At 61.3% G+C, this 113,297-nt stretch carries 102 protein-coding genes, 2 tRNA genes and 2 pseudogenes (1 of these 106 cut by a window edge); 46 read left to right on the top strand and 60 right to left on the bottom strand.

The annotated features are described in order from the left end of the window. The 8 genes from EAO39_RS09475 to EAO39_RS09440 all read left to right on the top strand — a co-directional run. Positions 1–457, top strand: partial view of an NAD(P)H-dependent oxidoreductase gene (locus EAO39_RS09475; RefSeq protein ID WP_120967166.1) — the 3' portion only. The gene continues 161 nt to the left of window position 1, outside the view; 457 of the gene's 618 nt are visible here — the last part of the coding sequence; the start codon falls outside the window, past its left edge; the stop codon is at positions 455–457. 230 nt (positions 458–687) lie between these two features. Next, positions 688–1,095, top strand: coding sequence for a hypothetical protein (locus EAO39_RS09470; RefSeq protein WP_120967165.1), 408 nt, complete (start codon positions 688–690; stop codon positions 1,093–1,095). A gap of 690 nt (positions 1,096–1,785) precedes the next feature. Further along, on the top strand, positions 1,786–2,550 hold the full coding sequence (locus EAO39_RS09465) for an ABC transporter ATP-binding protein (RefSeq protein WP_120967164.1): 765 nt from the start codon (positions 1,786–1,788) through the stop codon (positions 2,548–2,550). Continuing rightward, positions 2,543–3,136: an energy-coupling factor transporter transmembrane protein EcfT gene (locus tag EAO39_RS09460; protein ID WP_120967163.1), complete on the top strand. Its 594-nt coding sequence runs from the start codon at positions 2,543–2,545 to the stop codon at positions 3,134–3,136. Before EAO39_RS09465 ends, EAO39_RS09460 begins: the two co-directional genes overlap by 8 nt. 26 nt (positions 3,137–3,162) lie before the next feature. Next, entirely contained in the window at positions 3,163–3,765 is a 603-nt protein-coding gene (locus EAO39_RS09455; RefSeq protein ID WP_120967162.1) for a biotin transporter BioY, read from the top strand. 13 nt (positions 3,766–3,778) lie between these two features. Next, a complete protein-coding gene (locus tag EAO39_RS09450; protein WP_120970879.1) occupies positions 3,779–5,263 on the top strand; it encodes an AMP-binding protein in 1,485 nt (494 codons plus the stop codon). Further along, complete coding sequence (locus tag EAO39_RS09445; RefSeq protein WP_120967161.1) at positions 5,251–6,492, top strand: thiolase family protein; 1,242 nt, start codon at positions 5,251–5,253, stop codon at positions 6,490–6,492. The genes EAO39_RS09450 and EAO39_RS09445 overlap by 13 nt, the downstream gene beginning before the upstream one ends. Positions 6,493–6,510: 18 nt before the next feature. Beyond that, the gene (locus EAO39_RS09440; RefSeq protein WP_120967160.1) at positions 6,511–7,224 is read left to right on the top strand and encodes a nitroreductase; all 714 of its coding nucleotides are present in this window, start codon (positions 6,511–6,513) and stop codon (positions 7,222–7,224) included. Between the two features lie 196 nt (positions 7,225–7,420). Here the strand turns inward: EAO39_RS09440 and rraA (EAO39_RS09435) are convergent, their stop codons facing one another. From rraA (EAO39_RS09435) to EAO39_RS09400, 9 genes are all read right to left on the bottom strand, one after another. Next, positions 7,421–7,900, bottom strand: a complete 480-nt coding sequence (rraA, locus tag EAO39_RS09435) for a ribonuclease E activity regulator RraA (RefSeq protein ID WP_120967159.1) — start codon at positions 7,898–7,900, stop codon at positions 7,421–7,423. A gap of 6 nt (positions 7,901–7,906) precedes the next feature. After that, positions 7,907–8,848 (bottom strand): tripartite tricarboxylate transporter substrate binding protein, encoded by a 942-nt coding sequence (locus EAO39_RS09430; protein ID WP_240467085.1) that lies wholly within the window; start codon positions 8,846–8,848, stop codon positions 7,907–7,909. 64 nt (positions 8,849–8,912) lie between these two features. After that, complete coding sequence (locus EAO39_RS09425; RefSeq protein WP_120967157.1) at positions 8,913–10,895, bottom strand: aconitase family protein; 1,983 nt, start codon at positions 10,893–10,895, stop codon at positions 8,913–8,915. Between the two features lie 79 nt (positions 10,896–10,974). Continuing rightward, positions 10,975–11,880 (bottom strand): LysR substrate-binding domain-containing protein, encoded by a 906-nt coding sequence (locus tag EAO39_RS09420; protein WP_120970877.1) that lies wholly within the window; start codon positions 11,878–11,880, stop codon positions 10,975–10,977. 79 nt (positions 11,881–11,959) lie between these two features. Beyond that, positions 11,960–12,352, bottom strand: coding sequence for a hypothetical protein (locus tag EAO39_RS22515; RefSeq protein ID WP_162989517.1), 393 nt, complete (start codon positions 12,350–12,352; stop codon positions 11,960–11,962). Between the two features lie 47 nt (positions 12,353–12,399). Then, the gene (locus EAO39_RS09415) at positions 12,400–13,200 is read right to left on the bottom strand and encodes a MetQ/NlpA family ABC transporter substrate-binding protein (protein WP_120967156.1); all 801 of its coding nucleotides are present in this window, start codon (positions 13,198–13,200) and stop codon (positions 12,400–12,402) included. A 191-nt stretch (positions 13,201–13,391) separates the two neighbouring features. Continuing rightward, positions 13,392–13,700 (bottom strand): single-stranded DNA-binding protein, encoded by a 309-nt coding sequence (locus EAO39_RS09410; RefSeq protein WP_120967155.1) that lies wholly within the window; start codon positions 13,698–13,700, stop codon positions 13,392–13,394. 141 nt (positions 13,701–13,841) lie between these two features. Beyond that, the gene (locus EAO39_RS09405) at positions 13,842–14,507 is read right to left on the bottom strand and encodes a methionine ABC transporter permease (protein WP_120967154.1); all 666 of its coding nucleotides are present in this window, start codon (positions 14,505–14,507) and stop codon (positions 13,842–13,844) included. Positions 14,508–14,515: 8 nt separating this feature from the next. Then, positions 14,516–15,562: a methionine ABC transporter ATP-binding protein gene (locus EAO39_RS09400; protein WP_120967153.1), complete on the bottom strand. Its 1,047-nt coding sequence runs from the start codon at positions 15,560–15,562 to the stop codon at positions 14,516–14,518. Positions 15,563–15,877: 315 nt separating this feature from the next. On the opposite strand from EAO39_RS09400, the gene EAO39_RS09395 reads away from it, so the two are divergent. Further along, positions 15,878–16,282, top strand: coding sequence for a hypothetical protein (locus EAO39_RS09395; RefSeq protein WP_120967152.1), 405 nt, complete (start codon positions 15,878–15,880; stop codon positions 16,280–16,282). 252 nt (positions 16,283–16,534) lie between these two features. Here the strand turns inward: EAO39_RS09395 and EAO39_RS09390 are convergent, their stop codons facing one another. Both EAO39_RS09390 and EAO39_RS09385 read right to left on the bottom strand, forming a co-directional pair. After that, complete coding sequence (locus EAO39_RS09390) at positions 16,535–16,819, bottom strand: hypothetical protein (protein WP_120970875.1); 285 nt, start codon at positions 16,817–16,819, stop codon at positions 16,535–16,537. A 92-nt stretch (positions 16,820–16,911) separates the two neighbouring features. Continuing rightward, on the bottom strand, positions 16,912–17,340 hold the full coding sequence (locus EAO39_RS09385; protein WP_120967151.1) for a TOBE domain-containing protein: 429 nt from the start codon (positions 17,338–17,340) through the stop codon (positions 16,912–16,914). Between the two features lie 152 nt (positions 17,341–17,492). Between EAO39_RS09385 and EAO39_RS09380 the strand changes: the two genes are divergently transcribed. Next, entirely contained in the window at positions 17,493–18,812 is a 1,320-nt protein-coding gene (locus tag EAO39_RS09380; RefSeq protein WP_120967150.1) for a DUF2325 domain-containing protein, read from the top strand. A 34-nt stretch (positions 18,813–18,846) separates the two neighbouring features. Here the strand turns inward: EAO39_RS09380 and EAO39_RS09375 are convergent, their stop codons facing one another. After that, a complete protein-coding gene (locus EAO39_RS09375; protein WP_120967149.1) occupies positions 18,847–19,173 on the bottom strand; it encodes a LysR family transcriptional regulator in 327 nt (108 codons plus the stop codon). Positions 19,174–19,481: 308 nt separating this feature from the next. Continuing rightward, the gene (locus EAO39_RS09370) at positions 19,482–20,336 is read right to left on the bottom strand and encodes a nitroreductase (RefSeq protein WP_120967148.1); all 855 of its coding nucleotides are present in this window, start codon (positions 20,334–20,336) and stop codon (positions 19,482–19,484) included. A gap of 355 nt (positions 20,337–20,691) precedes the next feature. On the opposite strand from EAO39_RS09370, the gene chrA reads away from it, so the two are divergent. Continuing rightward, a complete protein-coding gene (gene chrA, locus EAO39_RS09365; RefSeq protein WP_120967147.1) occupies positions 20,692–22,041 on the top strand; it encodes a chromate efflux transporter in 1,350 nt (449 codons plus the stop codon). Positions 22,042–22,133: 92 nt separating this feature from the next. Here the strand turns inward: chrA and EAO39_RS09360 are convergent, their stop codons facing one another. The 8 genes and pseudogenes from EAO39_RS09360 to EAO39_RS09330 all read right to left on the bottom strand — a co-directional run bounded on the left by EAO39_RS09360 (position 22,134) and on the right by EAO39_RS09330 (position 28,549). Continuing rightward, positions 22,134–22,859, bottom strand: coding sequence for an FAD-dependent oxidoreductase (locus EAO39_RS09360; protein WP_120967146.1), 726 nt, complete (start codon positions 22,857–22,859; stop codon positions 22,134–22,136). Between the two features lie 145 nt (positions 22,860–23,004). Further along, entirely contained in the window at positions 23,005–23,280 is a 276-nt protein-coding gene (locus EAO39_RS09355) for a DUF6306 domain-containing protein (RefSeq protein WP_240467084.1), read from the bottom strand. 28 nt (positions 23,281–23,308) lie between these two features. Further along, on the bottom strand, positions 23,309–23,689 hold the full coding sequence (locus tag EAO39_RS22925) for a hypothetical protein (protein ID WP_240467123.1): 381 nt from the start codon (positions 23,687–23,689) through the stop codon (positions 23,309–23,311). Positions 23,690–23,801: 112 nt separating this feature from the next. Further along, positions 23,802–23,948, bottom strand: a pseudogene (locus EAO39_RS22920) (nitronate monooxygenase); the annotation flags it as partial. A gap of 261 nt (positions 23,949–24,209) precedes the next feature. Then, positions 24,210–25,199: a CobW family GTP-binding protein gene (locus tag EAO39_RS09345; protein WP_120970873.1), complete on the bottom strand. Its 990-nt coding sequence runs from the start codon at positions 25,197–25,199 to the stop codon at positions 24,210–24,212. Positions 25,200–25,222: 23 nt separating this feature from the next. Next, positions 25,223–26,893, bottom strand: coding sequence for an amidohydrolase (locus tag EAO39_RS09340; RefSeq protein WP_120967144.1), 1,671 nt, complete (start codon positions 26,891–26,893; stop codon positions 25,223–25,225). 34 nt (positions 26,894–26,927) lie between these two features. After that, positions 26,928–28,319: a sodium:solute symporter family protein gene (locus EAO39_RS09335; RefSeq protein ID WP_120970871.1), complete on the bottom strand. Its 1,392-nt coding sequence runs from the start codon at positions 28,317–28,319 to the stop codon at positions 26,928–26,930. Between the two features lie 20 nt (positions 28,320–28,339). Further along, a complete protein-coding gene (locus EAO39_RS09330) occupies positions 28,340–28,549 on the bottom strand; it encodes a DUF3311 domain-containing protein (protein ID WP_120967143.1) in 210 nt (69 codons plus the stop codon). A 142-nt stretch (positions 28,550–28,691) separates the two neighbouring features. Between EAO39_RS09330 and EAO39_RS09325 the strand changes: the two genes are divergently transcribed. After that, positions 28,692–29,597, top strand: a complete 906-nt coding sequence (locus EAO39_RS09325) for a LysR family transcriptional regulator (protein WP_120967142.1) — start codon at positions 28,692–28,694, stop codon at positions 29,595–29,597. A gap of 126 nt (positions 29,598–29,723) precedes the next feature. Here EAO39_RS09325 and EAO39_RS09320 read toward each other — a convergent pair. The 11 genes and pseudogenes from EAO39_RS09320 to aceA form a co-directional block, all read right to left on the bottom strand. Further along, a pseudogene (locus tag EAO39_RS09320) lies at positions 29,724–29,879 on the bottom strand (IS5/IS1182 family transposase); the annotation flags it as partial. A gap of 168 nt (positions 29,880–30,047) precedes the next feature. Next, positions 30,048–30,124 (bottom strand) — tRNA-Pro (locus EAO39_RS09315). Between the two features lie 31 nt (positions 30,125–30,155). Beyond that, on the bottom strand, positions 30,156–30,596 hold the full coding sequence (locus EAO39_RS09310; RefSeq protein WP_120967141.1) for a MerR family transcriptional regulator: 441 nt from the start codon (positions 30,594–30,596) through the stop codon (positions 30,156–30,158). A gap of 195 nt (positions 30,597–30,791) precedes the next feature. After that, positions 30,792–31,118: an integration host factor subunit alpha gene (locus EAO39_RS09305; RefSeq protein ID WP_120970869.1), complete on the bottom strand. Its 327-nt coding sequence runs from the start codon at positions 31,116–31,118 to the stop codon at positions 30,792–30,794. Between the two features lie 29 nt (positions 31,119–31,147). Next, entirely contained in the window at positions 31,148–33,601 is a 2,454-nt protein-coding gene (pheT, locus tag EAO39_RS09300) for a phenylalanine--tRNA ligase subunit beta (protein WP_120967140.1), read from the bottom strand. Positions 33,602–33,762: 161 nt separating this feature from the next. Next, positions 33,763–34,818 (bottom strand): phenylalanine--tRNA ligase subunit alpha, encoded by a 1,056-nt coding sequence (gene pheS, locus EAO39_RS09295; protein ID WP_120967139.1) that lies wholly within the window; start codon positions 34,816–34,818, stop codon positions 33,763–33,765. A gap of 186 nt (positions 34,819–35,004) precedes the next feature. Then, entirely contained in the window at positions 35,005–35,364 is a 360-nt protein-coding gene (gene rplT, locus EAO39_RS09290) for a 50S ribosomal protein L20 (RefSeq protein WP_120967138.1), read from the bottom strand. Positions 35,365–35,390: 26 nt separating this feature from the next. Next, the gene (rpmI, locus tag EAO39_RS09285) at positions 35,391–35,594 is read right to left on the bottom strand and encodes a 50S ribosomal protein L35 (RefSeq protein ID WP_120967137.1); all 204 of its coding nucleotides are present in this window, start codon (positions 35,592–35,594) and stop codon (positions 35,391–35,393) included. Positions 35,595–35,852: 258 nt separating this feature from the next. Then, positions 35,853–36,479 (bottom strand): translation initiation factor IF-3, encoded by a 627-nt coding sequence (gene infC / locus EAO39_RS09280; RefSeq protein ID WP_120967136.1) that lies wholly within the window; start codon positions 36,477–36,479, stop codon positions 35,853–35,855. An 83-nt stretch (positions 36,480–36,562) separates the two neighbouring features. After that, positions 36,563–38,494 (bottom strand): threonine--tRNA ligase, encoded by a 1,932-nt coding sequence (gene thrS, locus EAO39_RS09275; RefSeq protein WP_120967135.1) that lies wholly within the window; start codon positions 38,492–38,494, stop codon positions 36,563–36,565. A 352-nt stretch (positions 38,495–38,846) separates the two neighbouring features. After that, positions 38,847–40,178 carry an isocitrate lyase gene (aceA, locus tag EAO39_RS09270; RefSeq protein WP_120967134.1) on the bottom strand — a complete coding sequence of 444 codons (1,332 nt, stop codon included), beginning with the start codon at positions 40,176–40,178 and terminating at the stop codon, positions 38,847–38,849. Positions 40,179–40,661: 483 nt separating this feature from the next. On the opposite strand from aceA, the gene EAO39_RS09265 reads away from it, so the two are divergent. Further along, positions 40,662–41,564 carry a DMT family transporter gene (locus EAO39_RS09265; protein WP_120970867.1) on the top strand — a complete coding sequence of 301 codons (903 nt, stop codon included), beginning with the start codon at positions 40,662–40,664 and terminating at the stop codon, positions 41,562–41,564. Between the two features lie 3 nt (positions 41,565–41,567). Here EAO39_RS09265 and rraA (EAO39_RS09260) read toward each other — a convergent pair whose 3' ends face one another. Next, a complete protein-coding gene (gene rraA, locus EAO39_RS09260) occupies positions 41,568–42,098 on the bottom strand; it encodes a ribonuclease E activity regulator RraA (protein ID WP_120967133.1) in 531 nt (176 codons plus the stop codon). 173 nt (positions 42,099–42,271) lie between these two features. Then, entirely contained in the window at positions 42,272–42,532 is a 261-nt protein-coding gene (locus EAO39_RS09255; RefSeq protein WP_162989456.1) for a hypothetical protein, read from the bottom strand. Between EAO39_RS09255 and EAO39_RS09250 the strand changes: the two genes are divergently transcribed. Then, positions 42,456–42,758, top strand: a complete 303-nt coding sequence (locus tag EAO39_RS09250; RefSeq protein ID WP_120967131.1) for an SWIB/MDM2 domain-containing protein — start codon at positions 42,456–42,458, stop codon at positions 42,756–42,758. The two genes, EAO39_RS09255 and EAO39_RS09250, sit on opposite strands and share 77 nt — an antisense overlap. Before the next feature lie 93 nt (positions 42,759–42,851). Here the strand turns inward: EAO39_RS09250 and EAO39_RS09245 are convergent, their stop codons facing one another. From EAO39_RS09245 to EAO39_RS09225, 5 genes are all read right to left on the bottom strand, one after another. Then, entirely contained in the window at positions 42,852–44,243 is a 1,392-nt protein-coding gene (locus EAO39_RS09245; protein WP_120967130.1) for a sulfite reductase subunit alpha, read from the bottom strand. Continuing rightward, on the bottom strand, positions 44,240–45,355 hold the full coding sequence (locus EAO39_RS09240; RefSeq protein ID WP_120967129.1) for an FAD:protein FMN transferase: 1,116 nt from the start codon (positions 45,353–45,355) through the stop codon (positions 44,240–44,242). Before EAO39_RS09240 ends, EAO39_RS09245 begins: the two co-directional genes overlap by 4 nt. Before the next feature lie 108 nt (positions 45,356–45,463). Beyond that, on the bottom strand, positions 45,464–46,264 hold the full coding sequence (locus EAO39_RS09235; RefSeq protein WP_120967128.1) for a DUF4198 domain-containing protein: 801 nt from the start codon (positions 46,262–46,264) through the stop codon (positions 45,464–45,466). A gap of 62 nt (positions 46,265–46,326) precedes the next feature. Continuing rightward, complete coding sequence (locus EAO39_RS09230; protein WP_120970865.1) at positions 46,327–46,854, bottom strand: DUF2271 domain-containing protein; 528 nt, start codon at positions 46,852–46,854, stop codon at positions 46,327–46,329. A gap of 69 nt (positions 46,855–46,923) precedes the next feature. After that, a complete protein-coding gene (locus EAO39_RS09225) occupies positions 46,924–47,577 on the bottom strand; it encodes a PepSY-associated TM helix domain-containing protein (protein WP_120967127.1) in 654 nt (217 codons plus the stop codon). Positions 47,578–48,013: 436 nt separating this feature from the next. Here EAO39_RS09225 and EAO39_RS09220 point away from each other — a divergent pair, with 436 nt between their 5' ends. From EAO39_RS09220 to EAO39_RS09190, 7 genes are all read left to right on the top strand, one after another. After that, positions 48,014–50,251, top strand: a complete 2,238-nt coding sequence (locus EAO39_RS09220) for a TonB-dependent siderophore receptor (protein ID WP_162989516.1) — start codon at positions 48,014–48,016, stop codon at positions 50,249–50,251. 111 nt (positions 50,252–50,362) lie between these two features. Next, positions 50,363–51,058: a Fe2+-dependent dioxygenase gene (locus EAO39_RS09215; RefSeq protein ID WP_120967125.1), complete on the top strand. Its 696-nt coding sequence runs from the start codon at positions 50,363–50,365 to the stop codon at positions 51,056–51,058. 43 nt (positions 51,059–51,101) lie between these two features. Continuing rightward, positions 51,102–52,253 carry an alpha-hydroxy acid oxidase gene (locus EAO39_RS09210; protein ID WP_120967124.1) on the top strand — a complete coding sequence of 384 codons (1,152 nt, stop codon included), beginning with the start codon at positions 51,102–51,104 and terminating at the stop codon, positions 52,251–52,253. 146 nt (positions 52,254–52,399) lie between these two features. Further along, on the top strand, positions 52,400–52,693 hold the full coding sequence (locus EAO39_RS09205; RefSeq protein WP_120967123.1) for a (2Fe-2S)-binding protein: 294 nt from the start codon (positions 52,400–52,402) through the stop codon (positions 52,691–52,693). A 153-nt stretch (positions 52,694–52,846) separates the two neighbouring features. Continuing rightward, positions 52,847–53,572, top strand: coding sequence for an energy transducer TonB (locus tag EAO39_RS09200; protein ID WP_120967122.1), 726 nt, complete (start codon positions 52,847–52,849; stop codon positions 53,570–53,572). A 24-nt stretch (positions 53,573–53,596) separates the two neighbouring features. Then, on the top strand, positions 53,597–54,322 hold the full coding sequence (locus EAO39_RS09195) for a MotA/TolQ/ExbB proton channel family protein (protein WP_120967121.1): 726 nt from the start codon (positions 53,597–53,599) through the stop codon (positions 54,320–54,322). Between the two features lie 3 nt (positions 54,323–54,325). Next, a complete protein-coding gene (locus tag EAO39_RS09190; protein WP_120967120.1) occupies positions 54,326–54,742 on the top strand; it encodes a biopolymer transporter ExbD in 417 nt (138 codons plus the stop codon). Between the two features lie 89 nt (positions 54,743–54,831). Here EAO39_RS09190 and EAO39_RS22510 read toward each other — a convergent pair whose 3' ends face one another. Next, positions 54,832–54,969 carry a hypothetical protein gene (locus EAO39_RS22510; protein WP_162989515.1) on the bottom strand — a complete coding sequence of 46 codons (138 nt, stop codon included), beginning with the start codon at positions 54,967–54,969 and terminating at the stop codon, positions 54,832–54,834. 156 nt (positions 54,970–55,125) lie between these two features. Here EAO39_RS22510 and EAO39_RS09185 point away from each other — a divergent pair, with 156 nt between their 5' ends. After that, entirely contained in the window at positions 55,126–55,350 is a 225-nt protein-coding gene (locus EAO39_RS09185; protein ID WP_120967119.1) for a hemin uptake protein HemP, read from the top strand. Positions 55,351–55,570: 220 nt separating this feature from the next. On the opposite strand, the gene EAO39_RS09180 is transcribed toward EAO39_RS09185, so the two are convergent. Then, positions 55,571–55,978, bottom strand: coding sequence for a heme-binding protein (locus EAO39_RS09180; RefSeq protein ID WP_120967118.1), 408 nt, complete (start codon positions 55,976–55,978; stop codon positions 55,571–55,573). 191 nt (positions 55,979–56,169) lie between these two features. On the opposite strand from EAO39_RS09180, the gene EAO39_RS09175 reads away from it, so the two are divergent. Beyond that, positions 56,170–56,862 (top strand): Bax inhibitor-1/YccA family protein, encoded by a 693-nt coding sequence (locus tag EAO39_RS09175; protein ID WP_120967117.1) that lies wholly within the window; start codon positions 56,170–56,172, stop codon positions 56,860–56,862. 93 nt (positions 56,863–56,955) lie between these two features. Further along, the gene (locus EAO39_RS09170; protein WP_120967116.1) at positions 56,956–57,315 is read left to right on the top strand and encodes a hypothetical protein; all 360 of its coding nucleotides are present in this window, start codon (positions 56,956–56,958) and stop codon (positions 57,313–57,315) included. A gap of 83 nt (positions 57,316–57,398) precedes the next feature. Here EAO39_RS09170 and rlmD read toward each other — a convergent pair whose 3' ends face one another. Together rlmD and EAO39_RS09160 are read right to left on the bottom strand one after the other, a co-directional pair. Beyond that, the gene (rlmD, locus tag EAO39_RS09165; protein ID WP_120967115.1) at positions 57,399–58,886 is read right to left on the bottom strand and encodes a 23S rRNA (uracil(1939)-C(5))-methyltransferase RlmD; all 1,488 of its coding nucleotides are present in this window, start codon (positions 58,884–58,886) and stop codon (positions 57,399–57,401) included. Between the two features lie 179 nt (positions 58,887–59,065). Next, complete coding sequence (locus EAO39_RS09160; protein ID WP_120967114.1) at positions 59,066–59,392, bottom strand: hypothetical protein; 327 nt, start codon at positions 59,390–59,392, stop codon at positions 59,066–59,068. Positions 59,393–59,626: 234 nt separating this feature from the next. Here EAO39_RS09160 and EAO39_RS09155 point away from each other — a divergent pair, with 234 nt between their 5' ends. The 4 genes from EAO39_RS09155 (at position 59,627) to EAO39_RS09140 (ending at position 62,005) form a co-directional block, all read left to right on the top strand. Further along, positions 59,627–60,160 (top strand): MarR family transcriptional regulator, encoded by a 534-nt coding sequence (locus EAO39_RS09155; protein WP_120967113.1) that lies wholly within the window; start codon positions 59,627–59,629, stop codon positions 60,158–60,160. Between the two features lie 75 nt (positions 60,161–60,235). Next, positions 60,236–61,108, top strand: coding sequence for an NAD-dependent epimerase/dehydratase family protein (locus tag EAO39_RS09150; RefSeq protein WP_120970863.1), 873 nt, complete (start codon positions 60,236–60,238; stop codon positions 61,106–61,108). Positions 61,109–61,148: 40 nt separating this feature from the next. Further along, on the top strand, positions 61,149–61,532 hold the full coding sequence (locus EAO39_RS09145; RefSeq protein WP_240466935.1) for a DoxX-like family protein: 384 nt from the start codon (positions 61,149–61,151) through the stop codon (positions 61,530–61,532). Beyond that, positions 61,529–62,005 carry a DUF2269 domain-containing protein gene (locus EAO39_RS09140; RefSeq protein WP_120967111.1) on the top strand — a complete coding sequence of 159 codons (477 nt, stop codon included), beginning with the start codon at positions 61,529–61,531 and terminating at the stop codon, positions 62,003–62,005. The genes EAO39_RS09145 and EAO39_RS09140 overlap by 4 nt, the downstream gene beginning before the upstream one ends. Positions 62,006–62,088: 83 nt before the next feature. Here EAO39_RS09140 and EAO39_RS09135 read toward each other — a convergent pair whose 3' ends face one another. Next, a complete protein-coding gene (locus EAO39_RS09135; protein WP_120967110.1) occupies positions 62,089–62,568 on the bottom strand; it encodes an Lrp/AsnC ligand binding domain-containing protein in 480 nt (159 codons plus the stop codon). A 149-nt stretch (positions 62,569–62,717) separates the two neighbouring features. Between EAO39_RS09135 and putA the strand changes: the two genes are divergently transcribed. Then, a complete protein-coding gene (gene putA, locus EAO39_RS09130) occupies positions 62,718–66,458 on the top strand; it encodes a trifunctional transcriptional regulator/proline dehydrogenase/L-glutamate gamma-semialdehyde dehydrogenase (protein ID WP_205589363.1) in 3,741 nt (1,246 codons plus the stop codon). 110 nt (positions 66,459–66,568) lie between these two features. Further along, positions 66,569–66,645 (top strand) — tRNA-Pro (locus EAO39_RS09125). 163 nt (positions 66,646–66,808) lie between these two features. Here the strand turns inward: EAO39_RS09125 and EAO39_RS09120 are convergent. From EAO39_RS09120 to mobA, 5 genes are all read right to left on the bottom strand, one after another. Beyond that, positions 66,809–68,542 carry a ShlB/FhaC/HecB family hemolysin secretion/activation protein gene (locus tag EAO39_RS09120; RefSeq protein ID WP_162989514.1) on the bottom strand — a complete coding sequence of 578 codons (1,734 nt, stop codon included), beginning with the start codon at positions 68,540–68,542 and terminating at the stop codon, positions 66,809–66,811. Between the two features lie 47 nt (positions 68,543–68,589). Continuing rightward, on the bottom strand, positions 68,590–84,246 hold the full coding sequence (locus tag EAO39_RS09115) for a YDG domain-containing protein (RefSeq protein WP_162989513.1): 15,657 nt from the start codon (positions 84,244–84,246) through the stop codon (positions 68,590–68,592). Further along, complete coding sequence (locus tag EAO39_RS09110; RefSeq protein WP_120967106.1) at positions 84,174–84,674, bottom strand: GLUG motif-containing protein; 501 nt, start codon at positions 84,672–84,674, stop codon at positions 84,174–84,176. The genes EAO39_RS09115 and EAO39_RS09110 overlap by 73 nt, the downstream gene beginning before the upstream one ends. A 164-nt stretch (positions 84,675–84,838) precedes the next feature. Further along, entirely contained in the window at positions 84,839–86,455 is a 1,617-nt protein-coding gene (locus EAO39_RS09105; protein ID WP_120970861.1) for a filamentous hemagglutinin N-terminal domain-containing protein, read from the bottom strand. Positions 86,456–86,944: 489 nt separating this feature from the next. Continuing rightward, complete coding sequence (mobA, locus tag EAO39_RS09100; RefSeq protein WP_120967105.1) at positions 86,945–87,559, bottom strand: molybdenum cofactor guanylyltransferase MobA; 615 nt, start codon at positions 87,557–87,559, stop codon at positions 86,945–86,947. 55 nt (positions 87,560–87,614) lie between these two features. On the opposite strand from mobA, the gene EAO39_RS09095 reads away from it, so the two are divergent. After that, positions 87,615–87,974: a hypothetical protein gene (locus tag EAO39_RS09095; protein WP_120967104.1), complete on the top strand. Its 360-nt coding sequence runs from the start codon at positions 87,615–87,617 to the stop codon at positions 87,972–87,974. A 21-nt stretch (positions 87,975–87,995) separates the two neighbouring features. After that, the gene (locus EAO39_RS09090) at positions 87,996–89,036 is read left to right on the top strand and encodes a porin (RefSeq protein ID WP_120967103.1); all 1,041 of its coding nucleotides are present in this window, start codon (positions 87,996–87,998) and stop codon (positions 89,034–89,036) included. Positions 89,037–89,097: 61 nt separating this feature from the next. Here the strand turns inward: EAO39_RS09090 and EAO39_RS09085 are convergent, their stop codons facing one another. From EAO39_RS09085 to EAO39_RS09070, 4 genes are all read right to left on the bottom strand, one after another. Continuing rightward, positions 89,098–89,838: a hypothetical protein gene (locus tag EAO39_RS09085; RefSeq protein WP_120967102.1), complete on the bottom strand. Its 741-nt coding sequence runs from the start codon at positions 89,836–89,838 to the stop codon at positions 89,098–89,100. Then, positions 89,835–90,848, bottom strand: a complete 1,014-nt coding sequence (locus EAO39_RS09080) for an MlaD family protein (RefSeq protein WP_120967101.1) — start codon at positions 90,846–90,848, stop codon at positions 89,835–89,837. The genes EAO39_RS09085 and EAO39_RS09080 overlap by 4 nt, the downstream gene beginning before the upstream one ends. A 13-nt stretch (positions 90,849–90,861) precedes the next feature. After that, the gene (locus EAO39_RS09075) at positions 90,862–91,665 is read right to left on the bottom strand and encodes an ABC transporter permease (protein WP_120967100.1); all 804 of its coding nucleotides are present in this window, start codon (positions 91,663–91,665) and stop codon (positions 90,862–90,864) included. Between the two features lie 125 nt (positions 91,666–91,790). Beyond that, positions 91,791–92,264, bottom strand: coding sequence for a MerR family transcriptional regulator (locus EAO39_RS09070; RefSeq protein ID WP_120967099.1), 474 nt, complete (start codon positions 92,262–92,264; stop codon positions 91,791–91,793). 39 nt (positions 92,265–92,303) lie between these two features. Between EAO39_RS09070 and EAO39_RS09065 the strand changes: the two genes are divergently transcribed. From EAO39_RS09065 to EAO39_RS09030, 8 genes are all read left to right on the top strand, one after another. Beyond that, positions 92,304–94,430, top strand: a complete 2,127-nt coding sequence (locus EAO39_RS09065; RefSeq protein ID WP_205589362.1) for a cation-translocating P-type ATPase — start codon at positions 92,304–92,306, stop codon at positions 94,428–94,430. A 102-nt stretch (positions 94,431–94,532) separates the two neighbouring features. Beyond that, positions 94,533–95,033: a hypothetical protein gene (locus EAO39_RS09060; protein WP_120967098.1), complete on the top strand. Its 501-nt coding sequence runs from the start codon at positions 94,533–94,535 to the stop codon at positions 95,031–95,033. 119 nt (positions 95,034–95,152) lie between these two features. Next, a complete protein-coding gene (locus EAO39_RS09055) occupies positions 95,153–95,506 on the top strand; it encodes a hypothetical protein (protein WP_120967097.1) in 354 nt (117 codons plus the stop codon). Then, positions 95,503–96,951 carry a TolC family protein gene (locus EAO39_RS09050; protein ID WP_120967096.1) on the top strand — a complete coding sequence of 483 codons (1,449 nt, stop codon included), beginning with the start codon at positions 95,503–95,505 and terminating at the stop codon, positions 96,949–96,951. Before EAO39_RS09055 ends, EAO39_RS09050 begins: the two co-directional genes overlap by 4 nt. Before the next feature lies 1 nt (position 96,952). Next, a complete protein-coding gene (locus EAO39_RS09045) occupies positions 96,953–98,338 on the top strand; it encodes a copper oxidase (protein ID WP_120967095.1) in 1,386 nt (461 codons plus the stop codon). A 94-nt stretch (positions 98,339–98,432) separates the two neighbouring features. Next, entirely contained in the window at positions 98,433–98,927 is a 495-nt protein-coding gene (locus tag EAO39_RS09040) for a DUF411 domain-containing protein (RefSeq protein WP_120967094.1), read from the top strand. A gap of 25 nt (positions 98,928–98,952) precedes the next feature. Next, positions 98,953–99,324 carry a copper-binding protein gene (locus EAO39_RS09035; protein WP_120967093.1) on the top strand — a complete coding sequence of 124 codons (372 nt, stop codon included), beginning with the start codon at positions 98,953–98,955 and terminating at the stop codon, positions 99,322–99,324. Positions 99,325–99,384: 60 nt separating this feature from the next. After that, the gene (locus EAO39_RS09030; protein WP_120967092.1) at positions 99,385–100,593 is read left to right on the top strand and encodes a leucine-rich repeat-containing protein kinase family protein; all 1,209 of its coding nucleotides are present in this window, start codon (positions 99,385–99,387) and stop codon (positions 100,591–100,593) included. A 9-nt stretch (positions 100,594–100,602) separates the two neighbouring features. Here the strand turns inward: EAO39_RS09030 and EAO39_RS09025 are convergent, their stop codons facing one another. Together EAO39_RS09025 and EAO39_RS09020 are read right to left on the bottom strand one after the other, a co-directional pair. Then, complete coding sequence (locus EAO39_RS09025) at positions 100,603–101,451, bottom strand: MetQ/NlpA family ABC transporter substrate-binding protein (RefSeq protein WP_120967091.1); 849 nt, start codon at positions 101,449–101,451, stop codon at positions 100,603–100,605. Positions 101,452–101,649: 198 nt separating this feature from the next. Then, positions 101,650–102,612 carry a LysR family transcriptional regulator gene (locus tag EAO39_RS09020; RefSeq protein ID WP_120967090.1) on the bottom strand — a complete coding sequence of 321 codons (963 nt, stop codon included), beginning with the start codon at positions 102,610–102,612 and terminating at the stop codon, positions 101,650–101,652. Between the two features lie 155 nt (positions 102,613–102,767). Here EAO39_RS09020 and EAO39_RS09015 point away from each other — a divergent pair, with 155 nt between their 5' ends. Genes EAO39_RS09015 through EAO39_RS09005 form a run of 3 tightly spaced genes read left to right on the top strand, consistent with a single transcriptional unit; the run spans position 102,768 to position 104,331 of the window. Beyond that, on the top strand, positions 102,768–103,670 hold the full coding sequence (locus EAO39_RS09015; protein ID WP_120967089.1) for an MBL fold metallo-hydrolase: 903 nt from the start codon (positions 102,768–102,770) through the stop codon (positions 103,668–103,670). A gap of 2 nt (positions 103,671–103,672) precedes the next feature. After that, complete coding sequence (locus EAO39_RS09010; protein WP_120967088.1) at positions 103,673–104,074, top strand: nuclear transport factor 2 family protein; 402 nt, start codon at positions 103,673–103,675, stop codon at positions 104,072–104,074. Beyond that, positions 104,071–104,331 (top strand): hypothetical protein, encoded by a 261-nt coding sequence (locus EAO39_RS09005; RefSeq protein ID WP_120967087.1) that lies wholly within the window; start codon positions 104,071–104,073, stop codon positions 104,329–104,331. The genes EAO39_RS09010 and EAO39_RS09005 overlap by 4 nt, the downstream gene beginning before the upstream one ends. 75 nt (positions 104,332–104,406) lie before the next feature. Here the strand turns inward: EAO39_RS09005 and EAO39_RS09000 are convergent, their stop codons facing one another. Continuing rightward, positions 104,407–105,243, bottom strand: coding sequence for a MetQ/NlpA family ABC transporter substrate-binding protein (locus EAO39_RS09000; protein WP_120967086.1), 837 nt, complete (start codon positions 105,241–105,243; stop codon positions 104,407–104,409). A 156-nt stretch (positions 105,244–105,399) separates the two neighbouring features. On the opposite strand from EAO39_RS09000, the gene EAO39_RS08995 reads away from it, so the two are divergent. Next, positions 105,400–106,413: a P1 family peptidase gene (locus EAO39_RS08995; RefSeq protein ID WP_240466934.1), complete on the top strand. Its 1,014-nt coding sequence runs from the start codon at positions 105,400–105,402 to the stop codon at positions 106,411–106,413. A gap of 67 nt (positions 106,414–106,480) precedes the next feature. Here EAO39_RS08995 and EAO39_RS08990 read toward each other — a convergent pair whose 3' ends face one another. Both EAO39_RS08990 and EAO39_RS08985 read right to left on the bottom strand, forming a co-directional pair. Beyond that, a complete protein-coding gene (locus EAO39_RS08990; RefSeq protein WP_120967085.1) occupies positions 106,481–107,320 on the bottom strand; it encodes an alpha/beta hydrolase in 840 nt (279 codons plus the stop codon). A gap of 42 nt (positions 107,321–107,362) precedes the next feature. Then, positions 107,363–107,623, bottom strand: coding sequence for a hypothetical protein (locus tag EAO39_RS08985; RefSeq protein ID WP_120967084.1), 261 nt, complete (start codon positions 107,621–107,623; stop codon positions 107,363–107,365). Between the two features lie 381 nt (positions 107,624–108,004). On the opposite strand from EAO39_RS08985, the gene EAO39_RS08980 reads away from it, so the two are divergent. Both EAO39_RS08980 and EAO39_RS08975 read left to right on the top strand, forming a co-directional pair. Continuing rightward, positions 108,005–108,301: a DUF883 family protein gene (locus tag EAO39_RS08980; RefSeq protein WP_120967083.1), complete on the top strand. Its 297-nt coding sequence runs from the start codon at positions 108,005–108,007 to the stop codon at positions 108,299–108,301. A gap of 98 nt (positions 108,302–108,399) precedes the next feature. Beyond that, positions 108,400–108,747 (top strand): PRC-barrel domain-containing protein, encoded by a 348-nt coding sequence (locus EAO39_RS08975; protein ID WP_120967082.1) that lies wholly within the window; start codon positions 108,400–108,402, stop codon positions 108,745–108,747. A gap of 230 nt (positions 108,748–108,977) precedes the next feature. On the opposite strand, the gene EAO39_RS08970 is transcribed toward EAO39_RS08975, so the two are convergent. Together EAO39_RS08970 and ettA are read right to left on the bottom strand one after the other, a co-directional pair. Beyond that, entirely contained in the window at positions 108,978–111,488 is a 2,511-nt protein-coding gene (locus EAO39_RS08970; RefSeq protein ID WP_120967081.1) for a DUF1631 family protein, read from the bottom strand. Between the two features lie 48 nt (positions 111,489–111,536). Beyond that, on the bottom strand, positions 111,537–113,198 hold the full coding sequence (ettA, locus tag EAO39_RS08965) for an energy-dependent translational throttle protein EttA (RefSeq protein ID WP_120967080.1): 1,662 nt from the start codon (positions 113,196–113,198) through the stop codon (positions 111,537–111,539). Positions 113,199–113,297: the final 99 nt, after the last annotated feature.

Raw genomic sequence — 113,297 nt, 5'->3', positions numbered from 1 at the left:
CATCGGCTTTCGCACCGGCCAACAAGCTTCCACCGAAGCCGAACGCCAGGAGAACGCCATCTCTGAAGCCTTGGTCAGCCAGTTCCTGGCCGCTGATGTGATCGTGATGGGCGCGCCCTTCTACAACTTCACCATTCCTTCGCAGCTCAAGGCCTGGTTTGACCGCGTGGCCCAGGCCGGCCGCACCTTCCAGTACACCGCCACCGGCCCTCAGGGTCTGGCCGGCGGCAAAAAGGTCATCGTGGCCTCCACCCGTGGCGGCATGTACTCCACCTCGGAAATCGGCCAGGCCCTGGAACACCAGGAAAGCTATGTCAAGGTGATGTTCAACTTCATGGGCGTGACCGATGTCAGCTATGTGCGCGCTGAAGGCATTGGCATGGGCCCTGAAGCCCGCGCCAAGGCCCTGGAAGCCGCCCACGCCAGCATCGACGCCCTGGTGACCGTGGCCGCCTGATAACCGACTCATCACGGCTAACAGGTCAGCCAAGCCGGCAGCGCCCAGAGCCTGCCGGCTTTTTGACGTCAATCAAACAAGTGGTCAGGCAGGGCTAAGCAGCTCTGTTCTGGCCCTTGCACCCCGCGTTTTTTGATACGCTGAAAACATACCGAATATCTCGCCAATTTTGCGCAGATAGCCGCTGAGCCAGCCAGCAGCGATGGTGCGTTTATCTGAGCCTCTGCCCCATGTCCTCCGCCCCCATTCCCCGCATTACCAGCAAGCACAGCCGCTCCGACGAAAACATCGTCATCACGGTGCTGGGCGTTTTTCTTCTGCTGACACTGGTTCTGGGCACGGGCGGTTACCAGTACTGGAAGTACGTGCAGGAGCGCGAGCAAAAGCAGTCCGATCAGCAGGCGCTACGCCGCTACAACGACTATTTGAGCACCCAAGAGGCGGCCGAGCCAAAGACACAGCCCCCCGCAGCCACACCGGCTGCACCAGTCCAGTCCAGCGTGACGCAAAAGCTGCTCGAGCATCCCGGCGTTACGCCCGGCCCCGGCTTTAACGCACCCGGTGTTCAAGCCACAGGCGTAACCATCATCGACGCCATTGACCAGGCTCAGGCTGCCGGAAAAACATCCAAGCCTTGAGTAGACAAGGCGGGTTTCATACCAATTCAATAGCTGACTGCACTTGACTGGCAAGGTCTGAAAGCACTTTTCCTCTCATATCAGCCAGCGATTGATGCCTGGCGGTGCGCGACCGGCAGACACACAGGCGATTCGTAGCGCACTCCACACAGTGCCCGTTACAAATTTTCCGAGAATATTTTCGGTGCCAAGCCACCTACTCTCTGAACCGATTCGCCGCTTATCCCGCACTCGCACGGCCACCAAAGCGCTAGATCACCCCGCGCAGCGCGGCCGCCCTAGCCCAACGCCGCGCATCGCACTGCCAAAACACTGCTTCTACGGCAACTTCCACACATGCAAGTCGCAAATTTGCAAGACGATAGGCAAACATAGAGCCTATTCAAAGCAAACTCTCGCAAGAGAGCGCTACAGCCAGCCAAGTGACGTTTAAAGACCGCATATGCACGCCATCCCAACCATCACCAGTCAATGCGACCGGTGAGGAAAATTCTTGCGTGTAATTCACACAAGAAGAAGCCGAGTTGCGAGACGTTGAAAACAAATGGACGGCGCTAGAATCCGCCGCATTCGGTCTCGGTCGCGAAGCTGCTTTGGCAAATTCAGGGCTGTGGTCAGTTGCCCGCTTCAATCTTTGTGTTTGCCGTCATGGATAGTCTCTCAAGTCCTGGTTTCGCCGCCCCCCCGCCCATGCCCGCGCCTGCAGGAATCCGTGCCGCACCGGGTCTTGCGGGCATGCGCCTGGTCAATGTCTCGCTCAAGCGCGGCATGACCCAGGTGTTTGAAGGACTGAACCTCACTCTGCTGGAGCAGCGCATAGGGCTGATCGGCGATAACGGGGCCGGCAAAAGCAGTCTGTTTCGCCTGCTGTGCGGGCTGGATCAGGCCCACGGCGGCCAGGTGCTGATTGACGAGGCCGAGCTGCATGCCGCCCGGGCCAAGCAGCCGGGGATGGTGGGCATGATGTTCCAGAACCCGGACGACCAGATCATCTTCCCCACGGTAGAAGAAGAGCTGGCCCTGAGCCTGCGCCCCCAGGGCCTGGGTAAGAAAGAAGCCAAGGCCCAGGCCCGCACCCTGCTGGAACGCCGGGGCTTGGCCCATTGGGCCGAGCGCGCCGTGAGCAGCCTGAGCCAGGGCCAGCGCCAGCAGGTGTGCTGGCTGTCGCTGCTGATCGCATCGCCCCGGGTGCTGCTGCTGGACGAGCCTTTTGCCAGCCTTGACCTACCCGGGCAGGCGCGGCTGGCGCAGGACATCGCGGCAGCGCCTCAGCAAATCATCATTTCCACCCATGTGCTCGACCATGTGCGCGACTTCGAACGCGTGATCTGGCTCGACCAAGGCCAGTTGCGCGGCGACGGCCCGGGCCGGGAGGTCTGCGCCGCCTATGAGGCCGATGTCGCCAACAGACTGCAAACGCCGCTGCAGACAGCAGCACAGGTGCCCCATGGGTAGTCTCTATAGCGAACAGCTGACCTGGCTGCACCGCTGGACGGCAGGCAGCAAATTGCTGCTGCTGGCCGTGCTGGGCACGTTGCTGTTTCTCATCCCCAATCCCTGGGTGCTGGCTGCTGCCACGGTGGGCTGCGCCCTGCTGTGGCTCTCCCTGGGTGAGGCCACAGGCATTGCCGGCCGCCTGCTGCGAACGGTGATTGTCACCTCGCTGCTGGTGGCGGGTTTTCACGTCTTCATGCAGAACTACACGCTGGCGGCAGTCAGCTCGCTGCGGCTGGTGTCAGCCTCCATCCTGGGCATTGCGCTGACGGTCACCACCCGCCCCAGCGATCTGGTGGAGGTGCTGGAGCGCCTGCTCAAGCCATTTGCACCGCTGGGTGTTTCACCCGAGCGAGTGGCCTTGCAGCTGGCATTGATGCTGCGCTTTACCGAGCATTTTTTTGTGCAATGGAAGAAGCTGGACGATGCCCATCGTCTGCGTACCGGCAAGCCCGGCGGCCTGGCGCTGATCGCGCCGCTGACCATTCACATGCTGCAGGCCAGCAAGCGCGTGGCCGACGCCATCTGGGCACGGCTGGGACAGTAAGACAATTCAAGCATTCGAGGCACGACATGACATCCACCACCTCTTCTCTCTCGCGCAGCGGTGCGCGCTCCATGGCCCAGGTTTCGCTGTTTGCCGCCCTCATGGCCGTGATGGGACTGATCCCCAAGATTGATTTGCCGCTGGGCGTGCCCATCACCATTCAGTCGCTAGGTGTCATGCTGGCCGGCGTCATGCTGGGTCCCTGGCGCGGCCTGCAGTCCATGCTTCTGTTTCTGGCGGCCGTGGCCGTAGGCCTGCCCCTGCTCTCGGGCGGGCGCGGCGGCATAGGCGTGTTTCTGGCGCCATCCACCGGCTATCTGCTCGGTTATGCGCTGGCGGCCTGCATCACGGGCGCCGTCATGTATGCGCTGCAAAAAAGCCCGCAGCTGTCGCCGCGCCGCACCGCTATTCACGCTTTTGTGGCAGCGCTGATCGGCGGCCTGATTTTCGAGCACCTGTTTGGCATGCTGGGCCTGATGGCCATGGCCAAGCTGAGCCTGGCCCAGGCCTTCAAGGCCACGCTGCTGTTTGTGCCCGGCGACTTCCTCAAATGCATTCTGTGTGCCGTGATCGTGCACACGGTGGCACGCGGCATGCCCGACTGGCGCTTTGGTGGCCGCCATGACTGACGCGGCGCCAGAAATGCACCCGCTGGCCCAGCCCCTGCAGGGCTTTTGGACGCTGGTGCACGGCCCGATCGCCCATTGGGCAGAGCAACGCCCCCATACGCTGGCACTGCACACCGAAACCCATAGCTACACCTTTGCCCAGCTGCATGCCGAGGTGGAACGCCGCGCCGGCAACCTGATCGCGCAGCAGGCACCGGCCATGGTGCTGCTGGATGCCAACCAGAGCACGCTGGAGCGCGTGGTGGGCTTTCTGGCCATCATTCGCAGCGGCCGCTGCGCCGCCGTGGCCGATCCCGACTGGCCCGCTGCCGTGCGCCAACGCATCGAAAGCTGGCTGCCCACCACGCCTTGCAGCATCAGCCAGGCCTCGGCCACCAGCCCGTTTTATGCCGGCTTTACCTCGGGCAGCACCGGTCTGCCCAAAGGCTTTGTGCGCCATCACCGCTCCTGGACCGAGAGCTTTCGCGTCAGCCTGCAGGATTTTGGCGCCGTGGCCGGGCTACGCACGCTGGCCCCGGGGCGTATCTCGCACTCGCTGTTTCTGTTTGCCGCCGTGCAGGCGCTGTGGAACGGCAGCGGTGCCGTGCTGCAGGAAAAATTCTCTGCCGCGCGCGGCCTTGCCACGCTGGCTCTGGGCGAGACGCCTTGTCTGGTTGCCGTGCCCAGCCAGTTGCTGCTGATGCTGCAATGGGCGGCGCACCGCCAGCTGCCGCCTATTGCCGCAGTGAAGCTCATCACCATCAGCGGCGCGCGCTGGATGCGCTCTCACACGGCCGCCCTGCGCCGGCTCTTCCCCCAGGCGCGCATCATCGAGTTTTATGGTGCCTCAGAAGCCAGCTTCATCACCTGGCTGGATGCCGACGAGCCTTGCTCGCCCCAGGCCGTGGGCCGGCCCTTCAGCAATGTGGAGCTGGACATCCGCCCTCTCTCGGCCCACAGCGCCGATCTAGACAGTGCCTGCGTGTCCAATCCATCCTTGGACGGACTGATCTATGTGCGCAGCCCCATGCTGTTCATGGACTATATGGGCGACGCCCAGGACCGCACCGGCGTGCTGCGCGACGGGCCCTGGCTTTCGGTACGCGATATAGGCCATATCGACGAGCGCGGCATGCTGTGCCTGGCCGGGCGACAAAGCCGCATGATCGTGACCCAGGGCAAAAACCTGTTTCCCGAAGAAGTGGAAAACCTGCTGCAAAGCCATCCGCAGATTGCCCATGCCTCGCTGCACGGGCAAAACGATGCGCTGCGCGGCATGCAGGTGCACGCCGTCATTCAGTGGCATGAGACGGGCGAGGCACGGCCCAGCGCTCTGGAGCTGGGCCAGTGGCTGCGCGAGCGCATGGAGGCCTTCAAGGCGCCACGCCACTGGTGGATTGCCGGCGACTGGCCGCTAACAGCCAGCGGCAAGACCGACCACGCAGGCCTGGGCCAGGCGCTTGTCGCCCAGCAGGCCGGGCAAAGCACCAGCCTGGAGCTGACGCCATGGCAGGCCTAGGTTTGGACTCGGGCCTTCACTCTCCCCTGCGCTCCCTGCCCATACTTGCCTGGGCGCGCAGCCCGGTCGCTCCGCTGGGTGGCGCGCTGTCTTCGCTATCGATCCATGAGCTTGCAGCGCCCGTGCTGCTTGGGCTGCTGGCTCAAATCGGCCTCAAACCCGATGCCGTGGACGCCGTGGTGCTGGGCAATGCCCTGGGCGCGGGCGGCAATCCGGCGCGCATGCTGGCGCTGGCCGCCGGCCTGCCCGACCGCTGCGCCGCCCACAGCGTGGATACCCAGTGCTGCTCCGGGCTGGACGCCATCGCCCTGGCCGCAGGCCTGCTGCAATCGGGCCAGGCCGAGGTGGTGATTGCCGGCGGCGCCGAAGCCTGGAGCCGCGCCCCCATTCGCCAGACTCGGCCCCGCCATGCAGGCGAAACACCCCAAAGCTATGAGCGCCCCCCGTTCGCACCCGATGCCGCGCGAGACCCGGACATGCTGCAGTCCGCAGCCGATTACGCCCTGGCCCAGGGCTTTGGCCGCGGCGCCCAGGAAGCCTATGCGGTGCAAAGCCACGCACGGGCGCTGCAGACCCAGGCACAGCTGAGCCAGGAAATCATTCCCGTAGCCGGTCTGGCGCATGACGCCTATCCCCGCGCCTTGCGCACCGAGCGAGCCGCACGTATGCCCATGGTCGCCATGGGCAGCGGCCAAACGGCCGGTCAGAACCCGCGCGACTTTGCGCTCAGCGCCCTCACCATTGCCGCCAAGGCCGACGGCGCGGCCCTGGTGCTGATGGCCACGCACCAGGCCTGCCAACGCTTGAAGTTGGCGCCCCCCGCCCACTGGCTGGCCAGCGCCAGCGTGGGCGGCCCGCCCGAAACCCCGCTGCTCTCGGCTGCTGCCGCCACCCGCAAGCTGCTGGAGCGCGCGGCGCTGTCCGTCGCTGATATTTCTGCCATTGAGTTGCACGATGCTTTTGCCGTGCAGGCCCTGGCGTTCTGCCAGGAGCTGGGCCTGCCGCTGGCCAGCCTCAACCCCATGGGCAGCGGCCTGGCGCGCGGCCATCCGATTGCCGCCTCGGGCGCCATTGCACTGGTGCGTACCCTGGCCCAGTTGCAGCACTTGCAAAAACCATCACAGGCCAGAGAGCCGTCATCTGCGCCACTCCTGGGACTGGCCGCCATTGCCGGTGCAGGCGGCATTGGCGCAGCCTGTCTGGTGCAAGCAGTCACCAGAAACTCTTAAATTGATAGCTGATACCGCATGACTGATATGCACCACACGGCGATTTCATCTGAAACAGCAGCTGAAAGCCCCGCTCTGGCCTTGATGCTGCAGCGCCGCTCCATTCGCGCCTATCAAGCCGATGCCGTGCCCGCGCAGCTGCTGCACACCTTGCTGACCACGGCCCGCCAGGCGCCCAGCGGCGGCAATCTGCAACCCGGGCGCTTCATCGCCGTCAGCGGCGCCCTGCGCCAGCAGCTGTCTGAGGCGCTGCTGGCCGACTATGAAGCCAAGGTCCCCGAGTGCGAGGACTATGCCTACTTTCCCCGCCCCATGCCCATGCAGCTCAAACGGCGGCAAGCCGCATCGGCCCAGGCCTTGTACAACGCCCTGGGCGTGGGCCGCGACGACCGTGCCGGGCGCGATGCGCAATTTGCGCGCAACTACCGTTTTTTTGATGCGCCCGTAGCCCTGGTGGTGACGATAGATTCGCACTTTGGTCACGGCGGCTATATGGATCTGGGCATGGCCCTGTACGGCCTGCAGCTGGCCGCAGCCGCCCACGGCCTGGGCAGTTGCGCCATCGGCGCCCTGGCCTCCTATCCCGCCACCGTGCGCCGCGTGCTGGGCCTGGCCGAGACGCAGCACATCGTCTGCGGCATGGCCTTGGGCTGGGCCGATCCCAATGCCCCTGTCAACCAGACACAAACCACGCGCGCGCCGCTGGCGGAGTATTTCACCGAGCTGAGCTGACTCCAAAAATCAGAGCTGCTTGCGCATTTTTTTCATGGGTTTTAAGGTATTTCCTACCCACAACCCAATCCAGGCCTGCGCAAGCAGCTATACAAGTTACAGAGACCGGTCATCGAAAACTGCGGCAGTGCATGGAACATTGCCTGATGCGCAGGGACTGGGACGAACCGACTCCGCGCAGACGGCAGCATGGTTCTTAGGCAATGTCGTCGTCAGCGACCACCACCCCATCCCTGTCTGCCGCAATAAAAGCGCCCGGACGCATGAGGTTTCCAGCCATGCTCAGCGTCACGCCAATCTCTCCCAACCCGGAACGCCCTGCGCGCAGTGGGGTATGACCCAGGGCAAAAATGGCAATTCCAAGGCTGGCCAGAACTTGCACGTCACGTACGGCGCCATGGATGATCAGACCTGCCCACCCATTTTCCAGCGCCATGCGTGCCATGTTGTCACCAAGTACGGCAACACGAAGAGAGCCACCAGCATCCACCACCAACACGCGCCCCTCGCCCGGACCGGCAAGAGTCGTGCGAATCAGCGCAGCATCCTCATAGGTGCGCAGCGTCTGTATACGGCCGGAAGCAGCATGACGACCGCCATATGACTGCCAATTCGCTCGGCATACCCGAGCCGCTAGCCCCAGGCGGTCACAAAGATCTGAGGTCTTGACTTGCATATTTACTCAATTCAGCGTGGCCCCTGACAGCTTCACCAATTTCTGATGCTTGGCCAGTTCGGATTGGAAAAAGGCAGGCGCTTCATTCGGGCCTTTCTCGACAATCATCAAGCCTTGTCCAGCGATTGCCGCTTGAGCCTCTGGCGAGGTCATGGCCGATTTGACGGCTGCGGCATAGCTGTCGACGAGGGCTTTGCCAAGCCCGGCGGGGCCGATCAATGCAATCCAGGCATCGAAGCTGTATGCCGGCACACCGGCTTCGGCCATCGTGGGCACGTCAGGAAGAGCGCTTGACCGGACCGCAGTAGAGACGGCAAGCGCGCGCAATGTTCCGGCCTTCAGTTGTGGAACGACCTGAGATACCGAAACAAAACCCAGCTGCACCTGACCGCCGACCAGATCCGTAATGAGTGGACCCGTGCCGCGGTAAGGCACATGCTTCATGTCGATGCCGGTCTCGGCGATCATCAACTCGCCAGCCAGGTGCAGCGTGCTGCCATTGCCCGCCGATCCATAGTTCAGCGCGCCAGGATGGGCTTTGGCGTATGCCAGCAACTCCTGCAGATTTCTGACGGGAAGTTTGGCATTGACGACCAGCACCAGCGGCACCGTCACCAGAACGGCGATGGGTGTAATGTCCTTGAGACTGTCGTAAGGAATGGATTTGAAGATTCCTGGATTGATGACATGGTTCGATGAAATCATGCCCAGCGTGAGGCCGTCCTTGGGCGCCTTGACGACTTGTGTCGTGCCGGGAATGCCTCCGGCCCCCACCACATTCTCGACCACGATGGGATGGCCGGTCGCCCGCCCCAGGCCAGGCCCCAATGCACGCGCCACGGCATCCACCGTGGAGCCTGCCGTGAGCGGGACCACCAGGCGGATGGGCTTGCCGGAAGCCAGCAGTTGCGCGCTTGCCGGCTGTGACGCAAAGGCCAGAGTGGCCATCAACAGTGGAAAAAACTTGCGTTTGCTAGGGGCGAATTTCATCGTTGTCTCCTTTTTCTTGCTATCAGTTGGGAAAGCGCTGCTTTAGCTCTTCAAACGACATGAGCTCGCCCGCTATCGCGCTGGCCGCGACCGTTGGCGGACTCGCGAGCCAGACACTGCCCGGCCCTCCTCGACCCGGAAAATTGCGATTGATGGCGCTGACCGTGACCTGATCGGAACGAATGGAGCCGCCGGGGCCGCAGTTGCCGCAAGCGCCGCAGGAGGGCTGAAGCATCCGCGCGCCGACGCGCTCAAAGGCATCGATGTATCCGGCCGCCACACAATGGTCACGAACCGCAGTGGTGCCGAATTGAAGAAAAAGCTCTACACCACTTGCCACGCGCAAGCCGCGATCAGCAGCCCATCGCAACACCTCGTGGTAATGCTCGAAGTCCTCCCGCTTTCCGGCCGTACATGAGCCGCCATACGCAATGTCTATGCGCACCTTCTGCCCCAGCGACCTCAGCGCACGGCCGTTGCCGGGATCTCCCGGGGAGGCCACCATGGCGGGCACCGTCGAACAGTCAATACCAATGGTTTGCGCATAGCTTGCGTCCGGGTCGCTGCACATCCAGTCCTCGACCACAAACTGCACGCCACGCCGCTCTCGCAGAAATCGCTCGGTCTCCCCATCGGGCGCAACAATCCCGGTGAACCCTCCAAGCTCGGCCGTCATATTGGTCAGAGTGGCGCGCTCATCGGTGCTCATCTGTTCGATCACCGCCCCGGTGAACTCAAAGACCTTTCCAACGCCGCCACCCGCGCGGATTTGCGGCTGGGCCAGCAGATGCAGCACAACATCCTTGGCCGTCACCCCAGGAGCCAGCTTTCCCTCGAGAACAATGCGCAGACTCTGCGGAACCGTCAGCCGCACCGCCCCCGTGACGAAGGCGTTCGCCATATCGGTTGTGCCTATGCCGAACGCAACACAACCGAGTGCTCCGCTATGCGGAGTGTGGGAGTCCGTTCCCACGACCAGTTGCCCTGGCAGCGCATAACGTTCGGCCATCATGGCGTGTGAAATACCCGCAACGTTGCTGCCGTCGTCTTCCCTGGCCTCCAGCTCAGTCAGCGTGCGGTGCGTGGTCAGACGGTACTCGCCGGCAAAGTCGCGCTGTGCCCGGACCATGCGGTGAACGTTTGAAACCAGGCCAGCTCTGACATGGGCCGGGCTTTCTTGCACATAGGAAGTGTGGTCCTCGAAGACGAGAATGGACTGGGGATCGTTGAGACTGAGCGGCCTGCCAAAGGCAGCATGCAGCATGTGCGCCGCCATGCCGGTGTAGTACTCGTGAATGAAGCGCCAGTCGGCCTGCACGAAGGCACCGTCACCAGGCGCAGGATCTGCCGATGTCACTTCCGTAGTCAGCGCATGTCTGGCCACGATCTTCTCGAACAGGGTGCGCGGCCTTGTGCTGGTGATTTCACCCGATGCAGAAATCCGGCCCAGATGCGCCCGGCCAAAGGACAGCAGACCACCTTGCCTGAGAATCGCTGCCGCAAGCGCGTCCCGCCCTGCTACAAGCTCTTCCCAGCGGATATCCTCTCCTGCTTCAATTCGGGCAATCAAGCTGAAATCCGTGGAGGTGATGAGTCCGATGTTGTCCGCGTTCTGCCGGTAGATGCGCTCGAAACTCTCGGCAATCACCAGCTGAACACCGGCAAGCTTTTCCGCAGCGGGGCTGTGCTCTCTGGAAGAGCCTTTGCCGTAACGTCTTCCCGCAACGACGACCTGAATTCCACTGCCACGCATCGCATCGACGGCAATCGGAAATTCGCCCCCGGCTTTGAACCCCGAGTAGGGATAGCGCCCTAGCTCGTCATCAAAGTTCGTGAGAATTGCGATCGGAGTGATCTCGTCCGTGGACACATCGTCGCGCAGAGGCCCTGCGTCGGCCAGTCGGACCTGCTGACCAACAACTACCTTTTTCACCATGGCTGGGCATTGGCTAAGGTAGAGGATGCGAGGCGAAAAACGGACGCTGGAAGGTAATGGGGTTTGCATGCCGCATCATCAAGCGCAGCGGCATTGCCGGGTAGCGCTAAGGCAGCACGGGGGATAGCGCAAGAATCGGCACCCGGACTTACCCGGAAAGCACGTCCATCAAGGCCTGGGTCGAACGAAGCTGGGGCTGACGTCGCAAGGCATAAAGACGCAGCTCCCGATGCGCCCACGGGTCTGCCAATGGCCGTCGTATAAAGCCAGCCGTTCCTGCATAGGCCGCTGCGGCACTTTGGGGAATCACGGCAATGCCAAGGCCCGCCTCCACCATCCGGCATACGGCGTCAAAACTGCTCAAGGACACCTCGGGCGTGAAACGCATCTGCGCAGCCTCAGCACGCTCGTGCAGCAAGCGATCCAAAGATCCGCCCTGGTGCACTCCTATGAGAGGGAATTCGAGCGCCCTGGAAAAATCAACGGTCTCGGACTCAGACAGAGAGTGTCCTCTCGGAATGACCACCTGCAATGGATCGGTGGCGAAATACCAGGAGTCCACACCGGACGGGACGGCAACGGCCACACCCACACCCAGGTCGGCGCGGTCATCAAGACATGCTCTTAGGACTTCGCGCGTGTCAGCCTCATGCAGCGAGATCCGTACATGCGGAAAGCGAGCTTTGAACAGCGACAGTTTTTCAGGCAGAAAGCCAATGACCGCCGACATATTGGCATAAAGGCGAACCGTCCCTCTTACCTCTTCGCCATGCCCTTGAACCTCCCGAACCAGCCCCTGCAACTCATTGTCTATCTGCAGACCACGTTCGAAAACGATGCGTCCCGCATCGGTCAATGTGACCCCCCGCGGCGAGCGCACCAACAAAGGCGTCCCAAAGGAGTGTTCCAGATCGGCCAGCCGACGACTCAGTGCCGACGAGGCTATATGCTCCAGCTCCGCAGCTCTTGCAATGGAGCCTGCATGGGCAACAGCGACAAACAGTCGCAAGCTATAGGCATCCAGGCGCCTGGGTGGAGCAGGAAATGCATTCATCGCGGCATCGATGACATGAGCGCTGAAGGAGCGCGCCGGCTCCTGATCAACCGCTGGCAAAGAGGCACACCGGGAAGCTTCATTTTGAAAAGCTGCGAAGAAATTGGCATGACCGGTGTTTTGTGGCTTGCTCCACGGTAATCAACGGCACGCCTTGGAGAGGCAGCTTTGGCATGCACTCGAACACCGTGGAAATTAAGTAAAACGGATACGAGGGCGAGCATAGCAGCAACAAAGCCGTCATCAACCCGCATGCAGGACTTGCGCCCTGGGCGGTGAATTCCGAGCTTCTCGGATAGAGCAGAAACCGGTAATCGACGCCGCATTGCTCCGTCGATGCTTTGGCAAGCACTTGGCTCAACACCTTGGTTGCGGCGTGACGGCGCTTTTGCGAACTGCGCCATGGGGCGGCGCATTCCATACTTTGTTTGCCGCCGCTTGAGGCTTCAAGGCAGTACAGCGCCGCAGCCATGCCGCCCCCAAAGAGGGAGGCGGCAAAACCACTAGGCACCTTGGCGCTTAAAACGCCGGGAACACCGAGCCCTTGAATTCCTTGTCGATGAACTGGCGCACTTCTTCCGATTGGTAGGACTTGATCAGCGCAGGCACCCAGGGCTTTTGCTTGTCGGCGTCGCGCACCACCAGAATGTTCACATAGGGGTTCTTGGCCGATTCCAGCGCAATCGCATCGCTCTTGGGGTTCAGGCCCGCCGCAATCGCAAAATTGGTGTTGACGGTGGACGCATCCAGGTCATCCAGAGAGCGCGGCAGTTGGGCAGCATCAAGCTCCACAAACTTGAGCTTCTTGGGGTTGGAGACCACATCCAGCGGCGTGGCCTTGAGGCCCGCGTTGTCCTTGAGCTTGATCAGGCCTTGCGATTGCAACAGCAGCAGGGCTCGGCCGCCATTGGTGGGATCGTTGGGCAGGCCGAACTTGGCTCCGTTGGGCAGGTCGGCAAGCTTCTTGATCTTCTTGGAGTAGATACCGATGGGGAAATTCACCGTATCGGCCACCCAACCGATCTTGTAACCACGGTCTTTAACCTGTGCATCCAGATAGGGGCGGTGCTGGTAGCTGTTGGCATCCAGATCACCAGCGGACAGTGCGGCATTGGGCTGCACATAATCACCAAACTCGACGATCTTGAGATTCAGACTGTTCTTGGCCGCCACTTTCTTGACCACTTCCATGATCTGAGCGTGGGGGCCTGCCGTTACACCGATCTTGAGGGTCTGGTCGTTGGCGTGAGCAGAAAAGCCCAGGGTGGCAGCAGCGGCCAGGGCCAGGGTGCTACGCAAAAGTGCGCGCTTGGTCAGCATGAGTATTCCTTGGGGCAAAAAAGCGATGTCTTACACTTTACCGTCTGCCGCCGGGCTTTGAGTGCTCAGGCTTAGACAGATTGCTCACTTGCTAACTACAGAGTGGCAAATGCTCGCCAGCGTGCGGCCGAGCCATGAAAAAAGCCCGCCAGCTTTGCAGCTGCGGGCTTGAATGACTGTTTGATTGGCGCTTAGAGATCCGACAGGCTGGGTGCAGCCATCACTTGCTGCGCCACCACGTCGAGCACGGCATGCGCCTCCTCCTGGCGATCGATCCAGACCTTGGGGGTGATGCTGCCGCGCAAGGCAATGGCATCGCCTTCGGCAAGACTGCGCAGCACGGCGCAAGGCGCTGCATCAAAAGCCACAATATTCACAGGAATAGAAGAACCATCGCCAGCGTTGGCGCGCATGCGGGCCACCATATAGGGGCGGCGGTTGCGGTCCACGCGGCTTTCAGGAATACCGGTCAGTCGGCCGGTGATCAAACCATCCATCATTTGCTTTATCTATCTAGAAAAAATAGTGGCCGCCCGCGGTTGCGAGCGGCCTGTCAAAAAAATTTGAATTTGTATTTTAGGGGCAGCCGCTTTCAGCCTGCTGGCCGCCCGGTTAACTTTTCGTAATGTTCCGTGTGTCGATCAGCGATGGCTGAGGCGGCGCACGGCCCAGTCGCCCAGGCTTTGAATGATCTGCACAAAAAAGATCAGGATGATGACCACCACCAGCATCACATCGGGCAAGAAGCGCTGATAGCCGTAGCGAATGCCCAGGTCGCCCAGACCACCGCCGCCAATGGCACCGGCCATGGCCGAATAGCCTGTCAGGCTGACAAAGCTGATGGTCAGGCCGGCCACGATGCCGGGCAAGGCCTCGGGCAGCAAAACCTTCCAGACGATCTGCGCCGTCGACGCGCCCATGGACTGAGCGGCTTCCACCAGACCGTTATCCACTTCGCGCAGCGCGGTTTCAACCAGGCGGGCCACAAACGGCGCAGCCGCAATGGTCAGCGGAACCACCGCCGCCCAGGTGCCGATGGAGGAGCCGGTGATCAAACGCGTCAGCGGGATGATGGCCACCAGCAAGATGATGAAAGGCGTGGAGCGCAGCGCGTTCACGATCCAGCCCACCAGTTTGTTGGCCGGGCCGTTTTGCAAGATGCCGCCGTGATCCGTCAGGCGCAGAAACACGCCCAGGGGAATGCCGATCAGACCGCCGATCAGGCCCGAAATGCCGACCATGATGACGGTCTCCCACAGGGAGTCCACCAGCAGCTGCAGCATCATTTCCGAAAAATTCTCAAACATGGTGGCTCTCAATCCTTGCTGGGCACAATCTGCACTTGCACGCCGCTGGCGCGCAGATGGGCGATGGCGGCTTCAATCCTGGCTGCATCGCCGCTGGCATACACCGCCAGCGAGCCAAAGGTCTGCTCCTGAATTTCATCAATCTGGCCGTGCAGTATGGACAGATCCAGGCCCAGCTCGCGGATCAGATGCGACAGAATCGGCTGATAGGCACTTTCGCCAGCGTACGACAGGCGCAAGAGCTGGCCTTGCTGGCCGGGCTGCAGCTGAGCCGCCAGTTGGCCCACGCGCTTCATCACGGACTCGGGCAGCTCCTGGGGCACGATTTCATCAATCAGGCTCTTGGTAATTGCCTGTTGCGGACGGGTGAACACCTCGATCACCGAACCCAGCTCGGCAATCTCGCCACCGTCAATCACGGCCACGCGGTCGGCGATCTGCTTGATCACCTGCATCTGGTGGGTGATCAAAACCACGGTCACGCCCAGCTCGCGATTGACCTTGCGCAGCAGATCAAGAATGGAACGGGTGGTTTCGGGGTCCAGCGCGCTGGTGGCCTCGTCGCTCAGCAGTACCTTGGGGTTGCTGGCCAGCGCCCGGGCAATACCCACGCGCTGCTTTTGCCCGCCCGAAATCTGTGCGGGATAGCGATCGGACAGATGGTCAAGACCCACCAGTTCCAGCAGCGGTGTGACGCGTTTGTAGATGTCGTCCTTGCTGGCACCGGCCAGCTCCAGTGGCAAGGCCACGTTGTCATAGACGGTGCGCGAGGACAGCAGGTTGAAATGCTGAAACACCATGCCGATATCGCGGCGCGCAGCACGCAGCTCTGCGTCCGAGAGCGTCATCAGATCGCGACCGTTGACCACCACCTGACCGCTGGTGGGACGGTTGAGCAGGTTCAGGCAGCGCACCAGCGAGCTTTTACCCGCGCCGGAGCGGCCGATGATGCCGAACACCTCGCCCGAGGCGATTTCCAGATGGATGTTGTGCAGTGCGTGCACCGGCCCTTTCGGACCTTTGTAAGTCAGGGATAGATCCCGAATTTCAATCATGAATAACGGCGCATCCCGCAGCAATGCTGCGCTGTGCGCTCTCAAAAAAGTAAATGATCCCGTGAGCGCCGCAAACACTGCGCGCACTCCACCTCATGTCTTGATTGCGGGCGGAGCAAGCCCCGACCCTAGCGATAACCCTCAACTATGCCTGAGTCTGCTCAAACCTGATGACAACTGGGACAAGTGGATACACGTAGAGCCACAGCCCCCAATGCGTGTCTCCCCTGTGTAAATGCTTGCGGCAGCAGCTTAATATGGCATCAACCTTCGACGCCTCAGAGCCTCACCCCGACCTTGCTCCCCGCAGCTGCAATGCCAACGACACCTCCGATTCGCACCGAATGCCCGCCAGGCTCCTGCATTTGCGAGCGCGAGAGATTGCTGGCCACTCCTGGCGCCGATTGGCGCATTCTCATGCTCACGCGCGAGGAAGAAAAGCGTCTGCTGCTGCGGCTGGAATCCATCAGCAGCTTGCAGGATCTGCGCCATATGCAACAGCGCATGGCCGAGCAACTGGGGCTGAGCATCAGCATAGGCCCGGGCCGGGCCGAAGTGCGCACCATGCGCGGCATACAGATCGAGATTACCGACCAGCCCGGCCTGTGCCGCAAGACCAGGCAAAGCATTCCCGCTGCCATCCGCAAGGGGCTGGAACGCAAGCCGGAGATCGCCTATGCCTTGCTGGATGCATACGATCTATTTGGCATGCCGGGTTGAGGAAAGGCTGCTTCAGTCCTGAATACATAGCAGCTAGCGCCTATGTTGATTGGCCTCAACCAACTTCGAACACTAATTTCTTATTCAAAGGCCCATAGCTGCGACAGTAGAGATTCCCCTCTCAATGCAGCCCCGGCGTCGCGCCATAAGAAAACCCGCTCTCCTTGCGAAAAGCGGGCAACCACAAGACTCTGACAAGCTTTAGCAAGGCCAGAGCCAGGTGAGGGGTCCATCACACCTGACTTCTACGCCTCAGTTGGACCTTTCAGATGGCCGCGCCAGCGGCCGTAGCATGGGTTTGAGCGCATCCGGCGTGTTGTCGAGCTCGGAAAGCGCATCCGCATGCGCATACAAAGCAGAGACAACGCCAGGCGGATAGACCTGATGCCGCTTGACCACTTCCAGCCGGGTGTATAGCGCGGAGGCTATGGCTTTTCGCTGTTCCGGCTGGTCCAGGTACGGGCCCCATATCGACTCTTCCATCAGTATTTCCAGAACCTGCAAGCGCTCTTCCAGCGTCAGTTTTTGACTGCCCATATCAACCATCCGTTTATGCCGTTTCAGGGATTTTTGGATTCGAGAATGCGTCGGCAGGACGGTGCGAGACAGTCGGTCAACAGAGCTGACGCCTAGGCCTTCACCGCCAGGATCGCGCTACCGGCTTTAAACAACGCGGTTCCCGCCTGGCCCACAGCCAAATCCAAATTGTCAGCACTCTCGTTAGTGACGACGGCCACCAACTGCTCACCGGCGTTCAAATTCAGCAGAACTTCGGAATTGACCGCACCCTTGTTCACTCGCGCCACAACGCCAGTCAACTGGTTTCTTGCAGAAAACCGCATGCCTTCTGCATCGGTCACCAGCACCACAGCCGATGCTTTGATCAGCGCCGTGACGGCAACACCTACATTCAAGGCCATGATTTCGCGGCTTGAGCGGGTGACGCTGGCCACAATCTTGATGCCTGAAACTGTTTGCAGTTCGATCTCGTCATTGACGCTGCCATCGCGAATGCTGGTCACCGTACCGGTCAATTGATTTCGTGCACTGGCTCTCATTTCGAACTCCTAAGCTGGTTTCTCTTGATGCATCTGAAGCGAAGTCATGCGCTGCAGTCTGCCGCGAGTGTATTTCAGAGGCGTGCGACGAGATTCGTTATATTCAACAGTATATTACGACATACTGCAGTTACCACCAAGCGAGGCCGAAGATGTTTGCACCCCCATTCAAGCGCAATCTGGGAGGATTGGATGTAACCGGCAGCAATGTGGCAAACCCGCCATCTGTCGGATGCTGTGAACACCACGGCCTTGATGTCGGCGCATGTGTTTCAAGTACGCGTGCCAAGCTTCATGAAATGGACACCCCCTTGCATTGCTCGATTGTGGGCAATTGCCTCAGCGCTGCTGAACTGCGAAAGCTCATGGCCAAGCACATCGCCGTCAAAGACCTCAGCGACCTCGAAATACATCACACGGCGGTGGTCATGGCGGGGCAGATCGGAGAGGTATCCAAGGCTCTGCACAAGGCGTTGGACCAGCGCCATGCGGGCGCCGTGAGAACCTTTTCAACGGCCAAGGATGAGACGGCCTTGACGGAGCGCTGGCGCGATGCCTGGGCACAGGGCGATATTACTGGTGCCTATTGGGCGGTGCTGACGCATAAGAAGACCACGGCAGACTTGCGCCAAATGGTATTTGGCGAGGTGCATATGCTTTCGCATCTGATGGCCGCGTCCAACCGCCATGAGTTGCAACGCTTCGTGGCGCTGGAAAAAGAAAATGCCGATCTTCGTGAACGTCTGGATCGCGAGCAACAGCGTAGGCAGCAACTGGTTCAGGAGCGCGACCAGATTGCAGAGCAAATGCGGCAACAGCTTGTGCGACTGGAAAACAGCGTTGCACAGTATCGGACTCAGTTGAGTGATCGTTGCGCTCCACCAGAAGCAAACCAATTGGTAGTGCTGCAGACCCAAAGACGAGAGCGCGCCGAGCAGCTGGCGCATGCGGCGCAAGAGCAGTTACTGCAGCTGCAAGAGCAGTTGGCACATTTGCAAAAGCATGGGCAATACCTGGCGGAGGAGCTGGCAGCAGCAGAAGCGGAGTTGCATCATCTCAGCGAGTTGCATAGCGGAGTAGTCGCTGCTGTCCGCCCGTCTGGTGAAAACAGCGCGACGCTACAGGCTCAACGGGTCCTCTACGTTGGCGGAAGACCCAGCTCTACCCCTTCGATTCGTGACTATGTATGCCGCCGAGGTGGGGAGTTTCTACACCATGACGGGGGCTTGGAGGACCGCAAAGGACTGCTGGACAGCCTGCTGCCACGCGCCAGCCTGGTTGTTTTTCCTGTGGACTGTGTAGACCATGACTCTGTCACCAAGCTCAAGCGCCTCAGCGAACGCCATCAGGTGCCCTTTGTTCCGCTACGAAGTGCCAGCTTGGCCTGCTTTGCCGCCACCCTCAAACGCGAGCTTGCGGATGATGTCAAGACTGCAGCACTCCGACCGCAGCTTTGCTTGCGACACAGCTAGTTTGCCGATACGCGAGACACGGGTATCGAAGAATTCAAGTTCCATGAACCAGCGCCAGCAGCTTTTGCATATCGGCTTTGCATGCTTCGAAAGCTTGTCGCTCGATGCCCCGGTAAAGCGCAAGCACTTGATGACCGGTTTCGGTAAGTTCCGACCCTCCGCCATGAGAGCCGCCTGTGGCTTTCGCTACAGCAGGAGAGCTCAGTCCTTGATTGAGTTCATCAACCAAAAGCCAGGCCCGACGGTAAGACATGCCCAGAGATTTCGCAGCGGCAGCTATGGATTTGCTTGCCTCTATCGCTTCCAAAAGCTCTATTTTTCCGGGGCCGATGGCATTGATGCCACCAACAACGACTCGCATGCGCAACTTCACAAAAGGGGCAAGGTTTTCAGCAGTTGGCACGACAGGTTTTGGCATATTGGTGCGTGAATAAAAGTGCGTTCCGCCAACAGGGCGGTAAAAGAATTGAAGGCGGGTGGAGCGCCCTGGAGGCCAAAGACAAGTAAGTGCCCCGGACGGGTCTCGCATCTTAAGGGCCTAGTCGAAACCAGTGGTTCATCCACCATGACGGTCTATTTCTCGGGCCCGAACTTGGGCACAAGTTTGTGCCAGATGTGCTGGCGTGTTGAGGCTTCAATAGAGCTGGCGCGCGCTTTCGGCCGCAGCCGTCAGACGGCTTGCCCAATAGCGGTCGTGCAAGGGATCCAGTGACTCAATACAGCGCTGGGTGCCGCCTTGCTTTTTGGTACAGGAGGCTCGGCAATACTGCCTAGACTGATGAAGCACGCCAAGTATTCACTGCTCGTCAGACCCAGTTGGACGCTGAGTATGGGGTCGAAGCAGCGCTCGCCACTGAGCGAGATGGCGCCGAAACCCAACTGGTGCGCTGCATTCATGAAATTCCCCAAAGCAGCGCCGGCCGTAAGCAATTGCTCACGTGCGGGGACTCGTGCCCTTGCTTTCGGCGATACAACAAAAGCGAGCAAGGCAGGACTGCGGGTCGCATGCTCGCGTGCCCGTTGGATATCGTCTCTAGATGCCAAAGGGTCGCGGCGCAGTTTCTCCTGCACGAACAGATCTGCCAAAGCTTCTCTTTGATCTGCTCCAAACGCAATGATGCGCCAAGGATGCAGGCCCCCATGATCTGGTGCACTGAGCGCAGCAACCGTCATCAATTCGATGGCTGCTGCATCTGGCGGCGGCGAGCATAAGCGCTTTGGAGAAATGGAACGGCGATCCAGCAATGGAGCCACCGCACGTTTTCTGCGCGATTCCGTGAAGCACTGTTCCAGCGTAGCCATCGCATTGGATAGCTGCTGGGCTTGTGCTATCACTTTTTTCCCTTCTACGGTGAAGCCTTGAAATGGAGATCCAGCCTTCACGAGTGCACAGCCATGTTCGCTCTCCGCTTTCTCCACCACCTTCAGCAACTCAAGCGTCGAAACTTCACAGGCTGCGGCGGCCTTGGCCCAGTCTTGCTCGCGATGCAAAGCCAGGAAGTAGGAAATTTGATTCGGCTTCATCGGCACCTCAGCCTCCTCTGTCGCGTGAGGAGATCATTTTTTCGGTCATGGATTGCTCAAGCTAAGTCGCAGAAATTCCATTGCAATAGTATGGAGCGACAAGTCTACATTCGCTATATCTCATTAAATATAACGAATGCATTCTTCTGTTTATTGCATTTCCATGGAAGCGACCGGAACTATTGAACGGAGACAGTTTTGCTATTGCGGCAATCCACGCATTGCTCACAATCTAGCAACACTGCTGTTCATTTGAGCATTTAGTTTAGAATTTATTGATCGGGAAAGCAGCCTCCCGTCCTGCAAGGGTAGACGGTGTCCCGTCCAAGCGCTGGGCATCCTCTATGGAGTTTTTATGGACACCGCTTTGCCCAGGTCGACCGACCCGGCCACCGCTCTCTCGCTCTCAGAAGCCCTGCGCTTTTGGTTGAAACTCGGTTTCATCAGTTTTGGCGGACCCGCAGGTCAGATTGCGCTCATGCACGAAGAACTTGTGGATCGCCGCCGATGGATTTCGGAGAAGCGCTTCCTCCACGCCTTGAACTACTGCATGCTGCTACCTGGGCCTGAAGCCCAGCAACTTGCAACCTACCTGGGCTGGCTGCTGCATCGAACATGGGGCGGCGTTTTGGCTGGCGTGCTCTTCGTTCTACCTTCGCTATTCATCATCATTGCTCTCGCCTGGCTGTACATGGCTCACGGTGACGTGCCAGTCATCGCGGGCTTTTTCTACGGCATAAAACCTGCGGTAACAGCACTCGTGGCACAGGCCGCCTACCGTGTGGGCTCCAGATCGCTTAAGAACAGTTGGCATTGGAGTATTGCTGCTGCGGCATTCCTTGCCATCTTTATGCTGAATGTTCCGTTTCCGCTGATCGTCATGGCGGCAGCCGCTGTCGGATTCTTGGGCAGCAAGGTGCGCCCCGAGGCTTTTGGCGGCGGCACCAGGCACGAAACAGGAACGAAGCCTTCGGAGATCAGGCCTGCACTCATAGACGACACAACCCCTGCCCCGCCTCATGCCAAGTTCACTTGGCGACGCTTCTGGTCCGTGCTTTTTGTCTGTGTGGCCCTGTGGGGAGGCGTCCTTGGCGTTCTTGCTGCGCTTTTCGGACCGCATTCACCGCTGGTGCAGATGGGGTGGTTTTTCACCAAAGCGGCACTCATGACCTTTGGCGGCGCTTATGCGGTGCTTCCCTATGTCTACCAAGGTGCAGTGGAAAATTTTCATTGGCTGACGGCGACGCAAATGATCGACGGCTTGGCCTTGGGTGAGACGACTCCCGGCCCTCTCATCATGGTGGTGAGCTTCGTAGCCTTCGTAGGCGGCTGGACCAAAGCCATCTTCGGGTCGGATTCACTGCTGCTGGCTGGAGTTGTAGCGGCAATGGTCGTGACCTTTTTTACTTTTTTACCGTCTTTCTTTTTCATTTTGATTGGCGGACCCTTCATTGAATCCACCCACGGCAAGCTGAAGTTCACCGCGCCACTGGTCGGCATCACCGCAGCAGTGGTGGGGGTCATACTGAACCTCGCGGTCTTTTTTGCCTATCACGTCATATGGCCTCGGGGTCTTGCCGGCAGCATCGATTGGGCGTCGATAGCGATAGGCGTGGCTGCGGCCGTTGCGTTATTGCGCTTTAAGGTCAATGTGATCTATGTCATTGTGGCTGCAGGCTTGACGGGACTGCTTGTACGCCTCTGACTCTAACCACAGCAGGGCCTGGGGTGGATAGAAGAGCATTCACTGTAGTGCGCCACCACGCTCACAGTGATTTCTATAAAGCCTCAAGCCATTCAATATCCATAAAACTCCTCGCTGCGCACATCGTCTTCATCAATACCTGCAGCTACCAGCATCTGCTGCATGGCAGCGACCATGGCAGGCGGCCCGGCCACATAGAAAATCGGATTGGTTAAGCCCTCGATAGCCTGTTGAACCCATGCACTGTCGATTTTTTGCGTATCTCCGCTCCAACTTTCAAAAGAGTGCGCCATATCGGTCATGGTGGCCTTGAGTCTAAATTTCGGATGCTGCTTTGCGAGCGCCTGAAGCTCGGAGAGAAACGCTGCATCTTCGGGGCGACGATTCGAATACAGCAGCAGTAGATCCTGCGGCGACCGCTGCATTGCCGCATGCCGCAGCATGCTCATGAAAGGTGTAACTCCAATTCCACCAGCAATGAGCACGCCCGCCCGCGCCGTGTTTTTGTGCAAGGTCAGCGAGCCGAACGGCCCATCTATATCCAGTTCAGCGCCCACGGGAAGAGCTCCAAGCGCGCGCTTGTAAACACTGTCCCTCATACGCGTGGCAAACATCAATTCGTTCTCGTGCGGCGCACTGACAATGGAAAACGCGTGACCACGCTCCTCCTGGCTTGCCTCGGAGCTTGCACCCGGCAGCAGGATCTCGAACGCCTGCCCAGGACGGAACTCGAACCCCGCCGGCTTGGCAAGATGAAACGCCATCGTGCCTTGCGCGACTTCTTGGCGCGCAAGAATTTTGCTGTGCTCTATGCCCATGGCCCACTCCTTGGTAATCGATAGATCTACACATTGGATGCCTGCACTGACTCCAATATTCCTGCTAATCGATAGCCAGCATGAGCAACGGGTTGAATTGGATGGATCTGGCCCTTGTCATTCCGAGCACCGTCCAGCCACTGCATCAGCCTGGATGGGCAAGATGCTCATTCACCTTGTCGAGGTTTCCGACATGCGAGTCCAGCATGCGCGCCAGATTCTGGTTGAGTACCGGGTCCTCGACCATGGGCAGCAGTTCTCTCAGCGTCTTGGCAACCCAGGCTTGCCCACGGTTCAGGAACGCAAGGCGCTCATTCACGTCGACGATAGCCATCGCTTTCTGGAAAAAATCGCCAGTGCGAGTGCTGGATTTCCCGTCCATCGCCCGGATCGCATGCAGCAGCATGGTGCACCATTGCACCTCATCGCGATAAACCGCTTCAACTAGACTACGCGTGCCCGGATCCTGGACTTGCGCCAGCGTCTGAGCCCCCGGCACGCTCGGCCTCCAACAGCTCGTTGAGGCTCTCAATCAGTTCTGCATTACGAGCACGCTCAAACTCCGGCGCGTAGCAGACGGGTGAACTCAGCTCGACCTCCGGAGGGTGCAAGCGATGCCATTCAAGCTGCGCATGCTGCATGATTTCCTCAATGCGCTCGGCCGCAGATGGACTGCTGGCGATATGCGCCACGCCCAGACCCGCATACAACGCCATGGCCTCGAAATCGCCGGTCATGGAGCGCAGCGGTGAGTCCGTACTGAACAGATAAATGGGGCGGCCTGCTTCCTCGCCTATTGGTTGCCGATGGGCCTGCGTATGCGGCACCATTCGCCACGCTGTTTCTCAGCACACGAACCACCGCATGCGCTGGCCAGTTGATGTGAAAGTCTTCGGTCAGCACCGTGTCCTGTACGGTTGCTTCGACAATCCGTTGCTTGTGATAAGCATGTGCAAATGACTTCTTGGTAGCTAGCAATGCGGCGCCCAATACCGCGGCCTTCGCGCCTTGCGAAAACAGGTGTGCCACGGTTTCACCGGCGGCAATCTCGCCCGCGGCAGCCACGGGAATATCCACCACGGCGGGCATATCCGCCAGTATTTTTCAGCGGTTGGCGCCCATAGACATGTCCAACCGCCTCGACACCTTGAACGATGAGCGCATCGACTCCCTCATGCCCTGCCCCATCAGTTACTCATGGCTCGTTAAACGCGCAACAATAGAAAAACGCTCCTAACTTCATAGCTATAAACCCTTATCTATTTTGGTCGGAATGGCGGGATTCGAGCTCGCGACAAGGCTGTTGCAAAAATAAGTTTCGGGCCAAGCTACCCCAGACCCCATACGTGACTAGGCCACTGCCTCTGCCGCAATTGCAGCGCACAGCTCGTCCCGGACCCGCTCCTCATCTCCTGCAGCAAATATGCCGATGAAGACCAGCACGGACTCCGTCAGTGAGTCCCGCTCTACATCTGTGATCCGCATGCGACCACCCACTACATGCAGCTCCTGAGGACGCGTTTTGCCCTGCATGCAAACGATGCCCTTGGCACGCAGCGTTCCAGCGGGAAGACCGCGCAGGGCCTGCTTGAGGCGCAGCTTGTCGAACTGTTCGCCCTGCATGCGAATCGAAAAGCTCGTGATTGCACAATGCAGTAGCGCATCCGACGCGCGCTTGCTCCAGCGCCGACCTGGCTGCGGACTCAGCAGTGTTGGAATGGATCGTTCGGGCCTGCTTTCTACATCGAGAAAGAGGGACATCGGAAGCATTCCGTGATCGGCTCTGAATTTCACGGCATGTGGTGCGATACGCGACAGCAATTCGCCAGCTGCCGCAATGTCGCTCTCGCGGGCGAGATCACATTTGGACAGCACCAATGCTGTAGCACCAGCCATCTGCTGGCGCACCATGTCACCGATTAGCGGGTCCGCCAGATGCCGCTGCAACCCGAGGACATCGGCGAGCACCACGATGGAATTCAAACGGAATGCACGATCAAGCATTCCGACCTGCGCTATGCGCAGCGGATCGGAAACACCGCTGGCCTCGATCACGAGCAGGTCCGGTCGATCCGCGCGTTCACTGATCTCGGCGAGCGCCTGCACCAGCTTGTCGCCAATCGAGCAGCAGACGCAACCGTTCTCCAGCTGAATCACATCGTCACTTCGCGTGCGAATGAGCGCCGCATCGATGTTGATCTCGCCAAAGTCGTTCACCAGCACCGCCACACGCAGATCACCGGATTGCGTGAGCAAGCGGTTGAGCATGGTAGTTTTGCCTGCGCCAAGATAGCCGCCGACGACGACCATCGGAATGGGAGCATGTTGCTTGGCCTGCATGATCATCGAGCAGTCAAATCCGGTCAGCAGCGTGGTGCCGCAAAGGCCCTGCCGCCGAGCACCGTGCCCCACACCTGCACGTCTTTCAGACGCTCGACTGGCACGCTGCTTGGATCGTCCTCCAGCACTGCAAAATCCGCCATTTTTCCCTGCTCGATGCTGCCAATCATGTGCTCCAGCTTCAGCGTCTTGGCCGCGCCAAGCGTCACGGCATGCAGTGCGTCGGAAACTGACAGGCGCTCGCTTTCACCGAGAATCTTGCCGCTTGCGCTGGCCCGATGTGCCGCACACCAGGCGGTGAACAGCGGGTTGAGCGGCGTGATCGGCGCATCGGAGTGCAGCGAAAACGTGATGCCCAATTGCCGCGCCGTCTCCGCCGGATTCATGCGTGCAGCCCACTGCGGCCCCACGGTCTGACTGGAATGTGCGTCGCCCCAATAGTAGAGGTGGTTGGAGAAGAAGTTGATGCACATGCCCAGCTTCGCTGCACGTTCAAGCTGGGCCCGGTCGGCCAGCTGGCAATGCTGCAGCGTGTGGCGATGATCGTCGCGCGGATGCGCAGCAAGCATCTTCTCGATCACGTCGAGCACCACTTCCGTGGCCTCGTCGCCATTGGTGTGGATGTGCAGTTGCAAACCCGCCGTGTGGAAAGGCGTGAACAGATCCTGCAGTTGCGATGGCGGAATCAGCCACAGACCGTTGGGCTGGCCGCCGAAATAACCCGGCTCGCGCAGCCGCGCGGTGAAGCCCTGGATCGAGCCATCGACAATGAACTTGACTGGGCCAAAGCGCAGCTTGTCGGTCTGATCCCCGATGGCCTGCAACACGCGCGCTGCGCCACCATCGGGATTGCGCTGCGGTGCAAATGCGGGCACCACGCGCATGGGATATTGAGGGTCTGCCGTCACCTGGTGCAGCGTTTCAAGACCTGCCCGCGTCAGATCGCTCACCAGATCAGTCGCTGTGGTCACGCCCGCGAGCTGCGCGACACGGCCGAACTTCCACACGGCCTCGGCCTGCTCGGCCGCAGCCAGCGTCATCGACTTGCCGAGCAGCTTCTGCACCGGGAACATCGCGGCGAACTCCTGCAGCTCGCCCGTGGGCTGGCCGTCCGCATCCTTGTGCACGCCGTCGATGTCGGTGTCTTCATCGATGCCTGCCTGCGCCAGCATCACGGAGTTCACATTCATCAGATGCACGCTCGCATGCATGATGACGATGGAGCGAGTGGCGGACACCGTGTCCAGTTCCTTGACCGACAGACGTTCGGTGCCGAACAGAATCGGATCAAAGCCCCAGCCCAGCAGCGGCGCATCGGCATCGCTCATGCGCACCTCGGCCTCCTTGAGGCGCGCAAGCACCGCTTCCAGCGTGCGCAGGCCTGTCCACAGCTTGCCATCCGGATCACGCCGATCGAAGTAGCCCAGATAGATCGCATCCCACATCGCGCCTTCCATCAGATGGCAGTGGGCTTCTATCAGACCGGGCATCAGCACCTTGTCGCGAAAGGTGTCCACTGGTTGCGCATCGGGCCATGCCGCCATGTCGGCGGCGTTGCCGACCGCCAGGATCTTGCCGTTCTGCACGGCCACATGCGTGGCCTCTGGCTGCTGCACGTTCATGGTGAGCACCTTACGCGCGGCAAACACCTGCACCGTATCGTTGGGGTTTGAATGGCCTGTCTCTTTTTTCATTTGCATATCCAACTCTTGCGGTTCTCTAATTCGATCAAGCCATTCCCAAACGCACCACGGGACGCGGCAGAGCCACGTGCAGAGCGAACATCACCGCCACGTTGGCAGCAAGGCTGATGAGGCCCAGATTGAAACCACCGAAATCGGGCTGCACCACATACATCACGATGGCCGACACCTGCCCCACCAGAATGCCCATGGCCACGGCAGCCGGACGCACCTTGCGCTTGAACAGGATCACCAACATGCCGGGGAAGAACTGCGTGACGCCGTAATACGCCGTGTTGATCAGCGTGAGCATCAGATTTGGCGTGAAGAGCGTCATCACGATGGACATCATCAGATAGATGACGATCACGATCTTGGAAGCGAACTTCTGCTTTTGCTCAGGCATCGATGGAATCAGATTGCGTGTGACGATAGGGCCGATCGCCAGGCAGATACCCGCGAGCACCAACAGCCCAGACAGCGCAGCCCCTGCCGCCACCAAGCCCAGCAACCAACCCGGCAGCAGGCGGATGGCCGCAGCAAAGAAGGCTTCATTGGGCGATGCGAGCTGCAGGTTCTGGCTGATGGCGTAGTACGACGCAAGCACCAGGAACGGGTACATCAGCATGTACAGCGGCATCACGATCTGCGTGCGGCGAATGGTGTTCGCGCTCTTGGCCGTGAAGAAGTTCTGGATTGCGAACGGCATCATGTAGAAACCCATCGCCTGAAAGAAGATGGTGCTCATCGAGAACCGCAACTCGGTCGGATTCATGTGGTTGCTTACCTGCTTGCTGGCCGCTTCGAACACATCGGCGACGCCTGCATGCATGGCCACCGCAAGACCGACGACAATGATCGCCACCAGCATCACGACGTCCTTGAGGATGGCGATGTATGACGTGGCCCGCACGCCCGAAATGGCGATGTAGGTGAACGCAAGCGCAGCGGAGATCAGCACCAGATGCAGTGGCGTGAAGTTCCAGCCCAGCCCCTTGAGTGCAGCCACGAGGCCCGTGAACTGCAACTGCCCCCACGGCAGCAGAAACAGAATCGCCGAACCCGCAACGATCAGTTCCAGCGCGCGGCTCTTGTAGTGGCCCTTGAACAGATCGGGCAAGGTGATCGCGTTGAAGCGCGCACCCGCCTCCCAGATCTTCGGACCAAGGAAGTAGCCAAGCGGATAGGCCAGCAGGATGTAGCCGAGGAACCAGACGCCGTAAGTTGGGCCCTTGGCGTAGATGCCGCCCGGAAATCCCACCATGGTGCCGATGCTGTAGACCTCTCCGGCCGCCAGGAAGAACACCAGCCACGCGCCAAACTGCCGCGAAGCCACAAAGAAGTCATGCACGCTCTGTGATTCGCCACCGCCCTTGCGCGAGCGGATGGCCAGATAGAGGGAGTAAAGAATGACGCCGAGAAAAACGAGTGAAGCCATCATGATGCTGCTCCTTGACTTCAGTGCTGGTCGACGGCCACATCGGGCTCGTGACGATCGAACAGATGCCACACCGCGTACATGCACCCGGAGGTGAGCACGAACCAGATGAAGATCCACATGTAGATGAACGGCACGCCGAACACAAAACGGTCAACCGAAGCGACCCACGGAAGCAGCCCGACTACCGCAAGGTACGGTATCCCGAGCCCAATGAACACCTTGAGCATGTGTTGTCTCCTGATTTACTTGTCTGTCTACTATCGAAAAAAATCGAATGGCAGTTCTTTGCCGCCTTATGAAATCAGATAGTAGAAACAACGTTCATATAATTCAAATGCAAATATCAATTAAAAAGCATGAGAGAAAATTATGGATTCGCAAAAGCTCAAGCACCTGCTGGCCATCGTTGACCATGGAACCTTCTCTGACGCAGCGCGAGCGGTCCACCTCACCCAGCCCGCGTTAAGTCGCAGCATCCGGTCGCTGGAAGACGAACTCAAGGCGCAGCTCTTTGATCGCGGCGCAAGGCGCGCAAGGCTCACGGGCTTCGGCGAGCTGGTGGCCGAGCGTGCAAGACGCATCCGCCTTGAAATGACGCAATTGCAGCGCGACATAGAACTGCTACGCGGCGCTCAGGAAGGCCAGCTCAACGTCGGCTTCGCACCTGGCCCGGCCGCGTTGCTACTCACGCCGTTTCTCATCCACATGGCACAGAAGCACCCACGCATCAAGGTTCGCACCGAAGTCAGCTCCACCCAAACACTGCTAAAAAGCCTATCCCACGAAAGCATCGATGCCATCGTCGGCGACGGCTATATCCTTCGCGCCGCCGGGAACGACGTGGAATTCGAGCCATTGGGCGACCTGCACGCAGGCCTCGTCTGCCGCGCCAGCCACCCGATCCTGAGCGAGTCCGTCATCGACTTTGACACCATCCGCCGCTACCCACTGGCGACCACCACGCTGAGCACCGCCATCACCCGCGGCCTCACCCACCTATGGGGCCCCGAAGCCGAGCAGGACAGGCTCTTCACCCTACACTGCAACGATCTGGAAACCTTGCGCCAAGTCACCCTGGCCAGCGACACAATGCTCTTCGGCATCCTCGCAGTCACCAGACAGGAGCGAGCCAATGGCACCATCGTCGAAGTCCCCATCACCCCAGACCCTGGCAGCTACGGCCACTACGGCATCGCGCGCACCACAGGCCGCACACTCTCCCCCGTGCTGGAGTTGCTGTACTCATTTACACGACACTATTGGGCTGCGATGTAGGCCTTCATGCGGCTGCTGATGTTGCGCGAAAACTATTGCGCCCCAAACGAAAAACTCCAGCTCATTTCTGAACCGCGTTGTTGCATCAATCTGTTTTAGGTCGAGTGACCCCAACCCCAGAGGAAGTTAGGCCACGCCGTCCGCCTGAGGACGGCCCAGTTCAGCGAATCGTTTGAGAATGGCGGCACGGATGTGCAGCTCGTTGACCAGGCGCTCAGAAGTTCTAGACATGACCCGCTCGCCCAGTCGCTTGATGCAGTTCATTTGGGTCTCAACCAGGCTGCCCTAGGGGCCCTATTTGCAAAACGAGGAGATATCGGGAGTGATGTGTCTTGAGCAGTCCCAGACGCATTGGCTTTTGCCTGGAAGCCTGCGCCGCGCCCCTGCAGCCAGACACGACTCAATAGAAAAAGGGCTCCTAACTTCATAGCTAGGAGCCCTTATCTAGTTTGGTCGGAATGGCGGGATTCGAACTCGCGACCCCTTGCACCCCATGCAAGTGCGCTACCAGGCTGCGCTACATTCCGAAGACTTGAATTATACACAGAAATTCAAAGCTCAAAGTGAAAGCAATGCTTTGATCTGCAAAAGCTCTTCTTTGATCCCTTGCATGCAGAGCGCCGGTACGGCTCCCAAAGGCTTGGAGGCAAGCACTTCCTCCAGCAATTGCGACTGCAGCGCAGCCTGTTCGCTTTCTGCGGCAATGCCCAGCGCTGCCTCGTTGGCCGTCGAGCGGCCGGCCAGACCTGTCTCGCGCAAGCGGTTGCGAGCGCCGCTGATGGTGAAACCCTGCTCGTACAGCAGCTCACGGATTCTGCGCACCATCAGCACTTCATGGTGCTGGTAGTAGCGCCGGTTGCCGCGGCGTTTCATGGGTTTGAGCTGGGTGAATTCCTGCTCCCAATAGCGCAGCACATGGGGCTTTACCTCACACAGATCCGCCACCTCACCAATGGTGAAGTAGCGCTTGGCTGGAATGGCAGGCAGATGTGAAGCCATGTCGGTTGCAGTCAATGGATGCAAGTTACCGGGAAGTAAAGATGAGCAATATAGCGCGAAGAGCTGACAAGCCGGACTTCAATTGCTTGAAGCAAGACTGGTCAGCTCTACGACAGGCCAGGTTCCATTCGATGGTGTACTTGGCCTGCAGCGCAATTGTGCGATTGCGCGCCTTCAGCGTTGGCTAGGCGCCGCTTAAGCGCCGGGCTTTTCCGCCTGAATCAATTCCTTGAGCTTGCTGCTGGCGTGGAAGGTAACCACGCGGCGGGCAGCAATCGGAATCAGCTCGCCGGTACGCGGATTGCGGCCGGGGCGCGGTGCCTTGGTGCGAATCTGGAAATTGCCAAAACCCGAGAGCTTGACATCTTCCCCATCCACCAGACTTTGGGAGATCAGATCGAAAAACGCATCAACCATATCCTTGGCTTCGCGCTTGTTCAAACCGATTTCTTCAAACAACAGATCGGCCAGTTGCGCCTTGGTCAGCGCGGGGCTGTCAATGCTTTCAACAGCAAGCTCCATGGGGCGATCTCCTTGTGGATTGAACATCATCAGCGCAAACGTGCTGCGGCACGCTCTTGCAATTGGGCCAGCACGGCTTGCACCGTCTGCTCGATTTGCGCATCGGCCAGAGAACCTTCGTCGCTCATCAGCGTCAGGCGTACGGCCAGGCTTTTCTCGTCCTGGGCCAGGCTGCCTGGAGCCGCTTCTTCGCCAGCCTTGAGCTTTTTGGCGCGGAACACGTCAAACAGCACGGCATTGCGCAAGATGCCATCGGATTTGGCGGCAAAGATCGCATCCATGATTTGCGCATGGGTTACGGCTTCCTTGACCACGACGGCAATGTCGCGCTCCACGGCCTGGTGCTTGGCTACGGGCTTGAAGACGGGCACTTCGCGGGCCAGCACAGCATCGAGTTCCAGCTCGAACAGGATAGGCGCTTGCGCCAGATCCCAGCCTTGACGCCACTTGGGGTGCAACTCGCCCACAAAGCCGATGGCCTTGCCGCCCAGCAACACGCGGGCGCAGCGGCCGGGGTGCATGGCTGGGTGTTCTGCGGGCTCGAACGTAGGCTTGAATGGCGCCAACAAGGCTTCCACATCACCCTTGACGTCGTAGAAGTCCACCTTGGTTTCGGCTTTACCCCATTGCTGCTGGTCGGCAGCGCCGTAGGCGAGCCCTGCCACGCGCATGGGCTGGTAAAAGCCCTTGACGGTGGTGTCGGACTCGACCACGGAGTCATCCTTGAAGAACACGCGACCCAGTTCGAACACGCGCACGCGCTGGGCCTTCCGGTCCACGTTGAACTTCAAAACCTGCAGCAAAGAGCCCAGCAACGACGAGCGCATCACGCTCAAATGGCTGGCAATGGGGTTGAGCAGCTTGATGGCGTTGTGGTTACCGGCCAGCTCCTGCTCCCACTTTTCTTCAACAAAGCTGAAGTTGATGGTTTCCTGATAACCCAGACCGGCCAGTTCACGGCGCACGCCGAACGGGCTGCGCTGGTTCTCGGCGCGCAACTTGGGCGAGATGGGCGCCAGCGGCTTGGTGGTAGGCAGGTTGTCGTAACCGATCATGCGGGCCACTTCTTCGATCAGATCTTCTTCCAGATTGATGTCGAAGCGGAAAGTGGGCGCAGTCACGCTGATCACGCCTTCAGACGCCACCGTCGCGGGCAGACCCAGGCCGTTCAAGGCATCCAGGCATTGCTGCTGGGTCACGGCCATGCCGATGACCTTGGCCGCACGGGCCACGCGCAGTTGCACGGTCTTGGCGGCCGGCATGTTCGGCTGTTGGTCGTCCATGGCGCCGACTTGCGTCTCGGGCGTGCCGCAGATCTCCAGCACCAGCGCCGTGATGCGCTCGATGTGCTCGACGGTGAACTCGGGGTCCACACCACGCTCGAAACGGTGGCCGGCGTCGGTAGAGAAATTGAAGTGGCGCGAACGGCCGGCCACCGCCTTGGGGAACCAGAACGCCGCTTCGATATAAATGTTCTTGGTGTCGTCCGACACGGCGGTCGCATCGCCGCCCATGATGCCAGCCAGGGATTCGACCTGCTGGTCGTCGGCGATCACACCGACGGGGATGAAGTCGTCGATCTCGATGGTGTTGCCATTGAGCAGCTTGAGCGTTTCGCCCTGCTTGCCCCAACGCACGTTCAGGCCGCCGCTGATCTTGTCCAGATCAAAGATATGGCTGGGGCGACCCAGCTCGAACATCACGTAGTTGGAGATGTCCACCAGGGGCGAGACGCCGCGCTGGCCACAGCGGGCCAGACGATCCAGCATCCACTGGGGCGTCTTCACCTGGGTGTTCACATTGCGCACGATGCGGCCCGAGAAGCGACCGCACAGATCGGTGGCTTCAATCTTCACGGGCAGCTTGTCTTGCAAGGCCACAGCCGCCTGCGGGAACGACAGCGCCTTCAAAGGTGTGCCGGTCAGCGCCGACAGCTCGCGAGCCACGCCGTAGACCGACAGGCAGTGCGCCAGATTGGGCGTGAGTTTCAGCGTGAACAGCGTGTCGTCCAGATTCAGGTACTCGCGCACGTTCTGGCCCAGAGGCGCATCCAGCGGCAGCTCCAGCAGGCCGCCGGTATCGTCGGCAATGCCCAGCTCCTTGGCCGAGCACAGCATGCCAAAGCTTTGCACGCCGCGCAGCTTGCCGATCTTGATCATGAAGGGCTTGCCATCTTCGCCGGGCGGCAGTGCAGCGCCCACGGTGGCGCAGGGAATGCGGATGCCCACGCGCGCGTTGGGCGCACCACAGACGATGTTCAGCAGCTCGGGGCCGCCCACATCGACTTGGCAGATGCGCAGACGGTCAGCGTCGGGGTGCTGCACGGCTTCCTTGATTTCACCAACCACGATGCCGGTGAAAGGAGGAGCGACAGGGTCCAGCTCTTCGACTTCCAGGCCGGCCATGGTCAGGGTGTCGGCCAGCTCTTGGGTCGTCAGCTTCGGGTTGCAGTATTCGCGCAACCAGGATTCAGGAAATTGCATAGTCAGACTCTTTGGCGTTCAGGCCAGTTGCCACAGGGGAATCAACTGGCTGTATGGCGATCTTGCTTTCAAAAAAGGAGCTGCTTGTGCTTTTCGCGCCTGGATTTCTGATTGTTTTATATTGGAAATCCTTAAGGAATCAGCGCAGCCAGCTCACTTTTTCATTGCTGAAATTGCGACAGGAAACGGATGTCGCCGTCGAAGAACAGGCGCAGGTCGTTCACGCCATAACGCAGCATGGTCAGGCGATCGGGGCCCATGCCGAAGGCAAAGCCGATGTACTTTTCGGGGTCCAGACCCATGTTGCGCACCACGTTGGGGTGCACCTGGCCGGAGCCCGCCACTTCCAGCCACTTGCCGGCCAAGGGGCCGCTCTGGAACTGGATGTCGATTTCAGCCGAAGGCTCGGTGAAAGGGAAGAAGCTGGGGCGGAAACGCAGCACCAGATCATCCGATTCAAAAAAGGTCTTGCAGAAGTCGGTGAACACCACCTTCAAGTCCTTGAAGCTCACGTTCTCGCCAATCCACAGGCCTTCGCACTGGTGGAACATGGGCGAGTGGGTGGCGTCCGAGTCCACACGGTAAGTGCGGCCGGGAGCAATCACGCGGATCTCGGGCATGGTCTGGCCGGCGTCGAGCTGATTGCGGTATTTCTTCACATGCTGCACCGCATGACGCACCTGCATGGGGCTGGTGTGCGTGCGCAGCAAATTGGGCGCCTGCTTGGTACCGCCTTCCACATAGAAGGTGTCGTGCATGGAACGAGCAGGATGGTCTTCGGGCGTGTTCAGCGCCGTGAAGTTGAACCAGTCGGATTCAATCTCTGGGCCTTCGGCCACATCAAAACCCATGGAGCCAAAAATGCCCTCGATGCGTTCCAGCGTCAGCGACACGGGATGCAGACCACCGGTGCCGCGACGACGGCCGGGCAGCGTCACGTCCAGCACTTCAGCCTTCAGGTGAGCTTGCAGTTCGGCATCAGCCAGGGCTTGGCGGCGAGCGGTCAAAGCGGCTTCAATCGCTTGCTTGGCCACGTTGATGGCAGCACCGCGCGATTTTTTCTCTTCGACGGAAAGCTGCGCCATGCCCTTCATGAGCTCGGTCATCTTGCCCGACTTGCCCAGAAACTGCGCCTTGGCATTTTCCAGATCGGCAGGGGTTTGTGACTGCGCAAACAGCTGTTTAGCGCTTTCGACCAGAGAATCCAACTCGTTCATATCGACTCTTTATCGACGTTAATTACCCAAGACAGTCCTCGTTTCAACACCACCGCTTCACATGAAGCGCGAGCGCCAGGACCATCTCAGCGACAAAAAAACAAGGGCTAGTGCCTTTTCAAGCCCTAGCCCTTGCTGTTTGTGCACCAGCAGCTACTAAATTAAGAGTAACTACCGATCGTGACCTCAGGCAGCCAGCTTGGCCTTGACTTGGTCGACGATAGCTGCAAAAGCAGCCTTGTCGTGCACAGCGATATCGGACAGCATCTTGCGGTCGATTTCGATGGCAGCCTTCTTCAGGCCGTTGGCGAATTGGCTGTATGTCAGACCCAGTTCGCGTGCAGCGGCGTTGATACGGGCGATCCACAGTTGGCGGAACACGCGCTTCTTGTTACGACGGTCACGGTAGGCGTATTGGCCTGCCTTCATCACCGCCTGCTTGGCGACGCGGAAGACATTGCCGCGACGACCGCGGAAACCCTTAGCAAGGGCGATTACTTTTTTGTGACGGGCACGGGCCGTTACACCACGTTTGACGCGAGGCATGTTATTACTCCTTGTTCGTCAGTGAATTAAAGGCCCATGCCGGGCAGCATTTGTGCAACGGAGGCCATGTTGGTCTCATGCACATTCACTGCACCACGCAGGTGACGCTTGTTCTTGGTGGTCTTCTTGGTCAAGATGTGACGCTTGAAGGCTTGACCGCGCTTGACGGTACCACCTGGACGAACGCGAAAACGCTTCTTCGCGCTGCTCTTGGTCTTCATTTTGGGCATGTGAATGCTCCTATACATTGTGCTCGTGAGGCGGCGCACAACACTGCACGCACTTCGCTAGCCACCGAGGCACTTATGCATGGGCTCAAGAAAAACCTGAGCCCATGTTTTGCAGGCAAGCCTGCAAATTCTGCGGTCTGGAACAAGTTGCCAAGCCATGACCGACTTTTGCTTTCGCCTTGAGCGCGCCAGCGGCGCAGCAAAAACAAAAGTGGGCCGCTTGCGCCAACCCACTTCTGCCATCAAGGCAAACCGAGATTATGCCTTATCTGCCTCTGCTGGTGCAGAAGCGGCTGCGTCACCCTGGGGTTTTGCAGCAACAACAGGCTTTTTGTTGCGGGAAGGAGCCACCATCATGATCATCTGACGGCCTTCCAGCTTGGGGAATTGCTCCACCTGAATGGTGTCCGACAGGTCGTCACGCAGGCGGTTGAGCAGGTCCAGACCCAGCGATTGATGGGTAATTTCACGGCCGCGGAAACGCAGCGTGACCTTCACCTTATCGCCTTCCGCCAGGAAACGGCGGATATTGCGCAACTTGATGTTGTAGTCACCATCATCGGTACCGGGACGGAATTTCACTTCCTTGATGTCGATGACAGTCTGCTTGGCCTTGGCCTCAGCTGCCTTCTTCTGTTCCTGGTACTTGAACTTGCCGTAATCCATCAAACGGCAGACCGGGGGATTGGCCGTAGCGGCAATTTCCACCAGATCGACATCCAGCTCACCAGCCATGCGCAGCGCTTCCTGAAGCGACACGATACCCAGCGGCTCATTTTCAGGACCCGACAGACGCACTTCAGGCGCCATGATTTCTCGGTTCAGACGGTGCTTGCGCTCTTCACGGTGGCGCCGATCGCGAAATTCAGTAGCTATGGTTTTCACCCTTGGATTTAAATGGCTACAACAGCGTAGCCGCTTGCGTGCACTGCACGCAAGCCAGCTAGCCACAACAAAGTCTCTTTGTATCAGGCCTTGGCCGCGATGTCGTTAGAGAGCAGCTCAATAAAGGCCTCGACCGACATCACACCGAGGTCTTTATTACCTCGGGCGCGCACTGCAACCGCACCAGCTGCCTTCTCTTTGTCGCCTGCGACAAGGATATAAGGCAGCTTCTGCATGGAATGCTCGCGTATTTTATACGTAATCTTTTCGTTGCGCAGATCTGTCACCACTCTAAGGGATTGATTCGGCAATGCTTTTTGCAGCTTTTGCGCGACTTCCTGAGCGTAGTCCGCCTGTGCATCCGTGATATTGAGCACGGCTGCCTGGGCGGGAGCCAGCCAGGCAGGCAGCGCGCCGGAGTGGTGCTCAATCAAAATGCCGATGAAGCGCTCCAGCGAACCCAGGATGGCGCGGTGCAGCATGATGGGGCGGTGACGCTCGCCGTCTTCGCCCACAAATTCGGCATCCAGACGCTCGGGCAAGTTGGGATCGACCTGAATCGTGCCGCACTGCCATTCACGGCCCAGCGCGTCCTTCAAGGTGTACTCGATCTTGGGACCGTAGAACGCACCTTCGCCAGGCAGGTACTCAAAGTCGCAACCGGATGCGCGCAGGCCTTCGGCCAGGGCGTGCTCGGCCTTGTCCCAGTCTTCATCAGTACCGATGCGCTTTTCGGGGCGAGTCGAGAGGCGGTACAGAATGTTGGTGAAACCAAAGTCTGCATAGACTTTTTGCAGCAGGGCCGTGAAGGCTGTCACCTCGGCCTGGATCTGGTCTTCGGTACAGAAGATGTGGCCGTCATCCTGCGTGAAGGCACGCACACGCATGATGCCGTGCAGCGAACCCGTGGGCTCGTTGCGGTGGCAGTTGCCGAACTCACCAAAGCGCAGCGGCAGATCGCGGTAGCTCTTGATGCCTTGCTTGAAGATGATGATGTGGCCCGGGCAGTTCATGGGCTTCAAGGCATATTCACGCTTTTCCGAATCGGTCGTGAACATGTTTTCGCGGTACTTGTCCCAGTGACCGGTCTTCTCCCACAGGGTCTTGTCCAGAATCTGAGGCGCTTTCACTTCCTGATAGCCGTTGTCCTGGTAGACCTTGCGCATGTACTGCTCGACCTGTTGCCAGACCGACCAGCCCTTGGGATGCCAGAACACGGTGCCTGGCGAGTGCTCGTCGATGTGGAACAAATCCAGTTCGCGGCCCAGCTTGCGATGGTCGCGCTTTTCGGCTTCTTCCAACCGGAACAGATAGTCCTTGAGCTCGTCCTTGGTGGCCCAGGCCGTGCCGTAAATGCGCTGCAGCATTTCATTGCGATGGTCGCCGCGCCAGTAAGCGCCAGCCACCTTCATCAGCTTGAAGTGCTTGAGCTTGCCGGTGCTGGGCACGTGGGGGCCGCGACACAGGTCTTCAAACGCACCTTCGCGGTACAGGCTCACATCCTCGTTGCTGGGAATGGAGGCAATGATCTCGGCCTTGTAGTTCTCGCCCAGGCTCTTGAAGTAGGCCACGGCTTCATCGCGCGGCAACACGCGGCGCTGCACAGGCTCATCCTTGTTGACCAGCTCGGTCATGCGCTTTTCAATGGCGACCAAGTCCTCGGGGGTAAAGGGGCGCTTGTACGAGAAGTCGTAGAAGAAGCCGTTTTCGATCACGGGGCCGATGGTGACCTGCGCCTCGGGGAACAGCTCCTTGACGGCATAAGCCAGCAAGTGAGCTGTGGAGTGACGAATCACTTCCAGGCCATCAGCATCCTTGGCTGTCACGATGGACAAGGGCATGTCCTGGTCGATCACAAAGCTGGTGTCCACCACCTTGGCATCGTCACCCGTGCCGACCTTGCCGGCCAGAGCCGCCTTGGCCAGGCCGGAGCCAATCGAGGCCGCGACTTCAGCGACCGAGACCGGGCCTGGATATTCGCGCTTGGAACCATCGGGGAGCGTGATGTTGATCATGAAATTCCTTGTCTGAGCAAATTCTTGTAAGAGGAGAAAGCCTGAGCTTGATCTGCTTGCTGCTGGCCCACCGCCAGAATGCAAAAAAGCGCGGAACTAGTCCGCGCTTTGATGAGGGTATCGAGATGACTCGTGCAGGCGCGAACCGCCAGCTGCCTTTAGCAGCTGAAATACATCTCCGATGTAGTTCGCGGTGTCATAACCAGCATGCCTTTCTCGCCCTTGAAAATTGTTGATGGATAAATGCTGGGTCGCATTTTAACCCGGCAATAAAAAAAGCGCCCGAGACACAAGCCCCGGGCGCCATAACCCCACTATTTACAACCTATGCAGTTTCACGACTCCTTGCGGATCAATGGAACTGCTCTTCCTCGGTAGAGCCAGTCAGCGCCTTGACGCTGGAGCTGCCACCTTGAATCACCGTGGTCACATCATCGAAGTAACCGGCACCCACTTCCTGTTGGTGCGACACGAAGGTGTAGCCTTGCTCGCGGGCTGCGAATTCGGGCTCTTGCACCATGTTCACGTAGTGCTTCATGCCTTCGCCTTGAGCGTATGCATGGGCGAACTTGAAGCTGTTGAACCAGTTGATGTGAATGCCGGCCAGTGTGATGAACTGGAACTTGTAGCCCAGAGCAGACAGGTCTTCCTGGAAGGATGCGATCTGGCTGTCGTTGAGGTTCTTCTTCCAATTGAACGATGGCGAGCAGTTGTAGCTCAGCAGCTTGCCGGGGCAGGCAGCATGCACGGCTTGGGCAAACTCACGGGCAAAGCCGATATCGGGCACACCGGTTTCGCACCACACCAGATCGGCGTAAGGAGCGTAGGCCACACCACGGCTGATGGACTGCTCCAGACCGTTCTTGACGCGATAGAAGCCTTCTTGCGTACGTTCGCCGGTCAGGAAAGGCTTGTCGTTGGCATCGTGGTCGCTGGTGATCAGGTTGGCGGCTTCCGCATCGGTACGGGCCAGCACAATGGTGGGCACGCCCATCACGTCAGCAGCAAAGCGGGCCGCAATCAGCTTTTCGCAGGCTTCTTGCGTGGGCACCAGCACCTTGCCGCCCATGTGGCCGCACTTCTTTACGGCAGCCAGCTGGTCTTCAAAGTGAACGCCGGATGCACCCGCAGCGATCATGTTCTTCATCAGCTCGAAAGCGTTGAGCACACCGCCGAAACCAGCTTCCGCATCGGCCACGATGGGCAGGAAGTAGTCGATGAATTCCTTGTCGCCGGGGTTCACGCCACGGCCCCACTGGATTTCATCGGCACGCTTGAAGGTATTGTTGATGCGGCGCACCATGGTGGGCACCGAGTCATAAGCGTACAGCGACTGGTCGGGGTACATGGTTTCCGAGGTGTTGCCGTCGGCAGCCACTTGCCAGCCCGACAGATACACGGCTTCCAGACCGGCCTTTGCTTGTTGCATGGCCTGACCGGCGGAGATGGCGCCGAAGGCATTCACATAGCCCTTCTTGGCATCGCCGTTGATCTTTTCCCACAGCTTTTCTGCACCGCGTTGAGCCAGGGTGTGCTCGGGCTGCATGCTGCCGCGCAGACGCACCACATCGGCGGCGGAGTAACCACGCTTCACGCCCTTCCAACGGGGGTTTTGTGCCCAGTCCTTCTCGAGGGCGGCGATTTGCTGTTCACGGCTCAGTTGCTGGTTCAGAGATTGGGGCATGTTGCACTCCTTTGATGTTGAAGCAAGGTGACTCGGGTGTTCGTCCTTGGAATCAAATTTACGAGCAATCGGGCATTGCAGCAACTCTTGTGTCTTATAAAAGACTAAATATTTTAATCAATTAAAACAACAAGTTATTTTTATATTTCTCAATATGAAAATTGATTTCTCATATTGAGAAAAATTGCGGCAATGCAACATTCCGATATTTCACAATACGAAACCGTATACCGTTTCAGTGAAAAATATACACGCATCGTATGAATGCACTAGTCACATTCAGGTTCAGACAAACGGCTGCATTGCTGCTGCAAATATCTGACCCGGTTGACTCGGCGGTCGGCCGGCCTTGGAACTAAGTCCACCCCTGTGCCATGGAGTACAGTCCCGCAGCCTGATGAAGATCATCAGCAAGCGTCCAGCGCTATCCTGCCGGCCGTTATGCTTGCCGGGCTTCACCGCCAGGCTTTTGCCACACCACCCATGTTCACTCCCAGCCGCCCCATCGCTTTTCTCTGCCTGGCACTCAGCATGTCTCTGGTCGGCAGCTATGTGGCACTCAGCAAACCTCTGGCGCTCGTTTTTCCGGTGGTATTGCTGGCCTGGCTGCGTTTTGGCATCGGCGCCATTGCCATGCTGGGCTGGCTCAAGCGCCCCAGCCACGAAGCCAGGATGTCGGGGCAGACCAAGATCTTGCTGTTTCTCGAATCCTTTTTTGGCAACTTCCTGTTCACGCTGTGCATGATTACCGGCGTGGCCATAACCAGCGCCGTGACTGCAGGCGTCACCATGGCGGCCATTCCAGCCGCCGTGGCCGTCATGAGCTGGATTTTTCTGCGCGAAGCCGTTGCCCTACGTACGTGGGCAGCTATTGTTTTCGCAGTGCTGGGTATCGGCCTCAATGCATTGAGCCGAAGCGGCGATACCCATGCTGGCAACGCTTCACCGTTGCTGGGCCAGTTGCTATTGATTGCGGCCGTGCTCTGCGAAGCCTTGTATGCGGTGATCGGCAAAAAGCTCACCGCCAGCGTCAGCCCCAAGCGCATCACGGCCCTGATCAATCTCTGGGGCTTTGTGCTCTCCACGCCCATGGGTATTTATCTGGCCTGGCAGTTCGACTTCAGCCAGATCCAACTGCCTATCTGGGGCCTGCTGCTGTTTTACGCACTGGCCGCCTGCGTATGGACGGTGTGGCTGTGGATGACCGGGCTGCGCGCCGTAGCGGCCTCTCAAGCCGGCATTTTCACCGTCTTGCTGCCCATCAGCGCTGCACTGGTGGGCATGCTGGCCCTGGGCGAGCGCATCAGCCCGGTGCAGTTTCTGGCCTTTGGCATCGCACTGGCCAGCGTGGTGATTGCCACCTGGCCGGCGCGGGCCAAGGCATAGGCTTTAATCCAGCAGATTGCGGTCTGCCACCACCACGCCATCTTCATCGGCATACAGCCAGTCGCCAGGGCGTACCAGGCAGCCTGCAATCTGAACGGCCACATCGCGCAAGCCCTGGTTTTGCTTGACGGTGGGCATGGGCTGAAGTGCCAGTGCCAGCAGACCTACGGGCGTGGCATTGAGCTCGGCCACATCCCGCACACAGCCATAGACCAGCACGCCAGCCCAGCCGTTTTTCGCGGCCGAGGCCGCCACATTGCCGCCCACCAGCGCGCGCCGCAGCGAGCCACCGCCATCAACCACCAGCACACGCCCGTTGCCGGGCTCTGCCAGCGCGGCACGTACCAGGCTGTTGTCGTCCAGGCACTGCACCGTGCTGACTTGGCCGCGAAAACGCACCACGGCACCAAAGTGGCGAAACACGGCTGGCAGCACGCGAAACCGCCCACTATCGTCCGTCAGATAGGCATCGCAAAGGTCGCAGGTGCTGAAGGCCTGCTCAGCCGTGGCGGCCAACTGTCGAGAATCGCTCATACCTCTCTCCCCAAATTTCGTTGTACCCATAGCGCTACACCGCATGCAAAGCGCAGCACATCTTGCCTGAATCCAGACCTCCTACGCCTCGCCGCCATCACCCTCATGACCGGCCTTCACGCTGCTGCGCCCTCGTGACAGAAGTAGGCAGACACCTGCGAAAAACCGGTTTTTCACCCCGACGCCCCGGACAAACCCGCAAAAACTTGCCCATACTGGCCTTGGAACAACAAATCGAGGCAAAAAAACCCATTCTCAGCTTGGAAGAGCGTTTTTTTGCCATTAGCATCACCGTGCCAGTGGATAGCAGCTGTCTTTCGCTGGTACAGAATCCACTCCCAATTAGGAATAAGCAACATGGCAACTGCAAAGAAGGCAACGGCTGCACCCGCAGCAGCACCCGCAAAGAAGCGCACTCCCAACGCAGCCTTCATGAAACCCCTGACTCCCAGCCCTGCTCTGGCTGCCGTGGTGGGCGCTGCTCCCCTGCCCCGCACCGAGATCATCAGCAAGCTGTGGGTCTACATCAAGGCCAACAAGCTGCAAGACGCTGCCAACAAGCGCATGATCAACGCCGACGCCAAGCTCAAGGAAGTGTTCGGCAAGCCCCAAGTCTCGATGTTCGAGATGGCCGGCCTGATCGGCAAGCACGTCAAGTAAGCTGACGCTGGAGCAGAGCCCGCAGGCGCTGTCCCATAAAAAAACCGGCACATGTGCCGGTTTTTGTTTTTCCGCGCCGCAGCAAAGCAGCCTTCAGTACACGTCCCGGCAATAGCGGCGCTGTAGTTGCATATGCTGCAGCGTCTCGGCACCCAGCAGGCGCTCCAGTGCCTCGTGCACGCCCTGGCCCATGCCCTTCAAGCTGCCGCACACATAAATCGCTGCCCCACGTGCCACCCACGACTGGAGCAATACCCCCTGCTCGCGGAGCACGTCTTGCACATAGCGCCGCTGAACCGGGTGGCGCGACCAGGCGCAATCGAGGCGCTCCAGCTGGCCGTGCTTGTGCCACTGCTGCAGCTGCCCATTGAAGATGGCATCGTGCTCGGGGCTGCGCTCGCCAAAAACCAGCCATTGATCGCTGCGCCCGGCCTCCACTCTGGCCTTGATATGACTGAGCAGGCCAGCCAACCCCGAGCCGTTGCCGATCAGGATCAGCGGCCGCTCGGCGTTTTCACCCAGGCGAAATGCCGCGTGCTCGCGCAGCGTGAGCTCCAGACTGTCGCCCAGGGCCAAGTTCTGGCACAACCAGCCCGAAGCCGCTCCCACCGAGCCGTCCGCACGCGCGCTCAGCCGCACCATGAGCTGCAGACGTTGCTCGCTCACGATGGAGGCAATGGAATAGTCGCGCGGCTTGTCTGCCTGCGCCGGCGGCGCCAGCGAGACCAGATCGCCGGATTGCCATTGCGGCATCACGCCGGACACCGGCAGAAAATCCAGCAAATACAAAGGCCCACCCTCGCTACCGGGGTTGAGCCTGCTTCTGTTTTGCAGCCTGAATTGCTGGCTGACCGGCGGTTGCAGCCAATCGCGCGGCAAAGCCTGAACGGCAGAGCCGCCCCATTGGGCCGCCAGCTCGGCCACCTGTTGCTGCCACAGCTTGAGCTCGCTGGCGTTCAGATTGTCGATGCAGCTGCACTGCACCTGGGCGCCGCCGGCCGCAAGCCAGTCCTGCACCACCAGACCAAAGCTGCAAAACTGCTGGTATTCACGATCACCCAGGGCCAGAACCTGGGCTTGATGCGCTTGCAAGCCCGGCGCCGCAGGCAAAAGCTGGCGCACAAAGCCCAAGGCCTGATCGGGCGCGTCGCCCTCACCCGTGGTGGAAAGCATCCACAGGCTGCGCGGATACTGGTCCAGCGTGACCGCCGAAAGCTGGCTGATGGACTGCAGGCTGACGCGAAAACCGCATTGCGTGAGCGTTTTGGCCGTGGCCCGGGCAATGCTTTCGGCCTGACCGGTCTGGCTGGCGAACACGACGAGAACGCTGGGACCATCGCCTGCGCTCAAGGCACCCTCCTGGGCCAAGGCCGCATTGCGCCGGCGCGTGGCACCTGCAATACCCCAGCACAGGGCTGCGTAGCCCAGGATCAAGGCTGCGGCCCAGGCCAGCCGCTGGGGGGTGAGAACCCAATCAAGACTCATGACTTAAAGCGCTTATTCCATGCAGAGCTCATGGCGGGATGCCTCTCTGCGGTTGTGGATGCGGCAGCACCATGCTCATACAGCACGGCCGCAATGCCGTGATGCTCGGCAAACTCCAGGCCCTGCCGGGGGCCAAGCACGGTCAGCACCGTGGCCAGTGCATCGGCATGCATGCATTCGGGGTGAAACACCGTCACGCTGCTCAGGCCATGCTCTATGGGCTGGCCGGTGCGCGGATCCAGCGTGTGCGAATAGCGCTTGCCATCCACGCTGAAGTGATGCCAGAAATCGCCCGAAGTGGCAAAGCTACCGCCATCCTCCGGGCCGCTGGGGAGCCCAACGACCAGCGGTGCATAGGCATCAGTGGCCTGACCGCCCAGTTGCACCTGCCAGGGCTTGCCGTCCGGCTTTTGGCCCCAGCTGCGCAGCTCGCCGCCGATTTCAAACAGCCCGGCTTTCCAGCCGCTGCTTTGCAAGCGCTGCACCACCCAGTCCACGGCAAAGCCTTTGGCAATGCCGCAAAAATCCAGCACCAGCCCACCGGGCTGTACCAGAGGCTGACCGGCTTCCCAATCAAGCCGCGTGTGACCGGAGTGGCGCAGCAGTTGCTCAATATCAGTTGCTACGATTTTAGTAGCTAGATGCACTTTATGACTATGGGCTACAGGCCCAAAACCCCATAAAGAGACCAAGGCCCCCATGGTGGGGTCCATGGCGCCGCCCGACAAGCGCGCCCAATGCAAAGCCGCCTGCAGCACCTGGGCAAATGGCTCGGGTAGGTCAAAGCGGCTGCCCGCAGGCGCTGTGTTGAAGCGTGAAATCAGCGAGCCCGGCTCCCAGTTGCTCATCTGCGCAATGACGGCGTCAAGCACGCTTTGCACGCAGTCCTGCACGGGGCGTAAATCCAGGTAATCCGGATTGGGCAGGCGCAGCGACCAGGTGGTTCCCATGGTCTGGCCCGTCAACCGGTGCATGCTGGAATCTTGCTGCCGCTGCATGGCCGCGCGCCCCCAGCCACCGGCCGAGTAATTGGCGGCAGCGGCGCTTGTGGAAGCGGCCTTTGGCAGCGTCCAGATATGGGGCGCATAGCTTACGCGCGGAGTTTGGCTCATGGGGACTGCAAATACGGAGTGCAAAAACCAGAGGCGCTCGGGTGAGCGCCTGTTTGGAGTTCCGTGCAGCATGGGCCATGCGCCCAGGCTGCACCGTTGCCCTCTAAATTAAGGCAACACTTCCAGGGTTGCGACATAAGCCAGATGACGTTCCTTGGCCTGAGGAACGCTGGTCTTGCTGTCCTTGCTGTCGGCGCTAAGCCAGTACAGGCCGGGGCGGGGGAACTTGACCTTGAGCACGCCTTGTGCGTCGGTCTTGAGCTTGAGCGCATTCACACCATCGCGGTAGCGAATGCCGTCGGCCACCAGTTCGACTTCCAGATCGGCCGCAGGCTTGCCGTCCAGCAGGAAGGCAAAGCGGGCTTCTTCGGTGCTCACCAGATCATTGGGATGGGTCACGGGCTTGAGCTCCAGACCCTTGCCGGTCACAGCCAGAGTCGAAGGCTTGCCCACGGACACAAAAGTCTCCATGCGGCGCACGTTTTCAGTAATGCGTACATCCTTGGCATCGGCAGGAATCTGCTTGAGGATTTCCTCGGCCGTGCCGCGCAGGCGCTTGGGCTGGCCGCTGGCATCCTTGTAGCCGCCCATCACGCCATTCATCAGCATGGTGACGCGGTAGGTGCCGGTCTTTTCGGCCTTGAAGTCGAACACGCTGCGCAGCTCGCCCTTGGCGACATTCTTCATTTCAACGGCGGAGCCGTCGGGTGCGGAAACGGCCACGCTCTCCAGTCCCAGCGGGCGGTGATTGAAGAAGAACACATCGTTGGACACGGCGGCATCGATGGTCACCCAGTCGGCCTTGGAGAGAACCGTGCTCGATGGCTTGAACCACAGGTCGTGCGCCTGCGAAGACATGGCAGCCAGAGCCAGTGTTGCGGCAAGAATCGCGTGCTTTTTGAACATCATTGATAGTCCCTTGAAGACTGGTTGGAATCGGTTAGCGGAAAACGTAGAACGGAATGCCAGGATCAGGGCTTGATATCGAGCTTGATCAGACCCAGCTCCGTGCTGCCCTTGGCAGACAGATTGGTCGCAGCCTTGGCCGGCCATTCAAAGGGAATGGACACCAGCTCGCGCCCGCCCACTTCACGGGCCGCTTCCACCATCAGCTTGTACTGGCCGGGCGCCAGCTTGGGCAGCGGGTTCTTGCCTTCGGCAAACGACAGAGCGTGCGCGCCTGCTGGCTTGGTCGCCTGGGTCACGCCATCGACGGGCATGGTCAGCTCGCGGCCGGTGCGGCGCCACCACTGGCGCATGTCCTTGAGCCACTTCGTGCCTTCGGCATTGCGCATCTTGGCGTCATACCAGACGGACAGATTGGCCGCCACGCCGCCATCGGCATTTTCCAGCCACACGGCGACATAAGGCTTGTGGTATTCGGCCACCTGCAACTGGGGCACGGTGACCGTCACGCTCAGGTCGGCCGCCAGGGCCGCTGCGGGCAAACCGGCCACGGCAGCCAGCGCCGCCGAATATTGATAAATCTTGCTTGCCATGTCATTTCCTTCAACAAAAACCACCATCCGGGCAGCGCGCTCAGGCCCGGCCTCGCCGATTCAGAGCATTCAATGGATCAGCAGCAAGGCCAGCAGGGCCGGGATCACCAGGCCCAGGCCCACCATGGGCCAGGTCAGCGGGCGGCGCTCGGAATGCATCTTCAGGATCAGCAGGCCCGTGATGCAAAACACCAGGCAGCCCACTGCAAACACATCGAGAAACAGACTCCAGGCCGAGCCGGTGTTGCGTCCCTTGTGCAAATCATTGATATAGGAGATCCAGCCCCGGTCGGTGCTCTCGTATTCGAGCGCTCCGTCTTTAAGATCCACGCGCAGCCAGGCATCCCCACCGGGGCGCGGCATGGGCACATAGGCCTCATCCTCGCTCCACTCCACCTCATGCTGACCCATGCTGAGCTTCATCTCCTCGCCCAGCCAGTGCTTGACGGCATCGGGCAGCGGCACCGAAGTCTTGTCATCCTTGGTGGCACTGCCTTGCTGTTGCGCGGCCTTGAGCACATCGAGCAAAGGAGCGGGCAACTGGCCCTCGCGGGACTCGACGCGCGGCTTGCTCTCGATCTGGCCAGCATGGTTGAGCGTGATGCCGGTAAAGGCAAAAAGCAGCATGCCTATCAGGCAGATGGCGGAGCTGATCCAGTGCCACTCATGCAGTTTTTTAAGCCAATACGCTCTTTGCGGAGCGCTGGAGGAAGCCGCCTTCATTGCAAACCTTTGATGGGAAGAGCCGCAGCGATGACTTCGCGGCCCTGAATCTGTCATTTCATGGCAAACAGCCTTCAAGCGCATATGCATCATGCGCAAGCTGCTTTCACTTCCATAGCAAGCCAGGCGCAAGGACCGAGCTCACCGAAAGCAGCAAGCATTCTAGTGGCGACGGGAAGGCGACACAATTCAAATGCATATCACTTTCATTTACTTTACTTGTGAGACACACACCGGCCTGGATGGAGTAAGCAAAGACCTACATGCCAAAGGACATCCACCACTGTTGCCCTGGCACTACATCACGTGTGAAACACAGCTCTGTTTTGGCAATGGGATCAAGAATTATTATCAATAGCATCTAGAATTCGATCGCGAATTTCGATTGCTTCGCCCCTCTACTTGTAAAAACATGCAAACAAACAAGACAACTCCCATGGATTCCCGCGGCCGTCGCTGCGAACTGCGACAGATCGTGATCGCCGTCAGCCTGGGCTTGGTGGCCGGACATGCCATGGCCCAGCAGGAAACCACACTCTCCACCGTGAACGTGGAAGCTGCGGCAGACAGCGGCTTCAAGACCGAAGCCAGCACGCAAGGCAAGTTCACCGCTCCTTTGCTGGACACGCCCAAGACCGTCCAGGTGATCAGCGAAGATCTGATCAAGCAAACCGGCGCCACCAGCCTGCAGGACGCGCTGCGCTCCACTCCCGGCATCACTTTCGGTAACGGCGAAGGCGGCAACCCCTCCGGCGACCAGCCCTTTATCCGCGGCATGGACGCCCAGTCCAGCACCTTTGTGGACGGCATGCGTGATATCTCCGCCGGTACCCGCGAAGTGTTTAACGTGGAATCCGTGGAAGTCATCAAGGGCGCTGACTCGGCCTACGCTGGTCGCGGCGGCGCAGGCGGCTCCATCAACATCAGCACCAAAAAAGCCAAGAACGAGAACTTCATCTCGGGCGACGTGGGCCTGGGCACCGACAACTATCTGCGCGGCACGCTGGACATCAACCGCAAGATCAACGACACCACGGCCTTCCGCCTGAACGCCATGGGCCACAGCGCCGATGTGCCTGGCCGCAATGGTCCCGACAACAAGCGCTGGGGTATTGCACCCACCGTTACCTTTGGCCTAGGCACGCCCACCGAAGTGAGCCTGTCCTGGCAGCATCTGCAGACCGACAACACGCCCGATGGCGGCGTGCCATATCTGTACAGCAATGCGGCTATGGCCAAGCTGCCCGGCGGCTCCACCGTGCGCCCCACGTACGGCAACGACCGCGCCAACTGGTACGGCCTGAACAACCGCGACTTCGAGAAGGAAAAGAGCGACCTGTTCACCGCCTCGGTCACGCACAAGTTCACCGACACCAACAAGATCCGCAACAGCCTGCGCTACAGCAAGACCAAGCAGGACTATGTCTGGACCCAGCCTGACGACTCCAAGGGCAATGCCATCAACGGCTATGTCTGGCGCCGCGGCAATGCGCGCGTGTCCGACACCACGACACTGCAGAACGTGACCGAGTTCACCGGCAAGGAGCAAACCGGCTCCATAGGTCACACCTATGCTTTTGGCCTGGAACTGTCCAAGGAAAAGTCCGATGTGCGCTCCAGCGCCATCCAGAACACCGCCACGACTTGCACCTCGGTGGTAGACCCCTGGTGCACCACGCTGAGCAACCCCAGCGGCGCCAACGCTCCCTGGAACTTTGCTTGGTCTCTGCCCGCACAAGCCACCGTCAACAAGGTGGACACCGTTGCTTTGTACGGCTTTGACACACTCAAGCTCAACGAACAATGGCTGGTGAATGGTGGCCTGCGCGTAGACCACTACAAGCTCAGCACATCCGGCCCTGCCGGCGGCCGCGCGCCCAGCAACTACCCTGCGTATGACCTGAGCCGCAGCGATACCCTGTTCAACTACCAGTTGGGCGTGGTGTACAAGCCCGCAGCCAACGGCAGCATCTACGCCAACATCGGCACAGCTTCTCGTCCCGGCGGCTCCACGCTGGGCAACGGTAACGAAGATCTGACCACGACGACAGATGCACTGCTCAGCCTGAAGCCAGAGAAAACCAAGTCCATCGAACTGGGCACCAAGTGGGATCTGCTGGACAAGAAGCTGAACCTGACGGCAGCCGTCTTCCGCAACGAGGTGACCAATGTTCGCATCACTGATGCAACCGGCACCTATATGGGCGGCAACAAGACCGTGAATGGTCTGGAACTGGGCTTCACCGGCCAGATCCTGTCCAACCTGAGCGTGTTCGGCGGCTACACCTTCATGGATAGCGAGCAAAAGAACATGGGCATTGGCAACATTGCCAATGGTCAGCGCTTCGCCAACACCCCCAAGCACAGCTTCAGCCTGTGGACCAGCTACAAGCCCATGGCCAAGCTGACTCTGGGTCTGGGCATCTACGCACAAAGCAGCGTTAACGCAGCTTATGCTGTGTCTACCGTGGATGGCGGCATCGTGACCAAGGGTGCCAATGGCTATGCCCGCTATGACGCCATGATGGCCTACCAGATCGACAAGAACCTGGCCTTCCAGCTGAACCTCTACAACCTGGGCGACAAGGTTTACTACAGCGGCGTGCGCTCGCCCCACTACGCCACCATGGCCGCTGGCCGCTCGGCCGTGGCTTCGCTCAAGTTCACGTACTAATTTGAGATCTGCCTGCGCTTGATCTGGCTTGACGGCCCCGTTGGCAGCTTCTGCCGGCGGGGCTTTTTACATGCACACTCCCATTTCGTCTTGCGAGGAAAATACTGCGCCATGATGCTCAAAATCCCTGCCCTTCTCTCTGCCGATGAGGTGCGCCAGTGCCGCCAGGCCCTGGAGGCCGCTGCCTGGCAAGATGGGCGCACCACCGCAGGCCATGTGGCGGCCCAGGTCAAAAGCAATCTTCAACTGCCGCTGGACAGCAAGATCGGCCAACAGATAGGCGACCTGATTCTGGACAGACTGGGTCGCAACCCGCTGTTCATGTCTGCCGCCTTGCCGCTCAAGGTTCTGCCTCCGCGCTTTAACCGCTATGAAGGCGGCGGCGAGCACGGCAATCATGGATACGGCAACCATATAGACAACGCTTTCTTCACCATCCCAGGCACGGCCATCAAGGTGCGCACAGATGTATCCACCACGGTGTTTTTCAGCGAACCGGATGAATACGATGGTGGGGAGCTGGTGGTGGTGGACAGCTACGGCCAGCAGTCGGTCAAGCTGGCAGCCGGCGATGCCATCGTCTACCCAGGCATCAGCTTGCACCGGGTCAACCCTGTGACGCGCGGCACCCGCTATGCCTCGTTTTTTTGGACACACAGTCTGGTCAAATCCGACGAGCAGCGCAGCCTGCTGTTCGATCTGGACCAATCCATACAACAGCTGACTCAAGATCACCCCGGGTACCCCCGCATCGCCTCGCTCTCGGGAACCTATCACAAGCTGCTACGCATGTGGTCCGAGGCCTAAGCCCTAGCGCCGTCTTTGCCACCGCTCCGGAAATATTCCCACCATGACTTCAGCGCCCACCAACTGTCTCGACCAGCCTGTGCAAGCCCCGCTCAGCCGGATTCCGGCAGGCATCGCCTGCCTGGCAGACTACCGCCTGAGGGCGCAGCACCATGTCGAAGCCCAGGCCTGGGCACATATAGAAAGCGGTGCGGACCAGGGTTTGACGCTTGCGCACAATCGCGCGGCTTTTGACGGCATTCGCTTGCGGCCCCAGCCCTTAGCCGATCTGTCGCAGGCGAGCATCCGACAGACACTGCTGGGCCAGTTGCTGGAGTGGCCTGTCATGCTGGCACCTGTGGCTTATCAGCGGCTGGCGCACCCCGAGGGAGAGCTGGCCAGCGTTCGCGCCGCCATGGCCATGCATACAGGCATGATGGCCAGCACCTTGTCCAGCCATACCCTGGAGGAAGTCGCCCAGGCGGCCAGCGGTGCCTCGCAGGAGTTGGGGCGCACCGCCCCGCTGTGGTTTCAACTCTATAGCCAGCCCGACCCCGCTCATACCCTGGAGCTGATCGAGCGGGCCGAGCGCGCGGGCTATCAGGCCCTGGTCTGGACCATCGATGCCAGCATCAAGCGCTCCAGCTACCCGCTGCCTGCCGGTGTGGAGGCGGTCAATTTGCGCAACATGCCCCAGCATCGCCAAAGCGGCGATCTGATGAGTGAGCACATTCTGTTTGGTACGCCGCTAGCAGCCCAGGCGCCAAGCTGGAAGGATTTGCAGTGGCTGCGCCAGCAAACCCGGCTGCCGCTGATTGTCAAAGGCATTCTGTCGCCCGATGCCGCCCGCAAAGCCGCGGACCTGGGAGCCGATGCGGTGGTGGTCTCCAACCACGGCGGTCGCGTGCTTGATGGAGCCATCGCCCCGATTGAAGTACTGCCGGAACTGCGCGCCGCCCTGGGGCCGCAGTTTCCGCTGCTGCTAGACAGCGGCGTACGCCTGGGAACCGACGTCTTCAAAGCCCTGGCCCTGGGTGCCAATGCCGTGCTGATCGGCCGTCCACAGCTGCATGCACTGGCCGTGGCTGGCATGCTGGGTGTGGCCCATATGCTGCACCTGCTGCGGGCAGAGCTGGAGCTGGGCATGGCTCAGATGGGCTGCGCCACGCTTGAGCAAATCACGCCGGAACGCCTGCGTCTATCGCTCTCAAAATAATAGTCCAACCCCTCCGGTCCTAACTCAAATCACAGGCCGCTCAGCAGGCATTCCCACACCTGCCTTATGGATGCATTGCAAATGCGACGGATTCTCATTTATAATCTCGCTATCGTATCAATAGCCAGCCACAACTGTTTGCAGCCATGATCGTCTGTGTATGCCGCCGGGTTTCGGACCGAGAAATAGCACGCCACGCGCATGCGGGTATGAGCTTTGATGAAATCCAGTTTGAATTGGGCGTTGCCATGCAATGCGGCCAGTGTGAAAGCTGCGCCCGCGATGTGGTGGCACAGTGCTGCGCCAGCCATCCCGTGGCAGCAATTCACAACGAAGCGCATGCCAGCGCACCACAGCAGACGGTTCAGCTTGCCGCCAACATATTGGAAAGCAAAGCATGGCATACCTCAGCGTCTTCTCAGCCCTTGTCGGCAGCCTGATTCTTGTGATGGCCTGCACTTGGTGGATCCTGCATGATTGATGCTTTTGCCCTGCCAAGCCCAGTTTCATCCATTGCCTAGTCTTTTGCCGCACTGCCAACCAGCGCTCTTTGTTTTCTGAGCCAGCCCACGCTGGTTGCTTCCTGCTCTTTTATGTCCCAGTCTGATCGTTTTACGCCTGTGGGCGGCACCAGCCGCAACATGGCGGTTGCCGGTGCGGTGGTTGTTGCCCACGCAGCGGCTTTGCTGGCCATGCAGCATGGTCTTGGCAAAGTCGCCATACCCGAGGTCGTCATTCCAGCCACGGTGATTGCAGAGTTTGTGGCTGCAGCTGCGCCCGAACCCAAACCTGCACCTCCCCCTCCACCCTCTCCTCCGGCGCCTGCCCCTAAGCCCACGGTCAAGCCGCAGCCCAAGCCTGTGGAAAAAAAGGCCCCGCTGCCCAAGGCCATCAAGGACCCCACGCCCTCGCCATCGGCGCCGCAAGGCTCTACCGATGATGCGCAGAACAAGCCGGACAAGTCACCGCCTGCGCCACCCGCGCCTCCGGCTCCACCCGCCCCGCCGGCGCCACCCGCACCTCCAGCCGCGCCCAAGATGGAATTGCCGTCGAGCAACGCAGCCTATCTGAACAACCCCGCACCGGCTTACCCCGCAGTGAGCAAGCGCATGGGTGAACAGGGCAAGGTGTTCTTGCGCGTCTATATCAACGAGCAGGGCCAGCCCGAGAAGATAGAAATCAAGCAGTCCAGCGGCTTCGAGCGTCTGGACGAAGCGGCCATCAGCACCGTGCAGCGCTGGAAATTCGTACCAGGCAAGCGCAACGGCGTGGCCGAGCCCATGTGGCACGTGGTTCCCATCAATTTCGTTCTCAAATAATTTCAGCAGTTTTCAGGAGTACCCATGGAATCCCAATTCGGCATTGCCCACGTCTGGACACAGGGTGACTTCGTCACGCGTGCTGTGGCTATCATCTTGCTCGCCATGTCCGTCGCCTCGTGGCTGGTCATCGTCATCAAGGCGCTGGACCTTGTGAAGTTCAAGAAATTCGCCAATCGCTCGCAAGACTTCTGGCACAGCGCCGATCTGGCTTCGGGCCTCGAAAAGCTGGGCAACAACAAGGTCAACCCCTTTTTGCACATGGTGCTCGAAGGCCGTGAAGCCACCGCCCACCACCGCAAGACCAGCGCCCACCTGCATGACACGCTGGACATCAGCGACTGGGTGACCCGCTGCCTGCGCAACGGCATCAGCGAATTCACGGCCCGTCTGCAATCGGGCCTGGCGATTCTGGCTTCCGTTGGTTCGACCGCTCCCTTCATCGGTTTGTTCGGTACCGTCTGGGGCATCTACCATGCGCTGGTCGCCATCGGCATGTCCGGCCAGTCCTCCATCGACAAGGTGGCCGGCCCCATCGGCGAAGCCCTGATCATGACTGCTCTGGGTCTGGCCGTGGCCATTCCCGCCGTGCTGGGCTACAACGCCCTGGTACGCGGCAACAAAGGCATCCTGAATACCCTCAACAGCTTTGCTCATGACGTGCACGCCTACTTTGTGACCGGTGCCCGCGTCTCGGTGGACGGTCAGTCCTCCGGCAACAACGTGCTGCCCCTGAAGAAAGGCGCTTAAGCCATGTCATTCGGAACCATGGACGACGAGGGCGGCGATGAGGTGATGAACGAGATCAATATGACGCCTCTGGTGGACGTCATGCTGGTACTGCTCATCATCTTCATCATCACCGTTCCCGTGATGAAGCACTCGGTCAATGTGGATCTGCCGCGCGCCACCAATCAGCCCGAGGATGCCAAGCCGGCCACGGTGCAGCTGGGCATCACCGCCGACGGCAAATACTCCTGGAACGGCCAGGACATCAGCGACGAAGCGCTGGAAACCAATCTGGCTACCGAAGCCGCCAAGGAACCGCAGCCCGATCTGCACATCCGCGGCGACAAGGAAGTGCGCTACGAACGCGTGGCCCAGGCCATGGCTGCGGCCCAACGCGCCGGCGTGAAAAAAATCGGTTTCGTGACCGATCCCGCCAAATAAGCAGCAGGCACACAAGCCTTGAGAACAAGCCTGCCGGCTTGAGCGCATCAAGGCTTGACCCACAAAAAACGGCCCATCGGGCCGTTTTTTCATGGGCGCACGCCAACCGCTATCTCTATCAAATCATAAGCACCCAGCGCCTGCTTTGAATGATTTCCAGCATGAATTCTTGCTGCACCCAAGCAATAATCGGCGCTATCTGCTTTTCTTTTAATAGCAAAAATCAAGGCTTTGCTTCACTGAAAGCACTCGACTCCCTCTCATGCATTGCCGAAAGCACTGGTCTCAGCAAAAAATATTGTGAAATGCGAGTCAATATCACTTGTTTTTTAATTGAGAATCGTTATCATTACAGCAGTTTTTGATTTCAAGGAATTGACGGCATGTCTGCATCGTTTGTTGCGACCTCACAGCCCTACACATCCGCCGCAACGGGCAGCAACGCGGCCGCCATGGACAGTTCCGAGAGCTGTGCCGGCCTGGGCCTGCAGATGGGCGTAGACAGCGCTTTGCTGCTCAACGGCCAAAAAGCGGTCACCATCGTGCACAACGGCACGCCTTACCGCCTGCAAGCCACCAAACTGGGCAAGCTGATCCTGACCAAATAAACCGTTTCATCGTGGGGCGACACCGCAAGTGTCGTTATTCGCCAGCCACAGAGTCCGCCGGATGCTTGCCCTCTCTTGCATCTGCCACTCATATAGCCAAGCGTTTTTTCTTCGCCCCCAAAGCTCAAAAACAAAACCCCTGCCGCTTTCGCGCGCAGGGGTTTTGTTTTTGGCCTTCTAGAGCGGCCTTGCTGCCAGGCCGCATCCAGCGCCAGGACGCTTACAGGCCCAGAGCGGCAATGCCGGCGCTGGCCACTTGTGCGTCTTCATTGGCCTTCACGCCAGAGACGCCGACAGCGCCCAGGCATTGACCACTCTTCATGATGGCAACGCCACCTTCGAGCAGGCCGTCCACGGTGGGAGCGCTCAGGAAAGCGGTACGGCCGTTGTTGATCATGTCCTCGAACACCTTGGTGTCCTTGCGACCCAGAGCCGCAGAGCGTGCCTTGGCAGGTGCAATGTGGGAGGAGATGGCGGCTGCGCCGTCCAGGCGCTGCAACCACAGCAGGTGACCGCCGTCATCGACGATGGAAATCGTGACTGCCCAGTTATTCTTCAGTGCTTCAGCCTCTGCGGCAGCGGCAATGGCTTTCACGTCGGCCAGTTCGAGTTCGTGCTTGGTCTTCATACAGGTACAAGGCTCCGTTGGATTATCGATATGGAGAGGATATTCTGTACCCACAAGACAAAAGTAGATGGAATATGCAAAACATTTCATCCTAAAACTGCCTGTTTCCCCCAGGGTATTGCAATGCAATCTGAGGGCCCCCACCTAGAATACGAAGTCTCAACTCACAATTCCTAAGGAGGAATGGCTACATGAATGAACAAGTCACCACACTGGGCACTGCGGGCTACGGTGTCTCGCAGCAGGAGCGCAATCGTGTATTGCGCAATACATACTGGCTGCTGGCACTCAGCCTCATACCCACCGTGCTGGGCGCTTGGCTGGGCGTGGCCACGGGACTGACTCGCTCGCTGACGGGCGGCGTCGGCCTGATCGTGTTCATGGCCGGTGCTTTCGGCTTCATGTTCGCCATTGAAAAGACCAAGAACAGCGCTGCGGGCGTGCCCGTGCTGCTGGCCTTTACCTTCTTCATGGGCCTGATGCTGTCGCGCATGATCGGCATGATCCTGGGCTTTTCCAACGGAACGCAGCTGATCATGACGGCGTTTGCCGGCACCGCAGGCGTGTTCTTCGTGATGGCCATGCTGGCCACCGTCATCAAGCGCGACCTCTCGGGCATGGGCAAGTTCCTGTTCGTAGGCGCTCTGGTGCTGATGGTGGGCGCCATCATCAACGTGTTTGTGGGCTCCACCGCAGGCATGATGGCGATTTCCATGCTGGCCATCGGCATCTTCTCGGCCTATATGCTGTATGACCTCAAGCAGATCATCGACGGCGGCGAGACCAACTACATCAGCGCCACCCTGTCGCTGTACCTGGACATCTTCAACGTGTTCCAGAGCCTGCTGGCCCTGCTGGGCCTGATGGGCGGCGAACGCGACTAAACCGCAATCGCTCCATGCAAAAAGGCTTCCTCGGAAGCCTTTTTTGTTTTCAAGCCTTAATAGAACGCCGCAATTGCCGATAGTCTCTACAAGATGAAGCCAAACCACCTGCTCCGAGCCCTTGCCCTGCTGCTACCTGTGGCCGCATCGTTGATGCTGACAGGCTGCAAGATCGAAGACATTCCAGGCCTGGGGCCGGACCCTCGCCAGGTTGCGCGCGAGGCGGAGGCCAAGGCCGTGGGCGGCGGCTGCCGCCATGCCATGCGCGGGCTGGAGGACTGCTACGCCCTGAACCCCAAGGCCAGCAAGGCCCTGGTGTTTGCCGGCTGGAAGGATATGGACGAATACATGCGCAGCAACAAGATGGAAGGCGTGCCTTCCGTGCTGGGCCAGGCCGTGCCGGAAAAGCGCGGCGAAGAAGCGGAAGGCACGGGCAGCCGCAACCGCAGCTGATTGCGGCGCCCAGCGACCCTGTCCAAAACAAAAGCCGTGGGGCTTTCGCGTCCACGGCTTTTTGCGTTGATGGCAGCTAGCGCTTATTCGGCGCGCTCAAACACGGCCATGCTCTCCACGTGGGCGGTGTGGGGGAACATATTGACCACGCCGGCGGACACGCAGCGGTAACCCGCCTTGTGCACCAGCAAGCCGGCATCGCGCGCCAGGGTGGCGGGGTTGCAGCTCACATACACGATGCGCTTGGGGAAGTTCCAGCTCTCATGGCCTTCGGGCAAGGCGGGCAGAGGCTCGGCATCTTCAGGTGTCTCGGCACCAATGCGGATCTGGTGAATGTCGGCCAGCGCCTGAGACAAGGCAAATGCACCTTCACGCGGAGGATCGACCAGCCATTTGTCGGCATTGCCGTCAGCAATCAGCATGGCCGGCGTCATATTGAACAGATTACGGGCCACAAACGTGGTGGGCGCCAGCTTTTCACTTTCCGAGCGCACGGCATTGTTGCCCGCATAGTTCTCGTGCGAGCGCTGTACTAGCGTATCCGAGCCTTCAATGCCCAGCACCTCGCGGGCCATGGTGGCAATCGGCAAGGTGAAATTGCCCAGACCGCAGAACCAGTCGATGACGCGCTCGTCTTTCTTGGCATCCAGCAGGCGCAGCGAGCGCCCCACCAGCACGCGGTTGATCTGCGGATTGACCTGGGTGAAGTCGGTGGGTTTGAAAGGCATGGTGATGCCAAATTCCGGCAGGCTGTAAGACAGTTGCGTGCCGCCCTCATCCATGCGGTGCACGGTATCCGGGCCCTTGGGTTGCAACCACCACTGCACGTTGTGGGTGCTGCCAAAGGTGCGCAAGCGGTCTTGATCGGCCTGGCTCAGCGGCTCTAGATGGCGCAACAGCATGGCTGTGACGTGCTCGCCGCAGGCCACTTCGATCTGCGGCAGGGTTTCCCGCGCATCCATGCTGCCGACCAGCGCACGCAAAGGCATGAGCATGGCATCCACATGGGGCGGCAAGATTTTGCACGTTTCCATGTCGGCCACGTAGCGGCTCTTGCGTTCGTGAAAACCGACCAGCACCTTGTTCTTCTTGATGACATAGCGCACCGACAGGCGCGAACGGTCACGGTAACCCCATGCCGGGCCTTCGATGGGGCGTAGCAGGTTTTCGGGCTTGACCTTGGCCAGATGCCAGAGGTTATCTTCCAGCACGCGCTGCTTGATGGCGACCTGAGCCGAGACATGCAAATGCTGCATCTTGCAGCCGCCACAGGCGCCGGCATGCAGGCCGAAGTTGGGGCAGCCAGGTGTGACGCGCTGGGAGGACTCGCGGTGGATCTCGGTCAGCGTGGCCGCTTCCCAGTTGTTCTTCTTGCGGTAGGTGCTGGCGCTGACGATTTCGCCCGGCAAGGCACCGTCGATGAAGATGACTTTGCCATCGGGCTTGCGGGCTACACCCTGAGCATCCATGTCCATGGACAGCACTTCCAGCCAGCCCTCGGGCAGCACGGGCGCATCGGCAGGGGTTTCGGGCAGGTTATCGGGAATTTTGTTGCGGCTGGATTCACTCATGGTGCCCGATTGTCTCAGGCTGCCCCATACCCGAGAGCCGACCCCGACAAAAACCCATGGCTGAGGCCCGTCAAACGCCGAAGTTATCGAATTTCATAGCGTACTGCGCATGCAATATATGGACTTCAGCTTTGAATATGCGTAAAACCATTGAAAGACCAACGCCAGCCGCTATGGTTTTAAGAGCCGAAACGGGCGTCCTCGCGCTGGCGGCGACCACGCTCGGCCTTGGCCTGGCTCAGTTGTGCGCGCTCGGCAATCAGATTAACTTCGGTGGCGCAATTGAACTCGTCTAGCGAGAACACCATACGGGCACCCGGCGCAAGCTGGGGCACGGTCTGGTGCAGAGGCAAAGACAGATCGACCGGCACGCGGTTGGAGCGGTAGATCAGCTCATTGCTGGGCGAGTAAACCATGTAACAGGCAGCCGAAGCGGCCTGGGCCAGGGCGCAGGCCGACAGCAGTACAGCGCAACGCAAGGCGGTTCTGGCTTGGATGGCGATCATGGATGAAAGTCTCCGGGTCGTGGTTCAACACAGCTCAGCTGCATGCCGCCATTATGGTTCAGCCCGGTTTGAGCTGGAAGCAACCAACAATTTCTGTATTCACGGAAATTTCTATTTACTTAAAGACCAATACTGTTTCCTCAATACACAGATGCTGAATGGCTGCAATCATCACATTCAAAATTATAAATTTCTGTATTGACAGAAATTTCAGACAGACCCAGACTGCCATCTATGCAAATGAGTCCAATCGCCGAACGCTTTGTGCACCACTGGGGTGAGATGGGCAACGCCTGGGGGGTGAACCGCACCGTGGCGCAAATTCACGCCCTGCTGTTCTTTCACGGCCGCGCCCTCAATGCAGAGGAAATTGGCGACACTCTGGGCGCGGCCCGCTCCAATGTGAGCACCAGCCTCAAGGAGCTGCAGAACTGGAACCTGATCCGCGTCAGCCGCAAAAGCGGCGACCGACGCGATTACTTCGAGACCTCGGCCGATGTCTGGGAGCTGTTGCGCACCATTGTGCGCGAGCGCAAACAGCGCGAATTCGATCCCACCTCGGCCCTGCTGCGCGAGTTGATTGCCCAGCCCGAGTTCGACCAGGAAACCCCGGACACCCAGGACCGGGTGCATGAGACGCTGCGCCTCATGGATTCCATGGGCCTGTGGACCGACGAGATGCTGCGCCTGTCGCCCGCCACGCTGGACAAGATCTTGCGCCTGGGTGCCAGCGTCCAGCGCTTTGTGCGCGGTAACGAGAAGATATGACAGACGACAAGGCATGACAGGCGCTGTGTTTCAGCTGCGGCTGAAATGAACGCCACCACCAGCGAAGGAGTCAAGATGCGAATTCTGATCTGCGGCGGCACCGGCTTTCTGGGCCGCCATATCGTGAACGCGGTTGCGCAACTGGAGCATGCCCCGGTGGTGCTCAGCCGCCACTCCTCACCGCCGCTGGACTTTGCCCAGGCCACCTCGCCCGAGCAATGGCGGCCTCATCTGCAGGGCATTGATGTCGTCATCAACGCCGTGGGCGCCTTGCGCGATCAGCCCGGCCAGGATTTGCAGACCCTGCACACGGCAGCGCCCATGGCCTTGTTCGATGCCTGCGCCCAGCTGGGCATCCAGCGCGTGGTGCAGATCTCGGCCCTGGGCGTGGAGCAAAGCGAGACACGCTATGCCAGCACCAAGCGCGCGGCTGACGAGCATCTGCTGGCGCTGGGCGCCGCTGGCAGGCTCAACCCCGTCGTGGTGCGCCCCAGCGTCATCTTTGGCGCTGGCGGTGCCAGCAGCAAGCTGTTTCTGAACCTGGCCAAACTGCCCGCCTTGCTGCTGCCCCAGCTCATGCAGGACAGTTTCATACAGCCGGTGGCCGTGCGCGAGCTGGCCGAGGTGGTTGCGCGCATGGCCACGGCAGCCACGCCCGGCGGGGTGATCGAGATCGGCGGGCCCGAACCCATTTCCATAGAGCGCTTTATTGCCAGCCTGCGCGCGCAGATGAAATACGGCCCGGCCAGCGTGCGCACCCTGCCCGGCTGGCTGAGCAGCAGCAGCGCCAAACTGGGCGACCACATCCCCTGGCTGCCCTGGTGCAGCGAAACCATGGCCTTGCTGGAGAACAACAACGTCACCAACCCGCAAAACCTGGCCAACTTGCTGGGCAGAGCCGCCACAGCCCCGGGCCAACTGCTATCCACCCTGCCCAAACATGCCTGAGAACATAGCTCCTGCGGCAACAGCGCACGCTTGGCGTGCCATGCATCTGAGCCTGGTCGTGGTCTGGCTGGGCACGGCCCTGGTCAGCGCGCTGGACTATCTGGGTTATTCCGGCCTGGAGCACGCCGGCGCAAGACTGTTGGCCGACGCCGGCATAGACGACACCCGCTGGCAGGCCTGGCTGATCTGGGGCGGCCTGCTGGCAGATTTGCTCGTGGGCATGGCCCTGCTGTTCAAGCCGGTGCGCGCCAGCTATCTGGCGGCACTGGCGCTGATGAGCACCATGACCGTGGTGGGCACGGCCTTGCAGCCCACGCTGTGGCTGCACCCGCTGGGCCCTCTGCTCAAGAACCTGCCTATCGCCGCCATGCTGTGGTTTCTGCTGCAGACCAGCCACCCTAAACCAAGCAAAACCTTGCCATGAACACCTATCTGCTGCTCAAAACCTTGCACATACTCTCCAGCGTGCTGCTGGTGGGCACGGGCCTAGGATCGGCTTTTTACATGTTCTTTGCCAACCGCAGCGGCTCGGTGGAGGCTCAGGCTGTGGTCAGCCGCCTGGTGGTGCGGGCGGACTGGTGGTTCACCACGCCCTGCATCTTCATTCAACCGGCCACCGGCATTGCCATGGCCCATATAGCGGGCTGGCCGCTTTCCACGCCATGGCTGGCCTTGTCGCTGGGGCTGTATGCACTGGCAGGCCTGTGCTGGCTGCCCGTGGTCTGGCTGCAAATGCGCATGGCGGCTCTGGCCCATGGCGCGCAGACCGGCACCAACACCTTGCCCGCACTTTACCTCCATTACCAGCGCCGCTGGGAATTGCTGGGCTACCCGGCGTTTGTGGCCATGGCTGCAACGTATTTTCTGATGGTCAACAAGCCCGCCTTGTGGGGCTGATGCACAGATTATTCAGGGTTTTATTTGAATAAAAACAGCCTGTAGCCCTTTATCAATCAGAGGTATACGCTATTGAATTTGATTTAATTCAGCGGCAGACGTGCACCTTCCTTGACCTCTTCCATCACTGCATAGGTGCGCGTTTCACGCACGCCGGGAAGTTGCCACAGCACGCGGCCGGCAAATTCGCGGTAGGCCGCCATATCGGCCATACGGGTCTTGAGCAGATAGTCAAAGCCGCCGGCCACCATATGGCACTCCATGATGGCCGGGTGGGCCTGCACCGCGGCCTTGAACTCATCAAACACATGGGGCGTGGTGCGGTCCAGCAGCACTTCCACAAACACCGTCATGCCCACGCCCAGCTTCTGGGGGTTGAGCCGGGCTTCGTAGCCCAGGATATAGCCCTCACGCGTCAGTCGCGCTACGCGGGCCTGCACGGCCGTAGGTGACAGCGCCACCTGATCGGCCAGACGCAGATTGGAAATACGCCCATCCGCTTGCAGTATTGCCAAGATTTTGCGATCAATCCTGTCGATACTCTCTTCTGATTCGGCACCCATTAGTGAATTCCTTTAAAGAATCATCAAAATATAGTGATTCATTCTTGTCACATCCAGAGATGATTTCCTTAGCTGGCTGCGGCTAAGACATCAGGCATGCCAGCGGTGAATACAGCGCACCTGCCCGCTGCTGCCAGATGAGACTGGACATGCCCGACCTGCCGCCCCCTACCCGCCTGGAATTCACCCCGCTGCCTGGCCCCGAGCGCCCGGCCCACGCGCTGCGCCAAGCCATTACGGCGGCCACACGCATGGCGGAGTCCGATGCCGTCACCCGCCTGCTGCCGCTGGCCACATTGGCACCGGCACAAGCCCAGGCCGTGGCGGCCCATGCCAGTCAATTGATAGAGAAGCTGCGGGCCCAACCGGCCAGCCAAGGCCGGCAAGGTCTGGTACAGGGCCTGCTGCAGGAGTTCTCACTCTCGTCGCAAGAAGGCGTGGCCCTGATGTGCCTGGCCGAAGCCCTGCTGCGCATTCCCGATGCCGCCACCCGGGATGCACTGATACGCGACAAGCTGCGCGGCGGCGACTGGCAGGCCCATCTGGGCAAAAGCCCGTCGCTGTTTGTCAATGCGGCGGCCTGGGGCTTGGTCATCACCGGCAAGCTGGTGGCTACGCACAGCGAAGCCGGCCTGCTGTCTGCCTTGCATCGCCTCACGGCCAAGGGCGGTGAGCCGCTGCTGCGCAAAGGGGTGGACATGGCCATGCGCCTGATGGGCGAGCAATTCGTGATGGGCGAAACCATAGAACAAGCCTTGAAGCGCGCCCGCGAGCTGCAAGACAAGGGCTTTCGCTACTCCTACGACATGCTGGGCGAGGCCGCCCTCACTGCGGACGACGCCCGGCGCTATCTCCAAGCCTATGTGGACGCCATTCATGCCATAGGCCGCGCCGGCCAAGGAATGGGCGTGTACGCGGGACCGGGCATTTCCATCAAGCTCAGCGCCCTGCACCCGCGCTACAGCCGCTCCCAATACCGGCGCGTGATGAGCGAGCTGCTGCCCCGCGTGCTGCAGCTGTGCGAGCTGGCGCGCAGCTATGACATGGGTCTCAACATCGATGCCGAGGAGGCCGACCGACTGGAGCTGTCGCTGGACCTGCTGGAGCAACTGGCCCATGCCCCCAGTCTGGCAGGCTGGAACGGTCTGGGCTTTGTGTTGCAGGCCTATCAAAAGCGCTGCCCCTATGTGATCGACTACTTGATCGATCTGGCCGGACGCAGCCAGCGCCGCCTCATGGTGCGGCTGGTCAAGGGCGCGTACTGGGATAGCGAGATCAAGCGCGCGCAAGTCGACGGTCTGACCGACTACCCCGTCTACACCCGCAAGCACCATACCGATGTGGCCTATATCTCCTGCGCCCGCCAACTGCTGGCCGCGCGCGAGGCTGTCTACCCCCAGTTCGCCACCCACAATGCGCAGACGGTGGCCAGCATAGAAGCACTGGCCAGCACCGAGGAATACAGCGCTGGCCGCTATGAATTTCAATGCCTGCACGGCATGGGTGAGCCGCTATACCGCCATGTGGTGGAAAACGAAAACCCCACCGCCCGCCGCCCCTGCCGCATCTATGCCCCCGTGGGCACACATGAGACGCTGCTGGCCTATCTGGTGCGCCGTCTGCTGGAAAACGGCGCCAACTCCTCTTTTGTGCACCGCATTGCCGACCCCGAATGGCCGCTAGCGGATTTGATAGCAGCACCCGCTGATCAGACAAGGGCTGAAGCCAAAAATAGCTCTGACCGTCTGGGTTTGCCGCATCCACGCATCCCTCTGCCCGCCAATCTGCTGGGCGCCCAGCGCGCCAATTCGAATGGACTGGATCTGAGCGACGAGCGCACGTTGGGAGTTTTGGCCGATTCGCTATCCTGCACGCCGACACCCGCTATCGATGCGCAAGCCGGCCTGGTGCGCAACCCCGCAGACACGCGCCAGATACTGGGCCAGGTGGCAAACAGCAGCGCAGAGCAAGTAGCCATGGCGCTGAATGCCGCTGCGCAGGCCCAAGCCGCGTGGGGCGCGACCGAGGCCGCAGAGCGTGCAGCCTGCCTGAATCGCGCAGCTGAGCTATTTCAGAGCCGAATGCCGGCGCTGATGACCCAGCTGATGCACGAAGCCGGCAAGACCGCCGCCAATGCCGTAGCCGAGGTACGCGAAGCCATCGATTTTTTGCGCTATTACGCGACTCAGATCCAGCACCAGGAAAGCGCGGGCGTCACCGCCCGACCCATAGGCCCCGTCACCTGCATCAGCCCCTGGAATTTTCCGCTGGCCATTTTCACCGGCCAGATTGCAGCCGCGCTTGCCGCCGGCAATGTGGTGCTGGCCAAACCCGCCGAACAGACTCCGCTGATTGCCCGGCAGGCCGTTGAACTGCTGCACGCAGCAGGCATTGCGCCAGACGTGCTGCAACTGCTGCCCGGCCCGGGCGAAACCGTGGGCGCGGCCCTGGTGGCCGATGCGCGCGTGGCCGGGGTGCTGTTTACCGGCTCCACCGATGTGGCGCGCCTGCTTCATCACCAAGTCGCCAGCCGTCTGCGCCCCAATGGCGAGCCCGTGGTACTGGTGGCCGAAACCGGCGGCCAGAACGCCATGATCGTGGACTCCTCCGCCCTGGTCGAGCAGGCGGTGACGGATATCCTGGCCTCAGCTTTTGACAGCGCAGGCCAGCGCTGCTCCGCCCTGCGTCTGCTGTGCGTGCAGGAAGACTGTGCCGAGAAGCTGCTGGCCATGCTGCGCGGCGCCATGCAGGAGCTGAATATAGGCAACCCCGTCGCGCTGGCTACCGACGTGGGCCCGGTCATCGACGCCGAGGCCAAACGCATGATCGAGCAGCACATAGACCAACTCAAGGCCCAGGGCCTGCGCATGCACCAGGCGCCCATGCAGGCCGCGCTGACCGCCCACGGCCACTTTGTGCCGCCAACGCTGATCGAGCTTGATAGCCTGGATCGGCTGCAGCGCGAGGTGTTCGGCCCGGTACTCCATGTGCTGCGCTACCGGCGCAGCGACTTGCAGCAGCTGCTGCAACGCATCAACGCTCTGGGCTATGGCCTGACCATGGGTCTGCACACCCGCATAGACGAAACCGTACAACAGGTGGCGGCCAGCGCCCATGTGGGCAATCTGTATGTCAACCGCAATATGGTGGGCGCCGTCGTGGGCGTGCAACCTTTTGGCGGCGAAGGCCTGTCGGGCACCGGCCCCAAGGCTGGGGGCCCGCTGTATCTGCCCCGCCTGCAAAGCGGCGAGCCCCAGCAGCTGCGGCCGCTGCTGCAAATACTGGTTAAGGCCGGACCTGCTACCGAGCACACACCATCACCAGCCTTGCAGCAGACCCGCCAGTTGCTCGCGGCCTTGGGCAACTTGGCAGGCGCAGATGATGATCTGCAAGCTACGCTGCAGCAGTTGCAGGCCGCATTGCCAGCCTTGCATGCGCCGCGCCAGCTGCCCGGCCCCACGGGAGAAAGCAATCGCTACAGTCTTGTGGCCCGCGGCCAGAACCTGTGCGTGGCGCAAAGCGCTGCCATGCGCTGGCAGCAACTGGCTTATGTGCTGGCCAGCGGCGGCACGGCGGTATGGCTAGCAAATGAGACAGATACCATCACCCGGACCCTGCACGCCAGCCTGCCCGCAGAGCTACGCGCTCATGTGCAGCTGCTCGGAAACCCGGATGATTTGGCCGCCATCGACGCCGCACTGATCGAAGCCGAGGATGCGCAATGGCTGCAATGGAGCCGGCTGCTTGCCCAGCGCCCCGGCCCGCTATTGCTGCCCATACGCTGCAAGACAGGCCAGGGTCTGGACATGGCAAGGCTCTGGCATGAGCGGGCCTTGTCAATAAACACCGCCGCAGCTGGCGGCAATGCGGGGCTGATGACGCTGGAGTGATGGGCAGCTTGCGGCTACCCAGCTGAAAAGGTTTTTTCAGCTAATTTGAAGAAAGTGGGCGTTTTGCCTGGAGAGGCTGATTTTTGTCCCTATAATTCAACCCATCAACACGGAATGTAGCGCAGCCTGGTAGCGCACTTGCATGGGGTGCAAGGGGTCGCGAGTTCGAATCCCGCCATTCCGACCAAAATAGATAAAGGTTCCTAACTGCAAAGTTAGGAACCTTTTTTCTATTGTGGCGTGCGATTTAGCCCAAGTAATTCCCGCTCACGGGCCTGCAAGCAAGCCGCAGACTCAGAAAGCCAAGGGCTAGGTAAGAGGTCTGGCCAAGCCAGACCTCTGCTTCTCCATCAGAACGACTTGCTCAAAGCCAGCCAGATCCGGTACTTGCGCAGACTGCCATCCTGATCATGGCCGGTCACCGTCTGGTAAGGATTGTTGCCCGCCCGGCGCGCCAGCGTCGCTGTCAGCTGAACTCCCTCGGGCCCCATGCTCGTCAGCGTCAGACCATAGCCAGACAGCGAATAGCTGTTCAGCGCCGGAGCTCCCGCAAAATTCCGGTTGCGGTTGATATCGACCCGCCCCCAGTCATAGAAGCCGGCCAGGTTGGTGTTCCAGACGCCGGACGGCGGCAGCCGCCAGCGCAGTTCCAGATTGAACAAACGCCCTTCCGAGCCACCGCCCTCGTTGAGCGGGTAGGCCCGCACGCCGTTGGGGCCGCCGAGGTAGAGTTTCTCGGCCGAGTCCAGATTCTTGTTGGCCATCTGGCCGCTATAGGCCCCGAAGAGCGACCAACCGGCACCCAGTTGCTGGTCGCGGCTGAAGCGGTAGCGCAGCACTTTAAAACTGCCTTGCGAATTCACCGTGGCCGCATCCAGTGCCTGGGTGGGCGAGCCATCCAGGTTGAGCCGGCCAAACACCCAGGACAGGCTGGCACTGCTGACGGCTCCGGCGCCCAGAGAGTCGAACATATTGCCGTCCAGGCGCAGCAATTTGTTGCCTATGGTGTAGTCGCTGCTCACCCCGAGGACCGTGGTGTTGTAGGGGCGCTTGTGATCGTAGCCGGCGGACAGAAACAGGTTGTGGCTGCGTGCGCGTACCAGCGGGTACAGCAGCTCCATGCCGGCGCTGCGCGAGCTGCCGCGAGGCGCCAGGGCGCTGAATTCCGGCGTCCCGACCTTGTAGTGCAGGGCCGATGCATTGACTGCCAGTCGCAGCCCGTCCGAGCCCAGCGGCAGCGCAGCGGCAATCCGGCCATAGCTGAGGTGACGGGTGAACTGCGTCGCCAGGTCGAACTGCTCGCCCCAGCCCAGTGCGCCGTTCAGGCTCAAGCGGCCCAGCATGCGCTCTTCGCCGGTGCTGCGCGAGCCGTAGTTGTCCACCGCCAGCTCGCCAGTCAGACGGCGCGTGGCCGTGGCCTTCAGGACCACCTCGGTCTCGCCTTCGCTGCGACCGGCCACCTGGCTGCCGGCCACTTGCAGGCCAGGCAGGTCGTTGGCGATCAGCAGACCGCGTTCCAGGCTGGGCAGATGCAATTTGTCACCGCGGGCCTGGCGGGCCTCGACACGGCTGATGATGGCGTTCTCGCCCACCGGCAGGCTGGCGGAATCGGTGTCGGCCGAAAATGTGGCTCCACCATAGGCCGCTTCGATGACCTTGAAGGTGAACACCCCCTTCTCCACCTCCTGCGGCGGGATCAGCACCCGGGCCAGCCAGCCCTCCTCACGGTAGCGCTGGGCCAGCAGTGCGGCAGCCGTCTCCAACTCCAGCAGGCGCACCGGCCGCTGCAGGTACGCAGCAATCGTGTCTGTCAGCACCTCGTTCGACAGCAGGGTATTGCCCTCGAAGCGAAAGGCCGACAGCTTCAGCGTCGGGCCGGTGGCAGGCACCCGCTGCGCTACCTCCTCCGGGCTGGGCGGCGAGCTCGGCGGGGCGGCCGGCGGCAGTATGGGGCGGCGCTCCTGCTCGGTCTGGCGCAGGGCACTGCCGGCGTCCGGAATCTGCTGGGCAAGGACGGATGAGGTGCCGGCGAGCAGATTCGCCAAGGCGATCCAGGTCCAGGCAGGCGTTCGGCGGAAAGTCATGATCACCTTTGTGATGTCTCCAAAATAGCAGGGCTCATGCGGCCCTTTCAACGAAAAGATAGCTGCACCTGCGTCTGCGCCCTATGGCCGCCGGCATCGCGTGCAATCACAACCACATCCAAGGTGCTGCTGCCTTCGGGCGGCATGCCGCTGAAAACCCAGCCCTGACCGTCAAAACGCAGCCAGGAAGGCAGTGGCTGGCCATCGGCCAATCGTGCTTCGATGCTGAGCGGCTCGGCGCTATTGCTGTGCACAAAAGTGTCCTTGGGCAGGGCGAATGTGAACGGCGTGGCCGGCCGCAGACTCAGTACCTCGAAATGCGTCACGCTGATGAAGTTGTCGCCGGTGCGCACCGCATCGCCGACGCTCATCAGCACGGCCACCGACTCGGCCACCAACGCGCCTTGTGCAAATCCCTCACGCCCTGGGGCCACATCCGAGCGGGCCTCCTGGCCCGACACGACCGTGGGAGTCTTATCCAGACCCGGCAGCGCCGGGAGCTGCGGCGTGCCGGTCAGCACTTCAGCGCCACCCACGGGCTGTTCCGGCACAAAGCCCGGGGGCCGCGGTGGTTCGGGCGTGAGCACCGGCGGTACGCCGGCGTCCGGAGTTTGCGGCACCGACGGGGGAGTGATGCTGGCGACCAAGCCACCGGGCTGGCTCAGCAGGTAGTTGCCGGCATCGTCTCCGCCCAGCGTCATCGCCGAGTTGACCGTCTTGCCATTGCCCACGCTGGCCGTATCGAAGCTGCCCTGCCCTTGGTTCAGCAGGCGCACATCGTCAGCCCCCAGCACACCGCCACCGCTCAGTGTGGCGCCGCTCAATATCGCTCCCGTGCTGCCGTCGAAGACCTTGTCCTGAGCCACCGTGCCGTCAACCGTCAGAATTTTGGGCGTGACCGTGACCTTGCCGCTCAGCGTGGGCAGCTCAATCTGGTAGTTGCCGGCATCCTCGCCCGTCAAACCACCCACGATGGTCACGTTCTTGTCCACGCCCACGTTCTTGTCCGCCGTCGTGCCACTGGCCTGGTAGCCCAGCTTGTCGCCCGTCAGCAGGCCGCCGATGGTGACGCCGCTGGTGTCGATGTTCACATGGGTCGTGCCGTCGTAGACCTTGCTCAGATCGCCGCCGCTGCCGCCATTACCACCATTGCCACCACCGCTACCGGGCACGTTGTCTATCGTGATGATCCGGGCCGTGATGTCGGCCGTCGTTGTGCTCTGCCCGCTCAGCGTGTAATTGCCAGCGTCCGCTCCGCTCAGGCCTGTGTTCAAGAACACCGTCTTGTGCATGCCCGCGTTCTTGTCGCTGAAAGCACCGCTGGCCGTGTAGCCCACGTTGTCGCCTTCGACGGCACCGCTGAACACGGCATCGGCCAGGCCCAGCGTGGCATCCGTCGTGCGGTCATAGACCTTGTTGCCGGCCGTGATGCCGTCCAGCGTCAAGACCTTGGCCGTGACCGTCACCTTGCCGCTCAACGTGGGCAGCTCGATCTGGTAGTTGCCGGCATCCTCGCCCGTCAGACCGCCCACGATGGTCACGTTCTTGTCCACGCCCACATTCTTGTCTGCCGTCGTACCGCTGGCCTGGTAGCCCAGCTTGTCGCCCGTCAGCAGGCCGCCGATGGTGACGCCGCTGGTGTCGATATTCACATGGGTCGTACCGTCGTAGACCTTGCTCAGGTCGCCGGTATCGGGCTGGCCGCTCAGGCTGACCATGCGCTGCTTGATGCTGGCCGTGGTGCCGGTCTGGTCGGTGATTTGGTAGTTACCCAAGTCCGCACCGCTGTAGCTATTGGCCAGCGTCACTGTCTTGCCCTGGCCTGCGTTCTTGTCGGCAAAGTTGCCAGCGCTGCTGACCAGCTGCAGGTTGTCGCCGCTGATCAGACCGCCCAGCACCAGAGCGCTGGTGTCCACGCCAGCCTGGATCGTGCCGTCATAGACCCGGTCCACACCGGCAATACCCGAGACCGTCAACGCCTTGGGCGTGATGGTGCTGGTGGTGTTGTTCAGGTAACTGACCGTGTAGTTGCCGCCGCTGTTGCCGTCGCTGACACCAAAGCCGCCTACCAGCACCGTCTTGTTGCCCGCTCCAGCGTTCTTGTCGGCAAAAGCCAGGCTGCCACCCGTCAGCGCATCGCTGCCGAACAGCATGCCGCTGGCCAGCAAAGCTGTGGCACCGGACACACCGGTCATGCCGTCATAGACCTTGCTCACATTGCCCACCGTCACCGTGATCGATGCTTGCGTGATATCTCCCGTGGTGCTGGCCTGGTCGGTGATGCTGTAGTTGCCCACGTCCGCACCGCTGTAGCGGCTGTTGAGCGTGGCCAGCTTGTCGGCGCCGGCGTTCTTGTCGGCAAAGCTGCCGCTGGCGGCCACCTGCACGAAGTCGCCAGCGATCAGGCCGGTATAGGTGGCGCCCGAGAGGTCCACCGTGGCACCGGTCGTGCCGTCGTACGTGCGGTTGGCCACGGCCAGACCGCTGACGGTCAGTGCCTTGGGCGTGATGGCGGCCGTGGTGGTGGCCTGGTCGGTGAAGACATAGTTGGCGATGTCGGCGCCGCTGTAGCGGCTGGTGAGCGTCACGGTCTTGCCGTTGCCCACGTTCTTGTCGCCAAACAGGCCGGTGGCGATCACGGTCACGTCGTCGCCGCTGATCAGTCCACCGCCGTAGTGGACGCCGGCAGTGTTGACCGTGGCGCCCAGAGCTGCGTCATAGACCTTGTCGACCCCGGTGATGCCACCCACCGTCACGGCCTTGGCCGTGATGGTGCTGCTGGTGTTGTCCACGTAGGTGACCCGATAGTTGCCGCCGTTGTTGCCGTCGGACAGTGTGGCGCCCGAGACATGCACGGTCTTGTTGCCCGCTCCGGCGTTCTTGTTGCTGAAGGCAAAGCTGCCGCCGCTGAGCGTATCGCCGCCAAACAGCTGACCGCCCACCACGGTGGCGCTGCCCGCTGCGCTGGTGCCGCCGTCATAGACCTTGCTCACATTGCCGCTGGACACACTGAGGGCCGCTGCAAAGATATCCCCCGTGGTGCTGGCCTGGTCGGTGATGCTGTAGTTGCCCACGTCCGCACCGCTGTAGCGGCTGTTGAGCGTGGCCAGCTTGTCGGCGCCGGCGTTCTTGTCGGCAAAGCTGCCGCTGGCGGCCACCTGCACGAAGTCGCCAGCGATCAGGCCGGTATAGGTGGCGCCCGAGAGGTCCACCGTGGCACCGGTCGTGCCGTCGTACGTGCGGTTGGCCACGGCCAGACCGCTGACGGTCAGTGCCTTGGGCGTGATGGCGGCCGTGGTGGTGGCCTGGTCGGTGAAGACATAGTTGGCGATGTCGGCGCCGCTGTAGCGGCTGGTGAGCGTCACGGTCTTGCCGTTGCCCACGTTCTTGTCGCCGAACAGACCTGTGGCGATCGCGGTCACGTCGTCGCCGCTGATCAGTCCACCGCCGTAATTGACGCCGGCAGTGTTGACCGTGGCGCCCAGAGCTGCGTCATAGACCTTGTCGACCCCGGTGATGCCACCCACCGTCACGGCCTTGGCCGTGATGGTGCTGCTGGTGTTGTCCACGTAGGTGACCCGATAGTTGCCGCCGTTGTTGCCGTCGGACAGTGTGGCGCCCGAGACATGCACGGTCTTGTTGCCCGCTCCGGCGTTCTTGTTGCTGAAGGCAAAGCTGCCGCCGCTGAGCGTATCGCCGCCAAACAGCTGACCGCCCACCACGGTGGCGCTGCCCGCTGCGCTGGTGCCGCCGTCATAGACCTTGCTCACATTGCCGCTGGACACACTGAGGGCCGCTGCAAAGATATCCCCCGTGGTGCTGGCCTGGTCGGTGATGCTGTAGTTGCCCACGTCCGCACCGCTGTAGCGGCTGTTGAGCGTGGCCAGCTTGTCGGCGCCGGCGTTCTTGTCGGCAAAGCTGCCGCTGGCGGCCACCTGCACGAAGTCGCCAGCGATCAGGCCGGTATAGGTGGCGCCCGAGAGGTCCACCGTGGCACCGGTCGTGCCGTCGTACGTGCGGTTGGCCACGGCCAGACCGCTGACGGTCAGTGCCTTGGGCGTGATGGCGGCCGTGGTGGTGGCCTGATCAATGAAAATGTAGTTATCCTTGTCAGCGCCGCTATAACTGCTGCTCAGCGTCACCGTCTTGCCGCTGCCCACGTTCTTGTCGCCAAACAGACCCGTGGCGATCACGCCCACATCATCACCCGTGATCAAACCTCCATAGTTGGCGCCTGCGGTGTTGACGGTAGCGCCCTTGCCGGCGTCATAGACCTTATCGGCGGCCGTGATGCCGCCCACGGTGATGGTCTTGGGCGTGATGCTGCCGTTGTTGCCCGACAGGCTGCTGCCTCCGCTCAGGTAATAGTTGGCTCCGTCCGCACCATCCAGCGCCATGTCGGTCACGCTGTAGCTGAGGTTGTTGCCCACATTCTTTTGCGAAAAATTGCCACGTCCATTGACGGTGACCGTATCGCCATCGAACTGGCCTGTGAGGTTCAGCGTGACGCCATTCATGGCCGTCGTGCCGTCGTAGATCTTGCTGACGCCGCCGGCCGAGGCACTCACCGCCTTGGCCTGCACGGCCAGGTTGCCGATAAAGGTCACCGCACCAGTCAGATTGCCACCGCCGATAACCGGGTTGGCATCGGCAATCGTGTAGTTACCCACCGAAACTAGCCCGCTGCTGGACAGGTTGGTGGTGCGCGGGCCGAGCGCGAAGCTCAGCGTGCCGCCCACACCGTCGCTGTAGCTGTAGCTGTTGCCGCTGTGGCCGGACTGCGTCAACGTGCTGATCAGGTTGTTGTTGTCCATGTACTCGACCGAGGCCACGGTATAGGTCGGGACTGTGCCGTAGGAGGTCTCCTGATTCACCGTCTTGACCAGCGCATTGTTGGCCGCCAGGATGGTGTAGTTGCCGGCTGCGTAGCTGATGGTGTAGTTGCCCGAGGCCACGCCACTGGCCTGCAGGGCACCGGTGTACACGCCGGCCCCCACGCCCCCGTTGGGCCGGTTCACGACCAGGCCGCTCAGATCCAGAGAGGCAGCTGTGTCGCCGCCCACAAAGCCGCTGTAGTGCACGCCGTTGTAGCCTGCGATGTCGTTGCGCGTCACAAAGCGCGCATCGTCATTGGCCGTCACGGTCAGGCCCGCCTTGCTGATGGTGGCATTGGCACTGGTCTGGCTGGTGATCTGGTAGTTGCCCACATCGGTTCCGCCGTAGCTGCTGAGCAGTGTCAAGCTCTTGCCGATACCGGCATTCCTGTCGACAAACTGGCCGCTGGCGTCGGTGGTGACCTGGTCGCCGACCACCAGACCGGTATAGATCAGCCCGGCCGTGCTCACCAGCACGTTGGTATTGCCGTCGTAGACCTTGTCCGCCGCCGTGATACCGCTGACCGTCAGCGTAGCCTTGTTGATCGTGCTGGCCGTGTTGTTGACATAGCTCAGCGTGTAGTTGCCGCCGCTGTTGCCGTCAGACACACTCACACCCGATACGGTGACGACCTTGCTGCCGGCACCGGCGTTCTTGTCGGTATAGGCAAACGTGCCGCCCGTGAGCGTGTCACCGATGTACAACATGCCGCTGGCCACGGTGGCTGCGCCACCGCTGACATCGGTCGTTCCGTCGTAAGTCTTGCTGACATTGCCGGTGGTCAGGGTCAAGGCGGCCGGCGTGATGCTGGCCGTGGCACTGGTCTGATCGACCAGGGTGTAGTTGGAGAGGTCAGAGCCGCTGTAGGTATTGGAGAGCAGGACGCTCTTGCCTGTGCCGGCATTCTTGTTGCCGAACACGCCGCTCGAAGCCGTCAGCTTGACGTCGTCGTTCACCACCAGGCCGGTGTACTGCACGCTGCCCGTCACCACATTGGCCGCAGCCGTGCCGTAATAGACCTTGTCGGCGGCCGTGATCTGGCTCACCGTCAGGGTCTTGGGCGTGATGCTGGCCGTGGTCGTGGCCTGGTTGGTGATGGTGTAGTTGCCGGCATCGGCGCCGCCATTGGTGTTGACCAGGGTGACGGTCTTGCCATTGGCCACGTTCTTGTCGCCAAAGCTGCCGGTGGCGGCCACGGTGACCTTGTCGCCGGCCACCAGCCCATCAAAGCTGGCGCCTGCGGTGCTGATCGTGGCATTGCGGCTGCCGTCATAGATCTTGTTGTCGGCGGTGATGCCGCTGATGCTCAAGGCCTTGGCCGTGATGGTGCTGTTGGTGTTGTTGACATAGCTGACAGCGTAGTTGCCGCCGCTGTTGCCGTCGTTGATGGTGGCGCCCGTGACGCCCACCACCACCTTGTTGCCGATGCCCACATTCTTGCTGGTATAGGCAAACGTGCCGCCCGACAGCGTGTCGTCACCGAACAGCCGGGTGCCGCCCACGGTGATGGCTGCGCCGCCAAACACGGCAGTCGTGCCGTCGTAGACCTTGGTGACGTCGTTGGTGCTGATCTGCAGCTGGGCCTGGCTGATGCTGGCCGTGGCACTGGTCTGATCGACGATCAGATAGTTGCCCTTGTCCGTGCCGCTGTAGGTATTGGAGAGCGTCACCGTCTTGCCGTTGCCGGCATTCTTGTTGCCGAACACGCCGCTCGAAGCCGTCAGCTTGACGTCGTCGTTCACCACCAGGCCGGTGTACTGCACGCTGCCCGTCACCACATTGGCCGCAGCCGTGCCGTCATAGACCTTGTCGGCGGCCGTGATCTGGCTCACCGTCAGGGTCTTGGGCGTGATGCTGGCCGTGGTCGTGGCCTGGTTGGTGATGGTGTAGTTGCCGGCATCGGCGCCGCCATTGGTGTTGACCAGGGTGACGGTCTTGCCATTGGCCACGTTCTTGTCGCCAAAGCTGCCGGTGGCGGCCACGGTGACCTTGTCGCCGGCCACCAGCCCATCAAAGCTGGCGCCTGCGGTGCTGATCGTGGCATTGCGGCTGCCGTCATAGATCTTGTTGTCGGCGGTGATGCCGCTGATGCTCAAGGCCTTGGCCGTGATGGTACTGTTGGTGTTGTTGACATAGCTGACGGCGTAGTTGCCGCCGCTGTTGCCGTCGTTGATGGTAGCGCCCGTGACGCCCACCACCACCTTGTTGCCAAGTCCGACGTTCTTGCTGGTATAGGCAAACGTGCCGCCCGACAGCGTGTCGTCACCGAACAGCCGGGTGCCGCCCACGGTGATGGCTGCGCCGCCAAACACGGCAGTCGTGCCGTCGTAGACCTTGGTGACGTCGTTGGTGCTGATCTGCAGCTGGGCCTGGCTGATGCTGGCCGTGGCACTGGTCTGATCGACGATCAGATAGTTGCCCTTGTCCGTGCCGCTGTAGGTATTGGAGAGCGTCACCGTCTTGCCGTTGCCGGCATTCTTGTTGCCGAACACGCCGCTCGAAGCCGTCAGCTTGACGTCGTCGTTCACCACCAGGCCGGTGTACTGCACGCTGCCCGTCACCACATTGGCCGCAGCCGTGCCGTCATAGACCTTGTCGGCGGCCGTGATCTGGCTCACCGTCAGGGTCTTGGGCGTGATGCTGGCCGTGGTCGTGGCCTGGTTGGTGATGGTGTAGTTGCCGGCATCGGCGCCGCCATTGGTGTTGACCAGGGTGACGGTCTTGCCATTGGCCACGTTCTTGTCGCCAAAGCTGCCGGTGGCGGCCACGGTGACCTTGTCGCCGGCCACCAGCCCATCAAAGCTGGCGCCTGCGGTGCTGATCGTGGCATTGCGGCTGCCGTCATAGATCTTGTTGTCGGCGGTGATGCCGCTGATGCTCAAGGCCTTGGCCGTGATGGTACTGTTGGTGTTGTTGACATAGCTGACGGCGTAGTTGCCGCCGCTGTTGCCGTCGTTGATGGTAGCGCCCGTGACGCCCACCACCACCTTGTTGCCAAGTCCGACGTTCTTGCTGGTATAGGCAAACGTGCCGCCCGACAGCGTGTCGTCACCGAACAGCCGGGTGCCGCCCACGGTGATGGCTGCGCCGCCAAACACGGCAGTCGTGCCGTCGTAGACCTTGGTGACGTCGTTGGTGCTGATCTGCAGCTGGGCCTGGCTGATGCTGGCCGTGGCACTGGTCTGATCGACGATCAGATAGTTGCCCTTGTCCGTGCCGCTGTAGGTATTGGAGAGCGTCACCGTCTTGCCGTTGCCGGCATTCTTGTTGCCGAACACGCCGCTCGAAGCCGTCAGCTTGACGTCGTCGTTCACCACCAGGCCGGTGTACTGCACGCTGCCCGTCACCACATTGGCCGCAGCCGTGCCGTCATAGACCTTGTCGGCGGCCGTGATCTGGCTCACCGTCAGGGTCTTGGGCGTGATGCTGGCCGTGGTCGTGGCCTGGTTGGTGATGGTGTAGTTGCCGGCATCGGCGCCGCCATTGGTGTTGACCAGGGTGACGGTCTTGCCATTGGCCACGTTCTTGTCGCCAAAGCTGCCGGTGGCGGCCACGGTGACCTTGTCGCCGGCCACCAGCCCATCAAAGCTGGCGCCTGCGGTGCTGATCGTGGCATTGCGGCTGCCGTCATAGATCTTGTTGTCGGCGGTGATGCCGCTGATGCTCAAGGCCTTGGCCGTGATGGTACTGTTGGTGTTGTTGACATAGCTGACGGCGTAGTTGCCGCCGCTGTTGCCGTCGTTGATGGTAGCGCCCGTGACGCCCACCACCACCTTGTTGCCAAGTCCGACGTTCTTGCTGGTATAGGCAAACGTGCCGCCCGACAGCGTGTCGTCACCGAACAGCCGGGTGCCGCCCACGGTGATGGCTGCGCCGCCAAACACGGCAGTCGTGCCGTCGTAGACCTTGGTGACGTCGTTGGTGCTGATCTGCAGCTGGGCCTGGCTGATGCTGGCCGTGGCACTGGTCTGATCGACGATCAGATAGTTGCCCTTGTCCGTGCCGCTGTAGGTATTGGAGAGCGTCACCGTCTTGCCGTTGCCGGCATTCTTGTTGCCGAACACGCCGCTCGAAGCCGTCAGCTTGACGTCGTCGTTCACCACCAGGCCGGTGTACTGCACGCTGCCCGTCACCACATTGGCCGCAGCCGTGCCGTCATAGACCTTGTCGGCGGCCGTGATCTGGCTCACCGTCAGGGTCTTGGGCGTGATGCTGGCCGTGGTCGTGGCCTGGTTGGTGATGGTGTAGTTGCCGGCATCGGCGCCGCCATTGGTGTTGACCAGGGTGACGGTCTTGCCATTGGCCACGTTCTTGTCGCCAAAGCTGCCGGTGGCGGCCACGGTGACCTTGTCGCCGGCCACCAGCCCATCAAAGCTGGCGCCTGCGGTGCTGATCGTGGCATTGCGGCTGCCGTCGTAGACCTTGTCGCCAGCGGTGATGTCGCCAATGGTCAAGGCCTTGGCCGTCACCGTCAGCATAGCGCTGGAGTTGCCGGTGGCCGTGTAGCCCAGGGCGGTCAGTGCCGACAGGTTGGTGACGCTGACGCCATAGCTGCCCACACGCACATTGCCCGAGGTAGACAGCAGCGGATTGGCGATGCTGAAGGTGGCAGCATCGCCGTTGACCAGAGCGTTCGATGTGTTCAGCGTGGCTGCCGTGCCATAGACGGTGCTGATGTCGTCCAGCGCAAAGGCCGTGCTGATGCTTTGCCGGTAGATGCCGTACAGCCCCGTGCCCAGCACCGCCGTGTAGTTGGTCGCGGCCTCGTCGCTGTTGTAGCGGAAACGGCCCGAGCCGCTGCCCACCAACGTGGCCAGGCTGCTGTTGGCCGTGCTGCCGCTGTACAGCGTGGCGCGTCCGCCGGTGCCGGTGGTGATGGCCGGGCCGCCGCTGACGACGATGTTGCCACCGGCGGCCGTGCCGGCGGCCGCGGCCTTGCCGGCGTTCAGCGTGATGGCGCTGGTGCCGGCATTGGTCGTGGCAATGCTTTGCGCAACCGTCAGGTCGCCGCTTTGCGTGGCCACGGACACGGTGCCCGTGCTGCTGATACCGTTGGTGGACCCCACTGTGCCGATGGTCAGCGCATCACTGTCCACATAGCTGATGTTGCCCGTGCCGCTGGCGGCCGCCAGTGTGCCGATGGTGTTCGTCGTCTGGTTCAGCGTGAAGCTGCCCGGGCCCTGCAGCAGCAGCTGCGTGCCGCTGAGGCTGCCGCCGGTCTGCGTGGCTGCCGTGTCGGCGTCCAGCGTGATGCGTCCGTTGTTACCGCTGCCGGCGGTGGCCAACTGCTGGCTCAGGTTGATGGTGTTGGCGTAGACGCTGATCGGCCCGGCGATGTTGACGGCCGCATTCAGGTTCACCGTGTCGGTGTGAGCTGTGGCACCGATGTCCTTGCCCACGGTCAGATTGCTGATGGTGCTGGCGAAGCTCAGATTGCTCAGGCCGAACGCGGTCGAGAAGTTGTTCGTATAGGGCTGCAGCGTGACGGTGCCGCTGGTATTCAAGGCCAGGCCGTTGCCCGCCGACAGCGCGAAGCTGTCATCGGTCAGCGTGATGTTGCTGGTCGAACTGGTGACGAGGCTGCCGGCCTTGCTGCCCAGGCTCATCGCGTAGCTGGCATTGTTGGTCACGGTCACCAGGGTGCCGGCGCCGTTGCCGGTGACGGTGATCGGCCCGCTGGCGGCCAGCAGGTCGGTGGAAGCCAGGAGCACGTCGCGCGGGTTGCCGCCGGTGGCCGTGCCATTGACGGTGAGGCTGCCCGTACCCGTGGCGGCCAACGTCAGCGCCGAAGTGGGGCGCTGGTACAGGGCAACGCCGGTACTGGTCGGCGCGCTGCTGTTGGCCGTGCCGGTCACGCTGATATTGCCATCCGCCGTGCGCAGGGTGCTGGTCGCGAAGCCTCCGTTGGCATTGCTCAGGAAGCCCAGAAAGACGCCAAGCGCCTGGCCGGAGGCCGTGGCGGTGACGTCGCCATTGAGGGTAATGGAGCCGCTGGTACCGGCATCAATGTTGAGGCCTTCCATGGCCCCGATGCCCATGCTGTAGCCACCATTCTGCGAGGCGGTGTTGCGGCCACGGATGCTCACGTCGCCACCGCCGCTGAGCATCGCGATGTTCGCGTTGTGGCCATTGGTGTCGGTCGCAAGCAGCACGCCGGAACCGCGGCCATTGTTCAGCGCATAGCCGGTGGGGACCACGGTGCCCGATGCCAGCGTGCTGCTGGCGCTGCCGCCTCCCAGGGTGATGGTGCCGCCGCCGCTGGCGGTGCTGGTGTTGCCGGCCGTGCGGTCGGCCGCCGTGCGGCTGTCCAGCTTGGTGTTGTCCAGCACGTAGATGCCGCCGGTGGCGGCATCGAGTGAGTTGCTCCACAGCGTGATGTCGCCGGCATTGGCGGTGATCGATCCGCCTACGGTGATACCGCCGGTGGCCTTGAGCAGAATGTTGGCGTCAGCATTGTTACTGGTTAGCGCACTGCTTGTGGCGATGGTGCCGGCGTATGCGGATATGGGCCCGGCGATATTGACGGCCGAGTTGATATTGATCGTGTCGGTGTGGGCCAGGCCGGTGTCCTTGCCCAGCCGCAGGCCGGAAACCGTGCTGGCGTAGCCGAACTGGGAGGTGTTCAGCGTCGAACTGAAGTTGTTGCCATAAGACTCAATAGTGGCCGTGCCGCTAGTGTTGAAAGTCAGGCTGTCGCCGGCGGTCAGCGAGAAGCTGTCCTCGGTGATCGTGATGTTGCTGGTAGAGCTGGTCACCAGGCTGCCGGCCTTGGCGCCCAGGCTCATCGCATAAATGCCGTTGCGAGTCCAGGTCAGCAGGTTGCCGGCGCCCGTGCCGGTGAGATTGATAGCTCCGCTAGCCGCCAGGATGTTGGCACTGGCCAAGCTGATGTCGGCGCTGCTGGAGCCAACGGCGGCGGCGTTGCCGGTGATGGAAATACCACCGGAGCCGGTAGCCACCAGGGATACAGGAAAGGTGTTGTAACTGGACAGCTGGACGCCGTTGTTTGTCGCCGAGCCACCGTTGGCAGTACCGGTCAGCGAGATGCTGCCGTTGTGGGTGCGAATGACGGTACTGGCATTCCCGGCACTTCGGGCCACGAGGTCAATGCCTTGCGAGGAAGGTGCACCTACTGCGCTGGAGGTTCCGACCATCGTGACCGAGCCGCTGACGCCGGCATCTACGGTGAAGCCCGCGTAGGCGCTGATGCCAAAAGAGCCCTGTGCATTGAACGCGCTGGTGTTGTGGCCGCGCACACTCAGGTCACCGCCGCCGGTGTAGATGCTGACGTTTCCGATATGGCCTGTGGTGTTGTCGGTACCGAATTGCACTGCGGACGACGCGCCCGTGATGGCTGTTGCGCTGCCGGTCGGCACGACGGTGCCGGAGGCCAACGTGCTGCTGGCACTGCCGCCGCCGATGGTGATCGCGCCTCCGCCGCTGGCCGTGCTGGTGTTGCCAGCCGTACGATCGGCCTGGCGACGCGTGTCCAGCGTCACATTGTCCTGCACGTAGATGCCACCGGTGGTGGCGTCTGCCGAGTTGCTCCACAGCGTGATGTCGCCGCCGTTGGTCACGATGGAGGCCGCGTCTGTGATGCCGGCCGTGGCCTTGAGCAGAATGGCCGCGCTTGCGGCAGTGGACGTCAGTGTGGCGCCGGTCGTTACCGACAGATTGCCGCCGTAGATGCTGATCGGGCCGGCGACCGTGCGCGCGGCGCTGTTCGTCACGTCTGCGGTGTTGGTAGTCTTGCCGACGGTCAGGCTGCTGTGGGCGCTGCCGATGTTGTAGACGCTGTCGAGCACCAGCGCCTGCGTGAAGGTCGTGCCGGGTGAGTCGATCGTCAAACTGCCGCTGCCGCCCAACGAGACGGCACCGGCCGTGCTGGTGCTGGCGCCGTGGACGATGGATGTGCCACGCACCAGCAGGTCGCCGGTGTAGGCATTGCTGCCGTCAGCGCCGACGCGGATGGCGCCAGCTGCGGCGCTGCCATCGGCGATGAAGGCGATGCCCTGGACATTGGCCGTGGTCTGGCTGGAGCTTTGCGTGCCGACCAACGACACGTTGCCGCTGGTCGAGGTGATCTTCAGCGTGGCCGTGGCCGGTGCCGTGTTCTCCAGCCGGATGCCTTGGCTGTCACTGCTGCCGCTGCTATCGCTGCCCGTGATCGTCAGCGCGCCGGACTGCGTCGTGATCGCCACGTTGTTGCCACTGCTGGCGGTAATCTGCACGCCACGCGACCAGCTCGCGCCCGTGCCGGAGGAACTGTTGGTGCCGGTGATCGAGACCGTGCCGGCGCCGGTGGCACTGATGGACGTCGCGCCGTCGATGCTGACGGCCACGCTGGTCGTGTCGGAGCGAGCCACGCCACCCTCGATGAGGACGTTGCCGCTGCCCGAACCGAGGGTCACACCACGCAGCCCTACGCCGCCGTTGCTGCCGGTCGCAACGTTGGAGCGGCCCTTGATGACGATGTCACCGCCACCGGTGTTGATGGTGGTGCCGGTCAGCGAGGCGCCGAAGCCGGGACTGGAGAAGAAGGCGGCCGCCTCGGACGAGGGTACCGAGACGCCGTTGTAGTTGCGCACGCCGCCGTTCGCATCAGTGTTCAGCGCGCCGCCTAGGTAGAACAGTCCGCCGCGGGTGTCGATGCCGGCGTTGCCGACGGTGACCGTGCCGCGCAGGCCGGTGGCCGTGTAGCCACTCCACAACACCACATTGGTCTTGTTGCTGCCAGTGCCGCCCAGCAACAGGCCGTCGCCCACCGAAAGGTCTCTGCCAGCCCGCAGCGTCACCGTGGCATCCCCGGTCGCGGCGCTGCTTTGCACGGATCTGCTCACCGTCAGCGTATTGCTGCCGCCCGAGCTGACGAGCACATTACCGCTGGCCGCGATGCCACTGACCGTTGCACTCGTTCCGTTGATCGCGCTGGCATTCACGCCCAGTTCGACCCCTGTCACGGCGCCGACCGTCAGCGCATTGCTGTCGCTGTAGATTAGGTTGCTTACACCACTAGCGGCCAGCGTGTTGACGTTGTTGCTACTGCCGTCCAGCGCGACATCGCCACCCAGCAGCACCAAGTTGTTGGCCGTAATCGCGCCGCTGGCGCCGTCAGTGATGCTGCCGCCGGCCGACAGCATCAAGGTGCTACCGGTGGCGGTGACCGCCGCGTTCAGCGCCAGATTGCCGGCCGCGTACAGGCCGGTGCTGCCGCCGTGACTCAGGGCGGTATCGACGGTGAAGTTGCCGCTGGCGTTGTACTGCCACAGCGCACTGCCCAAGGTGGACGTGAGACTTGTGTAGTTGCTGCTGCCGAAGGTGTTGCCCAGGCTGGTCTGCAGCGCACTGTTGCTTGTGTCCGCCGTGGTGGCCAACAGCACACCTTGGCGCAAGTCAAAACCGGTGATATTGCCGCCGCTGAAAAAGGGCGAATCGGTGTAGCTCAGGCCCGAGATTGAGCCTGCGCCATTGAGCGTCAGCGTGCCGCCAAGTTTGTAGCCGTTGGCGAAGGTGTCGATGCCGACCAGGGCCGTATAGGTGCCGGTTGTGTTGTCCGTACGCACCTGCCCACCGGAAATGAGATTGCCATTGGTGTATAGCTTTACCGTGCCCGACCCCGCAGCGGCACCCGCACTGGTGTAGGCCGTGCCGCTAATGGTCATCGCGCCGGCGGGAAATTGCCAGTTGAAATAAGGAGTGAAGCCAGCCGTGACGCCCCAGGGATTGCCGTTGGCGGTGGCGCCGGTGTTGAAGTTCGTCGGCAATGTGCCGCTGGTCAGCTGCGCGGTGGTCAGCGCGCCGGCCGCTGCGGTAGATAAAGTGTTGTTGCTGGCGTTCGGGACGGCGGTGCCGGTGGCGTAACGGATCGTGCCGCCATTGTTGAAGGCCACGGCCGAAGTCATCGCGCTGGCGGTCGCGTCCCAGTAGGTGTTGGTCAGGACCAGCGTGCCGAAATTGGTGCCGCCGCCCAGGCCGACGATGCCGCCGAGATTCTTCGTCGGTGCCGATGTGTCGACGTCGCCGGCCGCGTAGGCATTGGTGATGTAGGACGTGAAGCTATTCGGGACCGCTTGGCCGAACAGCCCGCCGGCGTATCCGATGCCGGTAGTGGCGGTGGCGGTGACGTTGCCCAGCGCGTAGACATCGGTGAAATTGAAGGTGTTGACCGCGTAGCCGACCAAGCCACCCACCGTGTTGTTGCCGCTGACGTTGCCGCTGGCGAACGAGGCGCTGACGTTAGTGTTGTTCAGCTGGCCGATCAGGCCGCCATAGAGCGTGCCGGCGCCATTGCCGGTGACATTGCCGCTAGCGTAGCTGCGGGTAATGGTAATACCGCCGACGCCTCCTCCGATGGAGTCGCCAATCAACCCACCAAGGATGCCGATGGTTGAGCCGCCCGACACATTACCGGTGGCGTAGCTGCTGGTGATGTTAGCGTAACCATTTGCCCGTCCGATCAGGCCGCCGCCGCGCCCGAGCCCCGTCGAGACATCGCCGCTGGCGCGGGCGTTGGAGATGGTTACCGCAGAGCCAGCGCCGATGGTGCTATCGATATTGCCGATCAGCCCGCCGACAACGTTGCCGGTACCGCTGGCTGTGGCCGAGCCGGTGGCGTAGACGTTGGATAGCGAGACGTTGCCGCCAGTGATGCCGCCTAGCAGGGCGCCCACGTTGTTGCCGGACGAGCCGACGGTTCCGGTCGCGTAGGCATTGGAGATTCCCACCGTCGCCGCCGCGCTGCCGGTGGCGCGGCCGATCAGTCCGCCGCTGTAGCTGTTCGAGCCCGAAACCACCGCACTCGAATAGGAATCACTGACCTTGCTCGCCACACTGCCACTGACGTTGACATAGCCAACCAAGCCTCCAACCCCCCGCCCGTACTGGAGCCAGACACGGGTCCCGTGGTGTACGAGTTGCTGACGCTGCTACTGATGGCTGTGCCGACAAGCCCGCCAGTGCCGCCGTTCGCATTGGTATTGCCCGAGGTGACCGTGACGTTGGCGTAGCTGTTCTTGATGGTGGACGTGGTCGCGATGCCGACCAGGCCACCCGTGAAGTAGGCGTTGCCACCGCTGCCGGTGACGGTCCCGGTGGTCAGCCCGATGTCACGCAGCATGGAGTTCGTGACATTGTTGAAAACGCCGCCACCGGTCGAGGCGGTGGTGTTCGTGATGTTCAGCCCACCAATCGTGTGGCCCAGGCCGGTGAAATTGATGGCGTTGGCCCCAGGCGTCCAGATGCCGTTGGTGCGCGCCACGCTGTCGGTGAACGAGGTGGCCAGTGCGTAGTTGCCTGCTGCCAGCGTGGTGCCGGCCGCTGTGCCTGGCAGCGCCCAGAGCAGCGTGTAGGCCGCCGCCGTGGCATTGCCGCCGCCGGTGGCGATGTTCAGCGTGGCGCCGCTGGTCGAGCCGCCCGTGAAGTTCAGTGAACCTGCGAATCCACTCGGCCCCAGGCCGAAGCTGTAGTCACACTCACGCCCGTGCCTGCCGTGTCGCCCGTGATGATAGTGACCTTGCCGGCGCCGCTGGCTGTGACGGCGGCATTGATGTTGACATTGCGGTAGGCGTTCAGCGTGAGCCGGTTGCCACTGGCCCAGTTGATGTTGGAGTTGACCGTGATGTCGCCGCTGCCGCTGGCATTCTGCACGCCCGGGCCGCTGGCACTGCTGGCCGTGGTGAGCAGCGTGACGTTGCTGGTGCCAAGGTTGGTGCTGATGGTGGAAGCGGCGCTGGCGTCCACTGTGAGGTCGTACGGGTCCAGCAACCATTCGCCGGTGACTCCGCCCTTGCCCGCTGCGGCCGAGGTGTCCACGCGGATGCCGTCAACCTTCAAGCTGGCGCCCGAGGTCTCGACAAAGCCGCCGTTGCCGCCTTGCGCCCCGCCGCGCGCGGCAATCTGGCCCTGCGCCGTGGTCTTGGCGCTGGCGTCATGGATGTTGCTCCACAGCACCACGGTACCGCCATCGCCTTTGCTCGTGGCGCTGGCATCAATGCTGGCACCCTCGGCCATAGTCACCGTGGTGGCCTGGTACATGTCGCCCGCGCCCTTGGCCTGGCCGCCCACCAGCACCGTGCCGCCCCCCGTGGCGCCCATGGCCTCGATGCGACTGCCGGCGGCCAGGGTGATGTCCCTGGCTTCGATAAAGACCCGCCCGCCCTTTTCAACAATGCTCGAAGCGTTGAGTTCGCCGCTGTGGATGACGCTGGCCATCAGGCCGTCGGCCGCACGCGCGGCCAAGATGATCTGGCCGCCTTCGGCCAGCACGGCATGACGGTTTTCCACCAGCGCACGCACCTGGCTGGGGGTGACCGTGATGTCCAGCAGGCCACTGGTGGCACCAAAGTGCAGGGTGACGGCCTCGCCCGAGGCCATGGCCACGGTGCCGGCCTGGGCGACGAGCACGCCTTCGTTGCGCACCTCGGGGGCCAGCAAGGCGATGACGCCGCCGGGCGCCGCCTGCATACGACCCAGATTCAGCACCGCCCCGGTGCTGCCATTGCGCTGGAACACATCGCGCCCGGCCATGAAGTCATCGTTGCTAATGCCCATGGTGGTGGCCACGATGCCGCCCACGTCCACATTGGCACCCGGGGCGAAATACACGCCGTTGGGATTGCTCAGGAAAACGTGGCCGTTGGCGCTGAGGCGCCCGTAGATCTGGCTGGGGTTGGCATCGAGCACGCGGTTGAGCGTGACCGAGTTGGCCGAGGGCTGCTGAAAATTGATGCTGGCCTGGCTGCCCAGGTTGAAGGTTTGCCAGTCGATGGCTGCCCGGTCGCTGCCTTGCTGTACCGTCATGGCCGAGCCGGCCTGGCTGATATTGGCTTGCCCGGCTACGACCTGCCCGCCGGTGGGCAGCTGTGTCGAGGAAGGCGGAGCGCCGATAGGGTTGGCCGCCTGCGCCAGCAGCGACGTTGTGCCGAGCACGGTCAGCAATACCGTGGAGCGCGAGGCCTTGCCACGGGCGCGTGCTGTCTCTGCCGCACAAATCCACACCTGGCGCAGTGCGCACCAGACCAGACGATAGACCTTGTTCATGCAAACCGCTCCGGTTCAGGGCCGGCGGAGCACTGAAGCCTCGAGCATGATCAAGCCCAGCTAGCGATAAAGCTCAGGCACAGCGCACCAAGAAACCCTGCAGCAACTACCACCGTCAGCCCGCTTGATATTTTTGTATGTCTCTATTCATGCCGTTGAGGGCTGGCATGAAGTAATGTTACCAGTCGTTTCTAAAATCACTTTTGGAAAGACCATATTAGTACCGCATTCGGGTGATTCGAGCAAATGTCTTACAAGATCGTAGGTTTCAGACACCCGCTGCGCATACCCAGATCCTGCGCCAGGGTCGCGCTATGGTTCAGTGAGCGCTGTCTTTTCAACACTCCTGGAAGCTGCATACGGATAAGGGAAAACAAGGAGTAGAACGCGGCAAACTCTCGCGTTCACGTCAAATTCAGGGTACCCAGTTGGGGATTGCGCACAAAGGCCTGGAACGCCAAGACTGGCCAGGCCGCTATTGCTGGGCAGTCAAGGCTGCAACTGCTTGAGCTCGTCCTTGGTGTTGGCATTGAAGAAGGCCTGGGCCTCGTCAAACACCACTTCCACCATGCGATGCTGCGCCGTCCATTTGTCGAACTTGCGCTCGCCCGTTTGCAAAAAAGCGAGCAGGCTTGCTACCAAACAGGTGCGCAGCAGGCAGAAAACCGGCTGCGAACGTAGCCGACCGCCTTCGCGCGTGGCAACCATGGCGATGTCGGCACCCTGTTCGAGTGCAGCAGCGGCCAGACGTTCTACGAAATCCTGGGGAAATTCGGGCGTATCGCAAGGCACGGTGACCAGCCAGGGCGTTCCGGCATGCTGCATTCCCGTCAGCAGTCCGGCCAGCGGGCCTGCATAGCCATCTATGGAATCCGGCCACACGGGTACACCCATGGCAGCATAGACAGGCAGATTGCGGTTGGCGCTGATCATGGCCGGGCCTACCTGCGGCTGTAGCCGCTGCAAGGCATGCAGAGCGAGCGGCAGGCCGCGATGGTGCTGCAGGCCTTTGTCCACACCACCCATGCGACTGCCCCGCCCCCCCGCAAGCACCAGGCCGGTAATGTCTTCGCGCGCAATAGGGTCCAGGATCTTGTCGCTCATATTTTCTGCAAGTCACTCTTAAAAAACTCTCAAGCGCTTTCAACACAGACGCGCTGTGACGTTTCAGGCCAGAGTGCTGGGCATTATCGGCCAGCACACCCAACGCAAGCCTGCTGCAGAGGCCCAGGCAAATGCCTTGCCGGCCTATGCCTGCGGCTGCGGCCTGGCGAATGACTGTTATTCCCGAAAATTTGCGCGCTTTGGCCTACAGCCTTGTGCCAGCTGGGAAAAGAGCAAATTGCTAGCGCAGCCTTCGCTTTTTTGCGCGTCTTCAATCCGGTACATCCCTGAGGTTCTGATGCAAAAAAACCACTGTCACAAAGCGGAAATAGTGATTTCATCGCCTTCTGCGGCCGAGCCTCGCAGTCTGTATACAAAGCGCCGCTATATTTCCAAACGCAAATTCAACATCTAAAGAGAGAAGAGAGAGAACGCCATGAAGAATTCTTTGATCGCCGTCGCGGCAGCACTGGCTTGCACCGGTGCAGCCTATGCCCAGAGCAATGTGCAGCTGACGGGTCTGGCCGATATGTATGCCGGTTCGATGAAGATGGCCGGCCAGGATCGCAAGTCGGTCGTGGGCTCCGGCGGCATGACCACCTCCTGGTGGGGCATCAAGGGCACGGAAGACCTGGGCGGCGGCCTGAAGGTTGACTTCAACATCACAGCCTTCATGCGCATGGATACCGGCGAAACCGGTCGTTTCCCTGGCGACACTTTCTTCTCGCGCGATGCCAATATCGGCTTGAACGGCGGCTTCGGCCGTATCGGCCTGGGCCGCGACAAGGCACCCAACTTTCTGCCCACCATTCTGACCAACCCCTTTGGCGACTCGTTCACCATCTCGCCTCTGGTGCTGCATGCCAATACACCCACCTCGGCTTGGGGCGGCGCTCGCCTGACTACGCCCGCCGACACCGGCTGGAGCAATATGCTGGTCTACACGACGCCTAATTTTGGCGGCCTGACAGCCAATGTTTACTACCAGTTTGGCGAACAAACCACGCCCGGCGACAAGAGCAAGAAGAACGTGGGCGTGAATGCGCTGTACTTCAACGGCCCTCTGAGCCTGACCGCCTTCTATGAGCGCGACCAGATCACCAACCCCGGCAGCGGCACCGTTATGCCCACCAAGACCGACTGGATGGTTGGCGGCAGCTACAACTTCAATGTGGTGAAGCTGTACGCGACCTACGGCCAGGCCAAGGTCAAGAACACGGATAGCAAGAGCAAGACCTACTCGCTGGGCCTGGACGTTCCTGTCACTGGCACCCCTGGCACGGTCAAGGCGGCCGTGGCTCGCACCAAGGCGGAATGGACTGGCGCCGATGCCACCCGCACCACGGCAACGCTGGGCTACGACCACTTCCTGTCCAAGCGCACCGATGTGTACACCGCCCTGATGTACGACCGCGTGACCGATGCCACGCCCAAGAGCGGCACCGGCCTGATCGCCGGTATTCGTCACCGCTTCTAAGCAGGATAAGCCAAGGCGTTATCGCCTAGGTCCGACAAGCGAGGCTTTGGCCTCGCTTTTTTTATGGCGCTGCGCTTTCAGGCACCGGCTTTTGCAGCAGCTGGATTCGGCGCTCAATGGCTGCCGCGCCGGCCGTATCTCCGCCCTGCTCCGCCGCCTTGGCCTGCAGCAGCAGCCAGGCCATCACGGCCCGGCGCCAGCCCTGGGCCGATGCGGTATCCACGCCCAGCTGCAGCAATTGAGGCGAGGCCGCACCAGCCCTGAGCGCCACACCAGCGGCCACCAGACGCGGCAGCGGGTCCTTGATACCGGCCACCACCTGCACCGCCTGCGCAGAGGCAGCAGAATTTGCCGCACCGGCAAGCTGTGCCGCCACGGCCCGCTGCGCCTCGGGCAAGAGCGCCACATCTGCGGCCAGGGGCCGACCTTGCAGATAGCGGGCATAAGCCTGCTCCGGCGCGGCGGCGTCCTGCGCCAGCTTTTCATAGCCGGGGCAGCTCTCCCATTGCAGACTGGCCACCTGGGCCGCACAGCGCATCAGCTCCACGCGGGCCGCCAGATCCGGACGGGCAGTGCCGGCCACGGACTCGCGCGCTTTTTGCCACTGCAGCGCCTCTATCCGCTGCTGGCCTTGCAGATAGGCGCTGCTGGCTCTTTGCGCCGCAGCTTCGGCACTCAAAGCCCAGTCAGGCGCCGGAGGCTGGTTGCCGCAGCCGACCAGAACTACCAAAGCAATAGCTGATACCGATTTAGGAATAAGGGCTGCAGCCGTTTTTGATTGCTTTTTTTCAGCACTGGTCATGGCAGCTTGAGCTCCGGCTTGTGCGCAAACGGCCATTTGCGCTGCAAATCATTCAGAACGGATTCCAGGCGCAGCAGATTGCTTTCCACCTCGGCGCGCAGCGCTCCCAGATCGGTGCTGGCTTCGCGTGCGTTGCTGCCCACCACCTTCATGTCTGCCAGCACGGCATCGACCTTGATCATGCTTTTGCGCGTATCGGCCAGCAGCCCGTTGAGCTGGGCCACGGTGGCGCGCACCTCGGGCATTACGCCGTTGGCATCAAACACCTGGCTGTCGGCCCGGGCCACCATGCGGTCCATGCGGCCCAGCACGGAGTTGGCGCGATCTATCAGCATCGTCACCTTCCTGGCTTCTTCGTCGCTGCCCAGCACTACGCCCAGCGCTCCGCCCTGGCCCTGCAGGCGTTCGGCCAGCTTGCGCACCTCGGCCAGCGAGCCGCCGAGGGCCGAATCCGTGGCCGTCAGCGCCGCCACATTGGCCAGCACTTCCTTGGCCGAATTGATGATTTGCGGCAGCTCGGCCGTGGCATCGCCGCTGAGCACGGGGCGCACGGAATCGGGCGGCAGCGGCGCGTCGTCAAGCATGCCGCTATAGGCCTTGATGGTGGTACCGCCCACAATGCCCTTGACCAGAGTGAACACGCTGGACTGGCGCAGCCAGTGGGCGTCTTTTTCGGGCACATCGACCAGGATGCGCACCGAGCCATCGGGTGCCAATTCAATCTTGCTGACCCGGCCTATGGGAAAGCCGGAGAAAGTCATGTCCATGCCCACGGCCACGCCTTGCGAGTCTTCGGCCGTCAGCACCAGGCGTTGCGTGGGCTCGAACACGCCGCGCGCATACAACAGGTAGATGGCGGCCGCGAGTATCAGCGCCAGCGTCAGGCTCAGCAGCGCGGCGGCCTTGGTGCGTAAATGCGCCACGGGTTTGAGGCCCAGCAATTCATCCTCGGCCAGCTGGGCTTCCAGGGTCTGGCGTCGGATCTCTTGCTCCTCGCGGGTATCCGTCATGCGAATGCTTTCATCAATAGTAATTGCCCATCAGCGAGATGATCTCGATCAGCAGCAACACGGCAAACATGCGGGCAAAACCGCCCAGCTCGGCCCCGCCACGGCGGTGACGGGCCAACGGGGTGTACAGGGCCGAGGCCATGGGCATGATGGCCACGGCCAGGCTGAAAAACCAGGTCTTGAGCACAAAGACCAGCGTGAGCGAGGGCGTGAAAATCTGCCCGAATACCCGCGTGTAGCCACCAAAACCCGCCAGCGTGAAACCGTACACGCTGAAATACACCGTGATCAACGCCACCAGGCAGCTGAGCGCCGCCAACGTGATGGCGGCAAACACGCCGGCTGCCGTGCGCGGCAACACGGCCACGCGCAGCGGATCGACGCCCTGCTTTTTCCATGCCGCCAGATGGCCGCGTATGCGCAGCTGCACCACCTCCACCCCGGCCGGAATGGTGCAGCGCATGGCCACAAACAGCGCAGCGGTCAAAGGGATCAGCTCGATCACCATGACGCGCACCACCAGATCCAGCGCATAGCGCGACAGGCCATAGCTTTGCGCCGTGACGATCACGATGCGCGCAATCACGGCGCACAGCAAGGCGGCCAGCGCGGTAAAGCCCGTCAGAATGGGCACCGTCTGCACATACATCTGGTGCGCCAGCAAGGCGCGCGCGCCCTTGCGGTAGCTCGATGGCGACAGCTGCAACACCAGCAGCACGGCCGTGAGGTAAATGCTGCGCCACCACGCCAGCGCCTGCGCGCCCAGCGCGGACCACAGACGCCCAGGCAGATTCAGGGTGGTTTCGCTCCAGCTCATGCAGGAATGATAGCGCCCACTTCTGACTTCACCCGCACAAGAATCACCAACAGCCCTGGGTAAACCCTGTTAGAGCATGTTTACGATCTCTACGCAGCGGCGCCGAGGAAATCTTAAACACCTTCTTAGACATGGCGCTTGGCCGCTGCGCCACCCTGCAATCCTTCGGGCAGAGGCTCATCGGCCTGGGCATGCAGGGCTTCGATGATGTGGCAGTAGCTGTCGCAGCCATCGCACTGGTTGCGCAAATGGACCAGCTCCCGCTCCAGCGCCTGCAGCTCGGCCAGACGCTCGCGCACATGGCCCAGATGCGCATCCAGCGTGTCGCGGGCGGCCAGACAATCGGCCTTGCGCGCGCCATCGAGCGCCAGCAGGGTGCGCACCTCGTCTAGCGACATATTCATGGCCCGGCACAGACGGATAAAGCGCAGGCGGTGCACATCCTCATCGCTGTACAGGCGGTACTGGTTGTCCTCGCGCACGCCGGGCGAGAGCAGCCGCTCTTTTTCGTAATAGCGGATATTGGCCGCCGCAATCGCGCTGCGTTTGGCCGCATCTCCTATACGCCAGCGTGGAATCTGTGCTGCATTGACTGCCATGCTTGACCTTGAAGTGACTTTATTGTTTTCAATGCTGCCATGAAACCAGAAAACCTGTCCACCCACGCCCATGAGCATGCTCATGACAACACCCATGGTCACGACCATGAGCACGCTCACAGAAAATCAAAAGCCATAGCAGCTCCCGCAGCATCCAGTTGCGGTACCGGCTGCTGCGCGCCTTTTTCCATCAGCGAGCCGGTCAAGTCCCAGGCCCATGATGGTCACGAGCACGGCGAGGGCGACCACGCGGGCCACGACCACGGCGTGCTGCCCGGCTGGCCGCGCATTTTTGCCGCGCTGGCTGCGGCCCTGGGCGCAGAAGCTGCCCACTGGTTTGGTGGCGGCGACGGCAGCTCCAGCATGCTGCAATACCTGGGCATGGCACTGGCCGTGGCAGCCATCGCACTTGCGGGTCTGGGCGTGTACAAGGTCGGTATCAAGGATGTGCTGCGCCTGAAGCTGGGCATTCACGCCCTGATGGCCGTGGCCGTCACAGGCGCCTTCATCATCGGCCAGTGGCCTGAGGCCGCCATGGTGATGGCGCTGTATGCCGCCGCCGAGCGCATCGAAGACCAGGCCATGGACAAGGCCCGCGCCGCCATTCGCGGCCTGCTGCAGTTGGCCCCCGAGACGGCCGACGTGCTGCAGCCCGGCGGCGGCACCCTGCGCATGGCCGCCAAGGACGTGCCCCTGGGCGCGGTGCTGCGCGTGACTCCCGGCGCACGCATGCCGCTGGACGGAGAAGTCAGCTCCGGCGAAAGCTCGGTGGATCAGGCCCCCATCACAGGCGAGAGTGCCCTGGCCCACAAAGGCCCGGGCGACAAGGTGTACGCGGGCTCCATCAACCAGGACGGCGAGTTGCAGGTGCGCGTCACCGCTCCCGCCTCCGACAGCCTGATTGCCCGCATCGTCCACGCCGTGGAGCAAGCCCAGGCCAGCAAGGCACCGACTCAGCGCTTTGTCGACCGCTTTGCCGAGGTCTACACCCCCATCGTCCTGGTGCTGGCCATTGCGCTGGGCGTGCTCGCGCCTTGGCTCATGGACTGGAGCTGGCAGCAGGCCGCTTACCAGGCTCTGGCCCTGCTGGTGATTGCCTGCCCTTGCGCGCTGGTGCTGTCCACTCCAGTCACCGTGGTCAGTGCGCTCACCGCCGCTGCCAAGCGCGGCATTCTGATCAAGGGCGGCAGCGCGTTGGAATCCGCCCGCAAGCTCAAAGCCATTGCGCTGGACAAGACCGGCACGCTGACCACGGGCTCGCCCAAGCTGGTGGACTGGCAGACCTGGGATGCTGCGGCAGACGAGGCCATCGCCGAGCATGCCTATGCACTGGCATCGCGTTCCGACCATCCGGTATCGAGGTCGATAGCGCAAGGCCTGCAAGCCCAGGCCGGCAATGACGTTGAACAAGCGCAGCAACTGAAGGCCTTGCCCGGCCGCGGCGTGCAAGCCCAGATCGCCGGCCAACTCTGGACCCTGGCCAATCTGCGCTGGGTCAAGGAGCAAGGCTGGAGCAACCCCGAACTGGAAGCAGCGCTTGAGATACAGGAGCAGCAAGGTCGCACTGTCACCCTGCTGGCCAACAGCCAGAGTGTGCAAGCCCTGTTTGCCGTGGCCGACCCGCTGCGCCCCCAGGCCCTCGAGGCCGTGCAGCAACTGCGAGCCGCAGGCGTCACCCCCGTGGTGCTCAGCGGCGACAACAGCGCCACCGTGCGCACCGTGGCCGCCGAAGCCGGCATTGACGATGCACGCGGCAATATGCTGCCCGAGGACAAGCTCAAGACCCTGGCCCAGATGCAACGCGACATGGGCCCCACGGGCATGACGGGCGACGGCATCAATGACGCTCCGGCGCTGGCCCAGGCCGACATCGGCTTTGCCATGGGCGGCATGCATGCCACCGGCATGGCCATGGAAACCGCCGACGTGGTGCTGATGAATGACGACCTGCGCCGCATTCCTGATGTGGTCGATCTCTCAAAGCGCGCTCACAGCGTGCTGTGGCAGAACATCGGTCTGTCCCTGGGCATCAAGTTTGTGTTCTTTGCCCTGGCTGTCAGCGGCAATGCCAGCATGTGGCTGGCCGTGCTGGCCGATATGGGCGTAAGCCTGCTGGTGGTTGGCAACGGCCTGCGCCTGAGGCACTGGAAGCGCGATTCATTATGAATCGCCACCCAGCCCTTGATTGGCAAACGTCAATAGCTCTTGTTTTTGAAGTAATTCCCATGCCTGGGGAACTTTGAAACCCTGGCCGGTATCATTGCCTTCATGCGCCGCATTCTGTCCATCTTCATGGTGATGCTGCTGGCCCTGCGCGGGCTGGCAGGCGACGCCATGGCCATGGACCATCCGGCAGGTCATGACCCGGCCCAGGCTGCGGCAGCGTTTGCAACCACAGCGGCCACAGCCTCTATGCTTTCGCCGGCACATGAGTTGCACGGGAAGGCTGTCATAGAGCATGCCCACCACGGCCAGCCCGCCGCAGTCGGCCATGGCGCGGAGCATGCCGCGCACGCCACCGGCAGCGCTAATAGCGACAACGACAGCAACAGCGCCATGTGCAGCCATGAAGCCGGCCCCGCCAGCGATTGCGGCCAGCATGAAGCCCATTGCAGCAGCTGTGGCCTGTGCCACACAGCCATGGGCCAGCCCCGACTGGCTGCACTGCCCTCTTTCCTGCCCACGGCGGCGCAGCCCCGCCACCAGGCCGCGCACTTTGCCAGCGCTGCGCCTGCCCAAGTCGTCAAACCACCGATTCCTGCCGTCTGACACCCAAGGTGCGTCCGCAATTTTGATAGCTGCCTGCGTGCATGCTGTCTGGGCTTGATGGCAAAAACACATCAGAAGCCCTGCGGTCGTGAATCTGGTCTCGACTTCTGGAATCCCTCATGCGCCAAGCGCACTCATTGTTCTTTCCTCTGCTGGCCACGGCTTTGCTGGGCGCCAGCCTGACCGCCCAGGCAGCCGCATCCTCTTCTTCATCCTCTGCGGCACCTGCCCGGCCTGCAGTTTTTGACCCCAGCGCCCCCACGGCAGCGCTGCAGCACCAGGCGCTGCAAGCTGGCGCGGCCATAGTGTCCCAACCCGGCGACTGGAAGGCCGCCAATGCGGCCGTCGCCGAGTTTCCACGCGGCCATGCCGATGTGCTCAAGTGGGAAAAATCACCGGCGGGTGCCACCGGGCAATCTGCCGACCAGGCCATGCCCGCCCATGGCCGGCACCAGCATGGAGGCCAGCCATGAAGCATCTGGCACTCAAAGCTGCGCCGCTACTTGCTGCTCTGGTACTGGCAGGCTGCGCCAGCGTCTCGCCCGATGGCCTGCGCGGCAATGTGGCCCAACTGACCGAGGGCCGCTTGCCGCAAGGCGCGCAGCTACCGTCCGTCGACACCCAGGCACAGCAAAGCGCTCAGACCCAGATCGCAGACTGGCTGCAACAGCCGGTTGACGTCGATGCTGCCGTACGCATCGCCCTGCTCAACAATCCCGGCCTGCAGGCCCAGCTGGCGCAACTGGGCATTGCCGACGCCCAGCGCGTGCAGGTGCTGACCCTGCCCAACCCCAGCTTTACTTTTGGCCGCTTTCGCAACGGCCACGAGCGCGAGATTGAGCGCCAGTTGAGCTTTGGCCTGGTCCAGCTCATCACCCTGCCCTGGCGCAGCCGCTGGCAGGGCTGGCAGCTGGAGCAAGCCACGCTGACTGCGGCCCAGCAAGTGCTGCTGCTGGCCGCCGACACGCGCCGCGCCTGGCTGCGCGCCGTGGCAGCCGAGCAGGCGCTGGCCGCCCATGAGCGCATGCACGAAGCTGCTGCCGTGGGCGGCGAGCTGGCCCGGCGCATGGCCCAAGTGGGCAACTTCAGCAAAATGGACCAGGCCCGTGAACTGGCCCAGCAGCAGCAAGCTGCCGCCCAGCTGGCGCGGGTGCGGCTCAATGCCCAGCTCGAGCGCGAGCAACTGGCCCGCCGCATGGGGCTGTGGGGTCAGCAGCTGAACTTCAAGCTGCCCGATCAGCTGCCTGCCATTCCCGCCGATTCCGCCGCCCTGCGCAGCGGAGAGGATGCCGAAGCCACGGCTATGCGCCAGCGCCTGGACCTGGGCGCGCTGCGTCGCGATCTGGATGTGACCGCCGGACGCCAGGGTTGGGCCACGATAGGTTCCATCTTTGGCGACATTGGCGCAAGCTATAGCAACAACACCAGCACCGAGCGAGCCACCGGCCACAGCGACAAGACCCAGGGCTGGGAGTTCGATGTGCCCCTGCCGCTATTCGACTGGGGCTTTGCCGCACGCGGCCTGGCGCGCAATCAGGTGCTGCGCAGCGCCGCCCTGCTGCGCGACAACACCATTCGCGCGCGCAGCGAGGCCCGCAGCAGCTGGCTGAGTTACCGCACGGCCTATGACCTGGCCCAGCAGCAGCAGGCCGAAGTCCTGCCCCTGGCCCGGCTGATGCAGGAAGAAACCGTGTACCGCTACAACGGCATGTTCATGAGCGTGTGGCAGCTGCTGACCCAGGCCCGCGCCACGACCCAGGCCGTGGTCACCGCCACCGAGGCCCAGCGCGACTTCTGGCTGGCCGAGACCGATCTGCAGCTGGCCCTCACCGGCACATCACCTGGGACATCCCCCGGCACCACCGCCGTCATCGCCACCTCCGCAGCACCCGCTGCAGCTCCCGAACCAGGCCACTGATATGCAACGCCGATCCTTTTTTGCCGGCGCTGCAGCAGCAGTCGCCACCGCCTCCGTCGGCAAGGCTGCCATGGCCGCCTTGCCCGAGCCCGTCTCGCAAGCCAGCGCCGATACGGCAGCGCCACTGGCGCCACCCAACGGCCGGCCCTACCACCCCGTGGTCACGCTCAACGGCTGGACCACGCCCTGGCGCATGAATGCCGGCGTCAAGGAATTTCATCTGGTGGCCGAGCCCGTGGTACGCGAAGTCGCCCCCGGCTTTTTCGTCAACATGTGGGGTTACAACGGCCAGAGCCCGGGCCCGACCATCGAAGTGGTGGAAGGCGACAAGGTGCGCATTTTCGTCACCAACCGCCTGCCGGAGAACACCACCGTCCACTGGCACGGCCAGCGTCTGCCCAACGGCATGGACGGCGTGGGCGGACTGAACCAGCCCCATATTCCGCCCGGCAAGACCTTTGTCTATGAGTTCGAGGCCCGCCGGCCCGGCACCTTCATGTACCACCCGCATTCGGACGAGATGGTGCAGATGGCCATGGGCATGATGGGCTTGTGGATCACCCATCCCAAGGGCTCCCATCCGCTGATCGACAAGGTGCAGCGCGACTATGCCTTTTTGCTCGGTGCGTTTGCCGTAGAGCCCGGCACCATGACGCCGCGCGTCAACGAAATGACGGATTTCAATATCTGGACGTTCAACAGCCGCGCCTTTCCGGCCATCACACCCATGGTGGCCAAGCAGGGCGACAAGGTGCGCATACGCGTGGGCAATCTGACCATGACCAACCACCCCATACACATCCACGGCCACGAGTTCGAGGTCACGGGCACCGATGGAGGCCCCGTACCCAAGACCGCGCGCTGGCCCGAGGTGACCACCGACGTGGCCGTGGGCCAGATGCGCCAGGTGGAGCTGATTGCCGACGAGCTGGGCGACTGGTCGTTTCACTGCCACAAAAGCCACCACACCATGGGTGCCATGGGGCATGACGTGCCGACCATGATCGGCGTCGATCACCGAGGCCTGGTGGGCAAGATTCAGAAAATCGTGCCCGACTACATGCTAATGGGCGAGCGCGGCATGGGCGATATGGGGACCATGCAGATGCCGCTGCCCGACAACACCTTCCCCATGATGACGGGCAAGGGCCCGTTCGGCCCCATAGAAATGGGCGGCATGTTCACCACCTTCAAGGTGCGCAAAAGCCTGGGGGCCAACGACTACCGGGATCCGGGCTGGTATCAGCACCCCAAGGGCACGGTGGCCCATGAATGGCAAGGCGCGCCGCTGGCAGCCCAGGCGCCGCGCCAGACCGCGCCCGGCACCGCACCGGGAGCACCCACGGTGCACAAGCCCGGACAAGCGGCCGATCATGGCTCGCATTGAAATTCTCAAAACCATAGCTGATTGCGCTTACCCCGCATTCGCAAGCAGCCGATTTCTCTCTTGTTAAAGCACTGATGTGAAAGGAAACCGCACCATGCAAACCACGACCACCACCCGCCGCCACGTCCTGCATCTGCTGGCCGCCGCCGCAAGCACCATCGCCCTGCCCGCACTGGCCAGCAAAACCGCCAAGACGCCCATGGAAGTCTGGAAAGACCCGAACTGCGGCTGCTGCAAGGACTGGGTCGCCATCATGGAAAAGTCCGGCTTTGCCGTCACCGTGCACGACACGGGCAACAACGCCGTGCGCGCCAAGCTGGGCCTGCCCAGCAATCTGGGTTCTTGCCACACGGCACTGGTCGGCGGCTACCTGATTGAAGGCCATGTGCCAGCCGCCGATGTGCACAAGCTGCTGAAGGAAAAGCCCAAGGCTCTGGGCATCACCGTGCCCGGCATGCCCGTGGGTAGCCCCGGCATGGACGGCCCCGAATACGGCGGCCGCAAAGATCCATTCGACGTGCTGCTGGTCAGCAAGAACCTGATGGGCAGCGGTGTCAGCACCAGCGTCTTCACCAGCTACCGCAGCTGAGTCGATTCCAATGAAAGACAGCTCCATGAACAAAACCATCCACACGGCCAAGACGGCCTTGCTGGCACTGGGCGCCAGCTTCGCTCTGGCCCTGCCCGCCATGGCGCAAGACCACTCAGGCCACGCCCACCACGGCGCGGCGGCAGCAACGCCTGCTGCTGGCGACTCCCAGGCAGCCCTGACCGCCGGCGAAATCACCCGCATCGACGCCCGCACCGGCAAGCTCACCATTCGCCATGAAGACATCAAAAACCTGGACATGCCCGCCATGACCATGGCGTTTGCACTGAAGAATGCGCAAAAGGCTGCCACCTTCAAGCCCGGCGACAAGGTGCTTTTTATGGCCGAAGATGAGGGCGGCACGCTGACGATCACCCACATCCAGCCGACATCCTGATCGCTTTCTGACCGCGGCCAGAGCCTGGTGCATGCAGGGCCGCACTACACTGCGCCCTGCATGCAAAGCCTTGATCACTTTCACCAACAGCTGCAAAAAGGCGCACTCAGAGGTGCGCGCCAGCTCAAGCTGTGCTGCGGCCTGACCGAATTCCCCTCGGCCATCTACCAGCTGGCAGATTCGCTGGAAAGCCTGGACCTCTCTGGCAACCAGCTCACCGCCCTGCCCGAGGACTTCACGCGCCTCAAAAAGCTGCGCATTCTTTTCGCCTCCAATAATCCCTTCACCACGCTGCCGCCCGTGCTGGGCCGCATGCCCCAGCTGGAGATGGTGGGTTTCAAGGCCTGCCAGATTACCGAAGTGCCGGCGCAAAGCCTGCCACCTTTGCTGCGCTGGCTGATCCTGACCGACAACCAGATTGAACAGTTACCCGAGGCCCTGGGCCAGCGCCCACGGCTGCAAAAATTGATGCTGGCCTGCAACCAGCTGCGCACGCTACCTGCCAGTCTGGCCCAATGCCAGCGCCTGGAGCTGTTGCGCATTGCCAGCAACCAGTTCGAAGCGCTTCCAGAGCCGGTGCTGGACTTGTCCCAGCTGGCCTGGCTGGCGCTGGCCGGCAACCCCATGACGCAAAAAAGCGAGCGTCTAGCGCTTGCTGAACATGAGGAAAATACCTTTTTCTATCCAGATCTGCAGCTGCATGAGCTACTGGGCGAAGGCGCCAGCGGCCATATTTACCGCACTGTGCACACTGCCTCCGGTCAGCCACTGGCGCTCAAGCGCTTCAAGGCCGGGCAGACCAGCGACGGCACGCCCCAGTCCGAGCTGGCGGCCGGTCTGGCCGCCGGTCAGCATCCCCAGCTGCTCACGCCACTTGCCGCCGTGCGTGGCCTGCCCCAGGCCCAACTGGCCATGGCCCTGCCCTTGCTGCCGGCCGGCATGCTGGCGCTGGCCGGGCCGCCCAGCCTGGAAAGCTGCACCCGCGATGTCTATGCCGGCGGGCTGCGCCTGCAGCCCGGCGCTGCCAGCCGCATGCTGCAAGGCATTGGCGCTGCAGTGCAGCATCTGCACGGCCGCGGCCTGCTGCATGGCGATGTCTATGCCCACAACATCCTCTGGAACCCCGCCACGGGCGATGCGGTACTCAGCGATCTGGGAGCGGCCGCTTTGCTGCACGATTTGCCAGCCAAGCAAAAAGCGCAGCTGCAGCAGATGGAACTGCGTGCACTGCGCCATTTGGAAGCCGAAGTTCAGGCCCGTATGGCCTGATCCAGCGTCTTACTGCAGAAAGCCTGGCTTGGCATAGCCGGCAAACTTGCTGTCCACCACGGCCTTGAATTCCGCAGACTTGTAGGCATCGGCCAGATCCTTGGCCCAGGCTGCGTTCTTGTCCTTGGTCTTGACGGCCACGATGTTCAGATACTGCTCGGGTGTTTTCTCCAGCAGCACGGAATCCGAGAGCTTCAGGCCCGAGGAGATGGCGAAATTGCCGTTGATGATGGCGTACTGCGCATCATCGAGAGCCCGCGGCAGGTGGGCGGCATCCAGCGGCACCAGCTTGATCTTCTTGGGGTTGGCAGCCAGATCCAGCTCCGAGACGCGCAAAGGGTTCACGCCTTCCTTGAGCTTGACCAGACCGGCCTGTTGCAGCAGCAAAATGCCGCGCGCCAGATTGCTGGCGTCATTGGGCAAGGCCACGCGATCCCCTTCCTTGAGATCCGCCAGGCTTTTGCGCTGCTTGCTGTACACGCCCATGGGGGCAATCGGGCCCTGGACCAGAGCCGTCAGATCGAGCTTGCGGTCGCCCTTGAACTGGTTGAAGTACACCTCGTGCTGGAAGAAATTGGCGTCCAGCGAGCCGTCGGCCAGCGCCAGATTGGGCTGCACATAGTCGTTGAACTCCACCAGTTTGACCTTGTAGCCCTTCTTTTGCAGGATGGGAACGATGCCCGCCTGCAGCTGGTCGATGTTCGAGCCCGCCGTGCCGCCAATCACCAGCTGCTTTTTGCTGGCGTCCTGAGCCGCAGTCGGCAGGGCTGTCACAAGCGCGGTACTACCGGCCACGGCCAGCGCGGCGGCTGCCAGAAAACTGCGACGCGCACGCACTGCGGAGAAGGGAAAGTTCATGAAATGCTCCTGTTGTTTCTTGAAGGAAATCTCTTGAGGCCTGGGCCTTGAAAACGACGGCTAAAAACACCGGCTCAAGGCAGTATCAAGACAATGCGGCCAATCTCAAAACAATAAGAATCTATCTCTTTATCTGTAAAACAATATAAAGACTAAGCATGCCGCGTTTTGCATGGACTGCTTTCGTGGCGATGCCCGTCATGCAGGGAGGACTGGTTTCATTTGAGCAAGCACCCGTTCTTCTCGCTCCATGAGCAAGTCCACAAAAGCCTTTACCTTGGCCGGCCGAAAGCGTGCTGCCGGAAACACCGCATGAATGCCGCCCGACGGCAGACTCCACGGTGCCAGCACCTGAAGCAGCCGCCCGGTCTGTAAATCTTCGGCGACCACATAGTCGGGCAAGACCGACAGGCCCGCGCCTTGGCGAACCGCCTCTCGCACCGCCAGCGTCGCATCCAGCGAGACCACAGGATGGACGAGCACACTCTGGACGCCCAAAGTCTGATGGGCAAAACGCCAGTGCACGGGATCACGCAGCGCGGTATTGGCGACAAATGGCAGAGTCGCTATCTCCTGGGGCTGCGTCAGGCCCTGCACCTGGGCGGCCCAGGAAGGCGCTGCCACCAGCAATTGCTGAAAGCTGCCGATCTGCCTGGCCTGCAGATTCAGCTCCGTGAGCCAGCCCACGCGAATCGCCAACTCCACCTGCCCCGACATCAGATCTAGCGACTGATCGCTGAGCACGGCATCCACCTTGCATTGCGGATAGCGGCGGGTGAACTCTGCGATGGCGGGCACCACGGCCGTGATGCCATAGTCCAGCGCCGCCGTCAGCCGCAGCGTGCCCGAGGGCTCGGACGCCACTTCGGCCAACTCGTCAAAGGCCTCACCCGCCTCCTTGAGGATCAGCGCGCAGCGCTGGTAGAACGCCCTGCCGGCATCCGTGGGCGCGACCTTGCGCGTCGTGCGCGTGAGCAAGGTGGCTCTGAACTCGCGCTCCAGCCGCGCCACCTGCTGGCTGACCACGGCCTTGGTAATGCCCAGACGATCGGCTGCAGCCGTAAAGCTGCCCGTCTCCACCACGGCCGCGAAATACGCCAGCCGCTTGAGGTTGGCAAAGTTGCCCGAACTTGCCTCCTTGAGATTGTTTGCTATTTGCATACGGTCTATCTATTTCATCGCTATTTATTTGTCAATGCCTTCTACCTACCATTGCTGCATGGCCTGAAACCAAGCGCGGCACCTGCAAATCCTGTGTGACGCGTTCTGGAATCGATCCTCTCCTCTGCTCTCCTCAACCTTGACAGGAAACCACCATGCTGACTCGCCGCAACTTCGTTCTCACCGCAACTGCCGCTGGCGCAGCCTCCGCTCTGGCAGGCTGTGCCGCCCCATCGAAAACGGGTAGCGCGCCCCTGCAGTGGAAGCATCTGCCGGCTGGTGAAAAAGGCTTTTTCCGCGCCCCGGTGCTGCTGTCTGGCGAGCGAGAAGCGGTATTGATTGACGGAGGTTTCTCCCTGCCCGACGGCCATGCCGTGGTGCAAGCTATCAAGGCTTCCGGCAAGACACTGACCACCATCTACATCAGCCAGAGCGACCCCGACTATTACTTCAGCCTGGGCCCGGTCAAGGCCGCATTTCCGCAGGCCCGCGTGATTGCCGCATCCGACACGCTGGCCGCCATCCGTGCCAATGTGCAAAAAAAGATCGACACCTGGGCTCCCCAGCTCAAGGAAAACGGTCCGCAGAAGCTGGCCGATATCGTCTTTCCCCAAGCCTTCGACGGTCCATCGCTGACGCTGGAAGGCAAGACCATAGAGATCGTGAAAGCCCAGGGCATGGACAACCGCCGCTACCTGTGGGTGCCCTCGCTGAATGCGGTGTTCGGCGGCGTGCTGATCTTCTCGGGCCTGCATGTCTGGACGGCCGATACGCCGACTCCCGCCGCTCGTGCTGCCTGGATCAAAAATCTGGACGCCATCGCTGCACGCCAGCCCGCCGTGGTCGTGCCCGGCCATATGGCAGCCCAGGGCGCGCTGGATGTCTCGGCCGTTCACTACACCCGCGAATATCTGCTGGCCTTCGAGCAGGAACTGGCCAGGGCCGCCAACAGCGAGGCGCTGATCGCCGCCATGAAGCAGCGCTACCCCAATGCAGGCCTGGCTGCTGCGCTGCAGATCGGAGCCAAGGTCGCCAAGGGCGAGATGAAGTGGGGCTAAACATGACGACAAATCTGGACATCATCCGCGCAACCTATGAAGGCTCGCCGCAGGAAAACGGCAAGCATCTGCTGGCCGTGCTGACCCCGGATACCCGCTGGACGGAAGCCGCCGGCTTTCCCTACGCAGGCACTTATGTCGGCGCCGAGCAGATCCTGGCCGGCGTGTTCCAGCGCCTGGCCACGGAATGGGAAAACTACCGGGCCCGCGTCCACACCTACCTGGCCGATGGCAATCGGGTGGCCGCCTTCGGCATCTATTCGGGAACCTATCGCCAGACCGGCAAGGCCATGACCGCCAGCTTTGCCCACCTCTATCTTCTTGAGGATGGAAAAATCGTGAGCATGGAGCAGTTCGTGGACAGCCATTCGGTGCAGCAAGCCCTGCTGCCCAAGCTGCCATGAGCCACAGCACCGCCGAGTTGCGCGACATCCTTGAGTTGCTGCGTGCAGGCCAATGGAATACTGCACACGACCGTGTACAACACATAGAGGGTCTGCTTGCCGCCTGGCTGCACGGCATTTTGCATTTGCAGGAGGGTGATCTGGAGGATGCCGAAAACTGGTATGAGCGCGCAGCAAAGCGCTTTAGACAGCGCGGCACGCTGGAGCAAGAGCTGGCCCGGTTCGAGGTCGCGCTGAACCAGGAGCCAGACGCTTGAGCCATCTGAGCGCACATGAAAAAGGGACCGGCAGATCCGGTCCCTTTTTGAAGCCAACGGTCTTGCGCAGACTACTTACTTCAGGAATGCAGGCTTGGAATAGCCGGGAAACTGAGTGTCCACCACGGTCTTGAATTCAGGCGAGCGGTAGGCTGCCGCCAGATCCTGCGCCCATTGGGACTTTTCGTTGCCGGTCTTCACGGCCACCACGTTCAGGTACAGATCGGGCGTTTTTTCCAGCACCACGGCTTCCGTCAGCTTCAAGCCCGAGGAAACGGCGAAGTTGCCGTTGACCACGACAAAGTCGGCATCTTCAAGCACGCGGGGCAATTGGGCCGCTTCCAGCGCCACAAACTTGAGCTTGTGGGGATTGGCGGCCAGGTCCAGCTCGGAGATACGGGCCGGGTTCACGCCTTCCTTGATCTGGACAAGGCCGGCCTGCTGCAACACCAGCAGCGCACGGGCCAGATTGCTGGGGTCATTGGGCAGGGCGACCTTGGCACCGTTCTTCACGTCGGCCAGGCTTTTGTGCTTTTTGCTGTACACGCCCATCGGAGCCACAGGGCCCTGGGCAATGGCGCTCAGCGCCAGCTTGCGGTCGGCAGTGAACTGCTCGAAATAGGCGCGATGCTGGAAGAAATTGGCATCCAGCGAACCATCGGACAGGGCCAGGTTGGGCTGGACATAGTCGTTGAACTCGATCAGCTTGATCTTGTAGCCTTTTTTCTGCAGCTGGGGCAGGATGCCTTTTTGCAGCAGGTCATAGTTGGAGCCCGCTGTGGCGCCGATCAGCAGGTTCTTCTTGGCAGAATCTTGCGCCAGGGCTGAAGCGCCCACCGTCACCAGCAAGGCAGCGGCTGCGGTGGCCAGAACTGCGCGGCGGCTGGCGGCAAAAGAATAAGTGGCGGACATCAAAACTCCTGAATCTGAAAAGCTGTGGACAGCGCAAGCCGCTTTCGGGCTAGTCACTGTCAGAATGAAGCGAGTATGAACCGATTGCGGGTTAACCCCAAAGAATAAAAATCCATCTGTTTATCTGCAAATAGATATAAAGAAAAGAGAGCTGCTTTGATCACCTCGGCCCCAGACCTCATCGCTCACAGCGGCCATATCGCCCGTGTGCAAGGCATCAGCGTTGGCCACTTCAGCGACACACGCCGGCCCACGGGCTGCACCACCGTGCTCTGCCCTGCCGGTGCGGTCGCCGGCGTGGACGTACGCGGTGCGGCCCCGGGCACCCGCGAGACCGATTTGCTGCACCCCAGCAATCTGGTGCAGCAGGTGCACGGCATCATGTTGGCCGGCGGCAGCGCCTGGGGACTGGACGCCGCCACCGGCGCCGTGCGCTGGCTGGAAGAACAAGGCGCGGGGCTGGACATAGGCGTAGGCAGGATTCCGCTGGTGCCTGCTGCCGTGCTGTTTGACGTGATGATGGGCGATATGCGCATACGCCCCGATGCCGCCGCCGGCTATGCCGCGTGCCAGGCAGCCGGCATGGAGCGCCCCGCCGAGGGCAGCGTGGGCGCAGGCAGGGGCGCCGTGATTGGCAAGGTGTTTGGCCACGGCCGCGCCATGAAAGGCGGCATAGGTACGGCCAGCTTCACGGTAGACGGCGTGACCGTGGGTGCCATCATCGCCTGCAACGCTTTGGGCGACGTCTACCACCCTTATACCGGCCAGTTGCTGGCCGGCGCCCGCTCGGAAGACGGCGCAGCACTGCTCAATACCCGCGATGCACTGCTGGCCGGCGCCGAGCCCCGCCCCGTGCTGGCAGGCAGCAACACCACGATTGGCGTGGTCGCCACCGATGCGCAAATCACCAAGGCCCAGGCCCATAGACTGGCCGTGGTGGCCCATGACGGCCTGGCCCGTGCCATCAATCCCGTGCACACCATGAGCGACGGCGACAGCCTGTTTGCACTGGGCACCGGCCAAGCCGGAAAAAGCCTGGGCATGATGACGCTGTGCACCCTGGCCGCAGAAGCTGTGGCCGTGGCAACGGCCAGAGCCATCTTGCTGGCCTGCGCCGTGGAGATTGCAGATCAGCCCACGCTGCCGGCAGCCAGGGATTTGCACAGCTAGCTTGAAGACTCAAGACCGCGCGCAAGAACTCAAGGTCTGCGATGGATGCGCAATAAAGTGCCGCGGTTCAGCCGGCTTTCAGGAAATCAAGCACGGCCTTGTTGAATTCCTCGGCATGCGAGAGATTGCAGCCGTGCGGGCCGTTCTTGATCACATGCAGGCGGCTGCCTTGGATGGCTTTGTGGGTTCTGGCGCCACTGACTTCCAGCGGAACAATCTGGTCGCTGTCCCCATGAATGACCAGGGTGGGAATATCGAACTTCTGCAGATCGGCGCGAAAGTCTGTTCTGGAGAAAGCGCCTATGCAATCGTGCGAGCCTTTGGCCGAAGCCCACGCGCCAATCATTCTGGCGTATTCGCGCTGAGGCTCGCTCACCCATTGGTGACCTGTGGCATCGGTGAAGAATTTTTTGGAAAACCCCTCCAGAAAAGCCAACCTGTCCGTCAGAACCGCATCTTCCTTGGCTCGGATGTCCTGGTCCGTGACAGCGCCTTCGGGGTTGTCTTTGGTTTGGTACAGATAAGGCGTCACGGCGGCCGCGAAGATGGCTCGTCTAACGGTTTTCGTGCCGTAAAGGCCCACATAGCGCGCCACCTCGCCGCCGCCCATGGAGAAACCCAGTAGCGTGACATCCTCAAGTTTCAACACCGTGATCAGTTCGTGCAGGTCGCCGGCCAGAGTGTCGTAGTCATAGCCGCTCCAGGGCTGGGAAGAGGCTCCGAAACCACGGCGGTCATAGGCAATGACGCGATAGCCGGCATCAACCAAGTGGCTGACCTGCGCTTCCCAGGTTCGCCCACTCAGCGGCCAGCCGTGGATGAGAACAATCGGCGGCCCCTGACCAAAATCCTGATAGTGCAGCTGCACCGCAGGCGCACTAGATTGAGAAATTTCAATATAGGGCATGGGAGACTCCTTTAGAGAGAGAGAGTAAGCCGGCGGTGAGAACTACTCTGTGCGCCGTCTGCTGCCCAGAGGGCGGCCGTCCTTGGCCCGTGCATCGGTGTCGACTAGGCCTTTCTTGAGGTCCTGATGAGCCTGCTGCATTTCGGGGTGTACACGGTTGCCGGTTGCGTGAAGAGACTGATCGCGCTCATGCGGCAGCTGTGCTTGGTTGCCGGGAGCGCTTGCAGAACTTTTGTGGGCCAGGTTGACCTTGACTTCATCCGGATTGGCCGCGCTGCGCTGGTCTTTGGCTTTCGCATTCATAGAAACCTCCTTTCATGAATTCAGTGTGAGGTGCGCACCCTCCGGCCGCTGTAGGCCATACGAGCGGTGCTGTTTGCGTATGTGAGATACGGCGTTTTTTTGTGTCCTTATCGGGCACCGAAACCGCGAAATACGTTTGCCCTAGGGCGACTAAATGGGCCGGATACGGTCCGTTATTTGCGCCACGCAGCCCAGCCTCCCAGGTGGAGAAAGACGGTATTCATCGACGCACAGCCAGTCAAAAGTGCAACTGACGATTTCCGATGTGAACGCGCGTAGCTTGTGGTGACAATTCAAGAGGCTGTGGCGGGGCTTGGCCTACAAGATTGAGGAGGTCAGGCACTTAATCTGGGTCATCCTAAGTTCAAGCAAAGGCTCGCTATGAGATTCGGAAAAAGTAAGACTCCTGACCTGCGAGGAGACCTTGACCTGCTGCTGGAGGACTTGCGTGCTTTGCTGTCCTCGGCAGATAAGGCAGCCGATCCGGCACTGACCCAGGTACGCCACCAACTTGAGACGGCGTTGGGAAAGATGCGTGAAACCTCGGCCCATGCCGTCGAGCAATCCAAGGCACTGGTACACGATGCGGATGACTATCTGCATGAGTCGCCCTGGCGGGCGGTCGGCGGTGCGCTGGCCGTGGGCGCACTCCTGGGCTTCATGCTGAGCCGGCGCTAAGCAGCGCGCATCCATTCACCGCCCAACCACAGCGACTGCGCGCTTCACCTCGCCAGCGCCCGTCTATCACTCACATCCACTCAGTCCTGGAGGACACCATGAATACAGCATCCAGCATCATTTCTTCGTCGAAAGTTGAAGGCACTCACGTATACAACCCGGCAGGCGACAAGCTGGGCTCCATAGATTCGCTCATGATCGACAAGCTATCGGGCAAGGTTCGATATGCGGTCATGGAATTCGGCGGCTTTCTGGGCATAGGCACGGACCGCTATCCACTGCCCTGGGACACGCTCAAATATGACACCAACCTGGGAGGATATGCCGTCTCGCTGTCCAAGGAGCAGCTGGAAAAAGCGCCAAAGTATGCGCAGGACAGGGCACCTGAATACACCGACGACTATGGCCGCCGCGTCTATGACTATTACGGCGTGCCATGGATTTAAAACACCGTATTCACCAGTCCTGAGGCTCAGGGCTCGGTAGTCAATGCCCTGTTATCGCACCACGCCAAGCAGTGCAACACCGGGGCATTGACGCTGCGGCTGAACAAGACCTTGTTCTGGGTTTGCCGCTGCCAGCGGCAAACCCAATCTCAACCGATTCAATTGGTTGGGCTACCCGCAAACGGATTTCTGCAACAAGCCGATTGGAGTGCGCAATTTTCCAATGGCGCTCATTGCCGGTTAATCCGCTGCAACTGCCCTTGGGCAAGCAACTTGTCCCGCATGCGGCGGGTCATGGATTGGGTGCTGCCATCGGCGGCAGTAAACAGAAACAGGGTTTGCTGAGGGCTCACCCAAGTCAGCCGCGTGCGCAACTGCTGACGTTCGTTGCTCAACTCAACCCAGCAGCCCAAAGCCCATTCCTCTTCAGGCTGCGGCGTAGTCAGCTCGGCCCTGGAAAACAGGGTTTGATGGCCTGAATTTTTTTCTACTCGCACATCAAAATCAGCAGCACCTTGCGCTTTATTCAATTGGGCTACAGCACTTTTATTCCATGATCCTAGCAATTCAGCAGGCGCTGAAGGCGAGCCGGCAAATGCAGCCTCCAGCACGCCGATTGGCCGGGTTTTCCAGCGGAGGCCAAGCCTCTCTTTGGCACTGGCGCCAGAGCGCGGCAAGTTCAAGACCGCCGCTTTCTGCAAAGGTGCATGCAGGGTTTCATCTGCGCCGTCCAACGAGCCAAGCATGCTGGGAAGCATGTCCAGCACGTCGGCTTCGGCGGCGATATCTGGCCGAGACGAGGCCTGGGCCAGACCGGTATCCAGCGCGTCCTGATGCAATCCCGCCAAGCGGGCAGCCAAGGCCTGTATCTCGGCTTCGGTACGGCCCACGCTGCGCAAGCCGTTGGCCAGACGGGTCTGCAGTCTGGGCGCGAGCATGGCCAGGCGACGAGCATCGGTGCAGGCATGGGCGGATACGCTCCACAACAGGCTGGGCACCAGGGCCATATATCCCCCGGGGTCATTCTCGGACTGGCCTGCTTGCGAGGCCAGATGTTGCTGTGCGCTTGCAATGACCTGGGCCCAGGGGCCGGTCACAAAATCCAGAATGTCCTCAGGCACGCCTTGGGCGCTGGGCAAGCGGGCAATGGCCTGGGCGATATGCGCAGAGTCCGGCATGGAAGCTTGTGCCTCATGCGCTGAACGGCGGTGCTCATCGGCAAACTTCAGAGCCGCACTCAACGGCCCGTGATAGCTGCTTTGCTGCGGGGCTCTGTTCAAACCAGCCGCAGCTGGCTGCTGCAGCAAAGCATGTTCACCGGCGCGGCTCCAACCTTCGCGCATATGCTGCAGCACCTGCGCAAAGCCCTGGGCATCCACGGTCGACAGAGACGTCAGCTGTACGGCTGCCGCTTGCGTGACCTGCATGAAATGGGCAAAGCCCGGTGCGGCCTCATTGGGGAACCACAGACTTCGCGCGGTCAGCTCGTCCAGCAGCAGGCGCGCGGGGTGCTGGCTGTCTTCGAAAAATCGACCATCGAACTCGACCAGCTGTATCAGCACCGGCTCGAGGCTGCGCAAAACACGCTGCACGGCAGGCTGCAGGCGCACATCGCCAGTCATGTGCACCATCATGCGCAGCAAAGTACGAACCTGGGGCGATACCGTGGGTGCAGGCTCTACCGCCTTGAATAGCTGAGCGATCTGGCTGGGATGGTGTTGTATGGTCTCCAGGGCCGTCGCGGAATAGGAGGTCCAGCCTGCCTGCAGCACATCGGGTTCGGCCAGCAAAGGGGACAGCACGCCCAGATCCGTCCTATTGAGACCAAAGGAGCCAGCGTGCGACGGCTCACCCAAGCCCTGCAGCATGGAATCGGTCAATGCCTGGGGGATGGAGTGAAGGTTGTCGTCTATCCAGCGGGGATCGGAAATCAGCTCTTGCAAGACGCGCAGAGTCAGCAAATCCTCGTGCTGGGCAGCATAGGCGCGACTCTGGCCCATCGCGTCGCCATACTGCGGCGCCGCCTGCCAGCCTGGCCGCTGCAAGGCGGCCCTGTCGCTGCGGCGGCGCAACAAGGCATCAGTGGTCTGTGCGGGCTGGCCATAACGGGCGGGCACAACGCCCTGCTCTCTGAGATAGGCTGCTGCCCGTGCATATTCGGAAGCCAGCAAGCTCCCCAGCGAACGCCCCATGCACTGCAACCAGCATTCGGCCACAGCCGCATCGACCGGTATAGAGCCAATGACCTGCGCCAGTGCACGCAGATAGTTTTCGGGTCTGAGAGGGTTGCTCTCGGGCTGCACGCGGGCCATGCCCTGTGCGGCACTGACCAGTGAGTCCAGATCGGCCAGGGCCAGCTCGACCTGCGAAGCCAGCTCCTGCTGTAGCTGCATTCTCAGCAGCGATTGCCTTTGCGCCGCTTCATCGAGCGGAGCACAAGAAACCAAATGGTCGGTACCGCCATTCGTTGCGGAGGAGGAAAAAGGTTGGCGCGCGGCCTGCAGCAAGGCCTCAAGCAGGGCCTGCGGATAGCCATTGACCAGGCTGTCGTGATGCCTCAGCAGGTCTTGATAGGCGGCGGCACGCAAAGCCGTTTCGCCAGATAGCAGCGGCACTGAAGCCAACGGCTGCAACACCACTTGCGCACGCTGCACGAATCGCAAAGCGAGCGCTTGCGCATTGCGCACTGCCTGAACCAGGCAGGTGCGCAACACGGAAACGGGTACTTTTGCGAAATTCATGGCCGCAAGAATACCCTCTCCTGACTGGGTCAGGAGACATTTACCAGCTTACTTTAACGCCTTGTAACGCATGCGTTTGGGGGCTGCGCCCTCTTCGCCCAGACGCTTCTTCTTATCGGCTTCGTACTCTTGGTAGTTGCCGTCAAAGAACACCCACTGCGAATCGCCTTCGGCTGCCAGGATATGGGTGGCGATACGGTCCAGGAACCAGCGATCGTGGGAGATCACCATCACGGTGCCGGCGTATTCCAGCAGCGCGTCTTCCAGGGCACGCAGAGTTTCCACGTCCAAGTCGTTCGAGGGTTCGTCCAGCATCAGCACGTTGCCGCCCTGGATCAGGGTCTTGGCCAGGTGCAGACGACCACGCTCACCGCCGGAGAGGTTGCCGACCTTCTTTTGCTGGTCTTGGCCGTTGAAGTTGAAACGACCGGCGTAGGCACGCGAGGCCATTTGGAACTTGCCCACGGTGATGATGTCCAGACCGCCGGAAATGTCTTCCCACACGGTCTTCTCGTCGGCCAGCGCATCGCGGTGCTGGTCCACAAAAGCCATCTTCACGGTGGAGCCAATATCCACGGTACCCGAATCGGGTTGCTCCCTGCCGGCAATCAGCTTGAACAGTGTCGACTTACCGGCGCCGTTGGGGCCAATGATGCCGACGATGGCGCCGGCAGGCACGTTCATGGACAGGTTGTCAATCAGCAAGCGGTCGCCAAACGCCTTGGAGACGTTGTTGAACTCGATAACCTTGCTACCCAGGCGCTCGGCCACAGGAATGAAGATTTCCTGTGTTTCGTTGCGCTGCTGGTATTCGTAATCGCTCAGCTCTTCAAAGCGGGCGATACGGGCCTTGGACTTGGCTTGGCGGCCCTTGGCGTTCTGGCGCACCCACTCCAGTTCCTTCTTCAAGGCCTTGGCACGGGCTTCTTCACCCTTTTGCTCGGCTTCCAAGCGATTGCCCTTTTGCACCAGCCAGTCGGAGTAGTTGCCCTTGTAAGGAATGCCGTGACCACGGTCCAGCTCCAGAATCCACTCGGCAGCGTTGTCGAGGAAGTAGCGATCATGGGTAATAGCCACCACGGTGCCGCTGAAACGGTGCAGGAATTGCTCCAGCCAGTCCACAGACTCGGCATCCAAGTGGTTGGTGGGTTCGTCGAGCAGCAACATGTCGGGTTTAGACAACAGCAGCTTGCACAAAGCCACGCGGCGCTTTTCACCACCGGACAGCAGGCCGACCTTGGCATCCCAGGCGGGCAGACGCAGAGCGTCGGCGGCAATTTCCAGTTGGTGCTCGGAGTCGGTTCCTGCGGCGGCAATGATGGACTCCAGCTCGCCTTGCTCGGCAGCCAGGGCATCGAAATCGGCGTCCTCTTCCGCATAGGCGGCGTACACCTCTTCCAGGCGTGCCTTGGCGTTGTTCACCTCGGCCATGGCTTCTTCCACCGCCTGGCGCACCGTGTGCTCGGGGTTGAGCTGGGGTTCCTGGGGCAGGTAGCCAATCGACAGGCCAGCCATGGGAATGGCTTCGCCCTCGTACTCCTTATCGACGCCGGCCATGATCTTCAAGAGCGAAGACTTGCCGGAGCCGTTCAGGCCCAGCACGCCGATCTTGGCGCCGGGGAAAAAGCTGAGAGAAATGTCCTTCAAGATCTGGCGCTTGGGAGGCACCGTCTTGGTGACATGGTTCATCGAAAAGACGTATTGGGCCATGTATGACTCTTAGAGTTGCTTGGTTCTATGCAAAAAAAATGTGCTGCTTATGACAGCAAGCAAGCCATGATTATCGGTGCATGCGACAATACCCTTCGC

Source organism: Comamonas sp. lk (assembly GCF_900564145.1).
Lineage (GTDB): Bacteria > Pseudomonadota > Gammaproteobacteria > Burkholderiales > Burkholderiaceae_C > Comamonas.
This window is presented reverse-complemented; position numbering and strand designations above follow the sequence as displayed.

Excerpts from the sequence above, each read along its gene's own strand:
- EAO39_RS09185 (WP_120967119.1), top strand. The coding sequence starts at position 55,126 with ATGTCTGCATCGTTTGTTGCGACCTCACAGCCCTACACATCCGCCGCA.
- EAO39_RS09035 (WP_120967093.1), top strand. The coding sequence starts at position 98,953 with ATGAACAAAACCATCCACACGGCCAAGACGGCCTTGCTGGCACTGGGC.
- EAO39_RS09230 (WP_120970865.1), bottom strand. The coding sequence starts at position 46,854 with ATGGCAAGCAAGATTTATCAATATTCGGCGGCGCTGGCTGCCGTGGCC.
- chrA (WP_120967147.1), top strand. The coding sequence starts at position 20,692 with ATGGACACCGCTTTGCCCAGGTCGACCGACCCGGCCACCGCTCTCTCG.
- rpmI (WP_120967137.1), bottom strand. The coding sequence starts at position 35,594 with ATGCCCAAAATGAAGACCAAGAGCAGCGCGAAGAAGCGTTTTCGCGTT.
- EAO39_RS09310 (WP_120967141.1), bottom strand. The coding sequence starts at position 30,596 with ATGGCTTCACATCTGCCTGCCATTCCAGCCAAGCGCTACTTCACCATT.
- thrS (WP_120967135.1), bottom strand. The coding sequence starts at position 38,494 with ATGATCAACATCACGCTCCCCGATGGTTCCAAGCGCGAATATCCAGGC.
- EAO39_RS09120 (WP_162989514.1), bottom strand. The coding sequence starts at position 68,542 with ATGACTTTCCGCCGAACGCCTGCCTGGACCTGGATCGCCTTGGCGAAT.
- EAO39_RS09325 (WP_120967142.1), top strand. The coding sequence starts at position 28,692 with ATGGATTCGCAAAAGCTCAAGCACCTGCTGGCCATCGTTGACCATGGA.
- EAO39_RS09005 (WP_120967087.1), top strand. The coding sequence starts at position 104,071 with ATGAGCCACAGCACCGCCGAGTTGCGCGACATCCTTGAGTTGCTGCGT.
- EAO39_RS09425 (WP_120967157.1), bottom strand. The coding sequence starts at position 10,895 with ATGCAAACCCCATTACCTTCCAGCGTCCGTTTTTCGCCTCGCATCCTC.
- EAO39_RS09205 (WP_120967123.1), top strand. The coding sequence starts at position 52,400 with ATGATCGTCTGTGTATGCCGCCGGGTTTCGGACCGAGAAATAGCACGC.
- EAO39_RS09080 (WP_120967101.1), bottom strand. The coding sequence starts at position 90,848 with ATGACGGATACCCGCGAGGAGCAAGAGATCCGACGCCAGACCCTGGAA.
- EAO39_RS09370 (WP_120967148.1), bottom strand. The coding sequence starts at position 20,336 with ATGAAGCCGAATCAAATTTCCTACTTCCTGGCTTTGCATCGCGAGCAA.
- EAO39_RS09245 (WP_120967130.1), bottom strand. The coding sequence starts at position 44,243 with ATGAGTCTTGATTGGGTTCTCACCCCCCAGCGGCTGGCCTGGGCCGCA.
- EAO39_RS09105 (WP_120970861.1), bottom strand. The coding sequence starts at position 86,455 with ATGAACAAGGTCTATCGTCTGGTCTGGTGCGCACTGCGCCAGGTGTGG.
- EAO39_RS09465 (WP_120967164.1), top strand. The coding sequence starts at position 1,786 with ATGCCCGCGCCTGCAGGAATCCGTGCCGCACCGGGTCTTGCGGGCATG.
- EAO39_RS08975 (WP_120967082.1), top strand. The coding sequence starts at position 108,400 with ATGAATACAGCATCCAGCATCATTTCTTCGTCGAAAGTTGAAGGCACT.
- EAO39_RS09460 (WP_120967163.1), top strand. The coding sequence starts at position 2,543 with ATGGGTAGTCTCTATAGCGAACAGCTGACCTGGCTGCACCGCTGGACG.
- EAO39_RS08980 (WP_120967083.1), top strand. The coding sequence starts at position 108,005 with ATGAGATTCGGAAAAAGTAAGACTCCTGACCTGCGAGGAGACCTTGAC.
- rraA (WP_120967133.1), bottom strand. The coding sequence starts at position 42,098 with ATGAGCGATTCTCGACAGTTGGCCGCCACGGCTGAGCAGGCCTTCAGC.
- EAO39_RS09340 (WP_120967144.1), bottom strand. The coding sequence starts at position 26,893 with ATGAAAAAAGAGACAGGCCATTCAAACCCCAACGATACGGTGCAGGTG.
- EAO39_RS09150 (WP_120970863.1), top strand. The coding sequence starts at position 60,236 with ATGCGAATTCTGATCTGCGGCGGCACCGGCTTTCTGGGCCGCCATATC.
- EAO39_RS09335 (WP_120970871.1), bottom strand. The coding sequence starts at position 28,319 with ATGGCTTCACTCGTTTTTCTCGGCGTCATTCTTTACTCCCTCTATCTG.
- EAO39_RS09395 (WP_120967152.1), top strand. The coding sequence starts at position 15,878 with ATGCCAACGACACCTCCGATTCGCACCGAATGCCCGCCAGGCTCCTGC.
- EAO39_RS09405 (WP_120967154.1), bottom strand. The coding sequence starts at position 14,507 with ATGTTTGAGAATTTTTCGGAAATGATGCTGCAGCTGCTGGTGGACTCC.
- EAO39_RS09190 (WP_120967120.1), top strand. The coding sequence starts at position 54,326 with ATGTCATTCGGAACCATGGACGACGAGGGCGGCGATGAGGTGATGAAC.
- EAO39_RS09010 (WP_120967088.1), top strand. The coding sequence starts at position 103,673 with ATGACGACAAATCTGGACATCATCCGCGCAACCTATGAAGGCTCGCCG.
- EAO39_RS09235 (WP_120967128.1), bottom strand. The coding sequence starts at position 46,264 with ATGATGTTCAAAAAGCACGCGATTCTTGCCGCAACACTGGCTCTGGCT.
- EAO39_RS09135 (WP_120967110.1), bottom strand. The coding sequence starts at position 62,568 with ATGGGTGCCGAATCAGAAGAGAGTATCGACAGGATTGATCGCAAAATC.
- EAO39_RS09220 (WP_162989516.1), top strand. The coding sequence starts at position 48,014 with ATGGATTCCCGCGGCCGTCGCTGCGAACTGCGACAGATCGTGATCGCC.
- rplT (WP_120967138.1), bottom strand. The coding sequence starts at position 35,364 with ATGCCTCGCGTCAAACGTGGTGTAACGGCCCGTGCCCGTCACAAAAAA.
- EAO39_RS09055 (WP_120967097.1), top strand. The coding sequence starts at position 95,153 with ATGCGCCAAGCGCACTCATTGTTCTTTCCTCTGCTGGCCACGGCTTTG.
- EAO39_RS09440 (WP_120967160.1), top strand. The coding sequence starts at position 6,511 with ATGACTGATATGCACCACACGGCGATTTCATCTGAAACAGCAGCTGAA.
- EAO39_RS09025 (WP_120967091.1), bottom strand. The coding sequence starts at position 101,451 with ATGAACTTTCCCTTCTCCGCAGTGCGTGCGCGTCGCAGTTTTCTGGCA.
- EAO39_RS22515 (WP_162989517.1), bottom strand. The coding sequence starts at position 12,352 with ATGGCTGCGGCGCTGTACTGCCTTGAAGCCTCAAGCGGCGGCAAACAA.
- EAO39_RS09250 (WP_120967131.1), top strand. The coding sequence starts at position 42,456 with ATGGCAACTGCAAAGAAGGCAACGGCTGCACCCGCAGCAGCACCCGCA.
- EAO39_RS09045 (WP_120967095.1), top strand. The coding sequence starts at position 96,953 with ATGCAACGCCGATCCTTTTTTGCCGGCGCTGCAGCAGCAGTCGCCACC.
- ettA (WP_120967080.1), bottom strand. The coding sequence starts at position 113,198 with ATGGCCCAATACGTCTTTTCGATGAACCATGTCACCAAGACGGTGCCT.
- EAO39_RS09415 (WP_120967156.1), bottom strand. The coding sequence starts at position 13,200 with ATGCTGACCAAGCGCGCACTTTTGCGTAGCACCCTGGCCCTGGCCGCT.
- EAO39_RS09410 (WP_120967155.1), bottom strand. The coding sequence starts at position 13,700 with ATGATGGATGGTTTGATCACCGGCCGACTGACCGGTATTCCTGAAAGC.
- EAO39_RS09450 (WP_120970879.1), top strand. The coding sequence starts at position 3,779 with ATGCACCCGCTGGCCCAGCCCCTGCAGGGCTTTTGGACGCTGGTGCAC.
- EAO39_RS09445 (WP_120967161.1), top strand. The coding sequence starts at position 5,251 with ATGGCAGGCCTAGGTTTGGACTCGGGCCTTCACTCTCCCCTGCGCTCC.
- EAO39_RS09175 (WP_120967117.1), top strand. The coding sequence starts at position 56,170 with ATGAATGAACAAGTCACCACACTGGGCACTGCGGGCTACGGTGTCTCG.
- EAO39_RS09000 (WP_120967086.1), bottom strand. The coding sequence starts at position 105,243 with ATGTCCGCCACTTATTCTTTTGCCGCCAGCCGCCGCGCAGTTCTGGCC.
- EAO39_RS09430 (WP_240467085.1), bottom strand. The coding sequence starts at position 8,848 with ATGGCCACTCTGGCCTTTGCGTCACAGCCGGCAAGCGCGCAACTGCTG.
- EAO39_RS09180 (WP_120967118.1), bottom strand. The coding sequence starts at position 55,978 with ATGAAGACCAAGCACGAACTCGAACTGGCCGACGTGAAAGCCATTGCC.
- EAO39_RS09065 (WP_205589362.1), top strand. The coding sequence starts at position 92,304 with ATGAAACCAGAAAACCTGTCCACCCACGCCCATGAGCATGCTCATGAC.
- EAO39_RS09400 (WP_120967153.1), bottom strand. The coding sequence starts at position 15,562 with ATGATTGAAATTCGGGATCTATCCCTGACTTACAAAGGTCCGAAAGGG.
- pheS (WP_120967139.1), bottom strand. The coding sequence starts at position 34,818 with ATGAACGAGTTGGATTCTCTGGTCGAAAGCGCTAAACAGCTGTTTGCG.
- EAO39_RS09195 (WP_120967121.1), top strand. The coding sequence starts at position 53,597 with ATGGAATCCCAATTCGGCATTGCCCACGTCTGGACACAGGGTGACTTC.
- EAO39_RS09040 (WP_120967094.1), top strand. The coding sequence starts at position 98,433 with ATGCAAACCACGACCACCACCCGCCGCCACGTCCTGCATCTGCTGGCC.
- EAO39_RS09330 (WP_120967143.1), bottom strand. The coding sequence starts at position 28,549 with ATGCTCAAGGTGTTCATTGGGCTCGGGATACCGTACCTTGCGGTAGTC.
- putA (WP_205589363.1), top strand. The coding sequence starts at position 62,718 with ATGCCCGACCTGCCGCCCCCTACCCGCCTGGAATTCACCCCGCTGCCT.
- EAO39_RS09015 (WP_120967089.1), top strand. The coding sequence starts at position 102,768 with ATGCTGACTCGCCGCAACTTCGTTCTCACCGCAACTGCCGCTGGCGCA.
- EAO39_RS09385 (WP_120967151.1), bottom strand. The coding sequence starts at position 17,340 with ATGAGAGCCAGTGCACGAAATCAATTGACCGGTACGGTGACCAGCATT.
- EAO39_RS09020 (WP_120967090.1), bottom strand. The coding sequence starts at position 102,612 with ATGCAAATAGCAAACAATCTCAAGGAGGCAAGTTCGGGCAACTTTGCC.
- aceA (WP_120967134.1), bottom strand. The coding sequence starts at position 40,178 with ATGCCCCAATCTCTGAACCAGCAACTGAGCCGTGAACAGCAAATCGCC.
- EAO39_RS09225 (WP_120967127.1), bottom strand. The coding sequence starts at position 47,577 with ATGAAGGCGGCTTCCTCCAGCGCTCCGCAAAGAGCGTATTGGCTTAAA.
- mobA (WP_120967105.1), bottom strand. The coding sequence starts at position 87,559 with ATGAGCGACAAGATCCTGGACCCTATTGCGCGCGAAGACATTACCGGC.
- EAO39_RS09145 (WP_240466935.1), top strand. The coding sequence starts at position 61,149 with ATGCATCTGAGCCTGGTCGTGGTCTGGCTGGGCACGGCCCTGGTCAGC.
- rraA (WP_120967159.1), bottom strand. The coding sequence starts at position 7,900 with ATGCAAGTCAAGACCTCAGATCTTTGTGACCGCCTGGGGCTAGCGGCT.
- EAO39_RS09380 (WP_120967150.1), top strand. The coding sequence starts at position 17,493 with ATGTTTGCACCCCCATTCAAGCGCAATCTGGGAGGATTGGATGTAACC.
- pheT (WP_120967140.1), bottom strand. The coding sequence starts at position 33,601 with ATGCAATTTCCTGAATCCTGGTTGCGCGAATACTGCAACCCGAAGCTG.
- EAO39_RS09360 (WP_120967146.1), bottom strand. The coding sequence starts at position 22,859 with ATGGGCATAGAGCACAGCAAAATTCTTGCGCGCCAAGAAGTCGCGCAA.
- EAO39_RS09075 (WP_120967100.1), bottom strand. The coding sequence starts at position 91,665 with ATGAGCTGGAGCGAAACCACCCTGAATCTGCCTGGGCGTCTGTGGTCC.
- EAO39_RS09455 (WP_120967162.1), top strand. The coding sequence starts at position 3,163 with ATGACATCCACCACCTCTTCTCTCTCGCGCAGCGGTGCGCGCTCCATG.
- EAO39_RS09170 (WP_120967116.1), top strand. The coding sequence starts at position 56,956 with ATGAAGCCAAACCACCTGCTCCGAGCCCTTGCCCTGCTGCTACCTGTG.
- EAO39_RS09265 (WP_120970867.1), top strand. The coding sequence starts at position 40,662 with ATGTTCACTCCCAGCCGCCCCATCGCTTTTCTCTGCCTGGCACTCAGC.
- EAO39_RS09390 (WP_120970875.1), bottom strand. The coding sequence starts at position 16,819 with ATGGGCAGTCAAAAACTGACGCTGGAAGAGCGCTTGCAGGTTCTGGAA.
- EAO39_RS09160 (WP_120967114.1), bottom strand. The coding sequence starts at position 59,392 with ATGATCGCCATCCAAGCCAGAACCGCCTTGCGTTGCGCTGTACTGCTG.
- EAO39_RS09210 (WP_120967124.1), top strand. The coding sequence starts at position 51,102 with ATGACTTCAGCGCCCACCAACTGTCTCGACCAGCCTGTGCAAGCCCCG.
- EAO39_RS22925 (WP_240467123.1), bottom strand. The coding sequence starts at position 23,689 with ATGGTGCCGCATACGCAGGCCCATCGGCAACCAATAGGCGAGGAAGCA.
- EAO39_RS09345 (WP_120970873.1), bottom strand. The coding sequence starts at position 25,199 with ATGCAGGCCAAGCAACATGCTCCCATTCCGATGGTCGTCGTCGGCGGC.
- EAO39_RS09070 (WP_120967099.1), bottom strand. The coding sequence starts at position 92,264 with ATGGCAGTCAATGCAGCACAGATTCCACGCTGGCGTATAGGAGATGCG.
- EAO39_RS09090 (WP_120967103.1), top strand. The coding sequence starts at position 87,996 with ATGAAGAATTCTTTGATCGCCGTCGCGGCAGCACTGGCTTGCACCGGT.
- EAO39_RS09375 (WP_120967149.1), bottom strand. The coding sequence starts at position 19,173 with ATGCGAGTCGTTGTTGGTGGCATCAATGCCATCGGCCCCGGAAAAATA.
- EAO39_RS09255 (WP_162989456.1), bottom strand. The coding sequence starts at position 42,532 with ATGAAGGCTGCGTTGGGAGTGCGCTTCTTTGCGGGTGCTGCTGCGGGT.
- EAO39_RS09085 (WP_120967102.1), bottom strand. The coding sequence starts at position 89,838 with ATGACCAGTGCTGAAAAAAAGCAATCAAAAACGGCTGCAGCCCTTATT.
- EAO39_RS09215 (WP_120967125.1), top strand. The coding sequence starts at position 50,363 with ATGATGCTCAAAATCCCTGCCCTTCTCTCTGCCGATGAGGTGCGCCAG.
- EAO39_RS08970 (WP_120967081.1), bottom strand. The coding sequence starts at position 111,488 with ATGAATTTCGCAAAAGTACCCGTTTCCGTGTTGCGCACCTGCCTGGTT.
- EAO39_RS08985 (WP_120967084.1), bottom strand. The coding sequence starts at position 107,623 with ATGAATGCGAAAGCCAAAGACCAGCGCAGCGCGGCCAATCCGGATGAA.
- EAO39_RS09240 (WP_120967129.1), bottom strand. The coding sequence starts at position 45,355 with ATGAGCCAAACTCCGCGCGTAAGCTATGCGCCCCATATCTGGACGCTG.
- EAO39_RS09420 (WP_120970877.1), bottom strand. The coding sequence starts at position 11,880 with ATGAATGCATTTCCTGCTCCACCCAGGCGCCTGGATGCCTATAGCTTG.
- EAO39_RS09470 (WP_120967165.1), top strand. The coding sequence starts at position 688 with ATGTCCTCCGCCCCCATTCCCCGCATTACCAGCAAGCACAGCCGCTCC.
- EAO39_RS09155 (WP_120967113.1), top strand. The coding sequence starts at position 59,627 with ATGCAAATGAGTCCAATCGCCGAACGCTTTGTGCACCACTGGGGTGAG.
- EAO39_RS09200 (WP_120967122.1), top strand. The coding sequence starts at position 52,847 with ATGTCCCAGTCTGATCGTTTTACGCCTGTGGGCGGCACCAGCCGCAAC.
- EAO39_RS09060 (WP_120967098.1), top strand. The coding sequence starts at position 94,533 with ATGCGCCGCATTCTGTCCATCTTCATGGTGATGCTGCTGGCCCTGCGC.
- rlmD (WP_120967115.1), bottom strand. The coding sequence starts at position 58,886 with ATGAGTGAATCCAGCCGCAACAAAATTCCCGATAACCTGCCCGAAACC.
- EAO39_RS08990 (WP_120967085.1), bottom strand. The coding sequence starts at position 107,320 with ATGCCCTATATTGAAATTTCTCAATCTAGTGCGCCTGCGGTGCAGCTG.
- EAO39_RS09140 (WP_120967111.1), top strand. The coding sequence starts at position 61,529 with ATGAACACCTATCTGCTGCTCAAAACCTTGCACATACTCTCCAGCGTG.
- EAO39_RS09050 (WP_120967096.1), top strand. The coding sequence starts at position 95,503 with ATGAAGCATCTGGCACTCAAAGCTGCGCCGCTACTTGCTGCTCTGGTA.
- EAO39_RS09030 (WP_120967092.1), top strand. The coding sequence starts at position 99,385 with ATGCAAAGCCTTGATCACTTTCACCAACAGCTGCAAAAAGGCGCACTC.
- EAO39_RS09305 (WP_120970869.1), bottom strand. The coding sequence starts at position 31,118 with ATGGAGCTTGCTGTTGAAAGCATTGACAGCCCCGCGCTGACCAAGGCG.